This window comes from Litchfieldella anticariensis FP35 = DSM 16096 (assembly GCF_000409775.1).
GTDB classification, from domain to species: domain Bacteria; phylum Pseudomonadota; class Gammaproteobacteria; order Pseudomonadales; family Halomonadaceae; genus Litchfieldella; species Litchfieldella anticariensis.
In genome coordinates this window covers 10,552-120,371 of the sequence record NZ_KE332388.1, presented here as the reverse complement: position 1 = coordinate 120,371, position 109,820 = coordinate 10,552, and the positions used below count along the sequence as shown (strand labels likewise).

The 109,820-nt window shown below is 59.8% G+C and carries 116 protein-coding genes, 6 tRNA genes, 1 other RNA gene and 1 pseudogene (1 of these 124 running past the window's edge); 62 read left to right on the top strand and 62 right to left on the bottom strand.

From position 1 onward, the window contains the following. Both L861_RS07540 and lolA read left to right on the top strand, forming a co-directional pair. On the top strand, window positions 1-2,516 hold the 3' portion of the coding sequence (locus tag L861_RS07540; protein WP_051149317.1) for a DNA translocase FtsK. It extends 544 nt beyond the left edge of the window; the window shows 2,516 of its 3,060 coding nt (coding positions 545-3,060); the start codon falls outside the window, past its left edge; the stop codon is at window positions 2,514-2,516. A gap of 127 nt (window positions 2,517-2,643) precedes the next feature. Further along, window positions 2,644-3,273 (top strand): outer membrane lipoprotein periplasmic chaperone LolA, encoded by a 630-nt coding sequence (gene lolA, locus L861_RS07535; RefSeq protein ID WP_016416456.1) that lies wholly within the window; start codon window positions 2,644-2,646, stop codon window positions 3,271-3,273. A 219-nt stretch (window positions 3,274-3,492) separates the two neighbouring features. Here lolA and L861_RS07530 read toward each other — a convergent pair whose 3' ends face one another. After that, window positions 3,493-4,839 (bottom strand): replication-associated recombination protein A, encoded by a 1,347-nt coding sequence (locus L861_RS07530; protein ID WP_016416455.1) that lies wholly within the window; start codon window positions 4,837-4,839, stop codon window positions 3,493-3,495. A gap of 199 nt (window positions 4,840-5,038) precedes the next feature. Here L861_RS07530 and L861_RS07525 point away from each other — a divergent pair, with 199 nt between their 5' ends. Continuing rightward, window positions 5,039-5,587, top strand: coding sequence for a hemerythrin domain-containing protein (locus L861_RS07525; protein WP_027947553.1), 549 nt, complete (start codon window positions 5,039-5,041; stop codon window positions 5,585-5,587). A gap of 38 nt (window positions 5,588-5,625) precedes the next feature. On the opposite strand, the gene L861_RS07520 is transcribed toward L861_RS07525, so the two are convergent. Together L861_RS07520 and L861_RS07515 are read right to left on the bottom strand one after the other, a co-directional pair. Beyond that, window positions 5,626-6,888 carry a Y-family DNA polymerase gene (locus L861_RS07520; RefSeq protein ID WP_016416453.1) on the bottom strand — a complete coding sequence of 421 codons (1,263 nt, stop codon included), beginning with the start codon at window positions 6,886-6,888 and terminating at the stop codon, window positions 5,626-5,628. Window positions 6,889-6,890: 2 nt separating this feature from the next. Next, complete coding sequence (locus tag L861_RS07515; protein WP_016416452.1) at window positions 6,891-7,295, bottom strand: LexA family protein; 405 nt, start codon at window positions 7,293-7,295, stop codon at window positions 6,891-6,893. A gap of 134 nt (window positions 7,296-7,429) precedes the next feature. Here L861_RS07515 and L861_RS07510 point away from each other — a divergent pair, with 134 nt between their 5' ends. From L861_RS07510 to L861_RS07490, 5 genes are all read left to right on the top strand, one after another. Further along, complete coding sequence (locus tag L861_RS07510) at window positions 7,430-8,323, top strand: LysR family transcriptional regulator (protein ID WP_016416451.1); 894 nt, start codon at window positions 7,430-7,432, stop codon at window positions 8,321-8,323. Beyond that, window positions 8,320-9,147, top strand: a complete 828-nt coding sequence (murI, locus tag L861_RS07505) for a glutamate racemase (protein ID WP_016416450.1) — start codon at window positions 8,320-8,322, stop codon at window positions 9,145-9,147. The genes L861_RS07510 and murI overlap by 4 nt, the downstream gene beginning before the upstream one ends. Window positions 9,148-9,176: 29 nt before the next feature. After that, the gene (gene trmA / locus L861_RS07500; RefSeq protein ID WP_016416449.1) at window positions 9,177-10,283 is read left to right on the top strand and encodes a tRNA (uridine(54)-C5)-methyltransferase TrmA; all 1,107 of its coding nucleotides are present in this window, start codon (window positions 9,177-9,179) and stop codon (window positions 10,281-10,283) included. A gap of 213 nt (window positions 10,284-10,496) precedes the next feature. Next, the gene (locus L861_RS07495; RefSeq protein ID WP_016416448.1) at window positions 10,497-15,332 is read left to right on the top strand and encodes an NAD-glutamate dehydrogenase; all 4,836 of its coding nucleotides are present in this window, start codon (window positions 10,497-10,499) and stop codon (window positions 15,330-15,332) included. A gap of 113 nt (window positions 15,333-15,445) precedes the next feature. Beyond that, a complete protein-coding gene (locus L861_RS07490) occupies window positions 15,446-16,462 on the top strand; it encodes a quinone-dependent dihydroorotate dehydrogenase (RefSeq protein ID WP_016416447.1) in 1,017 nt (338 codons plus the stop codon). A gap of 175 nt (window positions 16,463-16,637) precedes the next feature. On the opposite strand, the gene rmf is transcribed toward L861_RS07490, so the two are convergent. After that, on the bottom strand, window positions 16,638-16,844 hold the full coding sequence (gene rmf / locus L861_RS07485; RefSeq protein WP_016416446.1) for a ribosome modulation factor: 207 nt from the start codon (window positions 16,842-16,844) through the stop codon (window positions 16,638-16,640). 280 nt (window positions 16,845-17,124) lie between these two features. Between rmf and rlmKL the strand changes: the two genes are divergently transcribed. Together rlmKL and L861_RS07475 are read left to right on the top strand one after the other, a co-directional pair. Then, window positions 17,125-19,305: a bifunctional 23S rRNA (guanine(2069)-N(7))-methyltransferase RlmK/23S rRNA (guanine(2445)-N(2))-methyltransferase RlmL gene (rlmKL, locus tag L861_RS07480; protein WP_016416445.1), complete on the top strand. Its 2,181-nt coding sequence runs from the start codon at window positions 17,125-17,127 to the stop codon at window positions 19,303-19,305. Beyond that, window positions 19,302-19,631, top strand: a complete 330-nt coding sequence (locus tag L861_RS07475; RefSeq protein ID WP_016416444.1) for a glutaredoxin family protein — start codon at window positions 19,302-19,304, stop codon at window positions 19,629-19,631. The genes rlmKL and L861_RS07475 overlap by 4 nt, the downstream gene beginning before the upstream one ends. Window positions 19,632-19,765: 134 nt before the next feature. On the opposite strand, the gene L861_RS07470 is transcribed toward L861_RS07475, so the two are convergent. Next, window positions 19,766-20,047 (bottom strand): hypothetical protein, encoded by a 282-nt coding sequence (locus tag L861_RS07470; protein ID WP_016416443.1) that lies wholly within the window; start codon window positions 20,045-20,047, stop codon window positions 19,766-19,768. Window positions 20,048-20,160: 113 nt separating this feature from the next. Between L861_RS07470 and pdxB the strand changes: the two genes are divergently transcribed. Beyond that, a complete protein-coding gene (pdxB, locus tag L861_RS07465) occupies window positions 20,161-21,306 on the top strand; it encodes a 4-phosphoerythronate dehydrogenase PdxB (protein ID WP_016416442.1) in 1,146 nt (381 codons plus the stop codon). An 84-nt stretch (window positions 21,307-21,390) separates the two neighbouring features. On the opposite strand, the gene htpX is transcribed toward pdxB, so the two are convergent. The 4 genes from htpX to msrB all read right to left on the bottom strand — a co-directional run bounded on the left by htpX (window position 21,391) and on the right by msrB (window position 25,130). Further along, on the bottom strand, window positions 21,391-22,296 hold the full coding sequence (htpX, locus tag L861_RS07460) for a protease HtpX (RefSeq protein WP_016416441.1): 906 nt from the start codon (window positions 22,294-22,296) through the stop codon (window positions 21,391-21,393). A gap of 112 nt (window positions 22,297-22,408) precedes the next feature. Next, window positions 22,409-23,641: a pyridoxal phosphate-dependent aminotransferase gene (locus L861_RS07455; RefSeq protein WP_016416440.1), complete on the bottom strand. Its 1,233-nt coding sequence runs from the start codon at window positions 23,639-23,641 to the stop codon at window positions 22,409-22,411. Window positions 23,642-23,656: 15 nt separating this feature from the next. Further along, entirely contained in the window at window positions 23,657-24,628 is a 972-nt protein-coding gene (gene ylqF / locus L861_RS07450; RefSeq protein ID WP_016416439.1) for a ribosome biogenesis GTPase YlqF, read from the bottom strand. A gap of 100 nt (window positions 24,629-24,728) precedes the next feature. Beyond that, complete coding sequence (gene msrB, locus L861_RS07445) at window positions 24,729-25,130, bottom strand: peptide-methionine (R)-S-oxide reductase MsrB (RefSeq protein WP_016416438.1); 402 nt, start codon at window positions 25,128-25,130, stop codon at window positions 24,729-24,731. Window positions 25,131-25,311: 181 nt separating this feature from the next. Between msrB and L861_RS07440 the strand changes: the two genes are divergently transcribed. The 11 genes from L861_RS07440 to L861_RS07390 all read left to right on the top strand — a co-directional run bounded on the left by L861_RS07440 (window position 25,312) and on the right by L861_RS07390 (window position 30,043). Beyond that, window positions 25,312-25,387: transfer RNA gene (locus tag L861_RS07440), tRNA-Glu, on the top strand. A 23-nt stretch (window positions 25,388-25,410) separates the two neighbouring features. Further along, window positions 25,411-25,485, top strand: a tRNA-Gly gene (locus L861_RS07435). 100 nt (window positions 25,486-25,585) lie between these two features. Next, window positions 25,586-25,661: transfer RNA gene (locus tag L861_RS07430), tRNA-Glu, on the top strand. A 47-nt stretch (window positions 25,662-25,708) separates the two neighbouring features. After that, window positions 25,709-25,783, top strand: a tRNA-Gly gene (locus tag L861_RS07425). A 97-nt stretch (window positions 25,784-25,880) separates the two neighbouring features. Continuing rightward, window positions 25,881-25,956 (top strand) — tRNA-Glu (locus tag L861_RS07420). A 146-nt stretch (window positions 25,957-26,102) separates the two neighbouring features. Next, complete coding sequence (locus L861_RS07415) at window positions 26,103-27,119, top strand: ABC transporter ATP-binding protein (RefSeq protein ID WP_016416437.1); 1,017 nt, start codon at window positions 26,103-26,105, stop codon at window positions 27,117-27,119. Further along, a complete protein-coding gene (locus tag L861_RS07410) occupies window positions 27,119-27,892 on the top strand; it encodes an ABC transporter permease (protein WP_016416436.1) in 774 nt (257 codons plus the stop codon). Before L861_RS07415 ends, L861_RS07410 begins: the two co-directional genes overlap by 1 nt. Beyond that, window positions 27,889-28,725, top strand: a complete 837-nt coding sequence (gene queF, locus L861_RS07405; protein WP_016416435.1) for an NADPH-dependent 7-cyano-7-deazaguanine reductase QueF — start codon at window positions 27,889-27,891, stop codon at window positions 28,723-28,725. Before L861_RS07410 ends, queF begins: the two co-directional genes overlap by 4 nt. 56 nt (window positions 28,726-28,781) lie before the next feature. Continuing rightward, the gene (locus tag L861_RS07400) at window positions 28,782-29,342 is read left to right on the top strand and encodes a nitroreductase family protein (protein ID WP_016416434.1); all 561 of its coding nucleotides are present in this window, start codon (window positions 28,782-28,784) and stop codon (window positions 29,340-29,342) included. 10 nt (window positions 29,343-29,352) lie between these two features. Further along, a complete protein-coding gene (locus L861_RS07395; protein ID WP_016416433.1) occupies window positions 29,353-29,856 on the top strand; it encodes a YiiD C-terminal domain-containing protein in 504 nt (167 codons plus the stop codon). A 99-nt stretch (window positions 29,857-29,955) separates the two neighbouring features. Continuing rightward, a tRNA-Ser gene (locus L861_RS07390) sits at window positions 29,956-30,043 on the top strand. Window positions 30,044-30,178: 135 nt separating this feature from the next. Here the strand turns inward: L861_RS07390 and L861_RS07385 are convergent. The 14 genes from L861_RS07385 to L861_RS07320 all read right to left on the bottom strand — a co-directional run bounded on the left by L861_RS07385 (window position 30,179) and on the right by L861_RS07320 (window position 37,819). Then, entirely contained in the window at window positions 30,179-31,345 is a 1,167-nt protein-coding gene (locus tag L861_RS07385; RefSeq protein WP_016416432.1) for an Arm DNA-binding domain-containing protein, read from the bottom strand. A 55-nt stretch (window positions 31,346-31,400) separates the two neighbouring features. Beyond that, a complete protein-coding gene (locus L861_RS07380) occupies window positions 31,401-31,694 on the bottom strand; it encodes a hypothetical protein (protein WP_016416431.1) in 294 nt (97 codons plus the stop codon). Next, window positions 31,691-32,038 (bottom strand): helix-turn-helix domain-containing protein, encoded by a 348-nt coding sequence (locus L861_RS23590; protein WP_016416430.1) that lies wholly within the window; start codon window positions 32,036-32,038, stop codon window positions 31,691-31,693. The genes L861_RS07380 and L861_RS23590 overlap by 4 nt, the downstream gene beginning before the upstream one ends. Beyond that, the gene (locus L861_RS24900; RefSeq protein ID WP_016416429.1) at window positions 32,035-32,649 is read right to left on the bottom strand and encodes a hypothetical protein; all 615 of its coding nucleotides are present in this window, start codon (window positions 32,647-32,649) and stop codon (window positions 32,035-32,037) included. The genes L861_RS23590 and L861_RS24900 overlap by 4 nt, the downstream gene beginning before the upstream one ends. 13 nt (window positions 32,650-32,662) lie before the next feature. After that, window positions 32,663-32,878, bottom strand: coding sequence for a TraR/DksA C4-type zinc finger protein (locus L861_RS07365; RefSeq protein ID WP_016416428.1), 216 nt, complete (start codon window positions 32,876-32,878; stop codon window positions 32,663-32,665). After that, window positions 32,871-33,083 (bottom strand): hypothetical protein, encoded by a 213-nt coding sequence (locus L861_RS07360; RefSeq protein ID WP_016416427.1) that lies wholly within the window; start codon window positions 33,081-33,083, stop codon window positions 32,871-32,873. Before L861_RS07360 ends, L861_RS07365 begins: the two co-directional genes overlap by 8 nt. 2 nt (window positions 33,084-33,085) lie before the next feature. Then, complete coding sequence (locus L861_RS07355; RefSeq protein WP_016416426.1) at window positions 33,086-33,379, bottom strand: hypothetical protein; 294 nt, start codon at window positions 33,377-33,379, stop codon at window positions 33,086-33,088. Window positions 33,380-33,391: 12 nt separating this feature from the next. Then, on the bottom strand, window positions 33,392-33,715 hold the full coding sequence (locus L861_RS07350; RefSeq protein WP_016416425.1) for a phage antirepressor KilAC domain-containing protein: 324 nt from the start codon (window positions 33,713-33,715) through the stop codon (window positions 33,392-33,394). Between the two features lie 25 nt (window positions 33,716-33,740). Further along, complete coding sequence (locus L861_RS07345; protein ID WP_016416424.1) at window positions 33,741-36,383, bottom strand: toprim domain-containing protein; 2,643 nt, start codon at window positions 36,381-36,383, stop codon at window positions 33,741-33,743. Window positions 36,384-36,412: 29 nt separating this feature from the next. Further along, window positions 36,413-36,748, bottom strand: a complete 336-nt coding sequence (locus L861_RS07340) for a hypothetical protein (protein ID WP_016416423.1) — start codon at window positions 36,746-36,748, stop codon at window positions 36,413-36,415. A 111-nt stretch (window positions 36,749-36,859) separates the two neighbouring features. Next, on the bottom strand, window positions 36,860-37,129 hold the full coding sequence (locus L861_RS07335) for an Ogr/Delta-like zinc finger protein (RefSeq protein WP_016416422.1): 270 nt from the start codon (window positions 37,127-37,129) through the stop codon (window positions 36,860-36,862). A 1-nt stretch (window position 37,130) separates the two neighbouring features. Next, complete coding sequence (locus L861_RS07330; protein WP_016416421.1) at window positions 37,131-37,331, bottom strand: hypothetical protein; 201 nt, start codon at window positions 37,329-37,331, stop codon at window positions 37,131-37,133. 39 nt (window positions 37,332-37,370) lie between these two features. Continuing rightward, window positions 37,371-37,574: a hypothetical protein gene (locus L861_RS07325; RefSeq protein ID WP_016416420.1), complete on the bottom strand. Its 204-nt coding sequence runs from the start codon at window positions 37,572-37,574 to the stop codon at window positions 37,371-37,373. A gap of 11 nt (window positions 37,575-37,585) precedes the next feature. Then, window positions 37,586-37,819 (bottom strand): DNA-binding protein, encoded by a 234-nt coding sequence (locus tag L861_RS07320; RefSeq protein WP_016416419.1) that lies wholly within the window; start codon window positions 37,817-37,819, stop codon window positions 37,586-37,588. 62 nt (window positions 37,820-37,881) lie between these two features. On the opposite strand from L861_RS07320, the gene L861_RS07315 reads away from it, so the two are divergent. The 6 genes from L861_RS07315 to L861_RS07290 all read left to right on the top strand — a co-directional run bounded on the left by L861_RS07315 (window position 37,882) and on the right by L861_RS07290 (window position 42,012). After that, on the top strand, window positions 37,882-38,253 hold the full coding sequence (locus L861_RS07315; protein ID WP_021029135.1) for a helix-turn-helix domain-containing protein: 372 nt from the start codon (window positions 37,882-37,884) through the stop codon (window positions 38,251-38,253). Window positions 38,254-38,512: 259 nt separating this feature from the next. Further along, window positions 38,513-38,833 carry a helix-turn-helix domain-containing protein gene (locus L861_RS07310; RefSeq protein WP_144062989.1) on the top strand — a complete coding sequence of 107 codons (321 nt, stop codon included), beginning with the start codon at window positions 38,513-38,515 and terminating at the stop codon, window positions 38,831-38,833. 68 nt (window positions 38,834-38,901) lie between these two features. After that, entirely contained in the window at window positions 38,902-39,267 is a 366-nt protein-coding gene (locus L861_RS07305) for a hypothetical protein (RefSeq protein ID WP_144062988.1), read from the top strand. 45 nt (window positions 39,268-39,312) lie between these two features. After that, window positions 39,313-40,368 (top strand): GNAT family N-acetyltransferase, encoded by a 1,056-nt coding sequence (locus tag L861_RS07300; protein ID WP_016416415.1) that lies wholly within the window; start codon window positions 39,313-39,315, stop codon window positions 40,366-40,368. Continuing rightward, window positions 40,346-40,720: an ASCH domain-containing protein gene (locus L861_RS07295; RefSeq protein ID WP_016416414.1), complete on the top strand. Its 375-nt coding sequence runs from the start codon at window positions 40,346-40,348 to the stop codon at window positions 40,718-40,720. The genes L861_RS07300 and L861_RS07295 overlap by 23 nt, the downstream gene beginning before the upstream one ends. A gap of 308 nt (window positions 40,721-41,028) precedes the next feature. Beyond that, on the top strand, window positions 41,029-42,012 hold the full coding sequence (locus tag L861_RS07290) for a hypothetical protein (RefSeq protein WP_016416413.1): 984 nt from the start codon (window positions 41,029-41,031) through the stop codon (window positions 42,010-42,012). An 83-nt stretch (window positions 42,013-42,095) separates the two neighbouring features. Here the strand turns inward: L861_RS07290 and L861_RS07285 are convergent, their stop codons facing one another. Genes L861_RS07285 through L861_RS07260 form a run of 7 tightly spaced genes read right to left on the bottom strand, consistent with a single transcriptional unit; the run spans window position 42,096 to window position 48,647 of the window. Then, window positions 42,096-43,139: a phage late control D family protein gene (locus tag L861_RS07285; protein WP_016416412.1), complete on the bottom strand. Its 1,044-nt coding sequence runs from the start codon at window positions 43,137-43,139 to the stop codon at window positions 42,096-42,098. Beyond that, the gene (locus tag L861_RS07280; protein ID WP_016416411.1) at window positions 43,136-43,579 is read right to left on the bottom strand and encodes a phage tail protein; all 444 of its coding nucleotides are present in this window, start codon (window positions 43,577-43,579) and stop codon (window positions 43,136-43,138) included. Before L861_RS07280 ends, L861_RS07285 begins: the two co-directional genes overlap by 4 nt. 11 nt (window positions 43,580-43,590) lie before the next feature. Then, the gene (locus L861_RS07275) at window positions 43,591-46,077 is read right to left on the bottom strand and encodes a phage tail tape measure protein (RefSeq protein ID WP_016416410.1); all 2,487 of its coding nucleotides are present in this window, start codon (window positions 46,075-46,077) and stop codon (window positions 43,591-43,593) included. 26 nt (window positions 46,078-46,103) lie between these two features. Then, on the bottom strand, window positions 46,104-46,223 hold the full coding sequence (locus tag L861_RS24065; RefSeq protein WP_016416409.1) for a GpE family phage tail protein: 120 nt from the start codon (window positions 46,221-46,223) through the stop codon (window positions 46,104-46,106). 50 nt (window positions 46,224-46,273) lie between these two features. Then, on the bottom strand, window positions 46,274-46,570 hold the full coding sequence (locus L861_RS07270) for a phage tail assembly protein (protein WP_016416408.1): 297 nt from the start codon (window positions 46,568-46,570) through the stop codon (window positions 46,274-46,276). Window positions 46,571-46,612: 42 nt separating this feature from the next. Next, a complete protein-coding gene (locus tag L861_RS07265; protein ID WP_016416407.1) occupies window positions 46,613-47,122 on the bottom strand; it encodes a phage major tail tube protein in 510 nt (169 codons plus the stop codon). 10 nt (window positions 47,123-47,132) lie between these two features. After that, the gene (locus L861_RS07260) at window positions 47,133-48,647 is read right to left on the bottom strand and encodes a phage tail sheath protein (RefSeq protein ID WP_016416406.1); all 1,515 of its coding nucleotides are present in this window, start codon (window positions 48,645-48,647) and stop codon (window positions 47,133-47,135) included. Between the two features lie 131 nt (window positions 48,648-48,778). On the opposite strand from L861_RS07260, the gene L861_RS07255 reads away from it, so the two are divergent. Both L861_RS07255 and L861_RS07250 read left to right on the top strand, forming a co-directional pair. Further along, window positions 48,779-49,402, top strand: coding sequence for a hypothetical protein (locus tag L861_RS07255; protein ID WP_016416405.1), 624 nt, complete (start codon window positions 48,779-48,781; stop codon window positions 49,400-49,402). 73 nt (window positions 49,403-49,475) lie between these two features. Continuing rightward, window positions 49,476-50,096: a hypothetical protein gene (locus L861_RS07250; protein ID WP_016416404.1), complete on the top strand. Its 621-nt coding sequence runs from the start codon at window positions 49,476-49,478 to the stop codon at window positions 50,094-50,096. A 502-nt stretch (window positions 50,097-50,598) separates the two neighbouring features. On the opposite strand, the gene L861_RS23580 is transcribed toward L861_RS07250, so the two are convergent. The 6 genes from L861_RS23580 to L861_RS07215 are packed head-to-tail and all read right to left on the bottom strand — an operon-like array spanning window position 50,599 to window position 55,119. Further along, window positions 50,599-51,264 (bottom strand): HI_1402-related protein, encoded by a 666-nt coding sequence (locus tag L861_RS23580; RefSeq protein ID WP_051283747.1) that lies wholly within the window; start codon window positions 51,262-51,264, stop codon window positions 50,599-50,601. 10 nt (window positions 51,265-51,274) lie between these two features. Next, window positions 51,275-52,576 (bottom strand): phage tail-collar fiber domain-containing protein, encoded by a 1,302-nt coding sequence (locus L861_RS07235; protein ID WP_016416401.1) that lies wholly within the window; start codon window positions 52,574-52,576, stop codon window positions 51,275-51,277. Between the two features lie 9 nt (window positions 52,577-52,585). Beyond that, the gene (locus L861_RS07230) at window positions 52,586-53,209 is read right to left on the bottom strand and encodes a phage tail protein I (protein ID WP_016416400.1); all 624 of its coding nucleotides are present in this window, start codon (window positions 53,207-53,209) and stop codon (window positions 52,586-52,588) included. Next, window positions 53,202-54,119 carry a baseplate J/gp47 family protein gene (locus L861_RS07225; RefSeq protein WP_016416399.1) on the bottom strand — a complete coding sequence of 306 codons (918 nt, stop codon included), beginning with the start codon at window positions 54,117-54,119 and terminating at the stop codon, window positions 53,202-53,204. The genes L861_RS07230 and L861_RS07225 overlap by 8 nt, the downstream gene beginning before the upstream one ends. Then, on the bottom strand, window positions 54,116-54,478 hold the full coding sequence (locus L861_RS07220) for a GPW/gp25 family protein (protein WP_016416398.1): 363 nt from the start codon (window positions 54,476-54,478) through the stop codon (window positions 54,116-54,118). The genes L861_RS07225 and L861_RS07220 overlap by 4 nt, the downstream gene beginning before the upstream one ends. Further along, complete coding sequence (locus L861_RS07215; protein WP_016416397.1) at window positions 54,478-55,119, bottom strand: phage baseplate assembly protein V; 642 nt, start codon at window positions 55,117-55,119, stop codon at window positions 54,478-54,480. Before L861_RS07215 ends, L861_RS07220 begins: the two co-directional genes overlap by 1 nt. A 132-nt stretch (window positions 55,120-55,251) precedes the next feature. Between L861_RS07215 and L861_RS07210 the strand changes: the two genes are divergently transcribed. Beyond that, window positions 55,252-55,545: a BrnT family toxin gene (locus tag L861_RS07210; RefSeq protein ID WP_016416396.1), complete on the top strand. Its 294-nt coding sequence runs from the start codon at window positions 55,252-55,254 to the stop codon at window positions 55,543-55,545. Beyond that, window positions 55,535-55,822 (top strand): hypothetical protein, encoded by a 288-nt coding sequence (locus L861_RS07205; RefSeq protein ID WP_016416395.1) that lies wholly within the window; start codon window positions 55,535-55,537, stop codon window positions 55,820-55,822. Before L861_RS07210 ends, L861_RS07205 begins: the two co-directional genes overlap by 11 nt. Before the next feature lie 68 nt (window positions 55,823-55,890). Here L861_RS07205 and L861_RS07200 read toward each other — a convergent pair whose 3' ends face one another. From L861_RS07200 to L861_RS07145, 11 genes are all read right to left on the bottom strand, one after another. Continuing rightward, window positions 55,891-56,355 carry a phage virion morphogenesis protein gene (locus L861_RS07200; RefSeq protein ID WP_016416394.1) on the bottom strand — a complete coding sequence of 155 codons (465 nt, stop codon included), beginning with the start codon at window positions 56,353-56,355 and terminating at the stop codon, window positions 55,891-55,893. Then, a complete protein-coding gene (locus L861_RS07195) occupies window positions 56,348-56,836 on the bottom strand; it encodes a phage tail protein (protein WP_016416393.1) in 489 nt (162 codons plus the stop codon). The genes L861_RS07200 and L861_RS07195 overlap by 8 nt, the downstream gene beginning before the upstream one ends. 99 nt (window positions 56,837-56,935) lie before the next feature. Then, window positions 56,936-57,304 carry a hypothetical protein gene (locus L861_RS23575; RefSeq protein WP_016416392.1) on the bottom strand — a complete coding sequence of 123 codons (369 nt, stop codon included), beginning with the start codon at window positions 57,302-57,304 and terminating at the stop codon, window positions 56,936-56,938. Continuing rightward, window positions 57,301-58,116 (bottom strand): N-acetylmuramidase domain-containing protein, encoded by an 816-nt coding sequence (locus L861_RS07180; RefSeq protein WP_016416391.1) that lies wholly within the window; start codon window positions 58,114-58,116, stop codon window positions 57,301-57,303. The genes L861_RS23575 and L861_RS07180 overlap by 4 nt, the downstream gene beginning before the upstream one ends. After that, window positions 58,116-58,391 carry a phage holin family protein gene (locus L861_RS07175; RefSeq protein ID WP_016416390.1) on the bottom strand — a complete coding sequence of 92 codons (276 nt, stop codon included), beginning with the start codon at window positions 58,389-58,391 and terminating at the stop codon, window positions 58,116-58,118. The genes L861_RS07180 and L861_RS07175 overlap by 1 nt, the downstream gene beginning before the upstream one ends. Continuing rightward, window positions 58,388-58,735: a putative holin gene (locus tag L861_RS07170; protein ID WP_016416389.1), complete on the bottom strand. Its 348-nt coding sequence runs from the start codon at window positions 58,733-58,735 to the stop codon at window positions 58,388-58,390. The genes L861_RS07175 and L861_RS07170 overlap by 4 nt, the downstream gene beginning before the upstream one ends. A gap of 41 nt (window positions 58,736-58,776) precedes the next feature. After that, window positions 58,777-58,989 (bottom strand): tail protein X, encoded by a 213-nt coding sequence (locus L861_RS07165; protein ID WP_016416388.1) that lies wholly within the window; start codon window positions 58,987-58,989, stop codon window positions 58,777-58,779. Continuing rightward, window positions 58,989-59,456 (bottom strand): head completion/stabilization protein, encoded by a 468-nt coding sequence (locus L861_RS07160; RefSeq protein ID WP_016416387.1) that lies wholly within the window; start codon window positions 59,454-59,456, stop codon window positions 58,989-58,991. The genes L861_RS07165 and L861_RS07160 overlap by 1 nt, the downstream gene beginning before the upstream one ends. A gap of 113 nt (window positions 59,457-59,569) precedes the next feature. Next, window positions 59,570-60,268 carry a phage terminase small subunit gene (gene gpM / locus L861_RS07155; protein WP_016416386.1) on the bottom strand — a complete coding sequence of 233 codons (699 nt, stop codon included), beginning with the start codon at window positions 60,266-60,268 and terminating at the stop codon, window positions 59,570-59,572. Between the two features lie 12 nt (window positions 60,269-60,280). Next, window positions 60,281-61,297 carry a phage major capsid protein, P2 family gene (locus L861_RS07150; RefSeq protein ID WP_016416385.1) on the bottom strand — a complete coding sequence of 339 codons (1,017 nt, stop codon included), beginning with the start codon at window positions 61,295-61,297 and terminating at the stop codon, window positions 60,281-60,283. A gap of 15 nt (window positions 61,298-61,312) precedes the next feature. Continuing rightward, window positions 61,313-62,131 (bottom strand): GPO family capsid scaffolding protein, encoded by an 819-nt coding sequence (locus tag L861_RS07145; protein ID WP_016416384.1) that lies wholly within the window; start codon window positions 62,129-62,131, stop codon window positions 61,313-61,315. A gap of 115 nt (window positions 62,132-62,246) precedes the next feature. On the opposite strand from L861_RS07145, the gene L861_RS07140 reads away from it, so the two are divergent. From L861_RS07140 to L861_RS07125, 4 genes are all read left to right on the top strand, one after another. Continuing rightward, window positions 62,247-64,061, top strand: a complete 1,815-nt coding sequence (locus L861_RS07140) for a terminase large subunit domain-containing protein (RefSeq protein ID WP_016416383.1) — start codon at window positions 62,247-62,249, stop codon at window positions 64,059-64,061. Beyond that, window positions 64,058-65,125 (top strand): phage portal protein, encoded by a 1,068-nt coding sequence (locus tag L861_RS07135; protein ID WP_016416382.1) that lies wholly within the window; start codon window positions 64,058-64,060, stop codon window positions 65,123-65,125. Before L861_RS07140 ends, L861_RS07135 begins: the two co-directional genes overlap by 4 nt. 1,513 nt (window positions 65,126-66,638) lie before the next feature. Next, window positions 66,639-66,779, top strand: coding sequence for a type II toxin-antitoxin system RelE/ParE family toxin (locus tag L861_RS25290; RefSeq protein WP_016416380.1), 141 nt, complete (start codon window positions 66,639-66,641; stop codon window positions 66,777-66,779). An 8-nt stretch (window positions 66,780-66,787) separates the two neighbouring features. Beyond that, window positions 66,788-67,069: an addiction module antidote protein gene (locus L861_RS07125; RefSeq protein WP_016416379.1), complete on the top strand. Its 282-nt coding sequence runs from the start codon at window positions 66,788-66,790 to the stop codon at window positions 67,067-67,069. Between the two features lie 261 nt (window positions 67,070-67,330). On the opposite strand, the gene pncB is transcribed toward L861_RS07125, so the two are convergent. Then, window positions 67,331-68,533 carry a nicotinate phosphoribosyltransferase gene (pncB, locus tag L861_RS07120; protein WP_016416378.1) on the bottom strand — a complete coding sequence of 401 codons (1,203 nt, stop codon included), beginning with the start codon at window positions 68,531-68,533 and terminating at the stop codon, window positions 67,331-67,333. A 129-nt stretch (window positions 68,534-68,662) separates the two neighbouring features. Between pncB and L861_RS07115 the strand changes: the two genes are divergently transcribed. After that, window positions 68,663-69,088 (top strand): DUF3617 domain-containing protein, encoded by a 426-nt coding sequence (locus L861_RS07115; protein ID WP_016416377.1) that lies wholly within the window; start codon window positions 68,663-68,665, stop codon window positions 69,086-69,088. Between the two features lie 3 nt (window positions 69,089-69,091). On the opposite strand, the gene L861_RS07110 is transcribed toward L861_RS07115, so the two are convergent. The 3 genes from L861_RS07110 to L861_RS07100 all read right to left on the bottom strand — a co-directional run bounded on the left by L861_RS07110 (window position 69,092) and on the right by L861_RS07100 (window position 74,205). Continuing rightward, on the bottom strand, window positions 69,092-69,505 hold the full coding sequence (locus tag L861_RS07110) for a SpoIIAA family protein (RefSeq protein ID WP_016416376.1): 414 nt from the start codon (window positions 69,503-69,505) through the stop codon (window positions 69,092-69,094). A gap of 447 nt (window positions 69,506-69,952) precedes the next feature. Then, window positions 69,953-73,081 (bottom strand): efflux RND transporter permease subunit, encoded by a 3,129-nt coding sequence (locus L861_RS07105; RefSeq protein WP_016416375.1) that lies wholly within the window; start codon window positions 73,079-73,081, stop codon window positions 69,953-69,955. Beyond that, on the bottom strand, window positions 73,081-74,205 hold the full coding sequence (locus tag L861_RS07100) for an efflux RND transporter periplasmic adaptor subunit (protein WP_016416374.1): 1,125 nt from the start codon (window positions 74,203-74,205) through the stop codon (window positions 73,081-73,083). The genes L861_RS07105 and L861_RS07100 overlap by 1 nt, the downstream gene beginning before the upstream one ends. Window positions 74,206-74,966: 761 nt before the next feature. On the opposite strand from L861_RS07100, the gene L861_RS07095 reads away from it, so the two are divergent. The 13 genes from L861_RS07095 (at window position 74,967) to L861_RS07035 (ending at window position 87,661) form a co-directional block, all read left to right on the top strand. Beyond that, the gene (locus tag L861_RS07095; protein WP_016416373.1) at window positions 74,967-75,152 is read left to right on the top strand and encodes a Flp family type IVb pilin; all 186 of its coding nucleotides are present in this window, start codon (window positions 74,967-74,969) and stop codon (window positions 75,150-75,152) included. Window positions 75,153-75,236: 84 nt separating this feature from the next. Next, window positions 75,237-75,779 carry an A24 family peptidase gene (locus tag L861_RS07090; RefSeq protein ID WP_016416372.1) on the top strand — a complete coding sequence of 181 codons (543 nt, stop codon included), beginning with the start codon at window positions 75,237-75,239 and terminating at the stop codon, window positions 75,777-75,779. Window positions 75,780-76,058: 279 nt separating this feature from the next. Beyond that, entirely contained in the window at window positions 76,059-77,396 is a 1,338-nt protein-coding gene (locus L861_RS07085) for a DUF8689 domain-containing protein (RefSeq protein ID WP_016416371.1), read from the top strand. Beyond that, a complete protein-coding gene (gene cpaB, locus L861_RS07080) occupies window positions 77,393-78,214 on the top strand; it encodes a Flp pilus assembly protein CpaB (RefSeq protein ID WP_016416370.1) in 822 nt (273 codons plus the stop codon). The genes L861_RS07085 and cpaB overlap by 4 nt, the downstream gene beginning before the upstream one ends. A gap of 47 nt (window positions 78,215-78,261) precedes the next feature. Next, complete coding sequence (locus tag L861_RS07075; protein ID WP_016416369.1) at window positions 78,262-79,839, top strand: type II and III secretion system protein family protein; 1,578 nt, start codon at window positions 78,262-78,264, stop codon at window positions 79,837-79,839. Between the two features lie 25 nt (window positions 79,840-79,864). Beyond that, window positions 79,865-80,176, top strand: a complete 312-nt coding sequence (locus L861_RS07070) for a hypothetical protein (protein ID WP_016416368.1) — start codon at window positions 79,865-79,867, stop codon at window positions 80,174-80,176. A gap of 85 nt (window positions 80,177-80,261) precedes the next feature. Beyond that, the gene (locus L861_RS07065) at window positions 80,262-81,449 is read left to right on the top strand and encodes a CpaE/TadZ family protein (protein ID WP_016416367.1); all 1,188 of its coding nucleotides are present in this window, start codon (window positions 80,262-80,264) and stop codon (window positions 81,447-81,449) included. A gap of 13 nt (window positions 81,450-81,462) precedes the next feature. Next, complete coding sequence (locus L861_RS07060) at window positions 81,463-82,857, top strand: TadA family conjugal transfer-associated ATPase (protein WP_016416366.1); 1,395 nt, start codon at window positions 81,463-81,465, stop codon at window positions 82,855-82,857. Then, window positions 82,848-83,843 carry a type II secretion system F family protein gene (locus L861_RS07055; protein WP_016416365.1) on the top strand — a complete coding sequence of 332 codons (996 nt, stop codon included), beginning with the start codon at window positions 82,848-82,850 and terminating at the stop codon, window positions 83,841-83,843. Before L861_RS07060 ends, L861_RS07055 begins: the two co-directional genes overlap by 10 nt. Before the next feature lie 12 nt (window positions 83,844-83,855). Beyond that, a complete protein-coding gene (locus tag L861_RS07050) occupies window positions 83,856-84,860 on the top strand; it encodes a type II secretion system F family protein (RefSeq protein WP_016416364.1) in 1,005 nt (334 codons plus the stop codon). 47 nt (window positions 84,861-84,907) lie between these two features. Beyond that, window positions 84,908-85,855 (top strand): tetratricopeptide repeat protein, encoded by a 948-nt coding sequence (locus L861_RS07045; protein WP_016416363.1) that lies wholly within the window; start codon window positions 84,908-84,910, stop codon window positions 85,853-85,855. A gap of 22 nt (window positions 85,856-85,877) precedes the next feature. Beyond that, window positions 85,878-86,369, top strand: a complete 492-nt coding sequence (locus L861_RS07040) for a TadE family protein (RefSeq protein ID WP_016416362.1) — start codon at window positions 85,878-85,880, stop codon at window positions 86,367-86,369. A 2-nt stretch (window positions 86,370-86,371) separates the two neighbouring features. Continuing rightward, window positions 86,372-87,661 (top strand): pilus assembly protein TadG-related protein, encoded by a 1,290-nt coding sequence (locus L861_RS07035; protein ID WP_027947563.1) that lies wholly within the window; start codon window positions 86,372-86,374, stop codon window positions 87,659-87,661. Between the two features lie 88 nt (window positions 87,662-87,749). On the opposite strand, the gene L861_RS07030 is transcribed toward L861_RS07035, so the two are convergent. Beyond that, complete coding sequence (locus L861_RS07030) at window positions 87,750-88,658, bottom strand: helix-turn-helix transcriptional regulator (RefSeq protein ID WP_016416360.1); 909 nt, start codon at window positions 88,656-88,658, stop codon at window positions 87,750-87,752. Between the two features lie 388 nt (window positions 88,659-89,046). Between L861_RS07030 and L861_RS07025 the strand changes: the two genes are divergently transcribed. Together L861_RS07025 and L861_RS07020 are read left to right on the top strand one after the other, a co-directional pair. Continuing rightward, a complete protein-coding gene (locus L861_RS07025) occupies window positions 89,047-90,258 on the top strand; it encodes a BaiN/RdsA family NAD(P)/FAD-dependent oxidoreductase (RefSeq protein ID WP_016416359.1) in 1,212 nt (403 codons plus the stop codon). Window positions 90,259-90,414: 156 nt separating this feature from the next. After that, a complete protein-coding gene (locus L861_RS07020; RefSeq protein WP_021029134.1) occupies window positions 90,415-91,323 on the top strand; it encodes a CHAD domain-containing protein in 909 nt (302 codons plus the stop codon). Between the two features lie 11 nt (window positions 91,324-91,334). On the opposite strand, the gene L861_RS07015 is transcribed toward L861_RS07020, so the two are convergent. The 5 genes from L861_RS07015 to L861_RS06995 all read right to left on the bottom strand — a co-directional run bounded on the left by L861_RS07015 (window position 91,335) and on the right by L861_RS06995 (window position 93,897). After that, complete coding sequence (locus tag L861_RS07015) at window positions 91,335-91,793, bottom strand: CopD family protein (protein WP_016416357.1); 459 nt, start codon at window positions 91,791-91,793, stop codon at window positions 91,335-91,337. Window positions 91,794-91,808: 15 nt separating this feature from the next. Then, complete coding sequence (locus L861_RS07010) at window positions 91,809-92,120, bottom strand: YqjK family protein (protein WP_016416356.1); 312 nt, start codon at window positions 92,118-92,120, stop codon at window positions 91,809-91,811. After that, the gene (locus L861_RS07005) at window positions 92,110-92,502 is read right to left on the bottom strand and encodes a phage holin family protein (RefSeq protein ID WP_016416355.1); all 393 of its coding nucleotides are present in this window, start codon (window positions 92,500-92,502) and stop codon (window positions 92,110-92,112) included. The genes L861_RS07010 and L861_RS07005 overlap by 11 nt, the downstream gene beginning before the upstream one ends. Continuing rightward, window positions 92,502-92,834 carry an ElaB/YgaM/YqjD family protein gene (locus tag L861_RS07000; RefSeq protein WP_016416354.1) on the bottom strand — a complete coding sequence of 111 codons (333 nt, stop codon included), beginning with the start codon at window positions 92,832-92,834 and terminating at the stop codon, window positions 92,502-92,504. The genes L861_RS07005 and L861_RS07000 overlap by 1 nt, the downstream gene beginning before the upstream one ends. A 70-nt stretch (window positions 92,835-92,904) precedes the next feature. Beyond that, window positions 92,905-93,897 (bottom strand): phospholipase A, encoded by a 993-nt coding sequence (locus L861_RS06995; RefSeq protein ID WP_016416353.1) that lies wholly within the window; start codon window positions 93,895-93,897, stop codon window positions 92,905-92,907. A gap of 244 nt (window positions 93,898-94,141) precedes the next feature. Between L861_RS06995 and mscK the strand changes: the two genes are divergently transcribed. After that, window positions 94,142-97,498 carry a mechanosensitive channel MscK gene (mscK, locus tag L861_RS06990; protein WP_081645837.1) on the top strand — a complete coding sequence of 1,119 codons (3,357 nt, stop codon included), beginning with the start codon at window positions 94,142-94,144 and terminating at the stop codon, window positions 97,496-97,498. 5 nt (window positions 97,499-97,503) lie between these two features. On the opposite strand, the gene L861_RS06985 is transcribed toward mscK, so the two are convergent. From L861_RS06985 to L861_RS06975, 3 genes are all read right to left on the bottom strand, one after another. After that, on the bottom strand, window positions 97,504-98,283 hold the full coding sequence (locus L861_RS06985; RefSeq protein ID WP_016416351.1) for a TlyA family RNA methyltransferase: 780 nt from the start codon (window positions 98,281-98,283) through the stop codon (window positions 97,504-97,506). A gap of 212 nt (window positions 98,284-98,495) precedes the next feature. Continuing rightward, window positions 98,496-100,487, bottom strand: coding sequence for a hypothetical protein (locus tag L861_RS06980; RefSeq protein ID WP_051149315.1), 1,992 nt, complete (start codon window positions 100,485-100,487; stop codon window positions 98,496-98,498). 82 nt (window positions 100,488-100,569) lie between these two features. Beyond that, a complete protein-coding gene (locus tag L861_RS06975) occupies window positions 100,570-101,793 on the bottom strand; it encodes an ATP-grasp domain-containing protein (RefSeq protein ID WP_016416349.1) in 1,224 nt (407 codons plus the stop codon). 215 nt (window positions 101,794-102,008) lie between these two features. On the opposite strand from L861_RS06975, the gene ffs reads away from it, so the two are divergent. Continuing rightward, window positions 102,009-102,105, top strand: an RNA gene (gene ffs / locus L861_RS24060) — signal recognition particle sRNA small type. A 96-nt stretch (window positions 102,106-102,201) separates the two neighbouring features. Here ffs and L861_RS23570 read toward each other — a convergent pair. Next, the gene (locus tag L861_RS23570; RefSeq protein ID WP_016416348.1) at window positions 102,202-102,933 is read right to left on the bottom strand and encodes a DUF2201 family putative metallopeptidase; all 732 of its coding nucleotides are present in this window, start codon (window positions 102,931-102,933) and stop codon (window positions 102,202-102,204) included. A 104-nt stretch (window positions 102,934-103,037) separates the two neighbouring features. Then, window positions 103,038-103,289, bottom strand: coding sequence for a helix-turn-helix domain-containing protein (locus tag L861_RS06965; RefSeq protein ID WP_016416347.1), 252 nt, complete (start codon window positions 103,287-103,289; stop codon window positions 103,038-103,040). A 125-nt stretch (window positions 103,290-103,414) separates the two neighbouring features. On the opposite strand from L861_RS06965, the gene L861_RS23565 reads away from it, so the two are divergent. From L861_RS23565 to L861_RS24675, 8 genes and pseudogenes are all read left to right on the top strand, one after another. Continuing rightward, window positions 103,415-103,990: a helix-turn-helix domain-containing protein gene (locus L861_RS23565; protein ID WP_016416346.1), complete on the top strand. Its 576-nt coding sequence runs from the start codon at window positions 103,415-103,417 to the stop codon at window positions 103,988-103,990. A 126-nt stretch (window positions 103,991-104,116) separates the two neighbouring features. Next, window positions 104,117-106,060, top strand: a complete 1,944-nt coding sequence (gene dnaX / locus L861_RS06955) for a DNA polymerase III subunit gamma/tau (RefSeq protein WP_016416345.1) — start codon at window positions 104,117-104,119, stop codon at window positions 106,058-106,060. A 32-nt stretch (window positions 106,061-106,092) separates the two neighbouring features. After that, a complete protein-coding gene (locus tag L861_RS06950; protein WP_016416344.1) occupies window positions 106,093-106,419 on the top strand; it encodes a YbaB/EbfC family nucleoid-associated protein in 327 nt (108 codons plus the stop codon). A 57-nt stretch (window positions 106,420-106,476) separates the two neighbouring features. Further along, window positions 106,477-107,082, top strand: coding sequence for a recombination mediator RecR (gene recR / locus L861_RS06945; protein ID WP_016416343.1), 606 nt, complete (start codon window positions 106,477-106,479; stop codon window positions 107,080-107,082). Window positions 107,083-107,115: 33 nt separating this feature from the next. Next, window positions 107,116-108,246 (top strand): ribonuclease D, encoded by a 1,131-nt coding sequence (gene rnd, locus L861_RS06940; protein ID WP_016416342.1) that lies wholly within the window; start codon window positions 107,116-107,118, stop codon window positions 108,244-108,246. Continuing rightward, window positions 108,243-108,548 (top strand): YcgL domain-containing protein, encoded by a 306-nt coding sequence (locus tag L861_RS06935; protein ID WP_016416341.1) that lies wholly within the window; start codon window positions 108,243-108,245, stop codon window positions 108,546-108,548. Before rnd ends, L861_RS06935 begins: the two co-directional genes overlap by 4 nt. Continuing rightward, window positions 108,548-108,997, top strand: a complete 450-nt coding sequence (locus L861_RS06930) for a YcgN family cysteine cluster protein (RefSeq protein WP_016416340.1) — start codon at window positions 108,548-108,550, stop codon at window positions 108,995-108,997. The genes L861_RS06935 and L861_RS06930 overlap by 1 nt, the downstream gene beginning before the upstream one ends. 291 nt (window positions 108,998-109,288) lie before the next feature. Next, window positions 109,289-109,820: pseudogene (locus L861_RS24675) on the top strand (hypothetical protein); the annotation flags it as partial.

The window sequence follows — 109,820 nt, the reverse complement described above, 5'->3', positions numbered from 1 at the left end:
TAGCACTGCTATGCGGCTTTCCACTGTTCTCAGGGCTGTCCTGGCTGTCGGTAATGGATGAAGTTGGCCATAGGAGCAATCGCTTGCTGTCGTGGGTGTGGGGACAGTTGGGTGGCTGGCGTGAATCGCGCGAGGATCATGAAGAAGCGACTCCCTTACCGTCCTACGGGACGGACGAGGCTACTGACGACGAAAGTGATAAGCCTCGCTGGTGGCAGCGGTTGATGCCCTGGCGGCGTCGTGAGGCAGCATCTCTCGATCTGGCCGAAGACATCGTAGGCAGCAGCGAGAGACGTTACGAGCCGCGGCTCGAGGCCGATGGCGGAACCGACATTCCTTGGGACGTTCCAGCACGAACGCCATCGGCCAAGGCGCATCCCGAAGCCGCTTATGACCGCCAGCAAAAGGTCGAGCGCTTGGAGCGACAGGTTCGCCAGCCTGCCAGCACTGCCCCAGCGCCCCAGCCCGGTTCCCGTCGGGTACCGGAAACCATCCCCGACCCCGTTCTGCCAGACGATGACGAACCGGCCTTGGCAGGCATATCGCTGCGTGCCGACCGCGATGATGGGGTTACATCTAGTGCCAAGGCGTCTGCCGAACGCATACCTGAAGGCGAAGCAGCGCCCGCTGACGACTCGGAGACAGTACAAGAGGAGCCTGCCCCAGTTGCTTGGGCATCGTCTGGTTCCTCACCACATTCGCCGGCGCGTAGCGGTAAGCGTGAGCCCAGTCTGGTGAGCTGGAACGACGCCGATTGGGAGGACGAGGCCGATGACGAACCGCGCGTGACCTGGTCTCAGGCTGGTGGTGACCCTACGGCATCTTCTGCGGAAGCCAGTGACGAAGTGACGGTATCGCAACCTCTGGAGAGAGTGGATGAGGATGGTCCACGCCGTGCGACGGCCGAACAAGGGCGTGCAGCTGCCGACGAGCCCGAAGGCCCGACCCTGTGGACGGTGGAGCACCTGCAGAGCCAGCGGCCTTTGTTCGATGATCTTCCGGATCCGGATGGTGAGTTGCCGTCATTGCGCCTTCTGACGCCTGCAGAAACGCATCAGCCCAACTACACGCCCGAACAGCTGTCTAGCATGGCCGAACTGCTGGAGACTCGTTTGCGCGAATACGGGGTCAAGGCCGAGGTGGTCGAAACTTGGCCGGGGCCGGTGATCACCCGTTTCGAGATCAAACCGGCGGCCGGCGTGAAGGTCTCCAAGATCAGCAATCTGGCCAAGGACCTGGCACGCTCGCTGATGGTCAAGAGCGTGCGCGTGGTGGAGATCATTCCCGGCAAACCGACCGTGGGCATTGAGATCCCCAACCCGCAACGGGCAATGATTCGGCTGCGCGAAGTGATCGATTCCGATCGCTACCAGCAGGCCGACTCGGCGCTGACCCTGGCCTTGGGGCAGGATATCGGTGGAGCCCCAGTAGTCGCCAACCTGGGCAAAATGCCCCATCTGCTGGTGGCAGGAACTACCGGTTCGGGCAAGTCGGTCGGGGTCAATGCCATGCTGATCTCGATGTTGCTCAAGGCGACGCCCGATGAAGTGCGCATGATCATGGTCGACCCCAAGATGCTGGAGCTGTCGGTTTACGATGGCATTCCTCACCTGCTGGCGCCAGTGGTCACTGACATGAAGGAGGCCGCCAATGGTCTGCGTTGGTGCGTGGCCGAGATGGAGCGGCGCTACAAACTGATGGCGGCCATGGGGGTGCGCAACATCGCCGGCTTCAATGGCAAGCTGGATGAGGCCGAGCGGGCCGGTGCCCAGGTGGCGGATCCGCTATGGGAGCCGCAACCCTGGGAGATGCACGAGCCGCCGCCAGTGCTGGAGAAACTGCCCTATATCGTGGTGGTGATCGATGAGTTCGCCGACATGTTCATGATCGTCGGCAAGAAGGTCGAGGAACTTATCGCCCGTCTGGCGCAAAAGGCGCGTGCTGCTGGTATCCACCTGATTCTGGCTACCCAGCGTCCCTCTGTCGACGTGGTAACCGGTCTGATCAAGGCCAACATTCCCACGCGCATGGCCTTCCAGGTCTCATCCAGGGTCGACTCGCGCACTATCCTCGATCAGGGCGGCGCCGAGAACCTGCTAGGACATGGTGACATGCTCTACCTGCCCGCCGGGGCAGGGCTGCCGATGCGCGTCCATGGCGCCTTCGTCGACGACGACGAAGTGCATCGCGTGGTCGAAGATTGGAAGCGTCGTGGTGAACCGGAATACATCGACGAGATCCTCTCTGGCGGCGTCTCTGCCGAGGCCTTGACCGGCCTTGAAGCCGAAGGCGGGGGCGAGGGTGATGATGCCGAGCAGGACGCACTCTACGACGAGGCAGTGATGTTCGTTACCGAGTCACGCCGGGCCTCGATCTCGGCCGTGCAGCGCCGCTTCAAGATCGGCTACAACCGTGCTGCGCGATTGGTTGAGTCCATGGAAAGCGCTGGTGTGGTGTCGTCGATGGGGTCCAATGGTAGTCGCGAGGTGTTGGCACCACCACCGGTCGGTGACTGAGCTGGCACCCTGGCCCGGTAATATGCAGCAAACGAGGAAGCTGGGGGTTGGGGTGCAACCTGCGACCCTGAGCGTGGGTCGATGCCATGGAGATCAATTTTCGGGTATACCGAATTAGGGAGAGAGTATGAAACCGATGACGTCGCTGTTGGGCCTGGTTCTGGCGCTGGTATCGCCAGTCGTGGCGATCGCCGATCAGGGCGCAGAACGCCTGACGCGGCTTCTCGAACCGCTGCAGACCTATGCCGCGGATTTCGAGCAGCAGATTCTCGATAGTAGCGGCCAGCGCCTCCAGGAAGCGCATGGCCAGATGTGGCTGTCGCGACCGGGAAAATTTCGTTGGGAGGTCGATGAGCCCTATCGCCAGGTCGTGGTATCCAATGGCGAGGAAGTTTTCTTGCATGACCCCGACCTTGAGCAGGTCACCGTGCAGCCACTTGATACCCGGGTGACCCATACCCCGGCCTTGCTGCTATCGGGAAGCGCTTCCGAACTGACCGAAAGCTATGATGTGGGTCGCCAGCAGCAGGGGGCAGCGGAAACCTTTACTCTGACCCCGCGTGATCCCGATACGCTGTTCGAAGAGCTCAAGATGACCTTCTATAGCGAGCGGCTGGGCATGCTGCAGATGACCGATAGCACCGGTCAGCGCACTGCCATCCGATTCGACGACGTGCAGTACAACCCCTCCCTCGATGATTCCCGCTTCACGTTCGAGATTCCTGACGGAGCGGATGTAATTCGCGAAAGTTATTGATGGCGCCTCGCGGCGCCAATCGCTCAATGAATTGAGCTCCCACATCATTGCCAGCCTGGAGTTGTGGGGGCTCAGCTTTGCTGAGCGATGGTAAAAAGCGCCGAACTTGCCTCGGACTCGGCGCCAATCGCTCAATGAATTGAGTTCCCACATCATTGCCAGCCTGGGTTTGTGGGAGCCCAGCTCCGCTGGGCGATGGCGGTGAGCAGAGTAGCCGAATCAGTTCCCCCTCTCGCCTCGGTCCGCCTGGGTATCCAATTCCGCCCGCCACTCCATGATCTGTTTGAAACGCGCTTCCTGGCCATATTCGCTGGGCTCGTAGAAATCGGCTTTAGGCAGGTTTTCGGGCCAGCAGTCGTGAGAGCTACCGGCAGGGTAGCCGTTAGGCTCGTTATGGGCATAACGATAACCATGGCCATGGCCCAGCGACTCCATCAGCTTGGTCGGTGCATTGCGCAGGTAGGTGGGCACCTCTAGGTTGGGGTGCTCGGCGACGAAGGCCTTGGCCTGCTTCCAGGCGCGGTCGATGGCATTGCTCTTGGGGGCTACCGCCAAGTGAATCGCGGCGTGAGCGATGGCACGCTGGCCCTCGTAGTCCCCCAGGCGCAAGAAGGCATCCCAGGCCGCCATTACCAGCGGCAGGGCGCGTGGATCGGCATTGCCGACGTCCTCGGAAGCAATGGCGGACAGGCGACGCACCACATCCAGAGGATCGCCTCCCCCCTGCACGAATTGCGCGATGTACACCAGCGCCGCATCCGGGCGCGAAGAACGCACCGATTTGTGAATCGCCGAGAGCAGATCGTAGTAGTGATCGCCTTGCTTGTCGAAAGCGCTAGCCTGATGACCGATGACTTCTTTCAATGCCTCTCTGGGCAAGCGTTCCCCTTCACCCTCGGGAGTCGTGAAGTCGCAAGCAGTCTCGAGCAGTCCCAGCGCACGTCGAGCATCGCCGCCGGCGGCGCGCGCCAGAATGGCCAGTACCTCGTCGTCAGCCAGGATATTCCGCTTGCCCAGGCCGCTTTCGCGATCGGCAATGGCTTGGCGTAGCACCTGGAGCAGTTCGTCCTCGCTAAGTGACTTCAGAACATAGACCCTGGCCCGGGACAGTAGAGCCGAGTTGACCTCGAACGAGGGGTTCTCGGTCGTGGCGCCAATCAGCGTCAGCAGGCCGGATTCCACATGTGGCAGCAAGGCGTCCTGCTGACTCTTGTTGAGACGATGGATCTCATCGAGAAACAGCAAGGTTGCACGTCCTTGGGATTGCGCCAGACGGGCGCGTTCGACCGCCGCGCGAATATCCTTGACCCCGGCCATCACCGCCGACATGTGCTCGAGTTCAGCCTCGGCCTCGTTGGCAAGTATCTCTGCCAAGGTGGTCTTGCCCACGCCCGGTGGGCCCCACAGGATCATCGAACGCACCGTGGCGGTCTCCGCCATGCGCCGTAAAGGCTTGCCGGGGCCGACCAGGGCCTGTTGCCCGATATAGTCGGCGAGCCGACGCGGGCGCATACGGAAGGCCAGAGGGGCGCTGTCCTGGGATTGTTGCTGGCTGAAGAGGTCCATGAATCGACTCCGGGCAACTTTCTACGACTTTAGGTGATGGCAGAATGACGACTTTGGCACTAGGGTTATACATCCGAGGCTCGTGGAACCACGAACGTAGACTTTTGTTACGAGCGTTGAACTTCGAGCCCCATGGGGGAATCCAATCTCTTGCCGTCGTTCGCCCTTCTATGCCAGCAGAGGAGGCCTTGCCATGCCCATGCTGACTCAATTGCGCCTGGATCATGCCAACATGGCGCGCCTATTGCACGTTCTGCAGCTCAAGCAGAAGACGCTCGCCGCCGGTGAACGTCCCGATTTCCAGCTCATTCGCGAGGTGGTTGATTATATCCTCGACTACATGGATGACTTTACCGTTCCCCTGGAGAGGATTTGTAGCGAACAATTGCTGGCCAAGGCGCCTCAGGCCGGGGAATTGAGCAGCCGTCTTTCCAGCGATTACCGGGCTTTGCATGAGCGCCTGATGCGCTTGTCCCAAGATCTCGACATGATCCTGATGGATGCCGTGGTACCGATGGATCGCTTTGCCGATGATCTGAAAGCCTATCTCGATGCCCACCGCGCCTATCTGCGCGATGAGCGTGAAGAACTCTTTCCTCTAATTCGCGAATATTTCGACGATGCCGACCTGGAACGCCTGGCCGAGGCGCTTCCCGAAGGTGCGGCTACCAAGCTCGAATACCTGCAGGAGAGCTATCCGGAACTCTATGCAGAATTGCGATCAACCCCCGAGCCTGTTGTTGGCTGAATCCTGAACATTGTGATAATGCCTTTTCTGGGGTCGTCTCATCGGCTGACAACCCGGGGCAATTCCTGCCAGCGTGTCGTATAGCGCGGAGAGCGCCGTTGGCTTTGCATCTGCCACTCGGCGTGCGCTGCCTGCACGCCAAGTGTGAGTGCCTCGTGCCCGAAGCGCTGGCGGATACTGTCCCATGTCGCCATCAAGCGCTCCTGGCGCGAGGAGTCGCTGCCGTCGAATAGCGAGGGTTGGCTGTGGCGGCGCGGCGACAAGTCTCCTAGCATCACGCCTAGCTTGTGGTAGGCCATACCGGGTTGCCACACTCGTGTCACCAGTGCCTGAGCGAGTCGATTGAGCAATAAGGTGTCGGCGCTGGCAAAAGGGAGTTCGCCCCACGCACTACTGGGGCCTTGTGGGGTATCCCGAAAAGGGCTGGTGCGTAAAAAGACACCCAGGGCAGTGGCCTGAAGATCGTTGCGGCGTAGTTTCTCACCGGCGCGCTGGCAACGATGGCGCAGAGCGGCGCGAATTTGCCTCAGGTCGCCCAGTGGCTTGCCGAACGAGCGTGAGCACAGGATGCTGCGCCGAGGTGTGTCGAGTTCCTGTGAGGGCAGGCAGGAGGTGCCTCTCAGTTCCTGCGACGTACGTGCCACCACCACACTGAAGCGTTGCTGTAGCCAGTCTTGTGGAGCGTCACGCAATGCTATGGCTGTGACGATACCCTGGCCGGCCAGGCGCGCCTGTAGGCGCTCACCGATGCCCCAGATGCCTGCCAGGGGCAGTGTTCGCAGTAGGGCTTCGAGCTCGGGAGCCTTGGCGCCATGCCACACGCAGACTTGAGGCTGGATTGGCTGCCGTTTGGCATGGCGGTTGGCCAGCTTGGCGAGCGTTCGGGTGGGAGCAATGCCCACTGATACTGGTAACCCCACCTCACGGGCTACGCTCATGACCAGTTCCCGCCCTAGAGCCTCGAGATCTCCCGGCATGCCACGCAGGTCGAGAAAACACTCATCGATCGAATAGGGGTCGAGTCCTGGCACGAGTGCGCCAAGGACAACTTGTACCCGTGCCGACAGATCGCCATAAAGGGCATAGTTGGAAGAACACAGTGTGATCTGCCGGCGTAGATTGGGTGCGATCTTGTGGGTGGGAATACCCATGGGAATACCCAGGGCCTTGCACTCCTCGGAGCGAGCGACGACGCAACCGTCGTTGTTGGACATTACCCCTACTGGCAGGCCCTCCAAATGGGGCGCAAACAGTCTCTCGCAAGCCACATAGAAGTTATTGCAGTCGACCAGCGCGAACATCTTCAAGTCTCCCGAATGGGATGCCGGAAGTCATGGACCACATGACTGACGACGCCCCACAGTCGGCAGTCGCGATCGGCCTCCAGTGGTAGCCGAGGCCGACGTGGGTCAGCCGGGCACAACCACTGATGCCGGCCTGTGCCTTCCAGGCGCTGCAAGCACAGCGTCCCTTCGATGATGGCGATCACCCAGTGGCCAGGCTGGGCCGTCAGCGAGCGGTCCACCACTAGCAGGTCGCCGTCATGAAAACCGGCCTGTGCCTGATCGTTGCCTTCCACCTGCATGAAGAAGGTCGATGCCGGATGTGGCACGAGATGACGGTGCAGATCGAGCGGTGCTTCCAGATAATCGTCGGCGGGCGAGGGGAAACCGCTGGCACCACGCCGTTGAGGCGATATCTCGCGCATTGGGATCTCCAAATCTCATTCAATTATACTGTAAAAATAAACAGTATTCGGTCAGTGAGCAAGCATCGCTCGGGTCGGAGCTCCGGGTAAGGTAGAATGCGCGGAATGCGTGAATAGTGAGGACATACGACGACATGGATCGGCTGCAGGCAATGCAGATCTTTCGGGCCGTGGTCGAGGCAGGTAGCTTCGCCGGTGGCGCGCGCAAGCTGGGGCTATCCAATGCCATGGTCAGCAAGCAGGTGGCACGTCTCGAGGAGCAGTTGGGGGTGCGGCTGATGGTACGCACCACGCGCCGTCTGCAACTCACTGCCGAAGGTGAACGCTATCTGCAAGGCGCTGGACGGCTACTCGATGAGTTGCAGGAGTTGGAGGCCGGCTTAGGGGAGCAGCGTGGCGAAATACGCGGTCGATTGCGGCTTTCGGCCCCGCTGGACTTCGGTGTGCGCGAACTGATCCCGGCATTACAGGCCTTCGAGCAGGCGCATCCAGCAGTGGCGCTGGATGTCGTGCTGGAGGATCGCCGTGTCGACCTCCTGGCGGAGGACTTCGACCTGGTAGTGCGTATCGGTGATCTGGAGGATTCCAGTTTGATCGTTCGGCAACTGATGTCGATGCCGATGTATGTCTATGCCTCGCCCGAATATCTCGAACGTTATGGCGTACCGCACCATCCGTATGATCTGACGCAGCATCGCTGCCTGCACTACAGCTTGCAGCGCAATGGGCCGAGCTGGGTACTGATGGTCGATGGTAAGCCAGAACGTATTCGCTATCAGCCGGTGTTGACCTGTAACAATGGCCGTGCTCTGACCGAGGCTGCGGCGCGAGGCATGGGACTGGTTCAGAAGCCAGCGTTCCTCGGTGAGCCGGAGGTGGTCAGCGGGCGCCTGGTGCGCGTGCTGGAGGACTACAGCCCATCGCCAATGGGGGTATACCTGTTGTATGCCGAGCGCGAACTAATGCCGGCGCGTCAGCGAGCATTGATCGATGCCCTAGTATCGCACTTCACGGAGCAAGGAGCATGACGGGACCGATTCTGATCTTCGATTCCGGTGTCGGCGGTTTGTCGGTGGTGGCGGCCTTGCGTTGTCGGCTGCCCAAGGCAGCGCTGGCATATGTCTGTGACGATGCCATGCTGCCTTATGGCACCAAGAATGATGACTGGCTGGTAGCTCGCATCGTGGCAGTGTGCGAGGCCGCCGTGCGTGCAAGTCATGCCTGCTCATTGGTGGTGGCCTGCAATACCGCCAGTACCCTGGCGCTCGATGCATTGCGTGAGCGGCTGGCGATACCCGTGGTTGGGACCGTGCCCGCGATCAAGCCGGCCGCACAGCTGAGCCGTAGCCGCCATTTGGCGCTGATGGCGACCTCGGCAACCGTAAACCGCCCCTATACGCAGGCGCTGATCGATGACTTTGCCGCTGACTGCCAAGTGCTGCGTCTGGCTGCTGACCCTCTGGTCGAAGAGGCCGAGCACTTGTTGGCGGGGAAAACGATTGATCGTCGCGTGGTGGCGGACTGCCTGGCGCCGCTGTGGGAAAATGCCGAAGTCGATACCGTGGTGCTCGGCTGCACTCATTTTCCTCTGTTGCGCGATGCCCTGGAAGCTGCCGCACGGTACCCGCTCACATGGGTCGACTCCGGCGATGCCATCGCTCGCCGGGTCGCTCAGGTGGTGGCAACATCGGCAACGTTCGATGGGCCGGGGCCAGCTTGGGTCACCGGGGCGGAGGGACGGCTGGTGACGGCGTTGGCAACGTACGGTTTCGCCACCCCTCGACAACTTGACGTTCCACTACCGGGGTGGCAAACCGCATCGGCGCCGTATGACTTACCAACTTTCCATTGATTACCAGATTCCTATCTCAAGGAGACCCCGTGGCCGTACCCGTAGTCGACCCTTCCCGCTATGACGATCAGCTCGAGGCCAAGCACGCACGTCTCTCTGCGCAGTTCGCTCGTTTCGATCCTCCGTCGCTGGAGGTCTATTCCTCGCCGGCGAGCCACTACCGGCAGCGCTGTGAGTTCCGGGTTTGGCACGAGGGTGACGATCTGTTTTATGCCATGTTCGAGGTCGACTCCGACGATCCCAAGAAAAAGCGCGTGGTTCGTGTCGACGACTATCCGGTGGCCAGTCGCTGCATCAACGAACTGATGCCGCGCCTGCTGGATGCCGTACGCGACAACCCGACACTGCGGCGTAAGCTGTTCCAGGTCGAATTCCTGACCACGCTCTCTGGCGAGGCGCTGATCACCTTGGTCTATCACCGCCCTTTGGATGAGCCATGGGAGGTTGAAGCGCATCGCCTGCAACACGAGCTCGGTGCCTCGATCATTGGCCGTTCGCGCAAGCAGCGGCGAGTGCTCGAGCGTGATCACGTTTGGGAGCGGCTGGCAGTAGAGGGACGTGAATTCATTTATCAGCAGGTCGAGAACAGCTTTACCCAGCCCAATGCCGAGATCTGCAAGGCAATGCTGACCTGGGCTCGGGACGTGACCCGTGACAGTCAGGATCGTGATCTGGTCGAGCTGTACTGCGGTAACGGTAATTTCACGATTGCATTGGCCGAGAATTTCCGCAGCGTGCTGGCAACGGAAATTTCACGGACGTCGGTGGCGTCGGCCAAGACCAATCTGGCTGCCAACCATATCGACAATGCCACGGTGGCGCGAATGTCCGCTGAGGAGTTTGCGGCGGCACTGAAGGGTGAGAAGGGCGGCCGTCGAGTGGCCGAGATGGGCCTGGAGGACTACGATTTCTCTACGGTACTGGTCGACCCACCGCGTGCCGGCCTCGATGCACGCAGTTGCGAACAGCTCAGCGGTTATCGGCGCATCGTCTACATTTCATGTAACCCCGATACGCTGGAGGACAATCTGGAGCGCCTCGAGCGCACGCATGTCATGACGCGCTTCGCGCTGTTCGACCAGTTTCCCTGGACACACCACTGCGAGTGCGGAGTGCTATTGGAGCGACGGGCATAGGGGCCGTCCGAAAAGTTGTCTATGCAGGTGTTTTTTTAGACAAAACCCTGTGTCAAGAGACAATGCACGATTGACATGCTCTATGACAAAGGGTCAATTCGGTAGGGGTGGGGGTTAGGCTGCAGTAAGCTGGCGCGAAGCGTGGTTGCCGATACCGCGTTATTGAACATCCCGCCGGTCGCAGGGGGCGATCGGCTCGAGCCGAGGTGATTGATGCAACACGTTGCGATCGATGGCAAGCAGGAACTTCTTGCCCAGCTCCAGGAACAACTGGTGAAGCGGCTTCCCGACGAAAAGGTCGAGTCGGTCATGGCGTTTGCCGCCATTCTCTACTCGAGGGCTTCCATCGAAGATCTGGCCGAGCGCCGCATCGACGACATTTATGGTGCCACTCTGTCCATGTGGCACTTCATCCAGACACACGATCTGGCCTCTCCCAGGGTGCGTGTCTATAACCCGGACTTCGAGGAACATGGGTGGCAGTCGACCCATACCCAAGTTGAGGTTCTGCACCGGGACATGCCGTTTCTAGTCGACTCCGTGCGCATCGAGCTCAATCGCCGCGGAATCACCGTGCACGCCATTCATAATGCCGTGTTGGCGACCCAGCGTGACGACGATCACCGCTTGATCTCACTGACGCATCCCGAAGACAAGAAGGCGCCGGAAGGGCGGGAGTCCCTGATTTGCATCGAGATCGATCGTCATTCCGATCCCGAACTGCTGGAAGATATCGAAAACAGTCTGCACGATGTATTACGCGACGTGCGCACTGCCGTGGCCGATTTCGAGCCCATGCGTGACAGGGTTCGCGAGGCATTGAAGGAGCTCAAGGCCAAGCGTCCCAAACAGGTCGATAGCGAGGATCACAAGGAGGCCGTGGCTTTTCTCGAGTGGTTGCTCGACGACCACTTCACTTTCCTGGGCTACGACGAATACCAGGTGATGGATGTCGATGGACACGACGAGCTGCGCAAGATTCCCGACAGCGACCTTGGCGTGTTCAAGCTGGATCAACCGCGCTATCAGGAGCGTATTCGCAACGACCAAGGGATCGATGGCGAGCACTACGTGTTGGTGCCCGAACTATTGTCGTTCGCCAAGAGTGCCTACCATGCTCGGGTGCATCGCCCTTCTTATCCGGACTATATCTCCATCGACCGCTATGATGACAATGGACGTGTCATCGGCGAGCGTCGCTTCCTGGGGCTTTATTCTGCCACCGTCTACAATGACTCACCGAACCATATTCCATTGCTGCGTCGCAAGATCCGGGCGGTGATGGATACCGCCGGCGTCAGTCCGCATGGCCACGATGGCAATCAACTGCGTCAGATCCTCAATGTCTACCCGCGTGACGATCTTTTTCAGACATCTACTGAGGAATTGACCCGAACGGCGATCGGCATTCTCAATATTCGCGAGCGGCGCCGGGTGCGGTTGTTCATTCGCGTGGACCGTTTCGGCAAATTCTATTCGTGCCTGGTATTCGTACCGCGTGACGTCTTTTCCACCGACTTGCGTGTACGCATCCAGAACATGTTGTGCGAGGAGCTCGATGCTACCTTCGGGGATTTCAATACCTATCTTTCCGAGTCGGTATTGGCACGCATCCAGTTGATCCTGCGCTTCAACGGCGACGAGCCCGTTGAATACGATCTCAAGCATCTCGAACTCAAGGTGGCCAACCTGGCGCGCAACTGGCGCGATGACTTGCAGGCCGCCATGGTCGAGGGCTTTGGTGAGGAACAGGCCAATCGCCTGATGGATCTCTACCGCGATGCCTTCCCGATTGGCTATCGTGAAGATTTCTCGGCGCGCACTGCTGTCTACGACATTCATCATATCGGTGAGTTGGTTGGCGATGTGCCTCTGTCGCTGTCGCTGTACCGCCTGGTGGAAGAAGAGGCCGACGGCGTCAACCTCAAGTTGTTCCACAAGGGCAGCCCGATCCCGCTTTCCGATGTATTACCGGTAATGGAGAATCTCGGTCTACGGGTGATCGGTGAGCGTCCCTACCATGTCGAACGCAGCGACGGTAGTTACTGGATCCACGATTTCGACCTCGAGCATCACACCAACGAAATCGTCAATCTCCAGGAAATGCGGGAGTCCTTCGTCGACGCCTTCAAGCGCATCTGGATTGGCGAGGCAGAAAACGACGCCTTCAACCGGTTGATCATCGGCGCCAATCTGAGTTGGCGCGAGGTCGCCATGTTGCGGGCTTATGCCCGTTATTTGAAGCAGATTCGTTTTGGGCTTTCACAACTTTATATCGCTACCACGCTGGCCAATCATCCTGAGATTACCCGTGAACTGGTGACCCTGTTCGAGCTATGTTTCGATCCAGAGCAAACCAACCGTGATGCTGAAGTCGAGGATTGCCTGGCACGTCTGCACCTCCAGCTCGATGGGGTAGCGAGCCTCAACGACGATTTGTTGATCCGTCGCTATATCGAGCTGATCCAAGCGACGCTGAGAACCAACTACTATCAGCCTGATGCCGATGGCGAACTCAAGGGCTATCTCGCCTTCAAGCTCGACCCCGCGCGTGTACCGGATATTCCCAAGCCACGACCGAAGTACGAGATCTTCGTCTATTCACCGCGGGTGGAAGGGGTGCATCTACGCGGTGGCAAGGTCGCTCGCGGTGGGCTGCGTTGGTCGGATCGTCGTGAGGATTTCCGTACCGAGATTCTAGGCCTGGTCAAGGCTCAGCAGGTCAAGAACGCAGTGATCGTGCCGGTCGGGGCCAAGGGAGGTTTCGTCTGCAAGCGTTTGCCGGAAGGTGATCGAGATGCCATTCAGCAGGAAGGCATCGTCTGCTACAAGACCTTCATCCGTGCGTTGCTGGATGTCACAGACAACCTTGATGGTGGAAAGGTGGTTCCGCCGAAAGCCGTGGTGCGTCATGACGACGACGATCCCTACTTGGTGGTTGCCGCCGACAAGGGCACCGCGACCTTCTCCGATATCGCCAACGAGATCTCGCTGGAGTATGGACATTGGCTGGGCGATGCCTTTGCCTCCGGCGGTGCCAACGGCTATGACCACAAGAAGATGGGGATCACCGCCAAGGGAGCCTGGGAATCGGTCAAGCGCCACTTCCGCGAGATGGGCATCAACACCCAGGCCGACGAGTTCAGCGTGCTGGGCATCGGCGACATGGGTGGCGACGTGTTCGGCAACGGCATGCTGCTGTCCGACAAGATTCGCCTGGTGGGTGCCTTCAACCACCTGCATATTTTCGTCGATCCCGACCCGGATGCAGCCGCGTCCTTCGCCGAACGCAAACGCCTGTTCGAGTTGCCGCGCTCCAGTTGGGAGGATTACGACGCCACGCTCATCTCCAAGGGTGGTGGGATATTCAAGCGTAGCGCCAAGTCAATTCCGATTTCCCCGGAAATGAAAGCTGTCTTCGATATCAAGGAAGACAAGCTCGCGCCCAATGACCTGCTCCGAGCCATGCTCAAGTCCCGTGTCGATCTGATCTGGAATGGCGGTATCGGCACTTACGTCAAGGCCACGGAGGAGAGCGATGCCGAGGTTGGCGACAAGGCCAATGATGCGTTGCGTATCAACGGTGCCGATCTCAACTGTCGAGTGGTCGGCGAAGGGGGCAACCTCGGCTTAACCCAGCGGGGGCGTATGGAAGCCGCCCGCAAGGGAGTGCGCGTCAATACCGACTTCATCGACAACGCCGGGGGCGTCAACTGCTCCGACCATGAAGTCAACATCAAGATCCTGCTCGACGATATCGTCAAGCGTGGTGACATGACCGACAAGCAACGCAACCAGTTGCTGGCCAAGATGACCGATGACGTCTCCAAGTTGGTGTTGATCAGCAATTATCGCCAGACCCAGGCGTTGTCGCTGGCGGAGATCCTTTCCAGGGAAGGGTTGGGACCCTATCGGCGCTTCATCAACGAACTGGAGGCCAATGGGCAGCTCGATCGTGAGCTGGAATTCCTGCCCGGTGATGAGGCACTGCTGGAGCGTTCCAACGCGGGTGAAGGCCTGACCTTGCCTGAGCTGTCGGTATTGATTTCCTATGCCAAGAGTGTGCTCAAAGGTGATTTGATCGTCTCTGACGTTCCCGATGACCCTCATATTCAGCAGCATCTCGAACGCATCTTTCCCAAGGTGCTGGTCGAACGCTTCAAGACCGAGATGTACGATCACCGGCTCAAGCGTGAAATCGTTGCCACCCAGATTGCTAACGATATGGTCGATCACATGGGGATCGTCTTTGCACGGCGCCTGATCGACACCACCGGGGCGACACGGGCAGAAATCGCCAGGGCTTATGTCATCGCTCGTGACAGCTTCAATCTGAACGACCTGTGGCACCAGATCGAAGCACTCGACAATCAGGTCGATAGTCGTTTGCAGTACCGTATGATGCTCGATTTGATGCGATTGCTGCGTCGGGCGACACGCTGGTTCCTACGCCAGCGCAGTGGCATGACCGTCAAGGATTGTATCGGCCACTTCGCACCGCGGTTGACGCAACTGCAGGAGAGTCTCGGCAAACGGCTGCGTGGCGACGAACGTGAAGCCTGGGAGGCACGGCGCGATGAACTGGCATCGGCCGGGGTTCCAGAGACGCTGGCTAGTGCCGTGGCTTCCACCAGTAGCTTGTATGCTGGGCTTGGAATCATCGAGGCGGCCAAACAGTCGGGCGAGAAGATCCAGCGTGTTGCCGAGGTTTTCTACGAAGTTGGCCATCGCCTGGAGTTGCCGCGAGTGGTCGAACAGATCAATGCCCTGGAAGTGCGCGACAGTTGGCAGGCACAGGCGCGAGAAACCTTCCGCGATGATCTCGATCGCCAACAACTGGCGTTGACGGTGGGCGTGCTGAAGCTGGAAGATGCACCTCGCGACGTGGAAGGTCGAGTAGCACGTTGGATCGAGCATCACGATTCTCTCTACCAACGTTGGTGTGGCTTGCTCGCTGAACTACGTGCCGGTACCCAGGCCAGCTACCCGCTGTTTGCCGTGGCCATTCGCGAACTGGTCGACCTGGCCGAGAGCGGTAGCGAGAGCTGACCGTACTCATCCACACGAGAAAGCGAACCCCGCCACGGCGGGGTTCGTCGTTTCAGTGCCGCTTGCGGTATAATCGCCGCCCTATGTTGCCTGTCACCCTCGTAAGGAGCCCCATGTACGCCCTGGCCCGATCCCTGTTGTTTCGACTCGATCCCGAAACTGCCCATGGCGTGACGCTTTCCGCATTGGACATGGCCCACAGGTTTGGCCTGGCTGAGCGTTTGAGTGGAGGAACGGTCGATGATCCAGTCGAACTCATGGGGCTGAAATTCCCCAATCGGGTGGGCCTGGCAGCAGGGCTGGACAAGAACGCCGATCACCTCGATGCCTTGGGAGCGCTTGGCTTCGGTTTCGTCGAGGTAGGGACCGTTACCCCTCGGCCTCAGGATGGCAATCCGCGTCCGCGGTTGTTTCGGTTGCCCAAGCGTGGGGCAATCATCAATCGTATGGGGTTCAACAATTCCGGTGTCGAACACTTGGTCGAGCGTGTACAGCGAAGTCGTTATGACGGCGTGATCGGTATCAATATCGGCAAGAACCTGACCACGCCGGTGGAACGGGCAGTGGATGACTACCTGATATGCCTGGATCGGGTACATGCCCTTGCCCACTACATCACAGTGAACATTTCCTCGCCCAATACGCCGGGGCTGCGTAACCTGCAATTCGGTGAGCATCTGGATGAATTGCTCAGTGCGCTGCGCGAAGAAGCATTGCGCCTGGACCGGGAAAGTGGGCGGCGAGTGCCCTTGGTGGTGAAGATCGCTCCGGACATGACGCCTGACGAAGTGACATTGGTTGCCCGAACGCTCAATGCCAACGCCATCGATGGCGTGGTGGCTACCAATACCACCATCTCACGCGAAGCGGTGGTGGGTTTGCGGCATGCCGACGAGGAAGGAGGGCTTTCCGGCACGCCGGTCTTCGAGCCGTCCAATGCGGTGATCCGTGAGCTGCGGCGTCACTTGCCCAACATGCCAATCATCGGCGTGGGAGGCATCGATAGTGGCAGGGCCGCAGTGGCCAAATATCGTTCAGGAGCGGATCTGGTGCAGCTTTACTCGGGGTTTGTCTATCGCGGCCCATCGCTGGTAAGAGAATGTGCCAAGGCGTTGCGGGAAGCGGCTTGACAAGTGAAATAGCCGTAACGGATGCCTCGCCAGTGCCTGGTTCATCCAAGCATTGGATGCGTATGAAAAGAAGCGGGTGCTGAAAAGGTGAGCGGTGAAAAATGAAAAGGCCCGTGGTCGTACACGGGCCTTGAGGGGCATCACCAAAAGGAATCGGTGAAAGGTGAGCCGGGGGTCACATCACCATGGGGTTCTTATGAATGCCGGAGACGCCTGTCATGCCGGCCCACTGATCCCCACGACCTTCACGCCAACCGCTCATCCAGTATTCTCGTAAATTGACATCTTGACTGGGACAGTCATCACGGGAACGGCCTGTAATACCTGCTTTGTAGCCGTGAACATAGGCACGCTGGAAGCGATCACGTTTCTGTCGTTTCATCGGATGACCTCTTTGATGAACCAGTTGTTATCAAACCAGTTTCTCCATGAGTGCAGGTGATTAGGCGAGCAAGACCTTGCCCTCCCGCACACCCGAGGCGTCCGCGGACATCATACGCATGCGTTAACAGTAGCTACTCCCTTATACATCTAGCCCAAGATGCGGCCCGCTGTCGACAAGCGATTTGGAATAAGGGCATTATCAAATCGAAGTTACAGATATATGTCAGGCGCGACCACCGAATGGCCAATTTATGACAGATAAGCAACGAGCTGATTTCATGGAATTTTTTGCCACTTGCCCGAAAGGGCTCGAAACCCTGCTGGCTACCGAGTTGGAGAGTCTGGGTGGCACGACCACCAAGACTACTGTCGCCGGGGTTCATTTCCAGGCGCTGCTCGATGCTGGCTATCGAGCCTGCTTATGGTCACGCTTGGCCAATCGGATTATTTTATGCCTGGCTCACGAAGAAGGTATGGAACACCCAGCACAGATCAAGGATGTCGCTCAGTCCTTGGACTGGCGTGAGCATCTGCGTCCTGGTACCACCATGGCAGTAGATTTCCATGGTATCTCGGATCATATCCGTCATACCCGCTTCGGTGCCCAGATAGTCAAGGATGGGGTAGTCGATAGTCTGCGTGCGGCTGGCCAGGAACGGCCCAATATCGATCCCCGTCATCCCGACTTGCGTCTCTATGCGCATCTGCATCGTGGCCGCTTGACACTGGGCGTCGATCTGTCTGGCGATAGTTTGCACAAGCGTGGCTACCGCCGAGAACTGGGACATGCTCCACTCAAGGAGAATCTAGCCTCGGCATTGCTGGTTCGCGCCGGTTGGCCGGCTCGTGCCAAGGCCGGCGAAGCATTGATCGATCCTCTGTGTGGCTCTGGCACCCTGGTGATCGAGGCCGCGCTGATGGCTGCCGATATTGCTCCCAACCTCAATCGTGAGCGCTTCGGCTTCCATGGCTGGGCTGGACATGATATGGCCCTGTGGCGCGAGCTCAAGCGCGAAGCAGAAGCGCGAGCCAGTATCGGACGCAAGCGCTGCAACGCGCGCCTCTATGGCTTCGATCAGAGCCCTCAGGCCATTGCGGCCGCCAAGGCCAATGCCATGCGTGCGGGTATTCCGGCGCTGATCGAATTCAAGGGAGCTTCGGTAGCGCAACTGACGCACCCAGCGAACCTTCCAGCCGATGCCCAAGGGCTATTGATCACTAACCCTCCCTATGGTGAGCGATTGGGGGAGCTTCCAGCGTTGGTGCCCCTGTATGCCGATCTTGGCTCACGTGCTCGGCAACAATTTCCGGGCTGGCGTCTGGCGCTGTTTACCGGCAACCCTGATCTGGGTCATCGCACCGGCCTACGGGCTGCCAAACAGTATGCTTTCAAGAACGGCCCGCTCGAATGCAAGCTGTTATTGATCGAGATTCCCGAGGTTGCCGACGAGTCGACCAGGGAAGTTGACCACGGGGTTTCGTCCCGGCCGGCGCGTTCGGAAGGAGCGCAAATGTTCGCCAACCGCCTGGAGAAGAATCGCAAACGCCTGAAGAAGTGGTTGGAACGCTCTGGCGAAAGCTGTTACCGGCTATATGACGCCGACATGCCGGAATATGCTCTAGCTATCGATATCTATGGTGACCACGTGCATGTTCAGGAATACGCGCCCCCCAAATCGGTCGATCCAGCTCAAGCGCAGCGCCGCTTGCTCGATGCCCTCGGTGTGATTCCCGAGATGCTTGGAGTGCGTGCCGAGAATGTCCACTTCAAGCAGCGTGAGCGTCAGGCCGGTAAGGCGCAGTACCAAAAGCAGGCCACCAGCGGTGAGCGCTTCCAGGTGCGCGAAGGCCGAGCGAAGCTGTGGGTCAATCTGCGCGATTACCTGGATACAGGATTGTTTCTTGACCACCGACCAGTGCGCCGGCTATTGGCCGAGATGGCGGCCGGCAAGCGTTTCCTCAATCTGTTCTGCTACACCGGGGCCGCCACCGTGCAGGCGGCGTTGGGCACGGAACGTGAAGGTGGTGCCAGTGACAGCATCAGTGTCGACCTGTCCAATACCTATCTGGAGTGGGCTCGCGACAATATCGCCCTTAATCGTCTCGATCCTAGCCGCCACCGTGTTATCCGTGACGACTGCTTTCACTGGCTGGAGACCGCTGGCAGCGAGTTCGACCTGATCTTTCTCGATCCGCCGACCTTCTCCAACTCCAAGCGCATGGAGGGGACGCTGGACATCCAGCGCGATCACGCGCGCCTCGTCGACCTGGCCATGGCGCGACTCGCACCCGGAGGAACACTGGTATTCTCCAACAACCAACGGCGCTTCAAGCTCGATGACGAGCTGATCGAGCGCTACGTGGTGGAGGACATCTCGGCCAAGACGTTCGACCCGGATTTCCAGCGCCGTCCTGATCTGCACCACTGCTTCCTGATACGTCATCAAGAGGCGCTATGAACCGGCTGACACTCTATACCACCCTCGGTTGCCACCTGTGCGACGAACTCGAGCATTATCTCGCGACGCTCAGCGCTGTTGAAGTTATCCTCGAAAAGGTCGAAATCGCTGACGATGACACCCTGATGGTGCGCTACGGCGAGCGGATACCGGTATTGGTAGATGCCGATGGGGAGGAACTGGAGCGAGGTTTCGAGCCTGAGCGTCTAGCGGCATGGCTGGATGAGCGTGGCTGGCTCCGTGAAGGAGTGTTGGATACTACTGGTGCTCCGGCTAGTGAACCGAAGGGCGCGTATCTGCGCCAGGGCCGGCGGTTTCTGGGATAAAAAGCGGTAAGCTATAAGCTGTAAGAAAAACCTGGTTTGTCCGGCTATTGCAGATGATTCTGGCTTACGGCTTACGGCTTACGGCTTACGGCTTACGGCTTACGGCTTACGGCTTACGGCTTACGGCTTACGGCTTACATGCCATCTATCAGCGATAGCTGCCTGACCGCATCACGTCCTTCGGGGGAGTCGGCCTGGGCTTCGAGCACCTTATGGAAGCCGCGTGAGGCCTGAATGGTCGCTACGTCGTCCAGCCACATCATGGCTTGGGCATGGTCATCCGCAAGCTGGTGTTTGAGGCCGCCGAACTGAGTGCCGATCTGGCCCCAGGCACGGCTGAAAATCCAGTCGCCGAACATATCCTGATGGATATGCACCAAGACATAGTCATGGTCACTTTCCCAACGAACGATCACGGCGACTCCTGCGTGGATGGTGAACCGAAGCGGTTCGTACATGCTATGTTGGGGCACTATTGTAAAGACTTGGGCGTGCCGGACAAGCCATCATCGCCAGGAGGGACTTCATCATGCACTTGCTCGTCGATCATCAGATTCCCCTGGCCGACGCCTTTTTCGGTGACTTGGGCCACTTGAAACGAATGCCGGGACGCGAGATCGATGCGGCCGCGGCGGCCAAGGCCGATATCATGATCATACGTTCAGTCACGCGTATCGATGAAACCTTGCTGGCCGATAGCAACGTGCGCTTCGTTGGTACCTGCACCATTGGTACCGACCATGTCGACCGGCAAGCGCTGAAGGATCGTGGCATCGGTTTCGCCAGCGCCCCGGGTTGCAATGCCGAGGCCGTGGTCGATTACGTGCTCTCCAGCCTGTTGCTGATCTGTGAGCGCGAAGGCGTGGCGCTCGATGCGCGCCGCGTAGGAATCGTCGGGGTTGGCAATGTCGGTGGGCGGTTGTATCGGCGGCTTTCGGCACTGGGTATCGATTGCCTATTGTGCGACCCACCCAGGGCGGAGGCCGAGGGAGAAGACGGTTTCATCGATCTGGATCTTCTGCTCGACCAGGCGGATATCGTCTGCTTGCATACGCCATTGGTGCGTAGTGGCCTCCATGCCACTTGGCACTTGCTCGACGCCACGCGGATTGCCGCTCTCAAGCCGGGGACGGTGCTGCTCAATGCCGGGCGCGGTGCTTGCGTGGATGGAGAGGCGCTGAGCGAACGTTTGGCGCAGCGTGGCGATATCACCACCATTCTCGATGTCTGGGAACACGAACCGGGGATCGATGAGACCCTGTGGCGCCAGGTGGACATCGCCACGCCGCATATCGCTGGCCATAGTCTCGATGGCAAGATGCGTGGCACTGAGCAGGTCTATCTCGCCTTGATGGAGTTTCTTGGTCTGCCGAGACGTCACCATCTCGACGACCTGGCGCCATCACCGACGTTGTCGCGCCTGACACTGGACGCTGGACATGGCGTATGGGAGGCCCTGCGGCTCTGTATGCGTGCCTGCTACGATGTCAGGCGTGACGCCGATTCATTGAGCAGGGAGCAGCGACGTCGGGGCATGGCGGCCGGCTTCGATCATTGCCGGGCCCATTATCCGCTGCGTCGCGAATTCTCCACCCTGGAAGTGGAACTCAAGCCCGGCGCCGTCGAGCTTGTCCCTTGGCTGACAGCGGCGGGATTCAAGGTGATGACGGGTTGAATCGATCCCTGACTCGAGATCAAGTTGGGCTACGGGCTTCAAGCGTTTGGTTGCTCGTCGCTCGTAGCCCGCTACTCGTGGCGATTACTGACGATATGCCGATTCCTTCAATGCCCGAATCCGGTCATCCAGCGGTGGGTGGCTGGCGAACAGCCGTTCCATGATCTTGCGGGTCTGACCGGTGGTGATGGCGAAAGCCGTCAAGGTCTCCGGCATTTGATCGGGCATCTGGGTCTCGGCCTTGAGCCGGGCCAGGGCATTGATCATGGCGCCGCTACCGGCCAGCTTGGCCCCAGCGGCATCGGCGCGGTACTCGCGGAAGCGCGAGAACCAGGCGACGATAGCCGAAGCTATCAAGCCGAAGACGATCTCGGCGACGATCACAACCGCAAAGTAGCCCATGAAGCCCAAGCCCGCGCCGTCATCACTACGGCTGCGTAGGAAGCTGTCGACCAAGTGGGCGACCACGCGGGCGAAGAACATCACGAAGGTGTTGAGCACGCCTTGGATCAGCGCCAGGGTCACCATGTCGCCATTGGCCACGTGACCGATCTCGTGGGCCAATACTGCGCGTATTTCTTCCGGCCGCATGCGGTTGAGCAAGCCAGCGGAGACAGCCACCAGGGCAGCGTCCTTGTTCCAGCCAGTGGCGAAGGCGTTGGACTGCTGGGCAGGGAAGATGCCGACCTCCGGCATCTTGATGCCGGCGTCACGGGAAAGCTCCGCCACGGTTTCCAACAGCCACTTCTCGGTAGCGTTACGTGGCTGCTCGATGACTTGGGTACCGGTGGAGCGCTTGGCCATCCATTTGGAGATGAACAGCGACACCATGGAACCGGCCATGCCGAAGATGAAACAGAAGATCAACAAGGCATTGAAGTTGATGCCTTGTTCGGTGAGGTAGGGGGCCACCCCCAACAGGCGCAGGGTAATGCTGGCCACGATGATGACCGCTAAGTTGGTGGCCAGGAAAAGAAGAATTCGCATCATATGGGTGTTTCTCCTGAAACGGTGACCCTATTACCAAAACTGAATGTTAGATACGGTCAAGGTTATTGGGTTTCAAGCTTAATTCAGCTTTTCCTTGGGCGAGTCGGTACCTCTATTGGCGATAACGTTCCAGAAAATTAGCGAAGCGATCCAAAGCGTCACCAAGCTGTTCTGCCCAAGGCAGGGTCACGATGCGCACGTGGTCGGGTTGCGGCCAGTTGAAGGCCGTGCCCTGGACCAGCAGGATCTTTTCCTGCAGGAGCAGATCGAGCACCAATTTTTCATCGTCGTGGATATTGAAGACCTTGGGGTCGAGCCGTGGGAAGGCATAAAGCGCTCCCTTGGGCGTCACGCAGGACACGCCAGGGATGGCATTCAGCTTCTCGACAGTAATATCGCGTTGTGCGCGTAATCTCCCACCGGGCAGGATCAGGTCATTGATTGACTGATAGCCGCCCAATGCCGTCTGGATGGCATGTTGGGCCGGAACATTGGCACACAGGCGCATCGAGGCCAGCATATTGAGGCCTTGGATGAAGTCCGCTGCTCGATGCTTGGCTACCGTTCCCGAGAGGATCATCCAACCGGAGCGGAAACCGGCACAACGGTAACTCTTCGATAGGCCATTCATGGTCACTACGAGCTGGTCGTCGCTGGCCAGAGCACCAGTGGAGACATGCTCGGCCTCGTCGTAGAGAATCTTGTCGTAGATCTCATCGGAAAACACCACCAGGTGATGTTCGCGGGCGATATCCAGCAACTCGCGAATCACATCGGGCGGGTAGACGGCACCGGTGGGGTTATTGGGGTTGATCAGTACGATGGCGCGGGTATGGCTAGTGACCTTGGCGCGGATGTCGGCAATATCCGGCGCCCAGTCAGCCTGCTCGTCGCACATATAGTGTACCGGACGACCGCCGGACAGGTTGGCGGCGGCGGTCCACAGCGGATAGTCGGGTGCCGGGATCAACACCTCATCACCGTCATTGAGCAGCGCCTGCATGGCCATCACGATCAGTTCGGAGACGCCGTTACCGATGTAGATGTCCTCGATGCCGACGCCAGGGATGCCTTTGCGCTGGCACTCCTGCATTACTGCCTTGCGCGCCGAATACAGCCCCTTGGAGTCACAATAGCCCTGAGCAGTGGGGAGGTTGCGCATCACGTCCTGGAGAATTTCTTCCGGCGCTTCGAAGCCGAATGGCGCGGGATTGCCGATATTCAACTTCAAGATGCGCTGGCCTTCGTCTTCCAGACGCTTGGCATGATCGAGTACTGGCCCGCGGATGTCGTAACAGACGTTGTCGAGCTTGTGCGATTTCCTGATCGAGGTGGGGGTGTCCATGAAGTGTCCGTCAACTCAGTTAGCGTTATGGGGCTGGGCGTCGTCGGTGTCGGCGGTATCGTCGCTGTCGATGTTTGGTACGGGAATATCGGCAGGCGTCTCCAGGGTCACCTGGCCGAGCTTGCCATCACGCAACTCGTGCAGCAGTACTTCCGCACCACGGTGCAGATCGACCTCGCCACCCGGGCGCAGGCCGCCTCGCTTGGAAGCGATCTCGCGCACGATGGCGGTACCATCGAAGCCAGCCATGGCCATCAGGTCGTGGTGTAGAGGGCCATCGGCCTCGACCCGGACGGCATCGGGATGGGGGGCATACGCCGGCAACGCCTTCAGCTTGTAACGCGCTATCAACGCCTCAGGGTAGCGCTTGGCCAGTTCAGCGGCGGCAATCACCGCCACGTCCAGGTAGTCGATGGCGGTATCGCGGATAGCGCCGCTGGCGGCCAGGCGGTATGCACTCGCCTGATCCTCGATCTTTGGCCATAGCACACCGGGAGTGTCGATCAGCGCTACACGACCCTCGATGCGCACCTTCTGCTGGCGTTTGGTCACTGCCGGCTCGTTGCCAGTCTTGGCGATCTTGCGCCCAGCCAAGCCGTTGATCAGTGTCGATTTACCAACATTGGGAATGCCCATCACCATCACCCGCACGTCGCGGTCGGCGCGCACCTGGCCGGCCAGTTCATGGCATAACCGGGGAATTCGCTTGAGTTCGCGGGCGTTGGTCGTGGTCACTGCCAGTGCACGAGTATCCGTCAGAGCGTCGAAATGCGCTACCCATTCGCGCGTGCGTTCGGGGTCTGCCAAGTCGGCTCGTGAAAGGATCTTCAACACCGGCTTGTGCTCAGTCAGCTCGGCCAGCATAGGGTTGGCACTGGAGTAGGGCAGGCGGGCATCGAGAACTTCCAGCACCACGTCGATTTCCGGCAGGGCGTCCTTGATTTGGCGACGCGCCTTGTTCATGTGTCCCGGGAACCAGCCGAGCATTGTCATTCTCCTGCACGCAGCGAAACGAAACGGTCGCCTATCTTAACAGAAGGGCGACCGGCGTGACGTGGCTGTTGTGCAGTGGAGAGAGGAGAGGGGGTCACTCTCCTGCGTGAAAATCGATGGCCACCGAGTTGATGCAATAACGCAGCCCAGTGGTGTCGGGCGGACCATCGGGGAAGACATGGCCGAGATGAGCGTCGCAGCGAGCACAGACCACTTCCGTGCGGGTCATGCCATGAGAAGTATCGAGGCGCTCCTCCACTACCGACTTGGTCATAGGGCGATCGAAGCTGGGCCAGCCGCAACCAGCATCGAATTTGTGCTCGTTCTCGAACAGCGGGGCATGACAGCAAACGCAATGGTAGATGCCATGCTCCTCACTGACTTGATGATCGCCACTGAATGGGCGTTCCGTCCCTTTTTCGCGAGTCACGTGGTACTGCTCGGGGGTGAGTTGGCTGCGCCACTCGGTATCGCTTTTCTCGACTTTCTTGCGCATGGCGTTTCTCCGTACAGGCCCTCGAAATCCTGGCTTGTGGCCGATCCCTCCATCTGACAACGAAATGGGGGATCATTTCCAGCATAGTCTGATGCGCTCGAAAATCCCGCCTGATTGGGCCGCTTGACAGCCTTCGGGGCGCTCAGTAACATACGCGCCACCTTGTTGAGGCAAGCGATGCGTCCCATTCGTCTAGTGGTCCAGGACACCGCCCTTTCACGGCGGGAACAGGGGTTCGAACCCCCTATGGGACGCCACTTCCTCGGCAATGTATTGGTATGCGGGAATAGCTCAGTGGTAGAGCATCGCCTTGCCAAGGCGAGGGTCGCGAGTTCGAATCTCGTTTCCCGCTCCAAACTCCCAGTTCGGTGGGGGGAGTAGGCCGACGTGAGGGTCGCGAGCCGGTGCGCCGGTCCGATCGAATCTCGTTTCCCGCTCCAAACTCGAACGAGTACGTCCCATTCGTCTAGTGGTCCAGGACACCGCCCTTTCACGGCGGGAACAGGGGTTCGAACCCCCTATGGGACGCCATCCTCGTGCCGAGGGTTTTGTAGTAAGGTAGAATCAGGGTGTCATTTGCGGGAATAGCTCAGTGGTAGAGCATCGCCTTGCCAAGGCGAGGGTCGCGAGTTCGAATCTCGTTTCCCGCTCCAAACACCCCTTCGATAAGGAACAGGTCGACGTGAGGGGCGCGAGTTGGAGCGCCACCCGGTCTAATCACGTTATCCCGCTCCAAGCCCGAGCGATTACGTCCCATTCGTCTAGTGGTCCAGGACACCGCCCTTTCACGGCGGGAACAGGGGTTCGAACCCCCTATGGGACGCCACTCGCACCTGACCCAGTAGGCTGCCATCAGCCTATAATGACCTGACCTCTCCTTTTTCCGGCGTCTGCCGTGAGCATTGATTTTTTCCTATTCGACCGCATCTTTAGGGTCCTAATCTATTTGTTGATTCGTTGACAGGTGATCCGATGGCCGAACCGGCACTGTCCATTCGTGGCCTGACCAAGGTCTATGGCAATGGCTTCCATGCCTTGAAGGGCATCGACCTCGATGTCGCCCAAGGTGACTTTTTCGCCCTGCTGGGCCCCAACGGTGCCGGTAAGTCCACTACCCTGGGTATCGTCTGTTCCTTGGTGCAAAAGACTGCCGGCAAGGTATCGGTTTTCGGCGTCGATATCGATCGGGACTTCGCCCGCGCCAAGTACCATCTCGGTGTCGTGCCCCAGGAATTCAACTTCAACCAGTTCGAGAAGGTCGAGGACATCATCCACGCGCAGGCTGGCTACTACGGCATGTCCCTGCGCGAGGCCAAACCACGTGCCGAACAGCTACTCAAGGATTTGGGGCTGTGGGATAAGCGCAAGGGTAGTGCGCGCATGCTCTCGGGGGGCATGAAACGGCGCCTGATGATCGCTCGTGCCCTGATGCACCGGCCCAAGCTGCTGATCCTTGACGAGCCTACCGCTGGTGTCGACATCGAGCTGCGTCGCAGCATGTGGGACTACATGCGGCGTATCAATCGTGAAGAAGGCACCACCATCATCCTCACTACCCACTATCTCGAGGAAGCCGAGAGCTTGTGCCGCAACATTGCCATCATCAACCATGGCGAGATCGTACAGAACACCAGCGTGCGGGAACTGCTGACACAGCTCAATACCGAAACTTTCCTGCTCGATCTGGCTCGCCCCATCGAAGCGATACCCCGGCTCGAAGGGTTCGAGGTGCACCAAGTCGAGAACAGCCAGTTGGCGCTCTCGGTCAAGCGTGGCCAGAAGCTCAACGATGCCTTTACGCAGTTGACCGAACAGGGAATTTCCGTGGTTTCGATGCGCAATCGTGCCAATCGTCTCGAGGAGATGTTCGTGTCGATGGTGGAGGGCGCCAACGCCAACAATTCTCGTACCCGGCAGGTTCGGGAAATCGATAGCGACAAGGCGGCAGCCGAAACGACGACCACCAACACCGGGACGGGGAGACATTGATGGATCCGAAGCAGATCGCCACCGCCTTGTGGACCCTGGTGGTCAAGGAGATTAAGCGCTTCACACGCATCTGGCCGCAGACGTTGCTGCCACCGTCGATCACTATGACCATGTACTTCATCATCTTCGGTAACCTGATCGGCTCGCGCATCGGTGAGATGGACGGCTACACCTACATGGACTTCATCGTCCCCGGGTTGATCATGATGGCGGTGATCACTAACAGCTATTCCAATGTGGCCTCGTCGTTCTTCTCCAACAAGTTCCAACGCAGTGTCGAGGAGATGATGGTCTCGCCGATGCCCAACTGGGTGATCCTGACCGGTTTCTTGCTGGGGGGGATGGCTCGCGGCCTGGGCGTGGGGGTGATCGTTACCTTCGTTTCGCTATTCTTCTCCCGCCTGGAAGTGGTGCACCCGCTGCTGACCATCGGCGTGGTGGTGCTCACTGCCGGGCTGTTTTCCATCGGCGGCTTCATCAATGCGCTATTGGCCGACAAGTTCGACGATATCTCCATTGTGCCGACCTTCGTGCTCACGCCGTTGACCTACTTGGGTGGCGTCTTCTATTCGATCTCGCTGCTACCCGACTTCTGGCAGGGAGTGTCGATGCTCAACCCCATCCTGTACATGGTCAACGTCTTCCGTTACGGCTTCCTTGGCGTTTCCGACATTCCAGTGGAGCTGGCACTGGCCGCCATCCTGGCCTTCATCGTGGTATTGTTTGGCGTGGCACTGTGGATGCTGGAGCGAGGACAGGGGATACGATCATGAGTATTGAACGGCCTGATACCTTGCAGGATGCGCCACTGGGACGTGTGTCCGCCTACCCCGAGCATTATGATGCCGGGTTGCTATATCCCATTGCGAGGGCTGCCAATCGCGCGCCATTAGGCATTCGCGACGATTCCTTACCGTTCGAGGGCGAGGACGAATGGCATGCCTTCGAGCTTTCCTGGCTCGATACCAAGGGCAAGCCGGTGGTGGCGGTGGCGCGTTTCCGTTTGCCGGCCTCATCCCCGAACCTGATCGAGTCGAAGTCGTGGAAGCTATATCTCAATAGCTTTAACCAGACTCGTTTCGCGAGTCGTGATGAGGTGATCGAATCGCTCGAGCGCGATCTCTCCGCGGCAGCCGGGGCGCCAGTGGTCACTGAGTTGTTCGGTGTCGATGACGAACGGCTGACTCCCCGGCGTCTGCCTGGCGAGTGCATCGACGATCTGGATATCGAAATCCATGACTATACGCCCAGTCCCGAACTGCTCGCTGTGGGGGACGAGGTTGTCGAGGAAACGCTGCACTCACATCTGCTCAAGTCCAACTGCCCGGTGACCGGCCAGCCCGACTGGGGCAGCGTGATGATTCGCTATCGTGGTCCATGCTTGGATCGCGAGGGGGTGCTCAGGTATCTGGTGTCCTACCGTCAACATCAGGATTTCCACGAGCACTGTGTGGAGCATATCTTCACCGATCTAATGGCGCGTGCCCGGCCCGAACGACTGCTGGTGCTGGCGCGTTATGTGCGGCGCGGTGGGTTGGATATCAGTCCCTGGCGTGGCACTCCGGGCGAGCGGCCACCAGAGCCGTTGCGTCTGGCCCGGCAGTAACCGGCTACGGTAAGCTGAGAAATATTCTCGACTCAGTGAACGTCAGGAGACTCTCGATGGATGCGATGACGCTGCTGCATGAACGCAGTTCCATGGGCAAGTTGATGGGGCCCGCGCCCAACGCCGAACAGCTCGATGCTCTCTATCGCGCCGCCTTGCGCGCACCGGACCACAAGGAACTGACACCCTGGCGCTTCATCGAATTCTCGGGAGAGGGGCTTGCCCGGCTCGGCGAGCTGTTCGCCGAAGCCGAATATCGTGAGAACCCGCATATCGACGACGCAAGCCTGGATGCGGCGCGCAAGAAACCCAAGCGAGCGCCGATGATCATCGCCGTGATCGCCAAGGTCACGCCGGACCTGCCCAAGGTTCCCAAGCTCGAGCAGGTGATTTCGGCTGGCTGTGCCGCCCATGCCATGATGCTGGCCGCCTATGCCCAAGGGTTGGGAGCGATGTGGCGCACCGGCCACTACGCCTTTGACAAGACGGTGCACAAAGGGCTAAGGCTCGGTGAGCATGACGAGATCGTCGGCTTTCTTTATCTGGGCCAACTCGGTGGGCGTCACAAGTTACTGCCCAGCCGCGATCCCAAAGACTTCGTCGAGCGCTGGAACTGAGGCTCCGGTAATGCGTGACATCGGTATTCCTCATCCACGCCTGCCGCTGCCCAAAAGAGGGAAGGGTGACGACCTCGCGGCTTTCCAGGCCTGGCTATGGGAGGCGATACCGTTGGTCGAGCATCTGGGCCTAGAACGCATGGAATGGCAGGGCGACGTCTTGTGTTGGCATCTGAAACTCGTGCCCAACCTCAACGACAAAGGCACCGGATTCGGTGGATCGCTCACCGCCCAAACTACCCTGATTGGCTGGTGCTGGGTCACGCTCTGGTTACGAGCCCGGCAACGCCAGCAGGATGTCGTCGTAGCCGAAGCCAGCCAGCGTTTTCTTGCTCCCGTGCGCGGCGACTATCGATTGGAGTGTCGCCCGCAGGATCCGCATGCTACCAGCGTTCTTGGCGAACGACTCGACGAGCGTGGCAAGGGGCGTATCACTCTAGTGCAACGGCTCTATAGCGGTGATCGGCTATGTCTCGAAGCCTGCGGCGACTATGCCGTCCTGCCCGAAGCATAGTGGCTCACCACGCAAAAAACGGCTTGCAATCGCGGGGTTAGATCGCTACCATTTGCGCCGTTCTTGAGGGACGCCAAGCGTGCCGAGGAACCACAATGTGGAGAGGTGTCCGAGTGGTCGAAGGAGCACGCCTGGAAAGTGTGTAAGTCGAAAGGCTTCGAGGGTTCGAATCCCTCCCTCTCCGCCATAGGATTTTGAAGGGGAATCAAGCGCTTAGCTTGATTCCCTTTTCTCGTTTTTGGCTGTGGGGACTAGCTTGGGACTGAGAGGCAACTAAGCAGGTCTTCGATCCGGGCGGAATCGGGGAGAATTAGCAGGCTAACTATTTTAGTTTCAGAGCCGCTTCGATTAGGGCGTTGATATTGGGTCCGTCCTCATTGATCCAGCGGCCGTAGTGCTTGTAGATCATGGCAGGGGAACTGTGGCCCATCTGCTCGGCGACCCACTGGATCGGAGCGACACCCGAGCTCAGCAACTGGCTGGCATAGGTGTGCCGGCACTGATTCGGCCCACGGTACCGAACCTCAGCTTTTTCCAAGTGCTGTTTGAAGAACCGCTGCCTGATGGCGGCATCGCCATAGTGCGGCTTGCCGGTATTCGAGTTCAAAAACACGAAACGCAGCTTGGCCTTTCGCTTCGTGGTGTTGTCCCGGTCAATAATTTCTATTTCACGCGGCGATAGGTGGCCGGTGATCTTCCATTGACGCTGCAGCGCTTGGCGAGCGGGCTCGAGTAGTGTTTTTTCCCGAGTCGATCGGCGTGTTTTGGTGACTCGGTAGGCATGGCGAAACTGCCGTCGGCGGTACCGGATCAGCCCCTTCTCGAGATCGATGACATCCTCCCATGCGAGCGCCATTGCTTCCGACAGCCGCGGGCCGTCCCAGAGCATGTAGTCGATCATGTTGAGTTCCTGGACGCGCTTCGTAGGTGTCGTGAGGATCCTCTCGATCTCGTCACGGGTGAACGGGTCCGGATCCTCTGGATCGGGCAGGCGCACCTGGATGCCATAGGTCGGGTCGAACGTGGTGCGGTGGCGTGAGCTGTAGAGTCGATAGATTTGTCGCATGATCGTGACGATCTCCTTGATCGTCTTGCTCGCCAGCGTTTTTGGCAGTTCCTGCTTTACCCAAGTTTGCAGGTCGATGGGATCGACCTGGTCGGCTTGGGTTCTTCCCCACCGAGGCCTGATGTGCGTCTCGACCTTGCTCTTGTAGCTACGCAGCGTGGTGTCGGCGACCTCGCTGGCGATGATACCAAGCCATAGGTCGGCGAAGTGACCCAGTGTGTTGGTGGCCAGTCGCTTGGAGTTGGGGAACTGGCGAGCGTAATCGAAGACTCCCAGCCTGATTTCATGGTCAACGATGCCGGCGATACGTTCAGCGTGGGCTATGTTTTCGGGCGTGGCAGGGCCCATCGGCTCGCGACACTTCTCTCCCTGGTATTGGAAATAAACACGGACTCGCTCGCCGCGGATTTCAATTCCCGCCATGGTCTTCTCTCTTCTGGTAGTTCATAGAGAAGCGCCGCCTCGATGGCGGCGCAGTTCATTGGTTCGCGTTCAGCCGCGATCGCCAGCGGGCGAAGCGCTTCCGGATCATGCGGAACGTTCCGGCAGCCTGGGTGTTGTGGTCCAGTTCGGCCCGGCTCTGGATCCCACATGCAGCGCAAAGCCAGTCCCGGGCATCCTGCTCGTTGTGGGTACCGTCGGGAAGTTGGTCTGGCGTGAGGCCGAATTTATGCCGCTTGCGGTGATCCAGGTAAAGACGAAATAGCCTGTCTTGGCAAAGCAACGCGGCTGAGCGGGCCAGCGGCCCGCCCTTGAGTGGCTGCTCGCTCATGCCCCACCTTCTTTGGCTAGACAGCGTTCCAGCCTTGCCATTTCGAGTAGAGAGTTGCGCTGGTCATCACTCAACCCAAGGCCTTGCAGGGTGCTCACAACCTCTAGTGTTTCTGCTGCTACTTGTGCCTTGAGGGCGTTGAGTCGAGGATCCCCCACTAACTCCGATACCGTACATTCCAGCGCGGTAGCCAGGCTCAGCAAGTGGCCACTGCTGACACTCCGGACGGTGCCCCTCTCCCAGTATGAGATTGCCACGTCACTGCAGCCGACGTGCTGAGCAAGCTGCGCTTTGTTGAGACCGAGGGCCAGCCGGCGCTCACGAATGCGTTCTCCTACCGTCATGATCCACCTCCCTCGGTACGGTCCAGCCGCTCGAGCTCGGCGACGATGAGGGCGCCCGCCTTGGCCAGGTTGCGCCGTGGAGTACTCGGATTCCAAGACTCACAGTCTTCCCAGGGCCAAGTCTCGGGCGGCGTCTCCCTGTCTACATCCCCAATGTCCTGTTCGTAGTAAGCCGCCCAGGCGTAAGCTGAGGCTGCGGCAGCTAATTCACCTGACCGGTACTTATCGTCGTGCTCTGGTGTCCAGCCTTTCACGGCGATCTGGCGGGCTCGCTCTTCTGCGATCGCGGCTAACGGTCCGCGATCAGCTTTCGAGAAAGCTGCCTCCACTTCTTCGGCCTTCCGCATCGAGAGCCGGGCGCTCATGCGGGCCAGGGCATAGAGCTGCTCGAGTTCACCGCGATCCTTTGACTTGGCTAATTCGATATCGCGCTGGACTTGCCCGCTGGGCGCCGGGGCTGTCGAACCCTCCGGTAGGTTGAGGATCTTCGACACGAGCTCCCGGGCTTCGTCCAGTGCCTGGCCCAGTTCTTTATTGAGCTGCGTAGAGTTGCTGAGGTGGTGGGCGAGCAGCTTCACTTCGTCGCACAATTCCTGGTAACTCTTGTTCATTGTCGTGTTCCTCTCAGCGCCGATGCCGCGCTTGGTTTTCACGGATGCCCTGGCACTCGGTGCAGGTGGTAGCCCAGGGCGCGGCATGGCGACGTGCCTGGGGGATCTCTTCGCCGCAATCCTCACACCAGGGATCGGTGGCTACCGTGCTGGGCAGGCGCGAACGAGAGAGGGCACGGTCGAGGTTGGCGTCGATGATGTCGCCGGCGAGATCTGCGCAATCAGCCATGGACTTGCTCCTGGTGAAGGGTGAATGGCTGGACGCTGTAGCCCTTTGCTTTCTGCTCGCGCCAGAAGGCTGGACGCTCCTCCGGCTCAATGTTGCGGTAGGCGCAGTAGCGGTACATCGCGCCGTACTGCGTGTGGTAGAGCGAACCGACGACCGGTTCGCCTTCTGGCGTGACGACGCCCCAGAGCGGAATTGGTTTTGGCATGGTCAGGCCCCTTCGGTCTCGGCTTGATCGGCCACGGCACGTTCGCCGCAGAAGGGGCAGTAGCTGGCCAAAATGCTTGTGTCTTCCTTCTTGTTGGCGAAGCCGTCGCCCCGTTTCTTTGGAGCCTGATAACGGATCTTCACCGGTACCGCGAAGCGATGGTCGATGCCTGTCTTCGTAAACGGGAAGACGTAGTGGCCGACCTCGACCTCCAAGTCGCGATGGCCCTCCGGCAGTTGGGTGGTGATCTTTTCGGTGAGCTTCTGCTTGATCGTGTCGCTGCATTGGCATTGCATGGTCTTTCTCCTTCAGCGGGCGCTCTGCGAGGCGCGGTGTTGTGGTGCCTGCCAGGTGGCATGGATCCTCGGCAGGTGATCGATGTCGATGCCGAGCTTGCGGGCGATATGGTCGAGCCCGGCGTCGGTGAATTCGGTGCGGCCGTAGTGGGTCCAGCCGGCGATCGGGTGGTGATAGGTGCCGGTGGCGACGATCACCAGCTTCACCCGGCCCCGGTACCGGCCAGTCGGCAAGTTGTCGCGGCCCAGAACGCCGGCATCGCGCAGCCGGCGGGCAAGGGTATTGCGGCCCAGGTTGAGCAGGGTCGCGGCCTGGTCGAGTGTGTAGGTACGCATCGCTAGATCTCCTGATGTCAGCCCTTCAGCCACGCTCGAACAGCCAGCACTTGACGGTGCCGGAGCGGAGCTTGGAATAGACCGGGTGATTGGAGGCCACGAACTTGCGCGTCTTGCTTCCCTTGAGCTGGCGTTTCAGCTCGCGCATGTCGAAGCGGAAGTGATGGTCGCCGGCGAGCTTCTCGAACTCCTTGAGGTTGATCGCCAGGCGGCCGTCGCCGTTGTTGTGGTCGAGCACGTTCTCGATGCGGGTCTGTTCCAGGTACTCGACGGTTTCCCAGAATTCCTCGACGAGGGGATGGTCGGCATTGATGGCCTGCTGCCGTTCCACGGCCAGCCGGGCAATCAGGCCATGGGCCTGGTCGATCGCCCCGGACGGGAACAGGTTGAGCCCATCGGGCCCCAGGCAATCGACCAGCGCCGCTACCTGGGCGTGGTTCTGTGCGATACGCAGTGAACGCACCTCGGGCAGGGCATGGATGCGCTCGAAGTAGTCGGGCATCCGCTTGCCGTAGAGGCCGAGCAGCTCGCTTTCGCGTGAGGTCGCCTCGAGGATGAAGCGCGACACGTTGTCGATCTTCATGCCCTCGAGGGCCTTGGCCGCGGCGAAGGTCTCGCGGGTCTGGCCTTCCTTGGTGAAGAACAGATGCACGATGCGCTGCATGATCGCGTCGGAGCCGGCCACCGGGGCGTTCTGACTGATCACGATGGAGCCACGGAAGGGCGGTTCATGGGTATCGCTACCCATGTTCTTCACGCCGATCGCGCGCACGCTGCGCCCGTTGTAGGCGGTCTTCAGTTCGTCCCAGTCGAACTGCTTGGCCTTACTGCCGCCGTCGGCATCACGATCGGACTCGATCAACACCACCGGCAGGTTGGCCACCTGGACGAAGCGCCGGGCACGGCCGGCCGAGGATGACTTGGCCGGGTCGAAACCTTCCTCGTCGTTGCGGCCCAGCAGCTTCCACATGAACTCGATCAGCGTGGATTTACCGGCGCCGGCCTCACCGACGATCTCGAGGAACGGAAAGCTCTTGTCGCGGGCGCGGATCTGTTCGGCAAACAGGCTGCCCAGCCAGAACGCCATGGCCACGATGCCCTTGGCGCCAAAGGCGGTATGGATCAGGCCCGCCCAGTCGGTGCGGTAGTCGTTCGGGTCGTTGTTGATGTGCAGGTGGGTGGACTGCGACAGCGTCTTGAGCGCAGTGCGGCCCAGCTCGAAGAAATCCTCGTCGTTGCGCTTGAAGATCTTGCCGCCTTTCACCGCGTAGTCGCCGAGCACATAGGCCTCGTATTCGCGGGCGTAGCCGACGAAGGTGATCGTCTCCACGGTGCGGATCGGCAGATGCTGCGACAGCGTCGCGTCCAGCTGGTCGGTGGTGCCGGTCCACTGCGCGCCGGGGGCGATCGACAGCAGACGCTTCTTGAATTCGGTGGCCGAGGCCAGGGCATTACCGGTAATGGTGTTCTTGATGGTGTAGCGTTCGCCCGGGTACTCGATGCGGTAGTAGTACCAGCTCTCGTCGGTCAGGGTGTTGCGCTGGAAATACAGCGGGCGAGGGTGGCAGTTGGCGATACGCTTGATCGCGCCGGACTGCTCGAGCGCCTTGTCGCGTGCCTCGCGCTCGCTCATCGGGCGATCGCCATCGACCAGGTCGCTGTAGATCTTCTGGTACTTGTCCAGGTCGAGCTTGAACCAGTAGGTTTGGCTGCGATACACGAAGGCGAACTCGCGGCGCTCGCTCTTCTCGTAGATCAGCAGTGCCTTTTCGTTCGCACTGGGCGCGATCAGCAGGGCACCGTTGTAGCGGTACTCCTCGAGGTGCTTCTCGGTGAGCTCGCCGCGTTGGTGCAGATCGTTCCAGTCACGGCCCTCTTTGGGCTGGGCGGCTTCGCAGTCCCAGCCGGCGGCGCGTGCCCGGCGGATATGCTTGAGCGTCCACTCCTGGCCGGCCTTGCCGGTATCCAACGCCCACACCAGTTTCGGCCGGGCACGGCCCGCGCGCTTGCAGGCCTCGATCAGCTGCTCGAGTGCCTGCTCGGGGTAGTTGCTGCAGCTCATTGACGTGGCCGCGGCAATGCCGTGATGCGTCAGGGCGATCGCATCGAAGATGCCTTCCACCAGCCAGATCTCATCGACCTCGGTCAGTTCGATTGCCGGCGGGCACCACCACATGCCCTTGTAGCTGCCACGGAAGTTGGCCTTCTGCTTACCGAAGCGCTCCGGCTTGTCGATCAGCCGCTCCCACCACACGCCATCGGCCAGCTTGAATCGCACGGTGGCCGTGCCGGCGTTGATCTTGTGGTCGAAGTAATGCTCCTGGGTGTACCAGCCGCGGATCCGCTCGAGCTCGAAGCCCCGACCCATTTCCAGGTAGGCATCGGCCACCGGCGTGGTGCTTTGGGGCTTGCCTGGCTCCACCGGCAGATTGGCGAAGCGCTCCGACCAGGAATCGAACAGTTCAGGGAACAGCTCCTTGACGTGCACCTGGCTGCCGCACTTGTTCTCGCGACCACATTTCACCATCCATGGTTCGGCTGCCTTGATGAAGGCCTCGCGCTTGCCGCACTCCGGACAGCGGACTTTCTGCAGGTACGCGCCGCGTTCCTCGGCTTCGAGGTCACGCATCAGTCGCGTCACGATGTCATCGCGTAGCCTGTTGTTCATGGAAGACGCCTTTATTCTGGGGTGTGGTGTCAGTGCTGGGTGCTGTCGTTCGGGGCCGGCAGCGTCTTTTCCCTGGCGTGCAGCCTGAGCAGGTCGGCCACCGACAAGGCCAGTGCCGACATGCCCGGGCGGCGCACGATCACCACATGCGCGGTGGTTGCGCTGGCATCGATGAAGGCGGGCTGATTGAGCGTCTCGAGCTCGGCGAGTGCCTGGATGGCGGCAAGGGATGCCTTGTCCTGGCTGTAGCCGTGTTCCTCGATGAGGTGTGAGGTGCAGCGCTCAAGCGCCACATCGCGCTGATAGGGGCGGGGCAGCTTCAGTAGATAGGTGCAGGCGGCATCGTTGATGTTCAGTGCGTGCATGATCGTTTCCTTCGTTCACCTGGTGGCGTTTTCAGGACGAGTCGGTCCGCCCTGCCGGCGTGTAGGCCAGCGGGAAGGTCTCGTCTTCGGGTTGTGGGTTGCGGCTAGGCGCTAGGCGGTGGCGAGCGCTTTCTGTGCCATCACTAGCTCCTGGATACGGGGCACGAACGGCAAGACCACCGTCGGGTTCGGGATGTCGCTGGGCGCGATGGTGTGCGTGATCTCGATCGAGACCTTGCCGCGCCAACCGCAGTCCTCATTGCGGCATTCGATAATCGCCTCGCGATACACCGGGGTAAGGCCCTGGCTCTTGCGGATGCGTGCGCTCTCCCCGCAGTGGGGGCACGGAATACGGTGCTTGTTGTGGTGCTGCATGGACATGTCATTTCCTCCCTGCGGGGTAAAGAGCGCGTCCGCGCCCAGTGAGCTCCTGAGTGCCCTTGCGCAGACGTCTGCGCAGTAGCCACTCGGCAGCTTCTTCTAAATTTCTCAGGTTCTGCTGGGCACGAATCTGCTCCAGCACGGCTTCGAGCTCGTCATCCAGTGGCAGGCGCAATTCACCGTGGATCGAATCGTCAGCCATAAATCCAGTGCTCCTTGAGGTCCTCAAAAGGACCTGCCTTTACGACGCCCGCTGGGGCACATTGCGGAAGTCGAGATCGGCGACGCCCAGTGTCTCCAGCGCCTCCTTGATCACCAGTTGGCGCAGCAGTACGGCCCTGTCGATGCCGGTGTAGTCGACCAAGGCATCGATCAGCTGGGATTCGTACTGATCGAGATTCAAGGAGGCGTAGCGGGTTCGTACACGTTTGGGATCCGGGTACATAGCGGAGTCTCTCAAGAGTGCGGTTTGGGGCGGGTGGCCTTGGTGTGATCGATGATCACCCCTTTCTTGATGCCGAGCAGGACAGCAGCCCGATGGGCTTCGCCGCGTAGTCCTTTTTTCCTACCGGCAAGCAGGTCACTGACCATCTGGCGGTTCAGGCCGTGGATACGGCTGAACTCGGCAATGCTCATCCCTTTTTCGTTGAGCGCCTCGCGGGCTTGCTCAGGGGTAAGTAGCTTGGGCATAGTTCGTAACGTGTTCGTTCGTGTCGGTTAATTGCAGAATACCACTCGTTTGAGTGGTGTCAATGGAAAAGTGCACACAAATGAGTGGTATCGGCGACAGATTATTCGAGGAAAGGAAGCGTTTGAAGCTTTCGCAAGCGGCCATGGGCGAGATCGGAGGGGTGCATGCCAATGCCCAGCGCAACTATGAAAAAGGCGTACGTAACCCCGATGCCACTTATCTGGCAGCGGTCGCTGAAAAGGGCGTCGATGTGCTCTATGTGCTGACGGGGCAGCGTTCAACGACTGAGGGGGCACTCTCACCCGATGAGGCAGCACTTCTGGATAACTACCGGCACACGCCTCCTGAGCGACGGGGAAGCCTGGCTGAGGTAAGCCAGGTGTTTGCCGCGTCGGGAAAGGCCGAAAAGGACGGCAAAGCGGGCTCTAATTAAACCTAAGTTGGCGCGCCAATCGTGTTCATTGGTGTTATCTTTAACAACGGCGTCGCCAAGTGGCGACATGAATTGCCTACGCCTTTGAATCGCATTTTGTTCATGCCTGATAAAGGGTTAGGCGCTGCATGAGACTGAGCGAGTCGTATTGGACGTCTCAGCAATCATGTCCAAAAGATGCCGGGGAAAGTGGTACGGGAGGTATTAGGAAGCTGGTACTGCTGAAGCGCAGCAAGCCACACCGAATGATGAGGATGCCGTGGCTGAGTTTGCGCAGGGAATGGGCGAGCGCCTGGGCCTGGAGCGTGAACGCTTGGCATTGACGTCAGAGGAAACGGCCACGCGGGCTGGCATCAGCGAAACACGGCTGGCCGTGCTCGAGCAGGGTGAGGATCCCGGCGGCGCGGATGCCGTTGAGCTGGCCGGGCTGGCCAGCGTCGGGGTCGACGTGACGTTTCTGTTGACCGGCCAGCGGGTACTGGCCCAGGACGAGCGGGAGCTAGTCGAGAACTACCGGGCCAGCTCACCAGAGCAAAAAAAGAGGCCAGCGACGACTGGCCATGCGGTTGAGAAATCGTAGGTAAGGAGGCGGGGTGACCGCCTACAAGGAAAAGCGCCGCTCAGCGGCCGTACGCAAGGGGACAGGAAATGAAAATTAGGCTGCTTGCCGCTGCCGCAATGCTGAGTGTCGCTGCACCCGCCATGGCCGACCAACTGGAGACGATCGTCAAGGGCATCGACGCCGGTGCTGAGATCCAGCGCGCTGGTCGTGAGGCGACCATCGTTACCACCGCCCAGCGAGTCACACCTCACGACGCTCCCTTCACCGAGATTATTCCAGCTCTCTGTAGCCAGCCTGAAAGCCTGGCCGGGCTGGACAAGGTCATCGTGCTGAACAGCCATGCCTTCAAGGGTGTGGAATTCTGGACCTACGACGAGACGGACGATCTGGCGGGTACCTGCGAGAAGGTCGGCGAGGGCTCGGCCATCCAGATGTATTCGGTGATGCACTAGTTGATGTCGGAATAACGATAAGCGCCGCAGCGTGGGGGGAACATAATGAATCTAGTTGTACAATTCTTTCGAGACATCAATTTGAGTGACGCCTTTTTCGATTCATTGAGAGGGGACTATGCCGAGTTCTCTTTGTGGTTCGATAAAAAGGCAAAGGCCGGTGATCGTGCTTATGTATTTTATAATGACGATGGGGCAATTGATGGGTTCCTTTATCTCAAGATAGAGGACGAAGAGTTAGGCGATGTTGACCCCCCATTGCCACCAGCTCGTCGATTGAAAATAGGCACGCTGAAAATCAACCCCCACGGCACTCGTCTAGGTGAGCGATTTATAAAAAAAGCTTTTGATCACGCTATCGAGAATGGAGTGGCGGAGATTTATGTGACGGTTTTTTCGAAGCATGTTGCATTGGTTTCTCTCTTTGAACGTTATGGGTTTGAGGTTGCCGGCGAAAAATCGACCCATAACGGTACCGAGCTAGTGTTGCTGAAGAGAATTGCCCCAGCTTATCCCGATCCTCTCATGAACTATCCCCTTGTCGATGTTCGTCCCAATCGAAACTTTCTGCTCTCTCTGTACCCTCAATGGCATACCCGGCTCTTACCAGATTCCATTCTCAATAATGAGCATGCCAGTGTCGTTCAGGATGTATCTCATACCAATAGCATCCATAAGGTCTATCTAACCAAGATGCGTGGTACCGAGTACTTGGGCAGAGGCGACACGCTGTTGATTTACCGTACCTCGGACAATGCCGGCCCTGCACGGTTTCGGTCAGTAGTGACGTCAGTATGTGTTGTGGAGGATGTTAGGAGCATAAGAGAGTTCTCTGATTTCTCTGAGTTTTATAGATACTGCGAACCGTACAGCGTTTTCAGTCCAGAAGAATTGCGCAACTTTTATGCAAGGCAAAATTACCCGGTAATCATCCGTTTCAGCTATAATTTAGCTTTAAAGAGACGAATTACTAGGGGTGAGCTCATCGACAGTTTTGGCCTTAATGAAAATGAATATTGGGGCTTTATGAGATTGCCTAGCGACACTATGAAGCGTATATGCATAGAAGGTGGTATCAATGAAAGTCTTATTGTCGATTAAGCCTGAATTTGCCGATTCCATTTTGGATGGCAGCAAGCACTTCGAGTTCAGGAAGAGCATATTCAAGCGGGACGGTGTTGAAAAAATTGTGATATACGCGACCATGCCGGTCGGGAAAGTGGTCGGTGAATTTGACGTAGGGGGCGTTATCGCACTGGAGCCCGAGAAGCTTTGGGAGGAAACCAAGGCTCATGCGGGGATCAGCTTTAACTTTTTCGAGTCGTACTTCAGCGGGCGTGATAAAGGATTTGCCATCAGAGTTGAGAACCCCCAGCGCTACGAACAACCCGTCGCACTGAATGAGGTTATCCCCAATGGGACCGCGCCGCAGTCCTACAGGTACATCAACTAGCGTTTACGCAATCATGCGCGGCGGGCCTGAAGCTCGCCGCCAGCCATTGCTAACGCAAACCCCAGCCCACGGGCTGGCGTTTTGCATGGCTGCCGTGCGTCACGTTGCCTGGTGTTTCAGTTCGCGCTGCACAGAGAGAGCGAGTGCGGAAGATGGGGGCACCAAGAACCTGCACTTTGTATGTGCTGGGCCGAGAGCAGGTGCATCCAAGCTGCCCAAGGCTAGAGCACAGGGTTGCACGATCCTGAGTGAAGATGAGTTCCAACGGATGCTAGCGACTGGTGAAGTGCCAGCATAGGTGATGCTATATGCCTGAAGAAATTATTGTTAAGAATTTTAGTAGTTATGAGGAGATAGCCGCCCTCGACGGATTTGAAGAAGAAAAGGGCGTAAGCACTGATAACTATGCCGATATTGCCGGGCATTATCACTTAAGCGATTCACTCAGGTGTTGTCGTGTATTGGAGAGTGGTGGGTTATGTCATCAAAAACATAATTATGGTTTTGTGGTTGCGCTTAAAAGTGGAGGCTTTTCCATTTTAGGCAACCGCTGCGCGCTGAGTAAGTTTGCAAAAGATAGCAAGGTTAGAATAGCTGCTGATCGATACGAAAAAGAGAGAAAGCGCCAAGAGGCTATCGATGGCCTTAGAAAGATTTTCTCAGAGAAAAAAGAGAGAATAGAAACTCTTAGCATATCCCTGAATTACGTTTATGAATTGTATAAATATATGCGCAACATAAAAGATTCGTTGCCCATGTTATGTAAGTTTTCATTAGAAGACATGGCTAGGAGTGGAAAAAGGAATGTGGCTGTATCGTTAGTATATCGCCACTACTATATTGACAAGGAGAGTGGGGAGAAAAAACACGAAGACACCGATGGTGTTCACACCGTGGGCACAATCTCCGCAATATCCCTTTTTAATAAAAATAGTTTTGAAGAGCCTCTAAAAAATCTTAGAGAGTCCCTTAAGTTGCTAGAAAATTTTCATAGGGTGGATGAAAAGGCGACAGAATTACAGGCAAAAAGGTTTGCGGCTGGCATCATGGGATCAGAACAAGCGATAAGAATAAAACAAGATTTCGAGAAACTATATTTAGAGTTGAATAAAGTAAAGCCTGGTGTCATTTCTGCTTTATGCAAAGAGCTTGATGATCGAGTGGCAACCAGTAAAATTTTCTTGCAGGCAAAAGGGATGCCTCATAGCAATAGTAAGGCGAGACAAGAAATAACTAACCTACAAGAAGAGATAGTTGAACAAACAGGAGCATATAAGGTGATTTACGGTTAATTTTGTATCGATGCATAACTGACATTAGGCTCCTACGCAAAAAGTAGCGCCCTCGGCGGGGGATTCCCCCGCCGATTTCAAATCTAGGCCCCGTTTTCCTCTTCCCCCTGGTCTTCCTCTTCCGATCCTTTCACCTCACACCGTATGCGCGTGCCGAAGCCACTATCGTTGAGCGAGTGCTGCACTTCAGTGACCAGCCAGGGCGTGGCATCGATATCGGGCTTCCAGCCGCTCAGGGTGAGCGGTGACTCGGGCACGATATCCGGTCGCCCGTAGGCCAGGGTGAGTTCGAACTCGGCCAGGCCGCGTTGAAGGCGTTGCCATTCGGCCTGGGCGGCGTCCAGGGCATCGGCTTCGCTGGCATAGGTGGGCCGCAGCTGCTTGGCGTTGTCGCCACTGCCGACCAGTACGATCTTGCGTTCGGCCCCGCTGGTGTCGTTCCAGTAGGCCTTCACGCCTTCGAAGGCTTCCCGATCGGTGCTGCTGTATCGGTGCTGGTCGCCGTCACGGCGGGTCAGGGGGATGGTGGGCATGGCCAGGCCGCTAGCCGTCAGCGCCTCGCCGGCGACGGTGAACAGCATGTGGCCGGTCTTTATTGCGGCGATGGCATCGTATCGTTCGCCCAGGCGGGTCAGGAAGTTGAGGTCCGACTCTTCGGTCTGGTCGATATGCCCGACGCGGATCCCGCCCAGCGTCTTGCCGATCACCGGGTCCAGGCCATGGCGCTTGGCGATGGTCTCGACGATTTCACCCACGGTGAGGTCGTGCCAGCTTTGGGTGCGTTTGCCAGGCAGCTGCCCGCGCAAATCTGCCGATCGGGCGCGGATGGTCAGTTGATCCGGCGAGCCTGAGTGCTGGATCTCGTCGACCGTGAACAGGCCCTTGTCGATCAGGCCTTCATCCTGCCAGCCGAAGGCGACCTGGAGCTCTGCGCCACGTCGGGGCAGGGCCAGGGCGCCGTCGTGGTCGGCCAGGGTGATATCCAGTTGATCAGCCTCGAGGCCACGCTGTTCGCGTAGCGTCAGGTTGATCAGGCGGCCATTGATCCGCGGGGTGATGTCGGTACCGCCCAGGGTGATGCGGTAGCTAGGACGCCGGTAGCGGTAGGGCGTACTTTCCTGGTTCATACGTAGGCCCCGGCAAAGCGGGCGATGCCGTAGGTGGTCAGGTTGCCGATCAGATCCGTGCGCTCGTCATCGACGTGCTCGAGCGTGAGGGTGAACTCGATCTTCTGCGCCATGCCGTCGCGAAAGAACACGCTCGAGGTTTCCTCCACGCGGGTAATCGCCCACAGGCCGTACTGGCGGCCGGTGCCCTCGACCAGCGGCCAGGCCTTGCCCTGGTCGGCCATGTCACGGATCTCGTCCAGGTCGATGCGACCGCCGGTGAATTCCGGCAGCAGCGTGCCGGAAAGGGTGATGGTATCGGTGCCCGGCCCGACGAACTGGTAGGCCGGGCGATCGCCGACGCGCGACTGGCTCGCGTGGCGCCATTGGGTCGAGCGCTGCAGCTCCTGGTACGGCACGGAGCGGGTCTCGAAGACGAACATGCCAAGCGCCATCAGCATTGGGTGATCTCCTAGTCGATGTCACGTAGGGAGGAACGGCGGCGGGCGGCTTTCTCGCGGTCACGCTGATCGAGGATGCGACCGATCTCCTGGGCCAGGGCGCGTTCATCCTGGCCCGGCGAGCCGTAGACGTTGATGGTGATGGAGTCACCGCTGGTCTGCGCAGCTACGGCCGGTGCGCTGACGGCGGGACGATGATCGATCGGCACATCCGCCGCGGCTGTCATGCCGGCGGTACCGATCGCAATGCCAGCCCCTGCCTGGGCCACTCGCTTGGCGATATCACGTACCCGCTTGGCGGGTTCGTCGCGCTGGGCATCGAGCCCCACATTCAGGCCGTCGACGGTGTAGCGGCCGAACTGAGCGAACACGCGCGAGGGTGAGTTGATCCCCAGTTGTTCCTTGAACCAGCCGCCGACGCTGTCGCCCAGGCCGGTAACCTTGTCCCGGAGCGCTTGCCATTTGGCTTCGATGCCACTGATCAGGCCGTCGATGATGTTGCTGCCGAATTCGCTGAAGCTGGCCGGGAGTTCGACGTTGAAATAGTTCATCACCCCAGCGAAGGCACGGTAGAACAGGCCCAGCGGCGAGAAGTCGAGGATGAGCGCGGCAATGCCGCCCAGGCCGTTGTTGAAGGCTTCCTTGACGGTCTCCCAGCGTTGGGAGAACCAGTCACTGATCTTGTCCCAGTTCCTGTAAACCAGGTAGGCGGCGCCGGCGAGGGCGGCCGCTGCGGCGACGATGGCCATGATCGTCAGCGATACCGGATTGAGCGACAGCAGGGTGAGGGCATAGCGCACCATGGCGATGGGGCCCAGTACCGAGGCCAGCATCATGGTCAGGGCACCACCGCCCGCCACGACAGCCGCCAGTACGGCCGCGACCGTCGTCAGCGTGCTGGTCAGGCCGGGGTTTTCCTTCATCCAGTTGCCCACCGCCCGGGTGATCTCGGTGATGTTCTGGATCAGCTGACGCAGCGGGCCATCGTTGGTATCGGTAATCGTGATGCCGATCTCTTCCCAAGCACTATTGAGTCCCTGTAGGTCGCCCTGGATGTTGTCCGCCATGGTTTTGGCGACACGCGCGTTCTCGCCGGCTGCGTTCTCGAGGATCTCGACGAACTTCTCGACGCCGGCGGCGCCCTGCTGGGCGATGAGCTCGGCCATGCCGGCACCGGGTTCCTCGCCGAAGATATCCTTGAGATAGGCGGCGCGGTCAGCGTTACCCATGTTTTCGGTGGCCTTGGCCACGTCGGCGAGGATCTTGGGTACGTTACGCAGGTTGCCTTCGGCATCCTTGGCGTTGACGCCCAGGTCCTCGAGCGCGCTGGCAGCTTTGCTCGTTGGTGCGGAGAGGCGTGTCATCATCGCGCGCAGGGTGGTGCCGGCCTGGCTGCCTTGGATACCCACGTTGCCCAGCAAGCCGGCCATGGCGGCGGCTTCCTCGATCGAGACGCCCATCGCCCGGGCCTGGGGCGCAACGTACTTCATCGACTCACCGAGCATCTCGAGATTGACGTTTGCCCGGGTGGTTGTTGCGGTCAGGACATCGCCGACACGGCCCATCTGGGCGGGGTCGAGCCCGAAGCCGGACAGAATGTTCGAGGAGATATCCGCGGTACGGCCAAGATCGGTGCCGTTGGCCTTGGCGAGGTTCAACATGTCGGGCATGGCCGCCATGATCGCCTCGGGATCGAAGCCGGCCATGGCCAGGAAGCCCTGAGCATCGGCGGCCTGGGTGGCACTGAATGACGTGCTCGAGCCCAGCTCTCGCGCCTGGTCGCGCAAGGCCTGCATCAGTGGATCGTCCTTGTTCATGCGGGTCAATGCCTGCACGCGGGACATGGCGGCGCCATAGTCGACGCCCGGGGCGAGCATTCGCGCACCGCCATAAAGGGCCGCGCCACCGGTGGCGGCACCGGTCGCACCGACACCGGCCATACGGTTGATGCGGCCCATCGATCGGCCATAGGCCTGGCTGGCCTGTGCCGCGCGGCGCTGCTGTTCCGCCACGCGTTTCAGGCGGGCCTGCTGTTGCTCGATCTGCCGGTTGGCGGTGCGGATCCGTCGGGCCAGTTCGCCTTGCTGGTTGTTGAGCGAGCCGGTAACGCCGTCGACTTGTCGCATCTGGGTGCGCAACTGCTGCAGCTGCTGCTGTTCGCCCTGGTACTGCTGCTTGAGCTCACGCGCCTTGCGGATCGCGGCGTCACGCTGCCGTGTGAGCTGCCGGGTGGGGCCTTCGGCATTCTTGATCTGCTGGGTGAGTTCGCGTACCTGGCGCTGCTGGTCATCCAACGCCCGGGCGGTCTGCTCGCTGTTGCGTTTGAGGTTGGTGAAGCCGCGCAGGTTCTTCTGCGCGGCCTCGAGGGAACGAAGCTCGTCACGGCTGGCCTTCAAGGCCTGCGCCGTCTTGCCGCTGCCCTGGGTGATCTTCTTCAGTGGGCCGGTGGCTTTGTCGATCGCCCCCAGGAGTACTTCGAGTTTGAGCGGTTTGGCCACCGGTGGCTCCTTTTAGTCTTCGTTCTTCAATCAGCGTCAGGCTGGGTGCGCCGCCGGGCGCGTTCACGCCACTGCATCAATTCGGAGAGGGAGAAGCCGGCGCAGTCCGCCGGCGTCCAGTGGAAGGCGATAGCGAGATCCGCCATCGCCTCTTCGACGTGCTCGGGCAGGCTTATGTCAGGCCCCGCCGCACGGCCTAGGCGGTCTCGCCCTTGGCCCGCTTCGTCAGCAAAAAACCGGCGATCGCGCCTCCGATCTGCACCAGGTCGGCGGGGTCGAGGTTGCGCATCTCGGGCTCGGTCAAGGCCGGGCTCGACAGGCGCGGGGTGAGCTTGACCAAGGCATCGACCTGCAGATGCAGCACGTCGGAAAGTGCCAGGCCGCGCAGCTCGCCGGAGCTGGGCTTGCGCAGGAAGATCTTCTCGATGGTTTTCTCGCCGCGCTGGATGGGGCTGTCGAGAGTGATTTCTTCGGTGTTCGCTTTGTTGGTCATGGTGTCGGTTCCAAACAGTGGTAGAGGGTGGATGGCCTGTGATTACAGGCCCAGTGCCCGGCGGCGAGCGGCGTAGCGATCCTCGCCGTTGACGATGAACACCAGCCCGGGCACGTCGATCTCGATGACGGTCACGCCATCGATCTCGAGCTTGTAATAGCTGCATGTGGTGGTGACCTGGTGGGCGGTGTTCTCGCCGGCCTTGGCATCGCCCATGGCGATCTGCTGGTGACGGCCGCGCACCACGACGCTGACGGCGGAGGTCTGGCCCACGTCGTCACGCTCGTAGAAGCCTTCGAAGCGCAACAGGTCGGCATCCAGGCGGTTGGTGCCGAAGTTGTCGAAGATCGCCGGTACCAGGCCGCCAATCGTCCATTCGAAGGTGATCTTCTCCCCGCCCAGGTCGATATCGACCGGGGCGTCCATGCCGCCACCGCGCCACTCTTCCATCTTGCGAGCGAGCGGGGGCAGCGTCAGCGTGTCGACCAGGCCTTGCCAGTTGTCGCCATTGCCGAACAGGTTGAGGTCCTTGAGTTTCTTGGGCAGTGCCATCGGTTAGCTCCTAGCCGTTGATCCGCGCGGCGAAGTCGACAAGGTACTGGTCGGTGATTCGCTGCTGGAACATGAGGTTTTCGAGAGGCGGCACGGGCGTGTAGTCGTAATCGATGTACAGCTTGCCGGCCTTGAGGGTGGTCTCGGAGTTGGCCTGCTCGTTGAACCAGGCCTTGCCGTCGATGATGTAGCCCAGTGCCTTCCACTCGCGGAACTTGGCGTTGAGGCCTTCGATGATGTCCTTCACCAGCGACGGGTGCATGGGCTTGTCGACGGCCCACATGTGCGCCTCGGCCATGGTGTCGGCCACCACCTGGGCGGTGCGGGTGTAGTTCTCGAACGGGAACAGGCCGTCGGTATCGCAGGTGCGCGAGCCCCAGAAGCGGTAGCCGCCTTGGTTGATCAGGGTGGTGACGTCCGCGGCGTTGAGCACACCGGCATCGGTCGCTGGATCCTGCAGGTCCCAGAACACGTCCTTGGAGATACCCGTAACGCCATTGACCGGCACGTTGGAGAGCGTCTTGTGCCAGCCGACGCTTTCATCCAGGTAAGCGCGCAGGCCGAGTGCTCGGGCCACGGCAGAGAGCGTGACGGTGGTACCTGCGTCGGTATCGAAGCCGGTGAACTCCGGCCACAGCACCATCACTTCGCGCTGACCGAAATTCTCGCGGTACATCACCGCTTCGGCGACAGTCTCGCACCCGTGTGCCGATACATAGGTAAAGGCCCGCAGTTGCTGGGCGATGCCGGCGAGCTCGGCAGCCACATCGACATCGTCGAGCTCGGGCACGCCCAGGATGCGCGGCTTGATGCCGAAGCGCTGATGCGCAGCGAGCAACGCCTTCATGCCGGTTTTCTGGCCGGAGGCGGTCACGGTACCGATGACATTGGCCTTGGTTTCAGCGTCGTCGATGCCCTCGGCCACGCGCACCACGACGATCAGCGGCTTGGCCTGGTCGGCGATCGCATCCAGGGAACGTTTCAGCGTGCCGCTAATGCCGGCGTTGCCGATCGCGGCATAGACATCGGTGACGAGCACCGGAATATCGAGGGGGAAGGGTTCGTCGATGCCGCCGGCAAGGTTGGTGAAAGTGACGCTGCTCAGTACGCCCAGGCCGGTCTCACTACCTGGCAGCGCAGCGGTGACGAGAGCCGAGGCGTCGGCGTTAGCGTTGACAGCGGTGACGACATCCTCGGCGGTACTCGCAATATCGCCCTCGAGATCGGTGGCCAGGCTGATTGTGATGTCCTTGGCGGACACACTCACGGCCAGGGCCTGGGAGACGTCGCCGGGATCGACATAGCGAATGCGGATCTGGTTGCCGGCACTGCCAGCAGTGACCGCGGTATAGATGACGCCGGTATTGGCGGCGAGGAAGTCGAGTGTCAGCGTGGCCGCGATGCCGGGTTCGGTATCGGGGGCGGTCGCGACAAGCCCGATCACTGCCGTACTGACGGTTCGGATCGGTCGCGTCCCCTCGTTGATCTCGGTGACGCGTACGCCGTGGTGGTAGTCGGTGGCCATGTGGGCTCCTGCGCAGGTTCAGCGATAAAACATGAAATCACGCAGGTATCGTGCGGGGGCGAGCAGGGCAGGCGAAGTGGTGGCGGGTGTAAGATGCGGGATTCACACCGGAACACTGATTAAGGGGATGTATGGACTGGGCCCAGTTATTCGATCTTGCAACCTGGATCAAGTGGATCAACAACATCTTCTCGAACACAGGCAATACGATTGCAGCGGCTGCCTTGCTGGTGAGCTTCGCTACTGCCTGGACGACTCGCAAGCATGGGCGGATGTCTGTGATACCTGCTTTTTCTGTGTGGGCATCGTACCCATCCGAGGAAGATCCAGAATGTGCGATCACGTTGAGCAACAAGGGGTTCGGGCCAGCGATCGTGACGTCCATGACGGTATGGAATGGTAAGAAAAAAATCGAGGGTCGGTTTCATAACATGATGCAGCGGCTTATCGAGGATGCCTTCGGTGGATATCTCGTCGAAATTGTGTATACATCCAGCGTAGAAAAGGGGCACGCGTTTGGCACCGGTGATGATCTACTTCTGGCCCGCTTCATCGTATCACCAGGATTAGCCAGAGAAGATATCGAAACGTTCAGTCAGTTCATGGCGCCTCTGGCCTTCACATTAAAGTTCAAGGATATCTACGGAAGGAAATGGGTCTACGCCATTGATGAGTTCTCGGGATATACCTATCGGGAGAGCATGCTGAACCCTTGGTATCTCTGGGCGCGGTTCATCAAAGGAAGGAAAATATAAGCCCGTTGTAGTTCGGTTGATTGTTAGGCTGTGAAATGTACCGTCTTGCTTAACTAGAAAAATAGGAGCCAATGTGGAGTTATTTCATTTCTTCCAGACATCTGAATTTATCGCAGCCCTGTTTGGTGTGGTGGCTGGTTTCTTTTTTACGCTTCTGTCAGATGTGGCGAGGTCTTGGGTCAGGAGGGTTAACAAACGGAGACAGATTAGACAAGAAGTGGAAATGATTTATAGTGTGTCTCTGAAATCGTTAGTCGTTCATATCGAGAATGACAAGATCAAGAGGGGGAGTAAGGAATCTCCCTTAATGTGCCCCAGTTTCGACACGACTATCATAGACGACAAAGATCTTATGCTGGATGCTGGATTGAGTATCGAACAAAGACAAATATTGATTTCGCTGAAAAATGTAGTGGGAGGGATATCAATAGAGTTCGACAAGATGAACGGAAAGGTTTTGGAGCTATCTCCTAAGTTTGGGTGGGAGCCTATGAATACTACGTTGTGCCATTATTTTTCTTTTATTATTTTTAATTGTGAACAATATTTAGGAAAGATTGGCGTCGATTTGATAGAGCCATTAAATGGACCTCAGTTTAGGGAGAGGAATGAAACGCTTCTCTTAGACATTGAGAAAAGATATTGCCTCAAAATTCCACGTGACATACCAGTGAGTTCGGTCGTGCCCGGGTGAGAAGCTTCCGATTTTTTCGAAATCACCCCTTGTACGGGGCAAGGAGCAGCGACTGGCGCTGCTCTTCGCACGAGGGGACTGAACCGAACCGTTGCGCTGATGCAGTTGCTAGCAGCGAGCCTTCACCTGGTGACAGTGTTGATCCAGGTGGGATCGTTGTTGGGATTGCAGTAGCGTAGTGAAAGCCAGCCCGCTGGATGGCGGGCTGAATGCTGGTAAATAAGGTGCAGAAACTGCTATGTTGGCGTTTCACTCATGTCGGGAGACACCAAGTGATGTACCTACCTACTCATACCGCTGTACGTTCTCTTCCTGCCTCTGCTTATGCTGGCTCTGCCTTTTGTGATTATCGATTGGAAGCGCCGCCACTCGATGAACCGCTAGTGGTCGTTTTCCTCCAGAACGGGATCACGCAGATGCGCTATGTCACGCTGAGGACAGAAGCCGACCGTGAAGGCATCGAGGTATGGAAACGGACGGCGCCGGCTGGCTAGACTCAAAGCTACCAATCTATGGTTTCTAGCATGATCCGGTCACCGGCCTGCTTTGCAGCTTTCACCTCGTCTTCGAGGCGCTGGCGGCGGCCGGTGGCCTGGCCATGCGCGGTGGTGAACGCATCGGCCTTGGCGAGAATGCGCGACACCAGTTCCGCCTTGCCGATCGGCCGTTCGACGAGCATGGCGTCGAGGTAAGGTGTAGCCGGCTCGTCTTCCGGTACTGCACCGGACTGCTGCCACAGATCCCAGTCACGGGCTTCCCTATCTTGCTTATCGAAACTGAGCGTTTCGGCGTCGGGATACTCATTGAGGATCGTGGCCATGGCAGCGGTATAGCCGGCGTTGATGCGACGCATCGCGGCGGCGGCGAGATTATCGAGCGGCTCAGGCGGCACTTCGTCCAGGGCATCAGCCGGCGGTTCGATACCTAGCTCGCGGATCTCGTGACGTTGGCCGTCGGCAGTCCAGTAGACGTGACCACGCCAGTCGGCGACGACTTGCCAGGCACCATTGATGGCTTGGGCTGCCTCGTGCTCACCGGTCAGCGGCGGCGCGACAGTCATTGCATCGCCGGGAACTTTGGGCTTACGGCTCATGGGGTCGAGTGGGCATTCTCGGCCATCGGGGTCGATAACGGTCTGGTCTACGGGGCTGATGTCCCAAATTCGCATGGTGTCGGCCTCAAATCTTGGTCAGATAGATAACAGCGTTGTTGCGGGGGCGGGTTTCAGCGCTGTAATTACCGCCAATCCAATTTGTACCAGTCGGCGATCCATTGTTGTTGTCGTCATGATACGTTCCTACATACTCACCGAGTACGGGCCCGTCGTTGATAGAGCTGGTGGCCGTAGTCCTCTTCCAATATTGATCATCGACGCCCCAATGCCCGGTACCAGTGTTTGACATTCCCGTTGGCAACGAGTGGACGTGGCGCTCCACTGCATGCCATTGGTGATCGGCAAACGCGACACGATCCGTGTCGATTCCACGCCCATGGTCCCAGCCGCGTTTGAACTCACCACGATCATCGGGAAGATTGAATGTTGTTGCTCCATCACCTGCGCCGTGAGTGGTGCCGTAGACAGCGAAGATGCGCCGATAGTCGGTCCTACCTACTACTGCTCCGTCGTTTTCGATATAGCCCTCGGGCAGTGTTTCCGAGCGCCATTCGATGACGGTACCGGGTAGCACGCCGTGCCATTCCATCCACACATGCGGCCGGTTAGCGGCATTGGTGGGATCGACGCCTTGAACCGTGCCGGCCTGGTCGCGGTCGTAGAACTCATAGAACCTGCCGTCACTGCCGCGTGTGATCTCGCCGGTGTTATAGATGCGGCTTGCGTCGTAGGTCGCGAACTGGTCGCCAGATCGGGAATCGGCAATTGCCGCTTTCATACTCGCCGCGTCGGGGAACTTGTCGGGGGTACCGTTCTTAGCTTCAGTGAGCGTGGCCTTTTCAACAAAACCGAGAGCCGTGGTAGTGGCGGCAGGATGGTTTCGGCTCTGCTCGTGGGCGGCGATGCTGTCATCGGCGTACTTGCGGGTAGCCAGCACCACGCTGGGATCCACCTTCAGCGTCACAGCAGCGGTGTCGCTGACCTGCATCACGAAGCGAATCGTCTGCGTTCGGCCGCTCCCTTCCGACAGTACCGGCTTGTAGGTCTCGGGATAGTTGCCGTAGGCGATGAGGTCGCCGTCGCTATCGAACAGACCGATCTCGCGGATGGTCCAGCCGCCGACGTCGGGCGGTAGCACTTGCTCAACGACGATCCAGTTGGGATTGTCGGGGTCGGTGTCGCTGGTATTGATCGGCGCGCGGCGCACTTCGTTGACGAGGTTTTCCCGGTCGCTGTCCGGTACCGGCAAGCTTCCACCGCCGTCGCCGACGGCGAGCTCGCTGATGGTGATGGTGCCGCCCAGGGCGATGGCGTTTGCAATTTTCGCTTCGCCGATGGCTGTGGGCAGCGTGTAGTACTGGGGCATTGTCGGCTCCTACTGCGGGTAGACCGTGGTGGTGTCGATGACGTCGAGCCCCGCGCCGATGTAGAGCAGACCGGCGCTCTCCGTGGTAGGGGCGGCATAGGGGTAAACGGTGGTGGCGTGGCCGTCGTAGACGGCGGTGCCGAGATACAGCGGCCCGCGGGTCTCGCCGAGCAGGTCGAGGCCGGTGATGTGGCGCGTCAATGGCTTGGCGTCGTCAACCAGGCGAGTCAGTTCGTCGTACATGGCATCGGTGATGCCGGTATCGAGCACGCCGATTCTCAAGGCAAAGGTACCGCGCACGCCTTCGGGCTGGGTCTGCCACCATTCGGTGACTTCCAGCAGATAGCCGAGTGGCTCGACTACACGACGAAGCGCCGAGATCGTGCCTTTCTTGCGGTGCACGTAAAACGAGCTGCGGATCACGTCCCGCTTGGCCGCTTCCGACCAGTCCGGGGCCCAGCGGTCGACGCTGAATGCCCAGGCGAGATAGGGCAGCAGGTGTGCCGGGCAGCGATCGGGATGCCAGAGATCTCGCAGCGGTACCGGCACACGTTCGATCTCAGACAGAGCCGTCGCGGCGGTGCGCTCCAGGAACGTCGCGTTGGGCGGTAGCAGCGTCCAGGTATCAGCCATTGCTTGCCCCCAGCGTGACGTCGATCCCCGTGCAATTTCCGGCCTGAGTGAGGTCGAAGAGGATGTGATCAGCCGGTGAGATCAGGTCTACGTGCTCGACCCCCTCGACATGCAGAGCGGCTTCAATCGCATCGGTGTAGATGCTGCGGCCGAGTTTGCGCTGCTCGTTGCGGTACTTTTCGGCGCGGGCCAGGGCGCTTTCAAGAATGAGCTCCTGCTCGGGGCCGTGGCCTTCGTACAGGTGCAGCACGGCTTGGATGGCGTAATCGGTGATCGCTGCGGATTGGACGGTGACCCGGTCGCCCACCGGCCGGATGTCTTCAGGGGTGAGTGCGTCGTAGACGATGTCGAGCAGATCTTGTGGTGCCTCGCCATTGCCTAGGCGCGAGAGCACTGTGATCAGCGCATCGCAGGGTGCTGGCGAGATCGCGCGTGCATCGGCCACTCGACCATCGGCACTGCGAGCGTAGAACTCGTAGGCGCCGGTTGGGCCGGCGACACTGAGTCCCTCGAAGGCCTCGGGACCGCGCAGACGCAGGTCCTCGTCCGGTTCCAGTGTCGGCGGGACCGGCGGTACGGCATTCGGATCACCTGGGTCCACTGTCAGACGCTGAACATTGAAATTTGCGACCAGGTTGTCGAGATCCTCGCTCTTGGAGTGTGCAACCATCACGGCCTTGGCCGCTTCATTAACGCGCTGTCGCCAGTGCAGCTCGCGGTAGGCGTTCTCTTCACAGAGCTTGGTCAACGGTTCGGACTCGAGCTCGAGTAAGGCGGCAGTGGCGTCCTGTTGATCGGCAGGGAACAGCGCGACCAGGGCAGCCTTGCGCTCGGCGAGGATGGTCTCGTAGTCGAGCGTCTCGACGACTGTCGGGGCCGGTAGACGCGAGAGGTCGATAGGGCTGCTCATGCGGTGGCTCCGGTTGCGGTGCCAAGCGGCACGGTAAGGCCGACGGTTTCACCGGTGTCGGTGCGCCGGGCGGTCATTTCGAGGATGAGCGTGCCGGGGCGATTGGCCGGGGCGAGGCGGGTAATCTGCTGAACGCGGAGACGTGGTTCCCACTTCATCAGCGCCACGACGGTGGCGGAGTAGGCGCGTAGCGCCGTGGCGCCATGTAGCGGCTGGTCAATCAATTCGGGCAGTAGCGAGCCATACTCGCGACGCATCACGCGCGAGCCGATCGGTGTGGTGAGGATGTCGCTCACCGACTGCTGGAGATGCTCGAGCTCGTCGAGTGCGCGGCCATTGCTCGCATTCATACCAGGCATCAGACGACATCTCCCGACGTACCATCACCGGGCTGGACGTCGTTGTGTTTGTGGTTGCTGCTGATGTCCTTGCCGTTACTGGTAACGGCACCGGTAAAGGCGACATCACCGGCCATCGTGGCTGTCTTGCCGGCGGGCTGACTGAAGTTACCGTTCAGGGTCAGGTTGCCGTTGATCACGGTGTTGGCATTGATCGTCGCGCCTGCGGCAGCCGTGGCGGTCAGCTTGGCCGCGGTGGTCACGGTCACGTCACCCTGGGTATTCATGGCGGCGCTACCGGGCAGAGTGGCCTGCAAATGGCTTGCGGCGTGGTCGTACTCGAGCACAGCTCCGTCGGGGAACGTACGGCGCCATAGGTTGCCGCTATTCGCCGGGGCAGGGTGTGCGTCGGAGTACAGCCCGACCAGGGCGACACCGGCCGCGGGATCGCCGCCAGGCGAGAACAACACCACCTGTTCGCCGACGGTGGGCGGATCCCAGTCGCGAGTGGTACCGGCACGCAGCGAGATCCATGGCCGCCAGTCAGTGAGCAGCTCACCGGATCTGACACGCACACGCGCATCATCGTGATCCACCTCGGCGATGGTGCCCAGGCGGATCAGGTTATGGATCAGGCGGAGAAGGTCGGCGGCGTTATTCATGCCGCTATCGTGCGTGGCTATGCAGGGCAGGCGAAGCGGGCGCGGGTGTGGCTGGGGTGATTTACACCGGTGTGATGTGGGGGCTTGCCGAAGCCAAAGCATGTAAATACAATGTATTTACAAGGAGGGCGAATGGACATCCATTTTCAACATCGTGGCACGACATTCGTCTGGAATGATGCTAAGGCCAGCGGAAACCTGAACAAGCACGGGGTGAGCTTCGAGGAAGCCGTTACCGTTTTCGATGATCCCATGCTGGTAGTACAGGATGCATCGCGCAACGATCAGACTCGCGATGCGGTGATCGGCTTCGATTTGCATACACGGCTGCTGTTCGTGGTGTACGTCGAAATCCAGGATGACGGTCTACGTATCATTTCGGCACGTCGGGCCACACGTAAAGAGGAGGCGATCTATGCTCAATGACACACTGAAAAAGCGTCTGGTGAAGGACCGCCCCATGACTACTGTGACCTTGCGAGTGCCTGTCGATGTGGTGGAATCTCTCAAGACGATTGCGCCGTTGAAGGGCTTTCAGGGATATCAGACTCTCTTGAAGGCGTATGTCAGCGAGGGACTGCGCCGCGATGAGGCGCAGTATCTTGATGATGGTGTTCAGCGGTTGGTCGAAGCGCTGAAGGCACGCGGGGTGCCGTCAGATGTCATCGAACGGGCGGTGAACGATATGGCCCAGGCCCACTGAAACCATTTCAGATGACTGACACGATACGCTCTGCCGCGACACGGTAGGGCGTTTTCGTTTGGGAGCGATCAGCGATCCAAGCGGGTTAGATGATCGATCAGCGTGTCACGAATAATGGTGCGATCCTCGGCGGTGAAGCCGAGTAGCTCGCGTTGGGGGTAATCGATGGTCGGGCCGTTGCGATCGACCCGGTCGCGCATGCCGTACTGGTGGGCGCGGACGATGCGGGCCACGCTGCCGAAGAAGCCGAGCTCCGCCGTATCGCCTTGAGTCGTGGCCTTGAGCCACTTGGTGGTGGCCAGCTTGCTGAACATGGCCCGGCGCTTGATGCTGCCCTGCTTCGCTCTCCACCGTTGTGGCTTGCGAGGGGTATAGGGAGTGCCATCGGGGTTGCGTTGGGCTTTGATTCGCTCGCGTTGGCTGCGCCTCAGTTCCCTCGCGATCGAGCGAGCCAGTTGGCGGCGCTCCTTGGCCTCGAGCTTGGCAAGCAGCGGAGCGGCCCAGTCTTCCAGGGCTTGCAAATCGTCAGCCATCGGGAGCATCCCATTCGCTGGTCAGCGTCCAGTCCTGTTCACCGGGGCCCCGGGTGGAGAGCTGCCAGTGCGTGGCCATGCATTCATTGCTGGCAAAGTGCGGTAGGGCGTGCTCGACCTGAATGCTGCCCGTCTCGCAGTCGACGCGGGCAATGACGCGCTCGGTGAGCCGCAGGCGCAGGGCGAGATCCACGGACTTGTTGTTGTGGATCTCGGCTTCGAAGCTGATGGCCTCTCCCGGATCGACGTCGGGCTGGTAATCGGCGATCCACTGCAGCAGCGGCAGCATGACCGTGTCGAGATCCTCGCTGAAGTCGGTCAGTACCAGCTGGGCAGCGAACTGATATTCGTGCGACAGGTTGGGGCCGCGGTGAAACTCGATGCTACCTTCCTCGACGAAGGTGAGCAGGCGATCGGGATCCCGGGCGAGTCCCGGTACCGCGTTGATCAGGTGCGTGCGTAGCAAGTGCAGTTTCTTCATTGGCTCAGGCTCTCGACGAGTCCGTTATGCCGAGTTGCACAGCCGTGATACTGGCTGGCCCAGGCGGACATAGTGAGAGCGACATCGCCACCGGTGCCGTCACTCAGTGGCGGCAGCGTCTCGGGGCAGCGTGTCAGCAGGCTCTGCTGGATCGGGCGCGCGTCCTTGGGCGGCGGCGTTGAGCAGGCGGATAGCGTCATGCTCAAGACACACACGGCGATAAACAGGCTTTTCGATCTCACGAATGATTCCTCTGTCGATGACTCGCTCGCTGGCTTGAAGCTTGGCCAGTCGTTGCTCGACTCCCTGGGCAATGCGCGACTCGCGGGCCATGGCGGCATCAATCGCCGCGTTGGCGGCCTGCAGGGCGGTGAGGCGCTCAGCATCTTCCAGCCAGCCCCGGGCGAACCAGCCGCCTCCCACCAGGGCTGCGGCTGTGATGGCGTAGGCCGCTAGGCGCAGGTTCATGCAGCGAGCTCCAGGGTGCCGGCGTGGCGACGGTAGGCGGCGGCGAGTTTGGTGTCGTAGTCGTTCTTTTCGAAGGCCGGTCCGTTGTAGCGACTGGCGAAGTCGCGCCAATCAAGGCGACGCAGCGCTCGATGTAAGGCGGGATCGGCTTCGATGAAACGCACGAAGGCATCGAGCTGGGCGGCTTCGTCCTGTTTCATGGCTTCGGCAAACGCGACGGCACTGGGGTAATCCAGGTGCTGCCAATGGAAGCCCATGATCTGGAACAGCCCCCAGCTGGAAGATTCGATCGCGGCCGTCTGGTGGATATGCATGGCACGTAGCAAACGGCTGTGCTCGCGTGGGCCACCGATGTAGCCACCGGGCTTGTCGTTGACCAGGTCGGGGTGCTGCTGCTGATGCGGTACCGGGTTGATCTCGTGATGGATCAACTGGCGGCGCATGATGTGACGTTCGAACAGAATTACCGGCTCGCCATGGCGGGGGCCGCCGACATGGAAACCACGGCCGCGTGACTCGACTTCGTTGACGGCCATGACGGCAGCGAGATCGACCTTGAGAAATTCGGCGGCAAGCACCAGGTCGATCTGGCGCAACGCCAATGGGTTTGGCTTACCCCGCTGCAGGGCTTCGAGCGTCTTGGGGCCGGCGATGCCATCGATCACCAGCCCATGGGTGAGCTGGACAGCACGTATGGCGCGCTCGGTCTCGTCGCCAAACCATCCGTCGACTTCGATATCTTGCCCCACGCGCATCAGATTGCGCTGCAGAGCTTCGACGCGGTACCCGGTATCACCGTTACGTAGCAGCATCAGACCCTCCGCAGCTGAATGATGTGGGCGACATTGCCCCGGGCTCGCATTACCAGGAAGGCGAATACGGCCATGACGACAGCCACGCCCCATCCTCCCGAACAGACCTCGGCGCCGGTAAGGATGCGGACTGTCGAGGTACCGGTACCGGCGATGAGCAGCCAGGCGGCGATCGAGTATCCCAAGCGATGGCGAGAGGGCCCGCGCCGGAACGTGAGCAAACGCAAGCAGATCACCAGGGCGGAAAGCAGGATGATCAGCGAGGGTATGGTCATTTCGGGCGGCCTCCGAGCAGGGACTTGAGATCAAGTGTCTTGACGCCCTCGATGGCCCGCAGTCCCGCGGTGACCGCCGTGGCGGATGCGATGAAGGCGGACACGGCACTATGCGCGATCCAGTCGCTGAGCAGGGCGGGGCCGCCCAGGTAGCCGATCAGCAGGCTGATGACCAGGTAGGCCAGGCGCTCGAAGAGGGCGAGATCGCGAGCGCTGATGACGAACAGGCTGGCTCCGCAGAACGCGCCGATCACGGCGTTGGCATCGATGCCGGGCAGCATGCTGATCAGCGTGGCTGTGCCGGTGGCGGTTGCGGTGGCGGTAAGGGTGCTGGGTTCGGCCATGGGTTCCTCTGCATATGTTCGCGCGGCGTGGAGCGCGGTCTTCAGTCCCACAGCTGGACGGTTTTCGTGCGCTGCGGTTGTTGTGTGATGTCGGGAAGCCGGACCGGCGTGCCCTGCGGCAGCACCGGGCCGAGCTCGGCGATTCCTGGGTTGAGCTCGAGCACCTGCTCGGTGATGCCCGCTGTCTGGCCGAACACGCGGTGACAGATGGCATCGAGGGTGTCGCGCTGATGGGCGTAGACGGTGCGCGGCATCAGATCAGCTCGACTGTGCTGTGTGGGCGGCCTTCGATCTCGGCGATCGCCCAGATGGCGTCACGCCGATACGCATCGGCCGGATCCGAGACACGCTCGGCCCGTTCGTGGCCGCTGTTGGTGGTGTCGTAATCGGCGTAGCGCTCGAGCAAGCTGGCGTGGGCCATGGAATAGATGGCTCGCTGGTAGAGTCCCTGGTAGACGCCAGGCGCTTGCCAGACCGGCGTGGGTACCGCATCGATGGTCGCGTGGCCGGCCTCGACCTGCTTGGCCTGCCAGTCGCGTAGGGTGCGATTGACGGTGGCGATCGCGGCAAGCAGGGCGCCTTCGACACGAGCCGGGGTAATAGTGCCGTCCAGGCGATGTGACTCACGGAAATCGTCTGGCTGGATGTCGGGCCAGAAACCGTTGTTGGTGACGGGTTCGGCAGTGGTGCTGGTGGTACCGGTGGAGACGAAGCTGCTCATCAGGGTTCCTCGTTAAAAGGGGGTGGGCGGCATGGCATCGCGGGAAACCGCTCCTCGATACACACCGCGCCCCCTGACGTCGGCGGTCGACTCGGTTGAGCCGATCGGGCCCGTCAGGCCTGATCGGCGGCGTCTTGTTGCTGGTGTTGGGCTTCGGCCTGGCGGATCTCGCGCTCGAGGCGCTCGATGTCCTTTTTCACGCCGACCTTGTCGTTGAGCTCCAGGGCACGTTCCAGGGTGGCCAGGGCTTCGCTCAACTGGCCGGCGGCGCGCAGGGCATAGCCCAGGGACTTGAAGAGCTTGGCGCGCACCTGGTCATGCATGTCGGCCTGACGTGTCAGGACCTCGACATCGATCAGGTGCGTGACTAGGGCAAGCACATCGGCGCCCTCGGCATCGAGCAGCTTGAGGGCCTGATCGGCCACTTCTTCGGCGATGATCGCGGCGGTACCGCGCTCGAACTGGTCGGGTGGATTGAGATCGTGCTTGATGGCGTAGCGGGCGATGGCCACCGCACCGGCAATGTCGCCGGCATCGATGCGCCACAACATGACGCGCATCAACACGTCATCCTGGGCCCCTTGGCCAAATTCCAGCACGCCGGCGACATAGTCGGCGTAGTTAGGCAGGATCTCGCGCTTGATCTCGGCCTTGCGCTCCATCGACTGGGTCGACTTGAGGCGGCGGTAATCCTCGAACAGGGCGGCCTGCATCAGCTCATAGGCGGCGCCCTGCATGGGCTGGTCGCCAGCGTCAGCCGCAGCGAGCGCTGCGGTGACGCGTTGAAAGTGGCGGCGGGCGGGACTGGTCATGATGGCTCCTTATCAGACGCTGAAGTCGCCCAGATCGATGTTTTCGATCAAGCAGCCGGCACCGAAGTCCTCAACAACATAGGCGTCATTCGAGGATTCGTAGTTCTCGATGCGGTTACGCTTGGGGTTCTCGGTGACATAGCGACGGCGCGCGCCGTTCTGCCAGTAGATCGAGAGGTTATCCAGCGTGGTGACCATGATGGCGTTGTCGGGGAAGAACGGAACGTCCATGCCCTGTAGTCCACCGATGCGCTTCTGGCTGATGACGACATCGGCGGCCATCTGCTCGGTCGGCGGCTGTTCAGTGTTGAGCAGCGGGAAGTACTTGTCGGACAGGAGATCGCGACCGACCAGCACGACCAGGCCGGGCACACGCTGATACCAGGGTTCGAGCAGGCTGTGAACGGCGTCATAGACCAGTGCGTCGAGGTTGGCGTAGTCGCCGCCCTTGCCGACTTTGACCGTGCCGGCCGTGGCTCCGCCGGTCATCACGCGGGCCGGGGCTTGGGTGCGGTAGTGCTGCAGCCAGCCGATGTTGACGTCCTCGAGCATCGGGTTGGCGACGCGATCGGTCTGCGCCGCGGCACTGGTGCCGTTGAAACCGATGGTCATGCGGTCGAGCGCCTGCTGACGGACGATTGCGTCGCGGAGCAGTGCTTGAAAATTCGGGAACTTGGCCCAGGCGTCGATCTTGTTGTAGCCGAGGTGGGTATCGAACTCGGTCAGCCGGCACTCATAGCCGTTGGGATCGAGGGTCGACAGGTCGCGGGTTTCACGATCCTTGGTGCTGACGTCGGTACGTCCGGCGATCGGGCCGGAGACGCCGAGGCCGAGCTTCTCTCCCTTGAGCTCATCGACGCCGATCATGTTGATGCGGTTCAGGAAGTCGCTGGACTCCTGAATGCGCTTTTCCAGTCGCTGCTGGATGCTGGGATCGACGGCGAACTTCTGAGTGGCATCGGGCACGCCGTTGAGCTTCGCCACCTGCGTAGCGAACTGATTGAACAGGATGCGGGTATCGTTGCGCATGAGTGGGTCGTTTCCTTAGCAGTCGGTGACGATGGCGCCGTCGGAGCCGGTGGCCTTCGAGCGGTGATGGTGGGTGGAGGGCTCGTTGTCGAGCTTGTTGAACAGCTCGTCGAAGCGGGCCTGAAGTGCCTCGTGCGCCTCCTTGAGTTCGCCGAAGGCCTGGGCCGTGGCGCGACCGGCGAGATCATTCTTCAGCGCGTTGTGCTTCTCGACGAACAGCTCCAGGGTCTGCTCGAGCTCGGTACGGAACGCGGCGAAGCCCGCGTCGGTCTTGGCGTCGTGCTTCTTGAACAGCGCCTTGACGCGATCGGCCAACGAGGGGCCTTTGTCTTCTGGGGTGGACTCGCTGAAATCGAATGCCGTTTCGACGGCGGCGGAGAACAGGTTGTCCGGACGCTGCTTGCGACCGGCGAGCGGGGAATCCTTGCCGGCTTGTGCACTGAACTGGAGCATCGAGGTGCCCAACGAGGCGGGGGTATCGGTCACGGCCAGGCCGACCAGGTAGGCTTCGCCGCTGTCGGCAAAATCCAGATCGACTTCCATCGACGTGTAAACCTTCTGGCGCTTCTCGACCAAAGCCTTGAGCTCGTCGGTCGGGTCGATCTCGGCGAACAGTGCCAGCTTGCCGTCGTCGCCTTTCTCGGTCTTCAGCGCTGTGACGTCGCCATAGGCCTTGAACGGGCCATCCGGCAGCAGGCCCTTGATGTGCTCCAGGTTGATCCGGCAGCCGTACTTGGCCGGGTCGAAGTTCTTGGCCATCTGGGTGAGCCATTCGGCGCTGATGGTGCGGCCATCAGTGGTAGCGCCTTCGGTTGCAATGCGGTGCCAGGGCATGAGTGGTCCTCGGCTGGTTTAGGGGCGGAGAGGTTGCCGTCAGGTTCCGCGTACATGCGGCTTGGCTCAACGCGTTCCCGGTGTAGATCGGACCTCTTACACCGGGCCCGGCAATATGGGCATCGCGCGCGCGGGTACGCTGGGCGGCATGACGCCAACGACCGACATCGAAACCGATAACTCCCGACTTTCCGCCCGGCACCTCTACTGGATGGGGTGGCGGATCGCGCACATTGCTGAATATCTGGATGTTCCGCGTGCGACGATCGATAGCTGGAAGAAGCGCGACGCCTGGGATGACGCCACTCCGAGCCAGCGTGTGGAGGGTGCGCTCGAAGCGCGTATGGTCCAGCTGATCTGGAAGGAGCAAAAGGAAGGCAGGGACTTCAAGGAAATCGATCTGCTGGGCCGACAGATCGAGCGGCTGGCCCGGGTGCACAAGTATCAGGAATCAGGCCGCGAGAGCGATCTCAATCCCAACATTGATCGGCGCAACGCCGGCCCTAAGCGAAAGCCCAAGCAGAACGATGTAGGCGACGAGGGAGTGATCCAGATCGTCGAGGCCTTCGAGGCGTCATTGCTCGACTATCAGCGAGACTGGTACCGGGCGAAGGAAACGGAAACGATCCGCAATATTCTCAAGAGCCGGCAGATTGGCGCGACCTGGTACTTCGCTCGGGAAGCGATCGCTGATGCCCTGGAGACAGGCCGGAACAAGATATTCATGAGCGCTTCGAAGGCTCAAGCCCATATCTTCAAGAACTACATCGTGCGTTTCGTGTTCGAGACCACAGGGGTGGAGCTCAGGGGCGATCCCATCATCCTTCCCAACGGTGCCGAGCTGCACTTCCTGGGTACCAACGCCAAGACGGCCCAGGGCTATCACGGCGACACCTATCTGGATGAGTACTTCTGGATCCATGGCTTCGCCCAGTTCCAGATGGTGACGTCCGGGATGGCGATGCAAAAGCAATGGCGGGAGACCTATTTCTCCACGCCGTCATCGGTCACCCATGAAGCCTATCCGTTCTGGACGGGGGATCACTTCAACGAGGGGCGCCCCAAGGCCGACCATATCAAGCTCGACGTGTCCCACAGCGCCCTGGCGGGCGGTCGACGCTGTGAAGATGATCATTGGCGCCAGATCGTGACCGTCGAAGACGCAGTAGCGCGCGGTGGCGACATCCTGCTCGACATCGACAAGCTTCGGCGCAAGTACAGCCCCGATGCGTTCAAAAACCTGCTGATGTGCGAGTTCGTCGACGACACCCAGAGCGCCTTCCCGCTGGCCATGATGCAGAAGTGCATGGTCGATAGCTGGGACGTGTGGCGGGACATCAAGCCATTCGCGCCGCGACCCTATGGCGAGCATCCAGTGTGGATCGGCTACGACCCGGCCGGCGATGGCGAAGATGGCGACGGAGCGGGGTTGGTCGTAGTGGCGCCGCCGCGGTCGATGACCGGCAAGCATCGGGTGCTTGAGCGTCATCGCCTCAAGGGGCGCGACTACGAGGCCCAGTCCGAATTCATACGCGACGTGACCCGCCGCTACAACGTCACCTTCATCGGCATCGACACCTCGGGCCTGGGCGAGGCCGTCGCCCAGCTGGTCGCCAAGTTTTTCCCCACTGTGACCCGCTATCGCTACACACCCGAAGTGAAGGCACGGCTGGTCATGCAGGCCCAGCAGATCATCAACAAAGGACGGTTGGAATACGATGCCGGCTGGACGGACCTCGCCCAGTCGTTCATGGCGATTCGGCGCGAGCTGACCGCCTCCGGCCGCCAGATCACCTACACCGCGGGTCGCAACAACCAGACCGGCCATGCAGATCTGGCGTGGGCGACCATGCACGCCCTGCAAAACGAACCACTCGACGGACCGGCCGATCACGGGACCGGCCGATCAATGATGGAGATGTATGAATGAGCGAGCTCGCAGAAAAGCCACGCGTCCGCGTGCCTGCCTATCGTGTCGACGACAACGCATCGCCTCCGGCGAAGGTCGAGGCGTTCAGTTTCGGCGATCCGGTACCGGTCACCGACGGCTACGACTTCTTCTATACCGGCTGCTGGATGTTGGGCACGGAATGGTATGAGCCGCCGGTCGACTTCCCGGCGTTGTCGCAGACCTACCGGGCCACGGCGCATCACGGCAGCGCGATCCAGGTGAAACGTAACATCCTGGTGCGGTCGTTCGTGCCACATCGTCTGCTAAGCCGCCAGGCCTTCAGCGCCCTGGCCACCGACTACCTGGTCTTCGGCAACTGCTACCTCGAGCAGATCCTTGGGCGACTGGGCAAGCTGCTCGAGCTGCGCCCGGCACGGGCCAAGTACGTGCGCCGCGGTGCGGATCTCGAGCGTTATTTCTGGGTACCGAACTGGGCAGAGCGGACCGAATTCCCGCAGGGCAGCCTGATTCACCTGCTCGAGCCGGACATCAACCAGGAGGTCTACGGCGTGCCGGACTACCTGGGCGCGCTGCAGTCGATCTATCTCAACGAGAACGCCACATTGTTCCGGCGCAAGTACTACCTCAATGGCAGCCATGCCGGCTTCATCATGTACGTGTCGGATCCAGCCCAAAACCAGGAAGACATCGACGCCATGCGCACGGCGCTGAAGGAATCGAAGGGCGTCGGCAACTTCCGCAACCTGTTCCTCTACAGCCCCAATGGGAAGAAGGACGGCATCCAGATCATCCCGATCTCGGAAGTAGCCGCCAAGGATGAGTTCGCCTCGATCAAGAACATCACCCGCGACGATCAACTGGCCGGCCACCGCATCCCGCCGCAGCTGATGGGTATCATCCCCAACAACACCGGCGGCTTCGGTGACGTGGAGAAGGCCGCCCGCGTCTTCGTCACCAACGAGCTCGAGCCAGTCCAGGCCGTCTTCAGCGAGATCAACGATTACCTGGGTGAAGAGGTGATCCGGTTTCGGCCGTACTCGCTCGATGCCGCCAAGCCGTCACCGATCGGCACCGTGACCTGACCGCATACCGGCAAGCAGCCACTTCGCCGCCCACCTGGGCGGCTTTTTACTCACGGTTTGCATTGAATGAGCATGGAGCGATTTGTAACGGTATTACCGAACATACCGTATTGAGTAGCTGAGACCATAGTTCCCTGGTCACCAGTTCTCTCAAGGATGGTATAGCCTTTAGCGCCACACAGCTCACCAGCCTTTTGCGCGCATTCCCCCCAAGTGAGAGCACTTCCAGAGCAGTTGATGCTATAGCCCTTTTGTCCACTTGGTGTGTAGGTTTCCTTGGCCGTAGCACAGGCTGTAAGCGCAACAACTACTAGTAGATATAGAGCTACCCTCATTGTTCCCTCCGTCCCCCTATGTACGCTGAGGCTTACGCCTTCCCTCCATTCAAGAGTATTGCTTGTTTCAATATGTTGCCACGGCCTTATTCGAGACCTTCGTCTCGCCTCCTGGCGCGCCGTCGACACCCCGCCCCGCCTGCGCGCTAAACCTGTCAGTTTTTGTGCAGCCATGCGTCTGGCTGGAAACCACGCAGGCTCTGGGCTTCACCACGGTCTGGTAGCCGCTTTTTTCCATGCGGAATCATGCGAACTCAACGCCACGAAGAGCAGCAAACGTGGAGGGGACGATCTCAGGAGATGGGGGGTGTACGGAAAAAGGTAATAAAGGTTAGGTCGGTGAAAATCTGCCGTAACACGTTGTTTCGTAGGGATGAATTTCTAACCCCTGAAGGGTTAGAAAAGGTAATGAAAAAGGTTAGGTTTCCATAACTATCTGTTTATAAAGGATATTTATTTTCTCTCATCACACCTTTTTGAGGGGTAATGAAATTACCTCGTTATTACCTTTTTCTAACCTTTTTGCCTTTCCATTTTTCTGAGAAATATCAAAGGTATATTCTGTGCTTCGTGTACCTCATTACCTTTATTACCTTTTTCCGGACCCCCCACGAATTTTAGCGAAAGGGCGCCTACACGCCTGCGTACACGCACGTCACGCATGCGTCCTTCATATCCAGGGACTGGCCTGGGACTGAGAATTAGGGAATACTGCTCACCTAGTCTTTTGGAATCAGTAGTTTACCGTTGGTGGCAAGGTTGTGCTGGGGTTCGAATCCCTCCCTCTCCGCCATAGGATTTTGAAGGGGAATCAAGCGCTTAGCTTGATTCCCCTTTCTAGTTTCTGGTCCTTGGGAACGGTTTTGGGAATATTTCTGGGAATGCTTATAGATCGAGGAACGTTTCGATCTCGTGTAGGGATCTAGATCCTTATCGTCATGCAGACGAAGCGCCTCTAGGCGTGGTTGGAGGGATTTGCATCCAGACTGAGTGCTTGTTTTTATGTGAACTATAGTTCACACTCGTTGTCATGAAGATCATCAGCGAGACAGAAACCTATGCTGTCTGGTTCGCCAAACTGCGAGATCGGCGGGCCAGAGCGAAGATCCTGGCCAGGATACGCCGCGTGGAGTTAGGCAATTTTGGCGATTGCGAACCGGTTGGTGAAGGCGTATCCGATGCGAATTCACTATGGACCGGGATATCGTGTGTATTTCGTGCAGCGAGGTTTTGAGCTGGTGATTCTCTTGGCCGGTGGCGATAAGTCTAGTCAGGCCAAGGACATCGAAGTCGCGAAGCAATTGGCTCGCGACGTGTAGGAGGTTCCATGAGCACACTACGTAAATGGGATGCCGTTGATCATCTGAATACCGAAGAGGATATGGCTCTGTATCTCGAGGCCTGTCTCGAGGAGAACGACCCGGCTTTGGTGGCGGCTGCCCTGGGCGACATCGCTCGAGCTCGCGGTATGGCACAACTCGCCCGCGATACGGGACTGACTCGCGAGGGGTTGTACAAAGCACTGTCTGCCGATGGCAATCCCAGCTTCGCAACAATCATGAAAGTGATGAACGCCCTTGGTTTCAAGTTGCACGCTGAAGCATCCTGAAGCGACGATTCACCCATTGTTCCTGTGAGAGATCGCCCCATCGCAATGCGGTGGGGCGATCTTGTATGGGTGTGCTAAGCGATCGGAGCCGTTTAGGTGATCGATCAGTGCATTTCTGATCAACTGGGCTCGGGCCATGCCGGCTTCATTATGTACGTATCGGATCCGGCTCACAATCAGGAAGACATCGACGCCATGTGTCCGGCCCCGAAGGAATCGAATTACGTCTGGAATTTCCTCTACTGCCTGTGGCCCAGCCCATCAATGCTCCACGCCGAAGACGCTCTTCAGGTATCTGACGTAGTCCGTGTCGCGAGAGATCGTCTTGCCCGGTTCGTCGGAGATCTTGGCGACTGGCTGGCCGTTGCATGACACCATCTTGATGACGATATTCATCGGCTGAACGCCGGGTATGTCGCAGGTGAGGCTCGTGCCGATGCCGAAGCTGGTCCTGATGCGGCCTTCCAATGCGGTCTTGATCTTCATCGCCTTGTCGAAGGTCAGGGCATCGCTGAAGATCAGTGTCTTGGTCATGGGATCGATCCCCAGTGTCTCGTAATGGCGAATGCATTTTTCGGCGAATACGATCGGGTCGCCGCTGTCGTGGCGCAGCCCATCGAATAGCTTGGCGAAGTACAGATCGAAGTCGCGCAGGAAGGCATCGAGTGTGATGGTGTCGGTCAACGCAATTCCCAGGTCTCCGCGGTACTCCTGCACCCAGGCTTCCAGTGCGGCACGTTGGCTATCGACCAGTCGACTGCCCAATTGCTGATGTGCCATCACCCACTCGTGCGCCATGGTTCCCATCGGGTGGATACCATGACGACGGGCGATGTCGACGTTGCTGGTGCCGACGAAATTCCCGGGGAACTCTTTTGCGAGGACCTCGACGATAGCCTCCTGCACCGGCTGTGATAGACGCCGCCGTGTACCGAAATCCGCCAGGTTGAAGCTGGCTAATTGTTCAGCGGGATAGGCATCGCGCAAGGTATCGAGCTTGTGGCGTAGCTGCTCGATGGCTTGGTCGATACTGACATTGGGATACAGGGCACGATTGCGCACTTCGCTGATGATCGCCAGGATCACGATCTCAAACAGGATGCTGTGCGACCAAGGGCCATCGATGACGATGCATAGCTCGTTCCCCTCCATGTAGACATCGACATATTCCGGGCGGAAGCGGAACAACTCCAGAAAACGAATGAAGTCGGGCGACATGTAAGAGAAGGTGCTGAGAAAGGCCGACTCTTCCTTGGTCAGTTGGAGCGTTGCCAACTGATCGATCTGCCTGCGTATCTCACCGATATACGGCTCCAGATCCTCGGCATTTCGCGAGCGAAATTCCCACGTCACGCTGGCGTTGGGGTACTTGTGGTGAACCCCCTGCATCATGGTGACCTTGTACCAGTCGGTATCCAGCAGTGAGGTGATAATTGGCCCTGCGGTGCGGTAGGTTGCCTTCATCGTTGCTTCCATGTGTTGGCTATTATCGATGTTGTCTTCAGGAGGTTATCCATCCTCGTGGCGTTACGCTACTCTCTAGAAATGCCAAGGGAGCGGCCTATCACGCATCTATCCGTGGGGGACATCACAATGATATTTCGCAGCTTGCTTTATGCCGCTGCCGTGGCCCTGCCGCTGTCAGTGTGGGCCCAGGCACCCAATCTCACACCCGGTGAATGGGAGTTCGTCACCAAAACCACGGTGGAAGGGGACGTCCCGATTCCCGAGGAAACTCAGACTAATCGTGAATGCTTGACCCAGGAAGTCCTTAATGAGGCGAATGAAGGCCTCATTCAGGAAGAAGAGGGGTGCAAGGTGCTCGAGCAGAATGCCAGTAGTGATGCGATGAACTATCGGATGGTTTGTATGGGTGAGGGTGGTGAAGCCATCATCGTCGGCGATATGCAATATATGGTCGATCGGGCCAAGGGCACCATGCAGGTGGAAACGACGACCCCGATGGGTGACATGACCATGAACACCATGATCGATGGTCGTCGTATGGGGGATTGCTGAACCTCAACCGGGAGCCGCTTTACTGTATTCCGCCTCCGTGCCTTCGGGGAGATGCTTGACCCACTCCTTGGCAGCCTCTTTGTCGTGGGTGGCGAAGACACGCACTTCCAGCGGCTTGAACAGGCGGCTCTCGAGTTGTGCGATGGGCCGGACCCAGCGCCGGTCAGTCACCGCCGCCGCACGGTAGAAGTGTTGCAGATCGCCGAGTTGGGTCAATCCATAGCCTAAATCGCGCAAGACCGCGGTGGCGGTCATCCAACGCATCTCGTCGATCTCGGCATAAAGGCTCACTCGCGGTTGGGTCTTCTTGACTTCTTCGATGGCGTCGATGGCTTGTTGCAGATCATCGACATCGACCCGTCCACTGGCCCGTATGGCTACCACATGGGCAGCACCGGGCGGAAGCAGTTCGATCATAAGAACGTATTCTCCTTGGAAAACGCTGAATGACTGCTTATGTGGACTCAGTGCAGTGGTGCCTCGTTCGATGGTTCATTCAGCGTTTCCTTGCACATACCTGTACTTGAGCATAGCAGGGTGGAGCTACAGGGCGCCTGTCGGCGCCAATCGCGCAGCAAAGCTGCGCTCCCACGAGGTATGGCGTGCGAGGATCGGTGCGCTGAGCTAGTGTTCTATCGCGCAGCAAGCTGCGCTCTCACGAGGCATAGCGTGGGGTGGTGGGAGCGCAGATTTCTGCGCGATCCGGCCGTGAGGCCGGCATTTGCGAGGCAACATAGAATCTCCCACCAGATCTGAGATGCCCCCGGTTTTTGTGGGAGATCTGAGATGCCCCCCTGGTTTTGTGGGAGTGCAGCTTGCTGCACGATCCGGCCGTCAGGCCGGCATGAGTCGAATATCAACCCGCTACGCTTGCTCGTCGACATTGGCGATATGATGATCGCTCATCTCGCGTTGTAATCGGCGCTGCACCTCGGCAGGCGAGCCGGTGCGCCGGGCCAGCAGGTCATAGGCCACCGGTACCACGAACAGCGTGAATAGCGTTGCCGTGGCCACACCACACAGGATCACGGTGCCGATCACCATGCGGGTTTCGGCGCCGGGGCCGGTGGAAACGATCAGTGGGATCGAGCCCGCCATGGTGGTCACGGCAGTCATCAGGATCGGCCGCAGGCGGGTCACCGAGGCATCCACCAAGGCATCGCGGAAGGCAAGCCCTTGGTCGCGTAACTGGTTGGCGAACTCGACGATCAGGATGCCGTTCTTGGTGGCCAAGCCAACCAGCATCACTAGCCCCACCTGGCTATAGATGTTCAGCGACTGGCCGGTGACATACAGCCCCAGGAGTGCCCCGATCATGGCTAGCGGTACGGTGAGCATAATTACCAACGGGTGTATGAAGCTCTCGAATTGGGCGGCCAACACCAGGAACACGACCAGCGTACCCATGATAAGCAGGAAGGTCGTGGCACCGCTGGCCTGTTGATAATCCCGGGAGGGCCCCGCGACATCGGTTTGTGCCTCGGGCGGCAACAGCTCGTCGGCGGCGCGCTCCAGGTAATCGAGGGCTTCACCCAGCGGGTAGCCATCGGCGAGATTGGCTTCGATGGTGATCGAGCGTACCCGGTTGAAGCGGTTGAGGGTGCTGGGGCCGGCAAAGTCGGTCAGCCGAACCAGGCTGGCCAGTGGTATCAGCTCACCACTGCGGGCCGAGCGTACCTGGACGTTGTCCAGCGAGCGTGGACTGCGCTGGGCGTCGCGATCGCCCTCGATGATGACGTCGTACTCTTCGCCATCGTCGACGTAACGCGTCACGCTGCGTCCCCCGAGCAGCGATTCCAGGGTGCGACCGATCTCGGTCACGGTCACGCCCAGCGTAGCGGCTCGCTGGTAATCGATATCCACCCGCAACTGAGGCTGAGTCTCCTGATAATCGCTGTCGAGTTCGATCAGGCGAGGGTTGTCATCGTGGATATGGTCAAGCAGCAGATCGCGCCACTCGGTGAGTTCTTCATAGGTACCGCCACCGAGTACGAACTGCACCGGCTTCTCGACACGTTGACCGAAGCTCTGGCGCATGATCGGGAACGCCGTGATGCCAGGCAGAGGGCTCAATCGGGTGCGTACCTCGGCCATGATCTCCCAAGCCGAGCGTCGCTCGCCCCAATCGGCCAGGCTGACGATGGCGAAGCCGTCATTGAAGTTCTCGATGTTACCGAAGCCGAAAGGCGCGCGGATGATCACGCGTTGCAATTCTCCCCTCTCGACCATCGGTGCCAGGCGTGCCTCGACCTCGTCCATGTAGGTGAGGGTATAGTCATAGGTGGCACCTTCCGGACCGTTGACCAGGATGAAAAAGCTGCCGCGGTCCTCTTGCGGGGTATATTCCTCCGGCAGGCGGTCGGCGAGCCAGGCTGTGGCGCCCACCAACCCTAGGAACACCGCCAGCACCACCAGGCGCTGTTTCAGCATATGCAGCAAAAGCGCGCGGTAGAGACGTTGCGAGCGTTCCAACAACCACTGCACGGCACGTGCCAACTGGCCCTCATGCATGGCGGGGCTCAAGATCTTCGAAGCCATCATCGGCGTTAGCGACAGTGCCAGCAGGCTGGAGATCGCCACCGCCGCCGCCAGGGTCAGGGCGAATTCCGAGAACAGCCGCCCGATGTCGCCCTGCAGGAAACTCAGCGGTACGAACACCGCGATCAGCACCAAGGTGGTGGCAATTACCGCAAAGGCAATCTGGCGGGTACCGCGAAAGGCGGCGACTAGCGGAGTTTCGCCGTACTCGTGCATGCGTCGGTTGATGTTCTCCAGCACCACGATGGCGTCGTCGACGATCAGACCGATGGCCAACACCAGCGCCAACAGCGTCAATAGATTGATGGTAAAGCCCAATACCGCCAGGGCGATGAACGAACCGATCACGGCAATGGGAACGGTGACAGCGGGCATCAAGGTAGTGCGGAAATTGCCCAGGAACATGAAGATCACCAGTACCACCAGGCCCATGGCGATGAACAGCGTGATCACCACTTGCTGGATGGCACCGGAGACGAACAGAGAGGAGTCGAAGTTCAGACGCAGTTCCATGCCTTCGGGAAGGCTGGGTTGCACACGCGCCATCTCGGCGACCACGCCTTGCGAGAGCTCCAGCACATTGGCGGTGGACTGCTTGATCATGCCCAGTCCGACCATGGGGATGCCATTGGCGCGGAACATCGAACGATCCTCTTCCGAGCCGATCTCGACTCGCGCCACATCACCCAGCCGCACAAGGTAGCCGTCACTACCCTGATCCAGGACCAGGGTGCGGAAATCCTCGGGCGTGGAGAAAGCCCGTGGCAGGCGCACGATGAACTGGCGCTCCTGTGACTCGATAGCGCCACCAGGAAACTCCACATTCTCGGCACGCAGTGCATCCTCCACGTCGCCCACAGTCAGGTTGCGCGCCGCCAGGGCGTTGCGGTCCAGCCAGATGCGCATGGCATATTCGCGCCCACCACCGACTCGTACTCGGGAAACACCCGGCTGCACCGAGAAGCGGTCGACCAGATAACGATTGGCATAGTCGGTGAGCTCGGCCATCGAATAGCCATCTCCCGACAAGCTGAGCCACAGCACCACATCGTCGCTGCTGTCGGTCTTCTGCACTTCCGGTGGGTCGGATTCGTCAGGCAGGTCGCGTAAGGCCCCGGAGATACGGTCGCGAATGTCGTTGGCTGCAGCGTCGATATCCATGGCCAGGCTGAACTCAACGTCGATTCGGGAGCGTCCGTCTTCGCTCGACGAGGTGATCAACTCGATGCCCTCAATGCCGGCGATTCGGTCCTCGATCACCTGAGTGATCCGGGTTTCCACCACGCTGGCCGAGGCGCCGGGGTAGCGGGTGTCGATACTCACGATCGGCGGGTCGATGGCGGGATACTCTTGCAGCGGCAGGCGTTCCAGGGCCAATAGGCCAAAGGCCACGATCAAGGCCGCGATCACCATGGCCAGCACCGGGCGCTGAACGGAGATATCGGACAGCCGCATCAGGCACCGCCTTTGGCGGAGGCATCCGGGGCCGCGGTTGGGCGCTGACGTTGCAGGATATCGCGCACCGCAGTCTCGTCGTCGGCAATGCCCAGCAGGGCCACCTGATCGCCATCGCGGGCACGCTGCACACCATGGCGCACCACCAGTTCGCCGGCTTGCAAGCCTTCGAGAATTTCGACTTCACCGGCACGGCGTTCGCCGACCACGACCTCGCGGCGTTCGAGGCGGTTGTCATCGGCCTCGTCGATAACGAACAAATAGTGGCGCTCGCCTCTGGGCACCAGTACCGACTCTGGCACCACCAGGGTGTCGCGCGGGCGGCGTTGAATCACGACCTCCATCAACATGCCGGGGCGCAGGCGCATGTCATCGTTGGCCAATATGGCACGTACCGTCACGCTGCGGGTGACGGAGTCGATACGTGTACCGACATTGGCGATCTCGCCGCTGAAGGTTTCATCGGGGTAGGCATCGGTACGCGCGGTAAGACGCAGCCCTGGTTGCAATGCAGCGAGATAGACCTCGGGTACCCGGAAGTCGAGCTTGACCACATCCAGCTTATCCAGGGTCAGCAGTTCCGTACCAGGCGTGACCAGGCTGCCGGCACTGATATTGCGAAAGCCGATCACGCCGTCGAAGGGGGCTCGCAACCGATGATTGGCCAAGCGCGCCTGGATTTCCTCGATTGCGGCTTCGGCCTGGCGCAGCCGTGCCTGGCTGTCCTCGAGTTCCGCCCGTGTGCCGAGGTTGCGCTGCTGTAACTGTGTGGCACGCGAGAACGCATTGCGCCTCTCGTCATACAGCGCCTGTGCGGCGCGTAGTTGGGCCTGTTCCTCGCTGTCTTCCAGGCGCATCAGCAACTGGCCAGCCTCGACCACTTCGCCATCCTGGAAATTCAGCTCGGCGACGGTTTCGGTCATGGTGGCGGAAAGTGTCACGCTCTCGTCGGCGCGCAGCGTGCCCAGTGCCTCTAGCGGGTCCGACCATGGGCGAAGCTCGGCATAGCTGGCAATCACCGGAACACGTTCCTGAGCATGAGCACCAGGCGCCACCAGCCACGCGGAAACCAGCAGGGCAGCGGCGACCAGCGGCCAGCCTGAAGAAAGCGATGTGCGAATCATGTTGTCTCGTTATTAGGAAAAATGAAACGAAAGCGCGGACCAATCCATGTCCACACTTAATTCTAATGCTAACGGGTCTTCCCCACAGGCTACACAGCGGAAGGGTCGACAATGTGATTAAAAATCGGAAATTTTCGTTGCTTACCTCGACAGGCAACGATTTGCTTGCACGGGAACTCAATCAGCCCTTTTGGGAAACACTGAATAAATGCCTGCGCTACTCAATCGCTGCGTTGCGCGGTGCCGAAGCGTCGGACCGGCGGATCCTCACCTATACCCCATATGCTCCGGTTCCTGTGCTCCGGGCGCCTTGCGCTTGAGCATGCTCGTCGATTTCTTCAGCGTTTCCTTTGCTGGAACCTCACTCATTTCTATTTGTGACAAAAAACAATCAAGAATGATTATATTTTAGCCCTCGATATTAGTTCGTTGAACGTCGTATTGCGATTTTCTCTCATCAATGTAACGAAATGTGTAGAAAAATTTGTTGTGCTGCGCTGCAATGAATTCTGCATCCTAACTCATTGTTCCTCTTGTCATTCCTGCGGTCGAAACGTCTCTCATCCTTCCTTCCCAGCCCTCAGTCATCCGACCCAACGCAAGATAATCCTATAGCCCTGCAAGATTGTTACAGCGTAACTGTATTGTAACAGCGATGCTGACCTCGGGAGCTGATTCCCGGGGGTGTCGGCTCTGGCCGGTCCCGGCCGGCTCTGGAAAGAAGTGGTTAACCAACTCAAGAAGAAACGGAGAATCACGACATGAACAAGTTGATGAAGGGTATCGAGCGCTTCTGGAAAGAAGAAGAAGGCACCGAGGTCGTCGAATGGGCGCTGGTCGGTGGGCTGATCGTGGCTGTCGGAGCGGCGATTTTCGTTGCAATCGGTGGGCATGTATCAACGCACTTGGGCGCGCTGCGGGACGCCTTGGCTCCGGCAGGACCGTAAGCATCTCAGTAACGAAAGTTGGCGCCGATAGGGACATCGGCGCTTCTTCCTCCTAAGAACAGCCAAACAACAAAGGGGATCACTATGCGCCATGAGCACTTGCTGATACCCGGACTGGTACTGCTGCTGATCTGGAGCGCGGCGGTCTGGGATCTACGCCAGCGGCGTATCCCCAATGTGCTCGTTATGGCCGGGGCCGCAATAGGAATTCTGCTGCAGGGATTGTTGGCAGGTTCCGGCGGTATCCTGGCCACCATTTCCGGCCTGGCAGTGGGGCTTGTGATCTTGCTGCCAGGCTATCTGCTGGGTATGACCGGTGCCGGTGACGTCAAGTTGATGGCGGCAGTTGGCACCTTACTTGGCCCTTATGACGTTTTCATCGCCGCATTGGCCAGCATCTTTGTCGGTGGCGTAATCGCCATGGGTTTTGCCGCTAGTGCGCTGTTTTCGCGAAATTCCATCTCTCCATGGGCCAGGTATGGCCTGATGTTAAAGACCTTAGCCGTGACTGGAAAGCCGATTTATGTGGCGCCGGAAGAGGGCGAAGTGATGGGCAGGAAATTCCCCTTTGCAGTGTCGATTGCGCTGGGGACCACGGGGTTATTGGTGTGGCAGTGGTGGGGGTAAGGCGGCGGGCTACGAGTCGCGAGCTGCGAGCTACAAGCGGAAAAGAAAAAGAAGGAAGTGGGAAGTGGGAAGTGGGAAGAAAAGCGACGGGCTGCGGGCAACGAGCTACGAGCGGAAAAGAGGAAGAAGGAAGTAGGAAGAAAAGCTACGAGGTACGGGCTGCGAGCTACGAGCAGTTTTTCGGAAGACTCAGAGCAAACGACGATCTTGCCCGAAGCCCGAAGCCCGAAGCCCGAAGCCCGAAGCCCGAAGCCAATAAAGAGTAGAAGGAGTCTTGTCATGACATTGTGTCTCTCCACAGAGCGTTTACCGTCGGCCTCGGCGAGTAGCGGGCCGGTGCGGCCGAGTACGGTGGCCGAGACGGGGCTCGATCTGCTCTACCTGGCGGACTTGCTTTCCAAGCAGCTTTACGAGCATGGGGTGCTGGATCTGCATCAATTGAGCCAGGGCAGTGCGCTGGCGGGGCCGGTGGTTGAGGAGATATGCCACTTCCTACGCGATGAGCGCCGCGCGGAAGTGCGTGGGGCTGGTGAACAGGGCGTGCTGCGTTTCGGGCTGACCGACCGCGGGCGTGCCGCGGCGCTGGAAGCATTGGCGCGTGACGGCTATGCGGGCATGGCCCCCGTCACGCTGGAGGACTATGTCCGCCAAGTGAAAACGCAGACCATGAGTGCCGATGGCGTCGACCGCCAGACAGTGCATGATGCCTTTGCCGATACGGTGATTGCGCCTGAGCTGCTCGACCAATTGGGCCCGGCGCTGCACTCGGGGCGCGCGATGTTCCTCTATGGCGACCCAGGGACCGGCAAGAGTTTCATCTCGCGGCGCCTGTCACGGTTGTTGCCCGGTAATGTGCTGATACCACATGCCATTCTGGTTGCCGGCAAGGCGCTACGCTGCTTTGACCCTGCCGTACATGAGGTGATCGAGGAAGAGGCCACTTCGCCCCTGGCAAGGTTGTATCTGGAGCAGGGCCATGACCCACGCTATGTACGCTGCCGGCGGCCCTGTGTGGTCACCGGGGGCGAACTGACCCTGAACATGTTGGAAGTTCAGTACGACGCAACGACCCATATTCATCATGCACCGATCCAGCTTCGTGCCAACAACGGCATGCTGGTGATCGACGACCTGGGTCGCCAGCGCATGGAACCCATGGAACTGTTCAATCGCTGGATCGTGCCGATGGAAGAGCACTGCGATTACCTGACCCTGAGCAACGGCCAGCATTTTCACGTGCCCTTCGATGTGGCGCTGGTGTTCTCCACCAACCTCGAGCCGCTGTCGCTGGCCGACCCCGCCTTCCTGCGCCGCATTGGCTACAAGATCCATTTCGAACCGCTATCGCGAGACGGCTACCTGGCCATCTGGCAGCAGGAGTGCCACGAGCGAGAGCTGACCTGCGATCCGTTGGTGACGCACTTCGTGATCGACGAACTACACGCACGCTTCAAGGTGCCGCTGCTGCCTTGCCACCCCCGCGATCTGCTGGGCCTGGCCCAGGACTATCTCCGCTATCGGGGGGTGGTGCGTGAGGGGCTATCGCGGGAGGCCCTGCACTGGGCATGGCAAAACTATTTCGGAGAGCTTGGTGAACCCGGGAGGGACGCATCATGAACAAGAAAGGCATCGTGTTGATGTTGGGCGTGTCGTTGGTGATGGCCACCGGCGCCGCCATGCTGGCCAAGAACTGGATGCATGAGCAAGGCGAGGGAGACGCCGTGAGCGATATGGCGCAAGTGGTGGTGGCCACGCTGCAGATCCCCTTTGGCCAGACGGTACAGGCCTCGGACCTGCGCATGGTGGAACTGCCACCCAAGGCTGTGCCTGAAGGCAGCTTCTCGGAGATCGAGAAGGTGGTCGGAAGGGTCAGCAACCAGGTGATCTATCCCGGCGAGATCGTGCTCGAAGGAAGAGTCGCCGAACACATGGGCGGCAGTGCCCTGGCGGCGATATTGGAGAGCGGCAAGCGGGCGATGAGCGTGCGTGTCGACGACGTGGTGGGTGTAGCTGGCTTCTTGCTGCCCGGCAACCGCGTGGACGTCGTCTCTGCCAAATCCAATGGCAACAACCGCAACGTCACCTCGGAAACCATCCTGCGCAATATCAAGGTGCTGGCGGTGGACCAGATCGCCTCCCAGGAACGTGACGGGCCAGTGATCGTACGTGCGGTAACGCTCGAGGTCGACCCACGCCAGGCAGAGAAGCTGGTGGAAGCGACCCAGGAGGGCAAGGTACAGCTTACCCTGCGTAATCCGCTCGACCAGGAAGACGACAAGGACGACTTCATGACCGCCCAGCGTTCGAACATGGGCGTCGCCGAACCCAAGGCCGTATCCGAGCCCACGCCGCAGCCTGTTCGCGCGGCACCGGTCGGCCGGCAGGTACATATCATTCGCGGTACCCAGCAGAGTTCGGTCAGCGTGCGCAACTGACGGGCCACTAACGATAACCAGAAACGATGAGTCAGCAGGGGAACGCAATGAACAGGCAACGGGTAGTGGATAAGTGGCTGGCGGTGGCCTTGGCTTCTTTGCTGGCATGGGGGCTGGCAGCGTTGGGGGGCGGAGCTGCCCTGGCCCAGGAACGCCGGGTCGCGATGCCCTACGAAGGGCGCACGGTATCGGTGGACGTGCCGATCAACAAGTCACAGGTACTGGAGTTTCCGCGTTCGGTGAAGATACTCTCGGTGGGTAACCCGGAGATCGCCGATATCGTGGTGGTTCGCTCGCGGCAGATCTATATCCTGGGCAAGTCGCTCGGCACGACCAACGTGGTGCTGTGGGACGAGTCCGAGCGCGTCCAGGGTATGCTCAACGTCAGTGTCACCCACGACCTGGAATCGCTGAAGGGCCACCTGCATACCATGCTGCCCGGCGAGAATATCCAGGTGCGTTCGGCCCAGGACAGCATCGTGCTCAGCGGCGAGGTATCGAGCGCCGAGCGTATGGATACTGCGCTACGGCTGGCCAACCGTTTTGCCGTGGCCAGTGAGGAGGGCGGCGAAACGGTACTCAACCTGATGCAGGTCGGTGGCGCCCAGCAGGTGATGCTCGACGTCAAGGTCGCCGAGGTATCGCGCTCGTTGGTCAAGCGCTTGGAAGCCAACTTCAATGTCTTCAATGTCGGCTCCTCGGCCTTGCGCCTGGGTGGTGTGACTGGTGGGGCGACCTTCCCCGACGCCGAGTTCGATACTGGAGCTGGGGGAACGGCTCGAGTTCCGACATTCGGCGGAAATACGCCGATTGGGCCGGTGATCGACGAGTTCGCCCCCAATCTGGCCTCGATCGAGGACACCGGGATCTTCGCCAGCTACCAGCGCGGCGACTATCTGCTCAATCTGGTGCTCGATGCCGCCAACCGCGAAGGGGTGGCCAAGATCCTCGCTGAGCCCAACCTGACCACCTTGACCGGGCAGGAAGCGCAATTCCTGGCCGGCGGTGAATTCCCGACTCCCGTACCCCAGGGCGACGGCACGATCACCATCGAATACAAGGAATTCGGGGTCGGGCTGCGTTTCGTGCCGGTGGTGCTGGATTCCGGCACCATCAACCTGCAGGTCGATGTCTCGGTCTCGGACCTGGTGGCCGCCAACAGCCTGCGGTTAGGTGTCGGTGATGAAACCACGTCGCAGTTCTTCGTGCCGGCGCTGGTCAAGCGCAGCGCCAGCTCGACCGTGGAACTCAACACTGGGCAGACCATCGCCATCGCCGGCATGCTCAACGAGAGCTTGCGCGAGAACGTCTCCAAGTTCCCTGGGCTGGGCGACTTGCCGGTGCTCGGCGTGTTGTTCCGCAGCCAGGAGTTCATCAAGGAGCAGACCGAACTGGTGATCTTCGTCACCCCGCGCCTGGCACGTTCGTTCGACACCGCGCAGGTGCGTCTGCCCACCGGTTCCTTCGTACCGCCGAGCGATCTGGAGTTCTATCTACTGGGCAACTTTCATGCTCGTGGCCCTGACGACCAGCCGCCTCCGCGCCGCACTTCCAGTCTCGACATGGAGCTGATGTCCAGTCGTGACGATGGCGGCACCGAAGGACGCTTCGGCCATGACCTCTGATCCACATAGCCCGGGAGACAGCACCATGAAGCGTTCATCTCTTACACCGCAAGAACGGACACACTCACTCGTCACGCATGACCGGCCGCGATGGCCATGGCGGCTGGCAGTCATCGCGCTTGGCAGCGTACTGCTGACAGCCTGCGCGGCACAGCCGGGAGCCGATTTGCCGGAATATGGTGACAGCGTGCGACGCATGATCGAACTGCAGACTTACCCCCCGGAAGACGAGGTGGGCACCATGCGCGGCGACAAGCCGGCGGCAGCGATGCGGGCTTATCGGCAACCGCCTACCTCTGGGCAGGCCAGCCAGGCACCAATGGTGGTCATGCCTTAAATGGGCAAAGCGATAAGAGTGCAAGAACAAGAAGCAAGAAGAGAGTGGACGGCGATTCAGGCCAATCACATACGGGAATAACGGCATGCGTTATCGACTGGAAATACTACTGGCAGGACGGAACAGGGACGAGCTGGGCTTCCTGGAGTCCATGCTACGCAGCCAAAGCGACATCAACGTCACGACCCGGGTGATCGTCAACGGGCATGCCGATCCCTTGCATGGAGTGTCGTCGTTGCCCGATGCCTTGATCCTGCTGGTCAGCGACCACTGGGAAGCGGAACTCACGGCACTATGCGAACGCCCGGCGGCCGAGCGCCCGCCGCTGCTGGTGGTAGGGCCCAAGGGCGATGTCGAGCTGATCCGCATCGCCATGCGCGCCGGTGCCCGCGACTTCTGTTCGCCGCCCATCGATGACGGCGAGATCAGCCAGTTCATCCGCCAGTTGAGCCGCGACCGGCTAACCGATCCGCAGCGCCAGGCGGCGCGCCTGACGGCAGTGATCAATGCCAAGGGCGGTTCCGGGGCCAGCGTGATCGCCGCCAATCTGGCCCATGTCCTTGCCGAGCGCGACCGGCACAGCGTGTTGGTGGATTTCGACGTGCAGTTCGGTTCGCTGCCGCTGTATTTCAATCTATCCCCGCACAATGGCCTGGTACAGGCGCTGGAAGCGGCCGACAGTCTGGATGCCGTGGCCCTGGAAGGCTATGTGAAGACCCATGACAGTGGGCTGGATCTGCTGGCTTCCTCGCCACAGGACATGGTGACCATCGCCGAGATTCCGGAGTCGCGGGTCGAATTACTGCTGCAGGTACTGGCTCAGGCTTACGACGAGGTGTTGGTCGACTTGCCGCGCTGGATCAGTGGCCCCACGGCCACGGTGCTGGAGCGTGCCGACCGTATCCTGATGGTGATGGAACAGAGTGTGGCGCATCTGCGTGATGCCCAGCGGTTGCGCGATATCCTGCGCTACGAACTGCGCTTGACGAATACCCATATCACGGTAGTGGTGAATCGTTATGACAAGCGCAACGCCGTCGGGCTCGACGATATTCGCGATGCCTTGCCGGGGGTGCCGGTGTTCACGCTGCCCAACGATTTCCGCCGCGTGACGCAGAGCATCAATGTGGGTAGCCCATTGAGCGAGTTGGCACGCAAGGCGCCGATCACCCGCAAGCTCGACGCATTGGCAAGTGCTTTGGACGCAGACGAACAGACACAGATGCCCAGCCGTGGCAAATGGCCGCTGCTGAACTGGGCACGAAGGAACTGAGGGGGAAACGGCGATGAACTTACGCGAACGCTTGGGCAGTGATGGTATGGAAGGAAACGGGAATGGAGAGATGGCCCGTCAATCATGGGGGTTGAAGACCGCACGCAATGCCACGGAAGGGCTGACGGCGGCCGAACAGGAATGCAAGCACAAGCTGTTCCGCAAGCTGGTCAAGGTATTGGACCTGTCGCTGTTGGGCACGCTCGATGAGCGTGAAGCACGCCAGCAGATCCAGCAGGTCTGCGAGTCGCTGATGAGCGAAGAGGCGCTGCCGTTCAACGCCGCGGTGCGCCAGCGTATCGTCAAGGAACTGCAGGACGAGGTGTTGGGCCTGGGGCCGCTGGAAGCGCTGCTGGCCGACAAGTCGGTATCGGACATCCTGGTCAATGGCACCACGCCGATTTTCGTCGAGCGTCGCGGCAAACTGGAGCAGACCGTGTTGCGTTTCGACAGCGACCGCCATCTGATGACCATCATCGACCGCATCGTTTCCAGCGTGGGGCGGCGCATCGACGAATCCTCGCCAATGGTCGATGCTCGCCTCAAGGACGGCTCGCGGGTCAACGCGGTGATTCCCCCATTGGCCATCGATGGCCCGATGCTGTCGATCCGCCGCTTCGCGGTAGAACGGTTGAACGCCGAAAACCTGGTCGAGATCGGCACCTTGACGCCGGAAGTCGCCCAATTGCTGGAAAAGGTGGTCAAGGCGCGGCTCAACGTATTGGTCTCGGGAGGCACCGGTGCCGGTAAGACCACTTTGCTCAATATTCTCTCGGGCTTCATACCGCATGATGAGCGTATCGTCACCATCGAGGACTCGGCGGAACTGCAGTTGCAGCAGCCGCATGTGGTGCGCCTGGAAACCCGCCCGCCCAATATCGAGGGGCGAGGCGAGGTAACGCAGCGTGATCTGGTGCGCAACAGCCTGCGTATGCGCCCGGACCGCATCATCCTCGGTGAGGTGCGCGGTAGCGAGGCCTTCGACATGCTGCAGGCCATGAATACTGGCCATGACGGCTCGTTGACCACCATTCACGCCAACACCCCGCGTGACGCCCTGACGCGCATCGAGAGCATGGTGGCGATGAGTGGCTTCCAGTTGCCGGCCAAGGCGCTACGCGCGCAGATCGCCTCGGCGATCGACGTGGTGGTGCAGGTCGAGCGCCAGGAAGATGGCAAGCGCCGGCTGGTCAGCGTGCAGGAAATCAACGGCCAGGAAGGTGACATCATCACCATGTCGGAAATCTTCCGCTTCGAGCGTGAAGGCATCGATGAGGAAGGCAAGGTCATCGGCCGCTTCACGGCTACCGGCGTGGTACCCGGCTTCTACGACTACCTGAAGCGTCGCGGCATGGCGCCGCCGTTAGAGGTGTTCCAGATCGGCGGAGGCCAGCGGCCATGGAACTGAGTGCGCTGAACATCCAGCTCTCCGACCAGACGATCTTCCTCGGCATGATCTTCATTGCCGCGTTCCTGCTGATCCAGAGCTTCATGGTGCCGACCTTCGGCGAGAACCGGCAGGTACGCAAGCGGCTCAAGAAGCGCCTACGTCATATCAATAGCGCGTCGAACCAGGGGCAGGTGTCGCTGGTACGCCAGAAATACCTGCGCGATCTTTCGCCGCTGGAGCGCGCACTGGAGTCGCTGCCCGGCATGCAACGGCTGGAGCGGCTGGTCGAGCAGGCCGGCAAGCAGACACCCGCCTATCGCATCGTACTGTACGCAGTGTGCCTGGGGGGCATGGCCGGGGTAACGGGGTTCTACCTGCTGCCACATCCCGTGCTTGGTGTGCTGCTCGGGCTGGGGGTGTGGGCCTTCCCCTTCATGCGCCTGAACATAGCGCGTAGCCGCCGCCTGGCCAAGTTCGAGGAGCAGTTGCCCGATGCGTTGATCATCATGGCGCGCGCGCTGCGTGCCGGGCATCCGTTCAGCGATGCCATGCGCCTGGTGGCCGAGGAGATGGCCGACCCGATAGCCGGCGAGTTCCACATCACCTTTATGGAGATCAACTACGGTGGCGATGTGCGCGCGGCGATGAACGGCCTGCTGGAACGGGTGGAAAGCGTCACGGTGATGGTGTTCGTGACCTCGGTACTGATCCAGAAGGAGACCGGCGGCAACCTGGCGGAACTGCTCGATGGCTTGGCCGCCGTGGTGCGCGACCGCTTCCGCTTCCAGCGCAAGCTGCGCACCCTCTCGGCCCAGGGCAAGATGGCCGCCTGGATCCTGTCGCTGTTGCCCTTCGTACTGGCTGGCGTGCTGACGGTGGTCAATCCCGACTTCATTCCCATGCTCACTCAAGATCCCACCGGCCGGCAACTGGTGATGGCGGCATTCGTGATGATGATCATCGGGATCTTCTGGATGCGCAAAATCATACGTATCGACGTGTGAAGGGAGATAGATATGGACGCGCTGACGTCACTGCTGAGCCAACTGGAAGAGTGGCTTGCCGACCCGGAGATGGTCCAACTCGGCTTTTCGGCACTGCTGGGGTTGACCATCTTCGCCTTGATGATCGCCCTGCTGTTACTGCTGATGGGTTTGTCGGACCCCTTGCGTCGGCGTTTACGGGGTCTGGAAGCTGGGGCTGCCACGGCTGCCGGTTCCGCCTCTGTCGCTTCCGCTGGTGGAGCGAAGGGCGCGGGTGTCAGCCAATGGCTGGGGCCGATGGGCGAACGGCTAGTGCCCAACAAGGAAGAAGCCAAGAACCGTATCGCGCAGCGCTTGCGGCGCGCCGGCAAGCGTTCGCCAGGAGCCGTGAACGTCTTCTATGGCACCCGGCTGGCGCTGACGGTGCTGCCGCCGTTGCTATTGCTGACCCTGGTGATTCCCTTCGTGCGCTTGCCGCTGGGCGTCAACCTGCTGATGTTGGGAGCCACGGCGCTTACCGGTTACCTGCTTCCGGTGCTGTGGCTGGAGCGGGAGACCAAGAAACGCACTCGCTTACTGCGCCGCGGCCTGCCGGATGCACTGGATTTGCTGGTGGTTTGTACCGAAGCGGGGCTGGGGTTGGGGGCTGCCATACAGCGCGTGGCACAGGATCTCGAGGTCAGCCATCCAGAACTCGCCGACGAACTGCATTTGTTCAGCATGCAGACCCGCGCGGGCATGGACAGCAAGGAAGCGTTGCGCGACATGGAAGAGCGCACTGGCGTCGAGGACATTCGCGGCCTGGTGACCACCTTGCTGCAGAGCATGCGCTTCGGTACCAGCATTGCCACCACCTTGCGCATCTATGCCGTGGAACTGCGCGACAAGCGTACCCAGGAAGCCGAAGAGCTGGCGGCCAAGATCAGCACCAAAATGCTGTTTCCGCTGATCTTCTGCGTATTTCCCAGTTTCTTCGTGGTGGCGTTGGGGCCGCCGTTGCTCGGCGCAATGAGGGCGCTGGCTGGAGCTGGGTATTAGAACCGTGATAGCCAACAACGAAAAAACCTTGCAGGGGGTATCTCATCATGTCACCCAAGCTTCGCAAACCCATGATCGTCACGGCGTTGCTGGCCAGTGTTGCTTTGGCCGGCTGTGCCTCCAACGGTTCGCGCCATGGTGGCTCGGATGCCTATGGCGCGCTCTACGACGGTGAGTCGACGGCGGTCTACAGCACCGCCTTCCCGGTGGCGTCGCCGGCCGAGGCCTATCGCAATGGCGATGCCGCGCTCAATGCCGGCGACGAGGACCGCGCATTGTTCGAATACCTGCGCGGCCTGCAACTGGAAAAGGCCCCCCAGGCCGATCCGCTTTACAAGATCGGTGCCATCCACCATGAGCGGGGCAACTATCGTCTCGCCGACCTGGCCTACCGCTGGGCGTTGGAGCTAGAGCCGCAACATGCCTGGGCCGGAACCGGATTGGGTATCGTACTGTTGCAGCAGCGTCAGTTCGAGCTGGCGGAACAGCAGTTACGACCCATCGTCGCGCGTGGCAATGCGCCCTGGAAGGCGCATAACGCGCTGGGCATCATCGCCGATATGCGCGGCGAGCACGAGCAGGCGACCGAGCATTATCAACAGGCCCTGCAAGCTAACCCACGTTCGGCACGTGTGCTCAACAACCTCGGCTATTCGCGATACCTGGCCGGCGACTTGCCGGGCGCCCGCCAGGCGCTGCGCGAGGCGGTGAGCGCCAACCCCCGTTACGAGCTGGCCTGGCGCAACCTGGGGCTGGTGTATGCCCGCGAAGGCGATTACGACTTCGCCATCGAGGCGATGGCTCGCAACGGCAACCGTGCCAAGGCCTATAACGACATCGGCTACATCTCGATGGTGGAAGGGCGCTATGACGAGGCGATGAATTTCTTCCAGGAAGCCATGCGCCTGTCGCCGGCCTATTACATCACGGCCAGTCAGAACGCTCGCAACCTGGATATGGTGATGCGGCGCCATGGCGGGCTGGCGGTCGATTGATACGAGAAAGGGAGGGGGCACGATGAACATGGGGCGTTCACCACATAAGCAGAAGGGGTCGGAACTGGTGGAGTTCGCCATCTCGGCGACCGTCCTGTTCCTCCTATTGTTCGGCATCATCGAGTTCAGTGTCGCATTGTTCGACAAGTCGACCATGACCAATGCCACCCGCGAGGGCGCGCGGACCGGAATCCTGTTTCGGCCCGATCCGCGCCCGGATTTCGCCACCTACACCCTGCAGTGCAATGCCGCTGCTGCGAACGCGGAGAACGATGCCATCAGGCAGGCCGTTTGCGACTACGCGGAGCAGTATCTGATCTCGCTGGGTGGGCCGGCCGATATGACCATCGAGGTCCAACGTTTCGACCGCAATGCCAATGGCAGCTTCGATGCCGGCGATGACCTGACGGTGAACGTCGATTATCCCTACCAGTACCTGGTGCTGCCGGGCTTCATCGAGACCCTTGGCGGTGTGCTGGATCTCTCCTCCACCATCGTTATGAGGGCGGAATGATCATGAACACACGACTCGCAACCATTTCCCGAGGTCGATTCGGCTCGCCTCGTCGCCAGGGCGGCGTCTCCATGGTGTTGCTGGCGGTGTCGCTGTTCATGCTGCTGGCCTTCACCGCGCTGGCGGTGGATGGCAGCAACTTGTACGTGGCACGCAACGAGCTACACAATGCCGCCGATGCGGGGGCACTCGCCGGAGCTAGGGTGCTTTATCTCGAGGATGGCAGCAGTGTCAACGATGGTATCGTTGACCCTACTGTTGATAGTGCCAATAAGGTCGCTACTGATACGGCACAGGCCAATGATAGCCAGAACTCGTCGGTGGAAGTGATCAGTGCGCTGCGTGGTCACTGGAGCTTTGCCACCCGTACCTTCACCCCCAACGACTCCGTGGACCCGGTGGATCTCGATCGCAGCACTGCGGAACTGGATGCCGATCTCAACTTCATCAATGCCGTGGAAGTGGTCACTGCCAGGAAGCAGACCAAGGTGGAAGCGTTCTTTGGCAGTGTCTTCGGTTTCGATGGCTATGAGGTTGAGGCACGGGCAGTGGCCTATATCGGCTATGCCGGTTCGCTGCGCCCTGAGGATGTCGACCAGCCGATCGCCATGTGTCGACAAGCCCTCGTCGATGGTAGTGGCTATTCCTGTGATGTGGGGCGTTTCATTCCCGAAGGCGACCAGACTGGCGGCTGGACCAATTTCGAACAGGGGGATAACGGGGCAGCCAATGCCGGTGAAATAAGGGACTTGGTCTGCGGTGATGGCAATCCCGACGAGTTGAACTTCGGGGAAGATATGACCACCAGCAATGGCCAGGTGCAGTCGGCATTCCAGGCATTGTTTGACTGCTGGGTGTCGGAGACCGACAAGGAGCGGCTATGGAGCCTGACGCTGCCGGTGGTCGACTGCTCGAGTGGTATTTCACCCAGCAACTCTCTGGTTGGCGCAGTGAATCTCAATATCGCCTGGATCACCGATCAGGCTAACAATATCGATGCGCAAGCCCCGCAACAAATGGAACTGCCGCCCGATGATAGTGACGGTGTGTCGCCGGGCACCTGGAGCAATGCCGACCCCAATGGCGTGACGCGCTGGGACGATTTCGTCAATGCCATGAACATTCGCGATTCCGATGGCAGCCTGGCCGAATGGAGCAGCTCCCCGCAGGAGAGCGGCTGGCGCCAGAAGACCATCTACTTCCTGCCCAGTTGCAGTTATCACGAACCCAAGGGCCAGACGGGGGGAGAGAATTTCGGGATTCTGGCGGAGATACCAGTACTCGTCGATTGATAGCAGTGATCAATCAGAGTCTGCAACCAAAACCGGCCCGTCGAAGACGGGCCGGCTCATCATGACTGACAGATGATAGAAATGACGTTCAGCTCTTGAGCGGAGCTAACGATAACTGGGCCGCTGTTGCCGCCAGGGGGTCGAACTCGATCTTGTGCTGATGCGGTTGCGGTTCCTGCTGCTTGTCGACCAGGCTCAAGCGATAACGGGAAGGGGGTTGGCCGACATAGCGCTGGAAGACCCGCGTGAAATAGGAAAGGTCACGAAATCCGACGGTAAAGCAGACATCGGTGATCGATACCTTGGGGTTGGCGAGCAGGCGCATGGCTTCGGCAATGCGCCGATGCAGCAGGTATTCCTGGAAGGTGACGCCGGTCAGGCGCTTGAACAGGCGGCTGAACTGAAAGGTACTCAAGCCGCAACTTTCCGCCACTTCCGCCTGCGCGATCTTGCGGTGCAGGTTCTTGTCGAGGAAAGACATCGCGCGGTCGAGCTGCGCTTGTTCGCCGCCGGGGCCGGAACAGCGCAAGCGTGCCTCGGGGGGGATGGCATTCTGGACATCCAGCGCCTTTCTCGAATCCGGGTCCATGTTCGAAGCCACGCTCGCACTTCCGGGTAGCCTTACGCTGCGCAGGCTGGCAAACACTTCCAGCAGGCGCGGCATGTCGATGGGTTGCACGAAGTAGTCCCACACCCGGGAACGAAAGGCCCACACGGCCAGGTGCTCCGAATGCGCCTGGGTGATCATCAGCAGCGGAACCGAGGAGACGCGCTTTTTGGCCTCACGCAGGTCCGCCAGGCCTTGCAGGTCGGGGTAGTCGTACTGGAAGCAGGCAGCGATGGGGGGGCGGGCCTCCATGGTCGGAATCGGGTCCTGTCCCGCCGGGACAAGCTCAATTCGATAACCATGCTGTCGCAGGGTCTTTAGATAACCGTCATCAAATGTTTCCTGAAGATTCCGGATCACGACAAGCACATAGTCATGAGTCTTCACCATGGAAGATCCCCCGCGTTCCCTAGATGTCGCAATGACAACGTGTTCAGATTCTTCGATTTTTTTCTTTTTGCTGATTGGTTCTTTTTGTAATCTTGTGTTACTTTGAGTTAAGTTTAGTCGTTCTTGTATTGGCAGACCAGCGAAATAGTCTTTTCTTCACGATGTCCAGCATGCAAAAGCATGTAGCGAGTTTCCCTACTTTTCCTATTGTTTTTTACAATAAGTTACTGAAAGGGTAGTAGCTAACGTTACTTTTGCCAATGGCAATAGTACGAGAGTGCTTTCAATGGGATTCCTGAGAGGCGTCACCCAAGCGGCTGGCGGTAAGTCGTCGCTCTGGTAGAATCACCGCCCTTTGCGACGATTCCCATTCCAGTGGTGATGTTCTATGACGCCCCAACCCGATGTGGTCGTGATCGGTGCCGGTGCCGCCGGGCTGATGTGCGCGCTGACGGCCGGTTATGCCGGTCGGCGCGTGCTGGTGCTCGACCATGCCAACAAGGCTGGCAAGAAGATTCTGATGTCCGGTGGCGGGCGTTGTAACTTCACCAATCTCAACACCACGCCGTCCAATTTCTTCTCCGCCAACCCAGCGTTCTGTATCTCGGCACTCAAGCGTTACCGTCCGGAGCATTTCGTCGAATTGGTTGAACGACACGGCATCGAGTTCGTGGAGAAAGCGCCCGGGCAGTTGTTCTGTGCCGAATCGGCCAAGGACATCGTTGCCATGCTGCTGACCGAGTGCGACTGGGCCGGCGTCGAGATCAGCCTTCGGACCACGGTCGAGTCGCTCGAGCGTCATGGAGAAGGTATGCGCTTACACACCTCGCGGGGCCGTATCGAGACGGGTAGCGTGGTGGTGGCGACAGGCGGGCTATCGATTCCGACCATGGGAGCCACGGCGTTTGGCTACGACATTGCCCGCCAGTTCGGGCTAGAGGTTACCGAGACGCGTGCGGCCTTGGTGCCGTTTACCCTGACCTCGCACTGGAAGGCGCGAGTCGCGGATCTGGCCGGAGTCGCCTGTGATATCGCCGTGAGCAGCCTGCATGATGGAGAGCGCAAGGGACCGGGCCGTGATCGTCGCTATCGCGAACCCTTGCTGTTCACTCACCGGGGGCTGTCCGGCCCCGGGATGCTGCAGATTTCCAGTTATTGGCAGCCCGGCGATGAACTCGAGATCGATCTGCTGCCTGGGGTCGAGGCTTTCGATGCCTTGTCGGTGGCACGTCGTGAAACCCCGAAGCGCAAGCTCTCCACCTGGCTGAGTGAGCACTTACCCAAGCGCTTGGCCCAGTCACTGGGTGAGTGGTACGGCGAGGATCCGCCGCTGGCCGAACTTTCCAATGCCCGCCTCGATGAATGGCAGCTACGCCTCAACCAATGGTGCATCAAGCCCGCTGGCACCGAAGGCTGGCGCACCGCTGAAGTCACCATGGGTGGAGTCGATACCCGCGCGATCTCATCGAAGACCTTTGAAGTCAATGGCCTACCGCAATTGCGTTTCATCGGCGAAGTGCTCGACGTCACTGGCGAACTTGGCGGCTACAACTTCCAGTGGGCCTGGGCCTCGGGCGTGGCTTGCGGATCGGCTTTGTAGGTCGAGGCCGATATCGACTTGCAGCACGTTTCCCATCGGGCGTTCTACAATGAAATGGATTCATTGGTCGAGATGAACCGTTATCTGGAACGTGCCTGAGCGAGCCGGATCTCCAACCGCGCAACCAACAATAACGCCCACGACAGGAGGAAGGCAGTGGCATTCGCGCTCCGATTGGATCGGCCTATGCAGGACAATCTGCAACGAGTTGCTGACGAGCAGCTCAAGAAGGCGATACGCGAACTCGAGAGTCAAGGCGATGCAGCGCAACTGGCGCGCAATATCCACCAAGTGCGCAAGCGCATGAAAATGCTGAGAGGGCTATTGCGCCTCATGCGTGGCGAGTTGCCCAAAAGCGTATATCGCGATGAGAATGCCTGCTTTCGTGATACCGCAAGACTGCTTGCTGGGGCACGGGATGCCCAGGTGCTGGTCGATACCTACGATACACTGATCGCGTCATGCGACGACTCCGACGAGAAACTGGCATTGGCTCCGCTCAGAGAATTGTTGGAGCAGGAACGCCAAACCATGCTGCATGTGGATGGAACGACCGATAAGCGGATGCGGGAAGCCGCGGCGACCTTGAGGTCCGCCAGGCAACGGGTGCCTGGGTGGCAATTGAGAAAGCCAGGGTTTGGCGCCTTGGCCGCCGGGTTGCAGCAGACCTATGGAAGTGGTCGGCGAGCCTTTGCCGGTGCTTATGACACCTGGCAGGACAGTGACTTCCATGAATGGCGCAAGGCAGTGAAGTATCACTGGTACCATAGCCGCTTGCTGGAGCGGCTATGGCCTCCTGTCTTGAAAGTGCGTGTCGATACGCTCAAGGAGTTGTCCGAGTTGCTGGGTGACGATCATGATCTGACGGTATTGCGGGAAACCTTGAGCAACCATCAACAGGCCAGCGTCGAGCAACGAATGACGCTGGAGCGACTCGCCAAGGCGCGTCAGGAAGTATTACGTGCCCGAGCCAGACAACTGGGGCAACTGCTCTATGCCGATCCGCCGAAGCCGCTGAGGAAGCGTTTCAAGGCGTATTGGCATGCTCAGGCAGCGAGTGCATGAACTTGCGACGCCTAAGGAAAATAGCGCCCACCTGAAGCGATGACCACCACCAGCAGGCCGAGAATCAGATTGATGCCGATCAGGCGACGGATCAGGCCAAGCTGTACGGCACCCGCCGGCCAGTCCTCCCTTTCTACTGCCTGGCTCAGCCTGCGGTAGGGCGCGAAGTAGATATGCAGGAAGATCAGCATCATGATCACGCCTAACGCCATCATCAGATGTACATGCAAGCCGACCCCTGCCATGCCGCCGAAAACGGCGAAGGTCATCCACAGCCCGCTGCCCAGCAGCACGAGTACCGCCGCCCAGACCCAGGGAAAGAAGCGTTCGAAGACTCTGGCCCACAGCGTCAGTCGAGTCGGTGGTTCGAGCAGTCCCGCGGCCACCGGGCGCAGCGCCATGTAGGCGAAGAACATGCCCCCGACCCAAATGGTTGAGGCCAGCAAGTGCAAGGCAATGGCGAGTGACATGATGGGGCCTCCCGTTTAGCGCTTGCCCAATAACCGCTGGGCACGACGTGCTAGCAGTGCCCACGTAGCGACACGCCTGCCCACGCGCAACACGGCACGTGGGTTTCTCGTTCCACGCAGCAACACGATGCTGCCCACGGCAAGTAGCGGCACCTTGAAGCGCATCAGCGTATGCCAGGCGGCATCGATGCCGCCGCTGGCTTCGCGCCAACGATTCGACTCGACCAGGATGTCGATGCGCTGTTGCTCGATGCGGGTTTCGAGTTCCGCCTTGCTCAGGGCACGCTGTTGGCTCGACGACAGATGAGGAGGGCGATCATGACTCATCGCGCCGCTCCAGTATTTCACGGTCGGTGGCGAGATGCTTGAGGGTGCTCTTCAGCAACGTGGGACGGCTGGCCATTCGGCGCACCCAGAGCCCAAGACCGATACCGCTGACGAGCAGCACACCGGCGGCAAGGCCAGTGGCCAACAGGCGATGCGTGTCCCAGAAGATCACCACGACCAGCAGAGTGAGCGCAGCCAGGCCCACCAACATCAGTACCAGGCTGAGGCCGGCCAACATCAACAACGTGACCAGGCGGGCGCGCTCTTCCTCCAACTCCAGCACGGCGAGACGCAACCGCGTCTCGCCGGTTCTTATCAGGCTGGAAATCAGTCGCTTGGTGGCGACGAACAAACGCTCCGCCGGTCCGTGGCGATCACTCATCAACGACGTCCAATCAGCATGCCAATTACGACACCTACGGCGGCTCCGATGCCAACGCTGGTCCAGGGGTTGTCGTGCACGTACCTGTCGCAGGCATCGACCTGCTCGCGAACGCTTTCGCGGGTTTCGCCGTAAAGCCTCTCGCCCCGGGCTTCCAGGCGTTCGCGCGTGTCATGCAGACGCTTTTCGGCACGCTCGCGTAACTCCTTGATATTGCTACGGGAGTCGTCGGCGGTTGCCTTCACCAGATCTTCGATGGTTTGGGAGAGGTGGCGCAGATCAGCCTTGAGCTGCTCGGTGCTGGCTTCGGTACTGGACTTGCGATCTGCCATTTGGGTCTTCCTCTGACGATGAATGACGCCCTCAGCATAGCAGCAGGGGTAGTGCCGATGACAATGGGGTTCAACGTTGTGCCTGGCCGGCGGCCTGGCCGGCAAACAACGGATTCAGGCTGAAGCCCAGGCTGAGTCGGTTGTTGTGGTGATTGTAATCGATCAGGCTCTCGCCATAGCCGTTGTAGTACTGTACGTAGCCACGGATGTTACCGAACAGTGGCCAGGAGTAATCGAGCTGGGTCCCCATATGGCCGGCACTCGGGTTGCCGCGCACCAGCAGACTGGCTTCATGAGTATCCATGATGCGCTTGGCGACGGAGATATCGCCATAGCCCATGTAGCGTTCGATATCCGGGTTGTCGTCTTCACTTTCCGACTCCGGGACTCGCCAGTGTGGCGCTACACTGAATGCCCAGTCGCCGCGCTGAAAGATCGTTTCGGCGTAGATCCGGTTCCAGCTACGCGATAGTGTGGCGGAGCGACCGTTGGACTGGTGGTTGAAGGCGACCCGGTTCTGGGTATTGGTCCAGCCCCACAGCGTCAGGTCGTTGTCAAAGCTGACGAAGATTTCCGGTTCGAAATTGGTCTCGCGAAAAGGCGCGGAGTCCTCGGAGTTGTAGGCTTGCCACCAACTGCGCTGGGTATAGGCGAAATACAGGTCGCCATTGTCGTTGAACATGTCTTCGACCAGGCTGAATTTGGCGCTGAACTGGTATTTGACCTCGGCATTGCCGATGTGCCCATCGGAAAGCTCGCGGAAATCTTCGCCGTTGGGATTGGTATTGTAGCTCCAGGGCATCAAGTAATTACGGCGATACGTGGTAATCGCAAAGGGATTGAGGCTCGATTCTCGCTCGAGTTCGCGCCGTTCCTCGGCCTCTTCCAGAGCAACGGTACTTGGGTCTTCTTCCACTTGGGCCTCGGCCACGCCAGCGTTGCTACTGCTGTGTAGCTGGGTACGTAGTTCGCGTATTTCCGCGGTCAACGTCTCGATTCGCGTTTCGATGGCTTCTCGTTCGGCCGGGGTCAGATTTCCTTCGGTATTTACATCGTTTGCCATGACTCCGGGCGCATGTATCAAGCTAAGAAAAACGAGTCCGTGTCCAATGGCTAATTTAGCCGATTTCATGCGTAACACCTTGAGATAAGAAGGCTAGTAAAAGCCGTTTCTACCATGCCAGAGCGGCAAGTCAATGATTGTGTGAAAAGCTAAGGATAAGTGATTGCCAAGTGGTCGTGGTGGCATGACAATCGCCGCCATGACATGAATGGCGGGAAACATCGATGGGGCGGGTGTCGGGAAGATGAACAGGCAAAATGGTCACGGATCGGTGGCAGCATGGCGTAAGAGCGTTGCATGGTTTGCCATGTGGGCGCTATCGATGCTGGTTTGGAGTGCTGCCCAGGCGCAGGACACCCCGTTGCCGAAGCGTGACGAGGTAACCGAGCAACTGAAGGCATTGCAATCGGTGGACGTCCCCGATGAGGCACAAACGCGTGACCTGGAGGCATTGAACCGCACCCTGGCCGCTCTCGACCGCCTCGATGCCACGCAGCAGCGCCTGGCTGAACTGGATCAACAGATTCAGCAGGCGCCTGAGGAACTTCGGCGTTTCGAGCGTGAACTGTCGCGCTTGGAAGAGCAGCCATTTGCCTGGTCGGCGGAAGATCTCGATAGCTTGCCGACTGGTGAGTTGGAGTCGCGATTGCAGGAATCGCTGGCGACGTTGCAGCGTTTGCAGGACCAGCAGGCCGCGGTCAATGCGACGTTGATCGCCACCCAGACGGTACCCGAGCGTGCCCAACAGTCGATTGCCGACGCCATGCAACGTCTCGAGAAGTATCGCCGTGAGCTGGAAGAACTCGAGCGAGAGCCAGTCTCCGGGGACGATCCGACGTTGATGGCCTTGCAGGTCGAACAGCAACTCGCGGAGCAAGAGCTGCGCCTACACCAGCGCGAACTGACCGGCAATACCCGCTTGCGTGAGCTGGCCATGCAGCATCGCGACTTGCTGAATCGTCAGTTGGGCGAGGAGCAGGCCCTGCTCTCGATGCTGCAAAGCGTGATCGACCGCCAGCGTCGTTTGCAGTCGGAACAGGCCATCGCCGACGCCGCTCGCGACGATCCCTTGATTGCCGCTGGCCATCCGGTGGTGCTGCGTGCTCAGCAGATCAACCGTGATCTAAGTCTGGAGTTACTGCGTGCCACCGACCGTACCAACCGCCTGGTGCGTGAAGGCATCGAGGTGCGTAGCGAGCTCGATCGTGTACGCCAGTTGCAGCGCAGCCTTGTCGAACAGATCGATGCCATCCGCGGCAGTCAGCTATTGTCGCGCATTCTGCGTGAGCAGCAGCAAGCTTTGCCGCGGGTCGATGCGCGTCGCGACCTGCAGGAAGAGATTGCCGATTTGCGACTCAAGCAGTTCGAACTGGGACGCCAGCGCGATAGCCTGCGGGATGCCGAGCGTTTCGCCAACCAGCGGTTGGAAGAGGCGGGCGTGGAGGCTACCCCGGGGCTGAGTGACTCCTTGCTGCGGCTCTATCAGTCTCGTCGTGAACTGGTCGACCAACTCGAACAGGAATATGGCGGTCTGTTGACCGCGGCGATCGAACTGCAGCTCAACCAGCAGCAACTGTTGTCGATCAGCCGTGAGTTGCGCGCCACCATTGATGAGCAACTGTTCTGGGTTGCCAATGGGCGACCGCTGGATATGACGTGGCTGCGCCAGTTACCAGCGACCTTTCGTGCCCACCTGACCCAGGGCGAGTGGCGCGCTTCATTGGCCAGCCTGTGGCAATGGCCACAGACAGCGGCCGGTTGGGGAGCACCGCTCGTCTTGCTTGCCATGGTACTGCTGGGGTTACGGCGTCGTATCCAGAGATATCTGGATACGCTGCACTCGGAAGTCGGGCGGCTCAAGCGCGATTCCCAGCGGCACACGCCACTGGCGGTCGCTCTCAATCTACTGCTTGCGGCGCCTGGGCCGTTGGTGTTGACGGCTGCGGGTTGGACGCTGGCACTCGGTAGTGGCGGGTTCGGTGTTTCCCTGGGGCATGCGTTGTGGCAATTGGCACTTGCCTGGGCTGTCATCGCGTTTTGTCGACGTCTGCTGGTCAAGGATGGTGTGGCGACCAAGCATTTCACCTGGCCGTCCGGTTATGCATCACGCTTGCGTTGGCTGCTGCTGTGGCTGGGGGTGGCACTGATCCCCGTCTTGCTGATTGGTAATTTGACCCAGGAGGCTGGCGCCACTCTGGCGGAGCGTCCGACGTCGCTATTGCTGATGGCAGCCGGATTGGTAGCGATGAGTGTATCGATGGTGCGCTTGATCATGGCCCATACGCCATTCTTTGGTATCAAGTTGTTTCGGCTCTTGCTGGGGTTGGCGCTGGCGACGGTACCGATGATATTTCTGGTGCTGATCATGCTGGGGTTCGAGTACACCGCACTGAGCCTGGTTGGTCGCTTCATCGTCACGCTGTATCTATTGGGATTGTGGGTGCTGGTCGAGGCCGTGGTGATACGTGGCCTGGCAGTGGCGGCACGTCGCCTGGCCTATCGTCGTGCCTTGGCACGTCGTCGCGCTCAAGTGCAGGAAGGGGCCGAAGGCGGTCTGGAGGTGGTCGAGGAGCCTCCCTTGGACATGGAGCAGGTCAATCAGCAATCGCTAAGGCTATCCAAGCTGATCCTGTTCATCGGTTTCGCCTTGGTGCTGTACCTGGTATGGGCCGATCTTCTGACGGTACTCGGCTACCTCGATCAGGTGGCGATCTGGGAGGGTAGCCGCGGAGAGGGCGTAACCGATGGCATGATCGCCAGTGCCGTGAGTGTGGCCGATATCGTTACCGCGCTGGTCATCGTGGCTCTGACCCTGATAATGGCTCGAAACCTGCCGGGGCTACTGGAAGTCATGGTGCTTTCGCGTCTGAGCCTCAAGCAGGGCAGTGCCTATGCGATTACCTCACTGCTTTCCTACGTCATCGTCGGGACCGGTCTGGTGGTATCGCTGGGGACCCTCGGCGTGACGTGGGACAAGCTGCAGTGGCTCGTTGCCGCGCTGGGTGTCGGCCTGGGCTTCGGGTTGCAGGAAATCTTTGCCAACTTCATTTCGGGGCTGATCATTCTCTTCGAGAGGCCAGTGCGTATCGGTGACACCATCACCCTGGGCAACTTGCATGGCACCGTCAGTCGTATCCGCATCCGTGCTACCACAGTGACCGACTTCGACCGCAAGGAGATCATCATCCCCAACAAGACCTTCGTCACCGACCAACTGATCAACTGGTCGTTGTCGGACAACGTCACTCGTGTCGTGCTCAAATATGGCGTGGCCTATGGTTCGGATCTAGATCTCGTGCATCGACTGCTGCGTCAGGCTGCCGATGAGAACTCGCGGGTGCTGCCCGACCCCGAGCCACAGGTATTCTTCATGAGTTACGGTGCCAGCACCCTCGACTTCGAACTGCGCATCTTCGTCGATACCCTGGCCGACCGGCTCTATGCCGCCGACGAAGTCAACACACGCGTCGATGCGCTATTCCGTGAACATGGAGTGGACATCGCCTTCAACCAGCTCGATGTGTGGCTGCACAATGCCCAAGGCCAGGCGGTGCAGGTGATGTCGAAACCCACGGGGCCTTCAGCTGCTACAGGCACTTGAGATAGTCAAGCGGCACGTTGCCCCCGGCGGCGGGCGTGAAGTAGAAACTCTCGATTGCCGTCGCCGCCGCGGATCGGGCTGTCGGTCCAATGCAATATCGTGAAGCCGCATTCGTCGCAGCAGCGGCGGATGCGCGCTTCCACGTCGGCATAGAGGCTGGTGTCGGTGACGATACCGCGTTCATTGACCTTGCCGGGACCGACTTCGAACTGCGGCTTGACCAACGACAGTAACTCGCCATCCGGTGGTAACAGGCGGGCCAGCTCGGGCAGGATCAATGTCTGAGAAATGAAGGAGACATCCATCACCGCCAGGGCGAGGCCTTCCGGCGCATGGTAGGTGAGGGCTTGGTGTAGCCTCTCGTCTTCGCTCATCGCCCTGGCGTTAAGGCCCTCCACGCAGGTCACACGAGGATCGTCACGCAGCTCGGTGTCGAGTTGGTCGTGGCCGACTTCCACGCCAATCACATGCCTTGCGCCGTAACGCAGCGCGCAATCGGTGAAGCCACCGGTGGATTGCCCCACATCCAAGACCGCCTTGTCATCCAGGCGCATGCCGAGCATCTCCAGTAATGCCTCGAGCTTGAGTCCGGCGCGTGACACGTAGCGCTCTTCGGGGTCTTCCGTTATCGCCAATCGGCTGTCGTCCGGGAGCTTTTCGCCTGGCTTGGTCAGTACCCGGCCATTATCGGCCAGGCTCACCCGGCCATGACGGATCAGTCGCTGGGCACGGGTGCGGGAGCGGGCCAGGCCTTGGGTGACGAGCAATTGGTCGAGTCGGGGCATGGGGGTTGAATATCACTGACGGAGTCGCTGAGTAGGAAGCTGGGCATTATAGCCATTGGTGAATGACGTTTCCCTAGCCGAATCATGGCATACTGAAGTAGTTAGCCAGTTAACGAAATGGGCAGGGACGTGCGACAAGCCACGGCATCCGTGGCTATCTACAACGGCGCTATCCCGAGGTGCGGGGTCCTGGGTTGCCGCCAAGGACTTGATCAGCGCTGCGTATCGTTCCCAGGACCAGGGTTGGCCTGGAGGTCGGTGGGGGGCACCCGATCGGCTCCCCAACTACGATGAACGTAGCCGATCACCCGGTCGAGTTCCTCTTGAGTCACGTTGGCCAGTTCACCGCTTTCCAGCGGATCGTGGTGGAAGATATACAGCCGTGAGGCGAACTGCTCGAAAGGTAACGAGGCTTCGCCGAAGCGTTCACCGTTACCGGCGGTACTGACCTTGACGCCATCCCCCCAGTCCTGGCCGCTGTCGTTGTTAGGGTTGTAGAAATAGACACGCATTTCGTCGCTGGGGTCGAGTGTCACACGTAGCAGGGTAATGGCGTGCCAGCCAATGAAGCGGGCGGCACTGTCGGTCACCGCAATGCCCGCTGGCTGAGGGTGAATCAATGGCTGGTTGCCGTTGTAAAAGGGGTGGTAGCTGGCGTAGAAGTGACGCAGGAAATCATCGAGCGACTCGAGCTGACCGGTCGCCACATCGACGTTGATGCGAAAACCGCGCCCGGACCACCAGCCGTGAAATTCCGGATTGACCCAGCGATGCGGATCACCCTCGCGGCCAATGCAGCGACGGCCCATCTCGGCGTAGATGCGGTCAAGATGCGGAACCACCAGCAGCGATACCGGGTCGAGGTCCATGGGCAGTTCCTTGGAAACCCCGGAAAGACTGGCCATCGAGGAGAGCGGCATTCCCTCGAAGTGCATGATGATCTCGTCGTCGCGGGCGGCCCAGGCCACCATCTGCAGCAGATAGTCGGGGTCGTTGTAGGCCCACATCGACAAGGCACGTGCCGACTGGCAGGTGGGGTTGTTGCCCTGACCCACGCCCAGCGGCAGGCCGAGCATGCACAACACTCCTTCCAGCAGTCTGCTTCGGGGCGATACCGCATCGCCATAGGCCAGACGCAGGCGTAGCTCCGACCACTCCGACAGCGGCAAGGCGACTTGGCGCCATAGCGCCGGGGCGACCGGCGGTTGATAGAGAATGCCACGCTCGAGCATCAGTGCCAGGCCATAGACAGCCTGCGCCGAGGCTGGATGCACCGCTTCCTCGATCAGCGCCTGAGCCAGTTGCCGATAGCACAGCAGGCAGTCACGCCCGGTGCTCGACAGGCCAAGAGCCTCGGAAAGCAGGTGGTCACCGTGGTCGAGCAGATACCGTAGCAGCACGGCATGGTAGGGCGATACCAGGCCGGTATCGTGCATGGCGCGGGCAAAGCCGGTGGCCTCGTACTGCAGGGCACCGGTATCCATTGACTCCAGGCGTTCGCGGTAGACGTCCACGCCAGGATCTTCGCGTGAGGCCTGGGTAGCGCCATACAGGCTACTGATCAGGCGATCGGCTCCTTGGCCGCTAGCACCGAGGTCCATATCCGGGTTGGCCCGGCAGATGGCGATCTGGGTGATCATCTGCTTGACCGGTTCGACCTGGATCGGGCGCTGCTGCAGGATGCGCCAGATCTCGTCGATCAGCCGATCGATAACGTGCTCGTAACCGATCCCCTCGGCCAGATGCTTGAACAGGGCGCGAGGCACCTGAGCCAGGCGGCCCTGTGTCTCACGCTCGGCCTCGCTGGGTGCCATGAACAGCAACTCCAGGTTGATCGCCAACACCTGGGTCAGATAGTGATGGGCCTGCTCGGCGGAGATCAGCGGATGACGATAGTCGCCATTGGCCACTGCCAGCATGCGCAGCTCGCTCAGGGCTTCGAGCACCACGGTATCGGCGTCGGCGCTCTTCAGCGAGTGGGTGGTCAGCGAAGGAATCAGGATCTGGGGAAAGGCCCAATCGGACCCTTGGAAGATGCCTGCCGTTTCCAGGGGCTCGACACGTTCTTGCAGGGCGGCGGCACCGCCGTCCTGCATCAGAACGCGCCGGGCGGTATCCAATACCCGGCGGACCTTGAGCGGTTTGGCGAAATCCCGAGCTTGCGCGAGGATCTCAGTGGCCTCGTCCAGCTTGGACAGCAGCATCTCCAGCTTGCTGTCCTGGTTGTCATGTTGGCCGTCTTCGATAGACACGCAGACTCCTTATCCCCTTGGGCTTAACAGGGGATTATACATAGAAGTCGAGTTCTTCCTGATGTTTCAACAGGTCGCGCATGGTATGCGCATCGTCGCCAGTAAAGTAAACCAGCCCCCAGTGGGTGCCGAAGGCGGTACGCTTGGTGACGGTTTCTTCCAACGGCGGCGTCAACTCATGCGACTCGAAGTAGGGGTGATCCTCGGTTTCCTCGGGCATCTCCAGGCGGCTGACCACACGCCGCCGCGGGTAGACCCCGAAACAACCGGCATGGCACTTGGCATCCACCACTTCCTTGGGGAAGAAAGTCGTGATCTCTTCCTCGGTGGTCTTGGGATCGAATGACAGGATCAGGCCCTGATACGCATTGAAGCCGTAGGCGCGTTCGAGCAGTTCGAAAACCTTGAAGCCGGGTGGCCGGTAGGCGACCTCGCCGAAATACATCTCACCGTCGCTGGTGACGAAGTATTCGGGGTGAATGAAGCCGAAGTCGATGTCGAAGGCCTTGATCAGTTTCTCGATCTGGGCGGTGATCTGCGGGCGGTATTGCTCCAACTCCGGGGTGGCCGGTACGAATACCGAATACCCCAAGGTCACGTACTCGGAGATGTTCAGGAAGCGGATCTTGCCGTCATGGATCCAGGCTTCCACGGCGAATTCCCAGCCATCCAGATGCGATTCCATCAGCACCGGGAATTCCTCTTCGGGAATGGTATCCACCTCGTCGGGCGTGCGGATCACGCGGTGACCCAGGCAGCCGGCCTTATCGAAGGCCTTGAGGTGAATCGGGTCGTTGGGGTCGCCATCTAGCTTGAGTAGCGTCTGATTGACGCGTTTGAGGAATCGGATGACGTCTCCTTTGTCATGCGCCTCCTCGAAGATCCCCACGCGAATTCCACCGAGCTGGGCGCGACGTTTCATCAGTGCCTTGTCGCGCAGCAGCAGCGCCTGACCATACAGGCGTGGATTGTCGAGTAACACGGAGTTGATGGCACCGGCCCACTCCACGGTTTCCTCGAACAGCGGGATGGCAACGTTCACGCCCATCTCCTGCAGGGTTTCGGCAATCTCCATCGAGCGATCGTTCAGGCGCTCGAAATTCCACGACACATAAGGGATGTCGTGCTTCTGACAGTACTCTTCGGCCCAGTCCGGGGCCACCACCACATAACGTCGGTCGAAGTTCTCAGCCGCCTCGATAGCGTTCAGGCTCCAGCCGAGAAGCGCTACATAGCCTTTGCTAGGATCCTTTTTCATGGTGGTACCTCCCAATCAATGACTGAGTGACTAACCGTACAGACTTAAGCATAGCGTAGATACCTTCGTGTCCTGTCGGGGGTATGGGCTTGCGAGGGCGGAAGGCCACTGTTATAGTGCGCTCGCACTCGCATCAGGCCATTGATCCAGCAATGGACAGGCGGGTGTCTCGCTACCGGGCGTCACGCCCGAGCCGAGATCGCGATGGTGGTCCTCGTCGGTCCTCCCGCAACGCGAAACCGCGAACCCCGCCAGGCCCGGAAGGGAGCAACGGTAGTGGTGGATGCGTGTGCCGGGATGTGGCTGTCGGGGGCCGCCTCCAATTTAAATGCCTCCCGTTTCCCCCCCGCCCTTGTTGCCACTACGCAGTGGCTGTCTTGAACAGTGGCTGCTTCGGGCACGATAAACTCATGAGCACTTCCGTGCCTCGCATTCATTGAACGTCAACATGGCGAGGTAGTCGCGCATGCGTGTCGTCCCTGAATTGGCGTTGATCGCGCTTTTCAGTGCCAGTTCACGCCAGTGGCGGGCTGGTGTTGCCTGTGGAGGAACGGGTCGATAGTCGGGATCCTGCACTGTCGCCAGCGACAGGGGCAGCCACGCATCCGAGGGATGCAAGTCCACAGGGCGGTCCTGGGCAAGGCACGGATGGTCCTCCAGCCAGTCGTACACCTCCATGACGTTCTTGCCGGCTTGGGAGGGGTACAGTATGGCCGTCGTCGGCAGAGCGATGCCTTCGAGGAGCGCCAGATAGTTGGCGATGTGCTCGCAAGCCAGATTCCAGCGGTGAATGTCGCGCTTCCTGACCGGCAGGAAATGGCCGCCGATGCAATGCGCGATGGCATGGGCGATCAAAAAGTGCCGTGCCGCAGGCGTCAGACCGGTGGTGAAATGGGCATTGGCGAACAGGTGATGGCCATCCGTCATCATGGTCGGTAGCCGGCTGTCGATGACTGGCACCAGGATCAACTTCGCCGCCAGTGAACCGATGAACGGATGGCTTGCCTGCAGGTTGGTGCGGTCGACTTCCCATACTTGGCGCTGCTCGGCCTTGAGCAACTGCTCGGCCTCCGTGAGTGCTCGTGGCGGGGACGTTGTGCCGTCGTTCATTGGTAATGTGTTGGGGGGACTTGGGGGCATATGGGGCTCCTGATAGCTGCCCACGACATTTTTCTTATCGGCACTCGGATAATATGCGCTCGTACGGACGAGCACTTGCTTGGCGACTTCACCTTGCCGGACTGCTATTCTTTATTTCTCACGCAGTAGCGGCTTGGCCAAATGATGGCCGGGTCGACACCGATCGCGCTTGCGATGATGCGTTCACCTTTTGGCCATGGCCGGTCCAATGCGACGGACAGAGTGGTGGCCTGCTTGTAACCGTGATGTGTGGCCAGCTTGCGTAGTGTCCAGCCGGCCTTATGGATGGCCGCCACGATATCGGCACGATGCCAATCCTGGGAGGCCTGTTTTTTTAGGCGCTTTTTTTCGTTCATGACAGAAAGGGTGCGATGAGATGAAGCACTATGCAATCACAAACAGTCTGTTTGTGCCATCAATATGCGACATTTCTTGATTGTATTTTTGTTGATTGTGATATATCAACGGATTGGAGTCTGATGTGGCACATCAATCCGAAAAGTCCGTGGGCGGTGAGCTTCATGCCTGGGATATCGCAGCTTTCAGCCGACGTCTCCGGCAGGCGATGGGAGGGCAGTCCGCCTATTCCCTGGAGCGAAAGACTGGCATCGCACAGAGCCTGATAAGAAAATATTTGAGCGGTTCGTCTTCGCCGGGAGCCGACAAGCTGGTGGCACTGGCGAGTGCGCTGCAGGTCCCGGTAGGCTGGCTGGCCACTGGGGAGCCGAGCATGCTGGATATTGCGGAAGCATCCGAACCACCTGACCTTGGAGTAAAGGAAGCCGCCATTGAGAATGTGCGCCAGGAAGGGCCGGCATATCAGGCAGGTGCCTGCCCCCAGGCGGGGACGCCCACGGTGGTCTATGCCCGCATGATGGAATCCCTGTTCGAGCAGACCGACAGTGAAGAACAGCGCGAATGGGTGCTGCAACGGGCTGTCGATATCATCTGCACGGCTTGCGAGGGGCGCACCGCGTTGATGGCGGGACTTAGCAAGACGGAACTGGAAAGGGCTGTGGCACTAGCCGTGGCGGCGTATAAGATAAGCAGGGGCTGAGTGCTCGAGTGGGCAAGTCAAGGCGTTGTATTGTCGCTTTTCGCCCATGCCGCCAGCCGCTAGAATGGAAGGTCATCGCATGACGCCCACTGGGCGTTCCATCCCGCTGCAAGGATCCCGCGTTGCATGAGCTATCAGGTACTGGCCCGCAAATGGCGGCCGCGCACCTTCCATGAACTGGTCGGGCAAGAGCACGTCCAGCGTGCCTTGGTCAATGCGCTCGACCAAGGGCGGTTGCATCATGCCTACCTGTTCACTGGCACGCGTGGTGTGGGCAAGACCACCCTGGCGCGCATTCTCGCCAAATGCCTGAACTGCACTTCGAAGGGTGATGACGACAGTGCCGTCACCTCGACTCCTTGTGGGCAATGCCAGAGTTGTCGCGCCATCGACGACGGTCGTTTCGTCGATCTGATCGAAGTCGATGCCGCGTCGAGGACCAAGGTCGAAGACACTCGCGAACTGCTTGACAACGTGCAGTATGCGCCGACCCAAGGGCGCTACAAGGTGTACCTCATCGATGAGGTGCACATGCTTTCCAGCCACAGCTTCAACGCTCTGCTCAAGACGCTGGAAGAGCCGCCTCCGCATGTGAAATTCCTGCTTGCCACCACCGATCCGCAGAAGCTGCCGGTGACGGTACTGTCGCGTTGTTTGCAATTCACGCTCAAGAACATGCCGCCCGAACGTATCGTCGGGCATCTAAGCCACGTGCTCGAGGCTGAGAAAGTCGCCTTCGACGAGAGTGCCTTATGGCTGCTCGGCAAGGCGGCCGACGGCTCCATGCGTGATGCCATGAGCCTGACCGATCAAGCCATCGCTTTCGGGCAGGGCGAGGTGCGCCATCGTGATGTGGCAGCCATGCTGGGCACCTTGGATCATCGCCATCTGCTAGCACTGGTCGAAGCGCTGGCCGATGTCGACGCCGCTCGCGTTCTGGCCGAGATTGTCAATCTCGCCGAGCAAGGGCCTGATTTTGCCGGTGTGCTCGATGACCTGGTTGGCGTGCTGCATCGGTTGGCGGTTGCGCAGATGGTGCCGGATGCCTTGGACAACGGCCACGGTGATCGCGATACGCTGCTGGCGTTGGCGGCTCGCTTCACTGCCGAGGATATCCAGCTTTACTATCAGATCGGCTTGCAGGGGCGCGGTGACATGGAGCATGCCCCCGATGCGCGCACAGCACTGGAAATGACCCTGTTACGGATGCTGGCTTTCCGCCCCCAGGGCGTACCCAAACCGGCGCAGACACCGTTACCGCTGAAAGCGACGCCCGAGAGGGAGAGTGCCGGCGAAGCTGTCGCTCCCGCCGACACCGCCGCCACGTCATCCGCTGAGTCTCGACCCGAATCGCCAAGCGAGGACGATGCGTCCGAGCCGCATTCAATGAGGGAGAACGCACCGTGGGCGGTGGAAGAACGTCCCGCTTCCGAGACGCCTGCTGCTCCGCAACCGACGCCGGAGCCTCCTCCCTGGGAGCCCCGAGAAGAGACTAGGGCAAGTGAGATGGCGCCGCCACCTTGGGTCGAGATGGAGAGCGAACCTGAAGCAGAGGTATCGACTGCCGGCGCGGTGGTCGAGAAGCCGCAATCCGCCCCGCCGCCCGAGCCACGAGAACGGAACGATCACACTGCAGGCGCCACCGAGGTTTCACCTGATGAGGTGTCGCTTCACCAAGGTGAATTCGATCATGCCTCATGGCTCGAGCTGTTCGACAGCCTGAAGCTGGGGGGGCTGACACGCAACCTGGCGGCTCATTGTGTTGTCGACCGTGATGATGGTAGTGCACTGCATCTGCGTCTCGACCCTTCGCAGGCGGCGATGAACGCCGAAGTGCATGTCGAGCGAATTCAAAAGGCCCTGACGGAAGCCGGTGTCGAGCGGCGGCTGTCGATCGTGGAAGGTGAACTGCCGACAGAGTACGAGACACCCAAGGCGCGTGCCGACCGAAAAGCGGCGGAGCGACATGCTCAAGCGGTTGAAGCCTTGCAGGAAGACCCGCACATTCAGAAATTACAGCAGGCTTTCGGTGCTCGTTTGCTCGAGAATACCGTAACCTCGCAAAACTAATTCTTCATACGTCGATCCGCTGAGGAGACATCATGATGAAAGGTGGAATGGGCAACCTGATGAAGCAGGCCCAGGAAATGCAGGAAAAGATGCAGCGCGTCCAGGAGGAGGTTGCACGTGCCGAAGTGACCGGGGAAGCCGGTGCCGGCATGATCAAGGTGACCATGAATGGTCGCCATGATGTCAGCCGCGTCGAGATCGACCCAAGCATCATGGAAGAAGAGAAGGAACTGCTCGAGGACCTGCTGGCTGCCGCAGTCAATGACGCGGTACGCAAGGTCGAGGCCAACTCCCGCGCCAAGATGGAGGAGGTGACCTCGGGCTTGAATTTGCCACCAGGCTTCAAGATGCCTTTCTAGCGCTGTCGAAACTTGCCGTGTGCTTACCTTTCGCTTGGCGCTAGTACGAGACACTCTATGAGCTTTTCCCCACTGGTCGATCGCTTGCTGGAAACCCTTAGGGTGCTACCGGGTGTCGGGCCAAAGACCGCGCAGCGAATGGCGCTGCACTTGTTGGAGCGCGACCGCGAAGGTGGGCATCGCTTGGCCGAGGTGATGGCCCGAGCACTGGAAGAGGTCGGCTATTGCCGGCGGTGCCGTACCCTCACCGAGGAAGAGGTATGCGAGCTGTGTCGTAGTGCACGCCGTGACGAACGCCTGCTGTGTGTGGTGGAATCCCCCGCCGACATGTTGGCGATCGAGGATGCGGGTGGCTACCAGGGCCAGTATTTCGTCTTGCATGGCCACCTCTCACCCTTGGATGGCATCGGCCCGGAAGATATCGGTCTCGATCAGCTTGCCTCGCGTCTCGATGAAGGTGGAATAGAAGAAGTGATTCTCGCCACCAACCCCACTGTCGAGGGCGAAGCCACTGCTCATTATATCGCCGCTCAGCTCGAAGGCAGTGAGGTACGCCTGTCTCGGCTCGCTTATGGTGTACCAATGGGTGGTGAGCTCGAATATGTCGATGGAGGCACCTTGAGCCGGGCCTTCAATGGACGCCTGCCGTTTTCCACCGAGTGATGCTTTTCATTACTAGAACAACCCGGAAACCCAATGCCTCTGGACCCTGATATTCGCTGGATCGATACGCTTGACACGCTGGATGCTGCGTGTGCTGAACTAGCCAAAGCCGACGTTCTGGCAATGGATACCGAATTCTTCCGTGAATCGACGTTCCATCCGGTACCTGCGCTCGTGCAGCTCTATGCCGGAGAAGCGGTGTACCTGATCGATCCCCAGGCGGTTGTCGCCACACCGGCTCTGCGTACCTTGCTTGCCAAGGGCCCCCTGAAAGTGCTGCATGCTTCCAGCGAGGACCTGGAAGTCATTGCGGCTTGGGCCGATGTGCCGATTGCGCCTTTAGCGGATACCCAGGTAGGCCAAGCGTTGCTGGGCGAGGACCCCGCCATGGGTTATCAACGTCTGGTCGAACACTGGATGGGTGAGACATTGCCCAAGGAGGAGACTCGTTCCGACTGGTTGGAGCGGCCGCTGTCCGAGGCACAGTGCCGTTACGCGGCATTGGATGTGGTCTACCTGTTTCAGGTCTGGCATGCACAGCGCGATGCCCTCGAGGCTCACGGGCGCCTGACCTGGCTGGAGTCTGATTGTCAGGAACTACAGGCACAGTCCGTGCGCAATGGAGACAGTGACGCGCTGTGGTATCTCCGCCATCGTCAGTTGTGGCGACTCGAGCCGCGTCAGATCGAGGCCTATCGCCGGCTTACTACCTGGCGTGAAGCCGAGGCGCGCCGGCGTAACAAGCCACGAGGCTGGCTGATCAACGACAAGTTGTTGTATGCCATTGCCGAGCGCATGCCTGAAAACCGCTATGAACTTGCCACGCTCGAAGGACTAAAGCCCGCGGTCATCAAACGTGAAGGGGATGCGATACTGGCACTGGTGCGAGAAGCGCGCCACCTTGATGCAAAGGAGTTGCCTGCGCCCTTGCCCTCTCCCATGAGTGGCTCCTTCAAGAAGCGCCTCAAAGTCCTCAAGCGGGTAGTCAACGATGAAGCTGAGCGACTGGGCATCGCGCCGGAACTGTTGCTGCGCCGTCGGGATTTGGAAGCCATGGTGGCTGCGCATCTCGAATGCCGGGACTTGCCTTTGCCGAGAGGATGGCGAGGTGAGCGTCTCTCCGTCTCTCTACAAGAAGCTCTCGATCAGGTGGAAGCGTCATGAGCGGAATCTCGTCAGACAAGTTGCTGTGTGAAATCTTCAAGAGTCCACGTAAGGACGAGATGTACTTGTACGTGGACAAGCGCCGTGGCCTGGTGGATGTACCGGAGGCATTGCTGGAGCGCTTCGGTGATCCACAGTCCGTAGTCACGCTGATATTGACTGCCGACAAACCACTGGCACGTGCCAAGGCTGCCGATGTGATGGCAGCGATCGGGGAAAAGGGCTATTACCTACAGATGCCCCCCGCCAAGGAGGCGTATTTGTTGGATCTTTACAAGACGCCTACGGAAGCACGTTATTGATGCGGGAACGTTTCTGGGAGCGCTTTCCTCTCGATCAACTGACAGAAGAAGAATGGGAAGCGTTGTGTGACGGTTGTGGCAAGTGTTGCCTCCTCAAGCTGGAAGATGAAGACAGCGGCGAGGTGGCGACGCTCGATGTCGCTTGCCAGTTGCTGGATACGAAGAATTGCCGCTGCAGCGATTATCCCAACCGCTTTAACAGAGTGCCGGGATGTACCCGGCTGACGTTTGACCGGCTCGACGAGTTCCGTTGGCTACCCAAGACCTGTGCCTACCGTCGCTTGCATGAAGGGCGTCGCCTGGCGTCCTGGCACCCATTGATTTCTGGGGATCCCGCCAGTGTCCATCGCGCCGGTATCAGCGTGGCCAGCTATGCCGTCTCGGAACTGGATGTTCCCGAAGACGAATGGGAAGAGCATATCATCGCGATCCTGCCTATCCACGATTAGGTGCTGACACTTCAGGGTCGATGTCACCCTCTGGCGTATTAAGTGCTTCACCCGATTCCGGCGCTTTCGCTGGGAATCCCTAGTCCTGAGCAATCAGCCTGATTTCTGATGGTGAATGTTCCATTCAGTTGCGATGCTGACTGGGTGTGTAACTGATTGTTGATTTTTATTTCTCCAGCTCGATCGAAGACAGGCTCGATTAACGAGTGGGTGTTAGAGATTGTCTGGAAAGTCAGTGAGCGGAAATGGTTTTCAGGCAATGTCTAGGGGGATGGCACTGAGGCTATGGCTATGGAACGATTCGCAAGGGTGACGTTGGTAGTGGCACTCGGGTGTTTGGCCTCGGGGGGAGCCTGGGCACAGGACGCTTCCTGGAATGAGGTAAATAACCCCATCGGTGACGATGAGTTGTCGGATATCCTGAACGACGACTCGTCGGATATCCTCGAGGCCTTACCGCCTCCCGCCGCTGGTGGTGGCGGGGGAGGCAGTGGAGGTTGCGGTGGTGGAGGTCTGGATGAGAACGATGGGGGATGTGGTGGCTTCCTCCTCAGCGTGGTGACGGTCGATGATGGCAGTCCTCTTGGTAACAATCCTCCGCCCAGCGACTCTGAAACTCCCGGTAATGGCTCCAACCCCGGTGGTTCCGGCGGAGGCGGTGATGGCGGCTCGGGCGGAGGCGGCAATGGCGGTTCCGGTGGGGGCGGTAGTGGCGGCTCCGGCGGAGGCGGCAATGGCGGTTCCGGTGGGGGCGGTAGTGGCGGCTCCGGCGGAGGCGGCAATGGCGGTTCCGGTGGGGGCGGTAGTGGCGGCTCCGGCGGTG

What these genes read in the sequence shown, in the direction of transcription:
- L861_RS07360 (WP_016416427.1), bottom strand. Translation starts at nt 33,083, where the DNA reads ATGCCAAAACCAATTCCGCTCTGGGGCGTCGTCACGCCAGAAGGCGAA.
- L861_RS07105 (WP_016416375.1), bottom strand. Translation starts at nt 73,081, where the DNA reads ATGCGGCTGTCCGATATCTCCGTTCAGCGCCCGGTGCTGGCCATGGTG.
- L861_RS07030 (WP_016416360.1), bottom strand. Translation starts at nt 88,658, where the DNA reads ATGGTGAAGACTCATGACTATGTGCTTGTCGTGATCCGGAATCTTCAG.
- L861_RS07150 (WP_016416385.1), bottom strand. Translation starts at nt 61,297, where the DNA reads ATGCGCAACGATACCCGCATCCTGTTCAATCAGTTCGCTACGCAGGTG.
- L861_RS07140 (WP_016416383.1), top strand. Translation starts at nt 62,247, where the DNA reads ATGGGCATCGCGCGCGCGGGTACGCTGGGCGGCATGACGCCAACGACC.
- L861_RS07455 (WP_016416440.1), bottom strand. Translation starts at nt 23,641, where the DNA reads ATGGACACCCCCACCTCGATCAGGAAATCGCACAAGCTCGACAACGTC.
- L861_RS07335 (WP_016416422.1), bottom strand. Translation starts at nt 37,129, where the DNA reads ATGTCCATGCAGCACCACAACAAGCACCGTATTCCGTGCCCCCACTGC.
- L861_RS07495 (WP_016416448.1), top strand. Translation starts at nt 10,497, where the DNA reads ATGCAACACGTTGCGATCGATGGCAAGCAGGAACTTCTTGCCCAGCTC.
- L861_RS07125 (WP_016416379.1), top strand. Translation starts at nt 66,788, where the DNA reads ATGAGCACACTACGTAAATGGGATGCCGTTGATCATCTGAATACCGAA.
- dnaX (WP_016416345.1), top strand. Translation starts at nt 104,117, where the DNA reads ATGAGCTATCAGGTACTGGCCCGCAAATGGCGGCCGCGCACCTTCCAT.
- L861_RS07115 (WP_016416377.1), top strand. Translation starts at nt 68,663, where the DNA reads ATGATATTTCGCAGCTTGCTTTATGCCGCTGCCGTGGCCCTGCCGCTG.
- L861_RS07015 (WP_016416357.1), bottom strand. Translation starts at nt 91,793, where the DNA reads ATGTCACTCGCCATTGCCTTGCACTTGCTGGCCTCAACCATTTGGGTC.
- L861_RS07165 (WP_016416388.1), bottom strand. Translation starts at nt 58,989, where the DNA reads ATGCCGCGCACCGTCTACGCCCATCAGCGCGACACCCTCGATGCCATC.
- L861_RS23575 (WP_016416392.1), bottom strand. Translation starts at nt 57,304, where the DNA reads ATGAACCTGCGCCTAGCGGCCTACGCCATCACAGCCGCAGCCCTGGTG.
- L861_RS07160 (WP_016416387.1), bottom strand. Translation starts at nt 59,456, where the DNA reads ATGAGCAGCTTCGTCTCCACCGGTACCACCAGCACCACTGCCGAACCC.
- L861_RS07515 (WP_016416452.1), bottom strand. Translation starts at nt 7,295, where the DNA reads ATGCGCGAGATATCGCCTCAACGGCGTGGTGCCAGCGGTTTCCCCTCG.
- L861_RS07145 (WP_016416384.1), bottom strand. Translation starts at nt 62,131, where the DNA reads ATGCCCTGGCACCGCATTGCAACCGAAGGCGCTACCACTGATGGCCGC.
- L861_RS07525 (WP_027947553.1), top strand. Translation starts at nt 5,039, where the DNA reads ATGCTGACTCAATTGCGCCTGGATCATGCCAACATGGCGCGCCTATTG.
- L861_RS07205 (WP_016416395.1), top strand. Translation starts at nt 55,535, where the DNA reads ATGCTCAATGACACACTGAAAAAGCGTCTGGTGAAGGACCGCCCCATG.
- L861_RS07260 (WP_016416406.1), bottom strand. Translation starts at nt 48,647, where the DNA reads ATGGCCACCGACTACCACCACGGCGTACGCGTCACCGAGATCAACGAG.
- L861_RS07110 (WP_016416376.1), bottom strand. Translation starts at nt 69,505, where the DNA reads ATGATCGAACTGCTTCCGCCCGGTGCTGCCCATGTGGTAGCCATACGG.
- L861_RS07395 (WP_016416433.1), top strand. Translation starts at nt 29,353, where the DNA reads ATGCGTGACATCGGTATTCCTCATCCACGCCTGCCGCTGCCCAAAAGA.
- L861_RS07235 (WP_016416401.1), bottom strand. Translation starts at nt 52,576, where the DNA reads ATGCCCCAGTACTACACGCTGCCCACAGCCATCGGCGAAGCGAAAATT.
- L861_RS07010 (WP_016416356.1), bottom strand. Translation starts at nt 92,120, where the DNA reads ATGAGTCATGATCGCCCTCCTCATCTGTCGTCGAGCCAACAGCGTGCC.
- L861_RS07085 (WP_016416371.1), top strand. Translation starts at nt 76,059, where the DNA reads ATGACATTGTGTCTCTCCACAGAGCGTTTACCGTCGGCCTCGGCGAGT.
- L861_RS07135 (WP_016416382.1), top strand. Translation starts at nt 64,058, where the DNA reads ATGAGCGAGCTCGCAGAAAAGCCACGCGTCCGCGTGCCTGCCTATCGT.
- L861_RS07200 (WP_016416394.1), bottom strand. Translation starts at nt 56,355, where the DNA reads ATGGCTGACGATTTGCAAGCCCTGGAAGACTGGGCCGCTCCGCTGCTT.
- L861_RS24065 (WP_016416409.1), bottom strand. Translation starts at nt 46,223, where the DNA reads ATGGCGGATCTCGCTATCGCCTTCCACTGGACGCCGGCGGACTGCGCC.
- L861_RS06930 (WP_016416340.1), top strand. Translation starts at nt 108,548, where the DNA reads ATGCGGGAACGTTTCTGGGAGCGCTTTCCTCTCGATCAACTGACAGAA.
- L861_RS07295 (WP_016416414.1), top strand. Translation starts at nt 40,346, where the DNA reads ATGAAAGTCTTATTGTCGATTAAGCCTGAATTTGCCGATTCCATTTTG.
- rlmKL (WP_016416445.1), top strand. Translation starts at nt 17,125, where the DNA reads ATGGAATTTTTTGCCACTTGCCCGAAAGGGCTCGAAACCCTGCTGGCT.
- L861_RS07045 (WP_016416363.1), top strand. Translation starts at nt 84,908, where the DNA reads ATGTCACCCAAGCTTCGCAAACCCATGATCGTCACGGCGTTGCTGGCC.
- L861_RS07060 (WP_016416366.1), top strand. Translation starts at nt 81,463, where the DNA reads ATGAACTTACGCGAACGCTTGGGCAGTGATGGTATGGAAGGAAACGGG.
- L861_RS07065 (WP_016416367.1), top strand. Translation starts at nt 80,262, where the DNA reads ATGCGTTATCGACTGGAAATACTACTGGCAGGACGGAACAGGGACGAG.
- L861_RS07400 (WP_016416434.1), top strand. Translation starts at nt 28,782, where the DNA reads ATGGATGCGATGACGCTGCTGCATGAACGCAGTTCCATGGGCAAGTTG.
- gpM (WP_016416386.1), bottom strand. Translation starts at nt 60,268, where the DNA reads ATGACCAGTCCCGCCCGCCGCCACTTTCAACGCGTCACCGCAGCGCTC.
- L861_RS07380 (WP_016416431.1), bottom strand. Translation starts at nt 31,694, where the DNA reads ATGAGCGAGCAGCCACTCAAGGGCGGGCCGCTGGCCCGCTCAGCCGCG.
- L861_RS07520 (WP_016416453.1), bottom strand. Translation starts at nt 6,888, where the DNA reads ATGTTCGCGCTGGTCGACTGCAATAACTTCTATGTGGCTTGCGAGAGA.
- L861_RS07035 (WP_027947563.1), top strand. Translation starts at nt 86,372, where the DNA reads ATGAACACACGACTCGCAACCATTTCCCGAGGTCGATTCGGCTCGCCT.
- L861_RS07365 (WP_016416428.1), bottom strand. Translation starts at nt 32,878, where the DNA reads ATGGCTGATTGCGCAGATCTCGCCGGCGACATCATCGACGCCAACCTC.
- L861_RS07005 (WP_016416355.1), bottom strand. Translation starts at nt 92,502, where the DNA reads ATGAGTGATCGCCACGGACCGGCGGAGCGTTTGTTCGTCGCCACCAAG.
- L861_RS07300 (WP_016416415.1), top strand. Translation starts at nt 39,313, where the DNA reads ATGAATCTAGTTGTACAATTCTTTCGAGACATCAATTTGAGTGACGCC.
- ylqF (WP_016416439.1), bottom strand. Translation starts at nt 24,628, where the DNA reads ATGCTCGGCTGGTTCCCGGGACACATGAACAAGGCGCGTCGCCAAATC.
- L861_RS07350 (WP_016416425.1), bottom strand. Translation starts at nt 33,715, where the DNA reads ATGCGTACCTACACACTCGACCAGGCCGCGACCCTGCTCAACCTGGGC.
- pdxB (WP_016416442.1), top strand. Translation starts at nt 20,161, where the DNA reads ATGCACTTGCTCGTCGATCATCAGATTCCCCTGGCCGACGCCTTTTTC.
- queF (WP_016416435.1), top strand. Translation starts at nt 27,889, where the DNA reads ATGAGTATTGAACGGCCTGATACCTTGCAGGATGCGCCACTGGGACGT.
- L861_RS07315 (WP_021029135.1), top strand. Translation starts at nt 37,882, where the DNA reads ATGGAAAAGTGCACACAAATGAGTGGTATCGGCGACAGATTATTCGAG.
- msrB (WP_016416438.1), bottom strand. Translation starts at nt 25,130, where the DNA reads ATGCGCAAGAAAGTCGAGAAAAGCGATACCGAGTGGCGCAGCCAACTC.
- lolA (WP_016416456.1), top strand. Translation starts at nt 2,644, where the DNA reads ATGAAACCGATGACGTCGCTGTTGGGCCTGGTTCTGGCGCTGGTATCG.
- L861_RS07195 (WP_016416393.1), bottom strand. Translation starts at nt 56,836, where the DNA reads ATGAAGAAACTGCACTTGCTACGCACGCACCTGATCAACGCGGTACCG.
- L861_RS07075 (WP_016416369.1), top strand. Translation starts at nt 78,262, where the DNA reads ATGAACAGGCAACGGGTAGTGGATAAGTGGCTGGCGGTGGCCTTGGCT.
- L861_RS06995 (WP_016416353.1), bottom strand. Translation starts at nt 93,897, where the DNA reads ATGGCAAACGATGTAAATACCGAAGGAAATCTGACCCCGGCCGAACGA.
- L861_RS06975 (WP_016416349.1), bottom strand. Translation starts at nt 101,793, where the DNA reads ATGAAAAAGGATCCTAGCAAAGGCTATGTAGCGCTTCTCGGCTGGAGC.
- rnd (WP_016416342.1), top strand. Translation starts at nt 107,116, where the DNA reads ATGCCTCTGGACCCTGATATTCGCTGGATCGATACGCTTGACACGCTG.
- L861_RS07070 (WP_016416368.1), top strand. Translation starts at nt 79,865, where the DNA reads ATGAAGCGTTCATCTCTTACACCGCAAGAACGGACACACTCACTCGTC.
- L861_RS23580 (WP_051283747.1), bottom strand. Translation starts at nt 51,264, where the DNA reads ATGCGAATTTGGGACATCAGCCCCGTAGACCAGACCGTTATCGACCCC.
- L861_RS07270 (WP_016416408.1), bottom strand. Translation starts at nt 46,570, where the DNA reads ATGACCAACAAAGCGAACACCGAAGAAATCACTCTCGACAGCCCCATC.
- L861_RS07410 (WP_016416436.1), top strand. Translation starts at nt 27,119, where the DNA reads ATGGATCCGAAGCAGATCGCCACCGCCTTGTGGACCCTGGTGGTCAAG.
- L861_RS06980 (WP_051149315.1), bottom strand. Translation starts at nt 100,487, where the DNA reads ATGCTGCTGTCCAAGCTGGACGAGGCCACTGAGATCCTCGCGCAAGCT.
- L861_RS07510 (WP_016416451.1), top strand. Translation starts at nt 7,430, where the DNA reads ATGGATCGGCTGCAGGCAATGCAGATCTTTCGGGCCGTGGTCGAGGCA.
- L861_RS07290 (WP_016416413.1), top strand. Translation starts at nt 41,029, where the DNA reads ATGCCTGAAGAAATTATTGTTAAGAATTTTAGTAGTTATGAGGAGATA.
- pncB (WP_016416378.1), bottom strand. Translation starts at nt 68,533, where the DNA reads ATGAAGGCAACCTACCGCACCGCAGGGCCAATTATCACCTCACTGCTG.
- L861_RS07225 (WP_016416399.1), bottom strand. Translation starts at nt 54,119, where the DNA reads ATGAGCAGCCCTATCGACCTCTCGCGTCTACCGGCCCCGACAGTCGTC.
- L861_RS07040 (WP_016416362.1), top strand. Translation starts at nt 85,878, where the DNA reads ATGAACATGGGGCGTTCACCACATAAGCAGAAGGGGTCGGAACTGGTG.
- L861_RS07265 (WP_016416407.1), bottom strand. Translation starts at nt 47,122, where the DNA reads ATGGCACTGCCCAAGAAACTCAAGGACCTCAACCTGTTCGGCAATGGC.
- mscK (WP_081645837.1), top strand. Translation starts at nt 94,142, where the DNA reads ATGAACAGGCAAAATGGTCACGGATCGGTGGCAGCATGGCGTAAGAGC.
- L861_RS07305 (WP_144062988.1), top strand. Translation starts at nt 38,902, where the DNA reads ATGAAAATTAGGCTGCTTGCCGCTGCCGCAATGCTGAGTGTCGCTGCA.
- L861_RS07385 (WP_016416432.1), bottom strand. Translation starts at nt 31,345, where the DNA reads ATGGCGGGAATTGAAATCCGCGGCGAGCGAGTCCGTGTTTATTTCCAA.
- rmf (WP_016416446.1), bottom strand. Translation starts at nt 16,844, where the DNA reads ATGAAACGACAGAAACGTGATCGCTTCCAGCGTGCCTATGTTCACGGC.
- L861_RS07475 (WP_016416444.1), top strand. Translation starts at nt 19,302, where the DNA reads ATGAACCGGCTGACACTCTATACCACCCTCGGTTGCCACCTGTGCGAC.
- L861_RS07100 (WP_016416374.1), bottom strand. Translation starts at nt 74,205, where the DNA reads ATGATTCGCACATCGCTTTCTTCAGGCTGGCCGCTGGTCGCCGCTGCC.
- L861_RS07215 (WP_016416397.1), bottom strand. Translation starts at nt 55,119, where the DNA reads ATGAATAACGCCGCCGACCTTCTCCGCCTGATCCATAACCTGATCCGC.
- L861_RS07325 (WP_016416420.1), bottom strand. Translation starts at nt 37,574, where the DNA reads ATGTACCCGGATCCCAAACGTGTACGAACCCGCTACGCCTCCTTGAAT.
- L861_RS07355 (WP_016416426.1), bottom strand. Translation starts at nt 33,379, where the DNA reads ATGCAATGCCAATGCAGCGACACGATCAAGCAGAAGCTCACCGAAAAG.
- L861_RS06935 (WP_016416341.1), top strand. Translation starts at nt 108,243, where the DNA reads ATGAGCGGAATCTCGTCAGACAAGTTGCTGTGTGAAATCTTCAAGAGT.
- L861_RS07530 (WP_016416455.1), bottom strand. Translation starts at nt 4,839, where the DNA reads ATGGACCTCTTCAGCCAGCAACAATCCCAGGACAGCGCCCCTCTGGCC.
- L861_RS07490 (WP_016416447.1), top strand. Translation starts at nt 15,446, where the DNA reads ATGTACGCCCTGGCCCGATCCCTGTTGTTTCGACTCGATCCCGAAACT.
- L861_RS07285 (WP_016416412.1), bottom strand. Translation starts at nt 43,139, where the DNA reads ATGAACCAGGAAAGTACGCCCTACCGCTACCGGCGTCCTAGCTACCGC.
- L861_RS07000 (WP_016416354.1), bottom strand. Translation starts at nt 92,834, where the DNA reads ATGGCAGATCGCAAGTCCAGTACCGAAGCCAGCACCGAGCAGCTCAAG.
- L861_RS23570 (WP_016416348.1), bottom strand. Translation starts at nt 102,933, where the DNA reads ATGCCCCCAAGTCCCCCCAACACATTACCAATGAACGACGGCACAACG.
- murI (WP_016416450.1), top strand. Translation starts at nt 8,320, where the DNA reads ATGACGGGACCGATTCTGATCTTCGATTCCGGTGTCGGCGGTTTGTCG.
- cpaB (WP_016416370.1), top strand. Translation starts at nt 77,393, where the DNA reads ATGAACAAGAAAGGCATCGTGTTGATGTTGGGCGTGTCGTTGGTGATG.
- recR (WP_016416343.1), top strand. Translation starts at nt 106,477, where the DNA reads ATGAGCTTTTCCCCACTGGTCGATCGCTTGCTGGAAACCCTTAGGGTG.
- L861_RS07050 (WP_016416364.1), top strand. Translation starts at nt 83,856, where the DNA reads ATGGACGCGCTGACGTCACTGCTGAGCCAACTGGAAGAGTGGCTTGCC.
- L861_RS23590 (WP_016416430.1), bottom strand. Translation starts at nt 32,038, where the DNA reads ATGACGGTAGGAGAACGCATTCGTGAGCGCCGGCTGGCCCTCGGTCTC.
- L861_RS07320 (WP_016416419.1), bottom strand. Translation starts at nt 37,819, where the DNA reads ATGCCCAAGCTACTTACCCCTGAGCAAGCCCGCGAGGCGCTCAACGAA.
- L861_RS06965 (WP_016416347.1), bottom strand. Translation starts at nt 103,289, where the DNA reads ATGAACGAAAAAAAGCGCCTAAAAAAACAGGCCTCCCAGGATTGGCAT.
- L861_RS07345 (WP_016416424.1), bottom strand. Translation starts at nt 36,383, where the DNA reads ATGAACAACAGGCTACGCGATGACATCGTGACGCGACTGATGCGTGAC.
- L861_RS06985 (WP_016416351.1), bottom strand. Translation starts at nt 98,283, where the DNA reads ATGCCCCGACTCGACCAATTGCTCGTCACCCAAGGCCTGGCCCGCTCC.
- L861_RS07090 (WP_016416372.1), top strand. Translation starts at nt 75,237, where the DNA reads ATGCGCCATGAGCACTTGCTGATACCCGGACTGGTACTGCTGCTGATC.
- L861_RS07025 (WP_016416359.1), top strand. Translation starts at nt 89,047, where the DNA reads ATGACGCCCCAACCCGATGTGGTCGTGATCGGTGCCGGTGCCGCCGGG.
- htpX (WP_016416441.1), bottom strand. Translation starts at nt 22,296, where the DNA reads ATGATGCGAATTCTTCTTTTCCTGGCCACCAACTTAGCGGTCATCATC.
- L861_RS07280 (WP_016416411.1), bottom strand. Translation starts at nt 43,579, where the DNA reads ATGCTGATGGCGCTTGGCATGTTCGTCTTCGAGACCCGCTCCGTGCCG.
- L861_RS07170 (WP_016416389.1), bottom strand. Translation starts at nt 58,735, where the DNA reads ATGGCCGAACCCAGCACCCTTACCGCCACCGCAACCGCCACCGGCACA.
- L861_RS06950 (WP_016416344.1), top strand. Translation starts at nt 106,093, where the DNA reads ATGATGAAAGGTGGAATGGGCAACCTGATGAAGCAGGCCCAGGAAATG.
- L861_RS07330 (WP_016416421.1), bottom strand. Translation starts at nt 37,331, where the DNA reads ATGGCTGACGATTCGATCCACGGTGAATTGCGCCTGCCACTGGATGAC.
- L861_RS07180 (WP_016416391.1), bottom strand. Translation starts at nt 58,116, where the DNA reads ATGCTGCTACGTAACGGTGATACCGGGTACCGCGTCGAAGCTCTGCAG.
- L861_RS24900 (WP_016416429.1), bottom strand. Translation starts at nt 32,649, where the DNA reads ATGAACAAGAGTTACCAGGAATTGTGCGACGAAGTGAAGCTGCTCGCC.
- L861_RS25290 (WP_016416380.1), top strand. Translation starts at nt 66,639, where the DNA reads ATGCGAATTCACTATGGACCGGGATATCGTGTGTATTTCGTGCAGCGA.
- L861_RS07175 (WP_016416390.1), bottom strand. Translation starts at nt 58,391, where the DNA reads ATGACCATACCCTCGCTGATCATCCTGCTTTCCGCCCTGGTGATCTGC.
- L861_RS07055 (WP_016416365.1), top strand. Translation starts at nt 82,848, where the DNA reads ATGGAACTGAGTGCGCTGAACATCCAGCTCTCCGACCAGACGATCTTC.
- L861_RS07255 (WP_016416405.1), top strand. Translation starts at nt 48,779, where the DNA reads ATGGACTGGGCCCAGTTATTCGATCTTGCAACCTGGATCAAGTGGATC.
- L861_RS07095 (WP_016416373.1), top strand. Translation starts at nt 74,967, where the DNA reads ATGAACAAGTTGATGAAGGGTATCGAGCGCTTCTGGAAAGAAGAAGAA.
- L861_RS07220 (WP_016416398.1), bottom strand. Translation starts at nt 54,478, where the DNA reads ATGCCTGGTATGAATGCGAGCAATGGCCGCGCACTCGACGAGCTCGAG.
- L861_RS07340 (WP_016416423.1), bottom strand. Translation starts at nt 36,748, where the DNA reads ATGCACGCACTGAACATCAACGATGCCGCCTGCACCTATCTACTGAAG.
- L861_RS07230 (WP_016416400.1), bottom strand. Translation starts at nt 53,209, where the DNA reads ATGGCTGATACCTGGACGCTGCTACCGCCCAACGCGACGTTCCTGGAG.
- L861_RS07415 (WP_016416437.1), top strand. Translation starts at nt 26,103, where the DNA reads ATGGCCGAACCGGCACTGTCCATTCGTGGCCTGACCAAGGTCTATGGC.
- L861_RS07210 (WP_016416396.1), top strand. Translation starts at nt 55,252, where the DNA reads ATGGACATCCATTTTCAACATCGTGGCACGACATTCGTCTGGAATGAT.